This window comes from Arthrobacter sp. ISL-85 (genome assembly GCF_018613675.1).
Taxonomy (GTDB): Bacteria; Actinomycetota; Actinomycetes; order Actinomycetales; family Micrococcaceae; genus Arthrobacter.
This window is the reverse complement of sequence record NZ_JAGGPQ010000011.1, coordinates 57,672-172,239: the sequence shown is the minus strand read 5'-3', so window position 1 is coordinate 172,239 and position 114,568 is coordinate 57,672. Positions and strand designations below refer to the sequence as shown.

The 114,568-nt window shown below is 64.0% G+C and carries 108 protein-coding genes (2 of these 108 only partly in view); 65 read left to right on the top strand and 43 right to left on the bottom strand.

The genetic code is table 11. From position 1 onward, the window contains the following. The 24 genes from J7I84_RS08890 to J7I84_RS08775 all read left to right on the top strand — a co-directional run. On the top strand, positions 1-1,723 hold the 3' portion of the coding sequence (locus tag J7I84_RS08890) for a phage portal protein (protein ID WP_214943579.1). Its footprint begins 218 nt before the window's first position; the window shows 1,723 of its 1,941 coding nt (coding positions 219-1,941); its start codon lies beyond the left edge, outside the window; its stop codon occupies positions 1,721-1,723. After that, complete coding sequence (locus J7I84_RS08885; RefSeq protein WP_214943576.1) at positions 1,720-2,724, top strand: hypothetical protein; 1,005 nt, start codon at positions 1,720-1,722, stop codon at positions 2,722-2,724. Before J7I84_RS08890 ends, J7I84_RS08885 begins: the two co-directional genes overlap by 4 nt. Positions 2,725-2,741: 17 nt before the next feature. Continuing rightward, positions 2,742-3,974 (top strand): phage major capsid protein, encoded by a 1,233-nt coding sequence (locus J7I84_RS08880; protein ID WP_214943573.1) that lies wholly within the window; start codon positions 2,742-2,744, stop codon positions 3,972-3,974. A gap of 93 nt (positions 3,975-4,067) precedes the next feature. Next, positions 4,068-4,496, top strand: coding sequence for a hypothetical protein (locus J7I84_RS08875; RefSeq protein WP_214943570.1), 429 nt, complete (start codon positions 4,068-4,070; stop codon positions 4,494-4,496). Between the two features lie 5 nt (positions 4,497-4,501). Beyond that, positions 4,502-5,107 (top strand): hypothetical protein, encoded by a 606-nt coding sequence (locus J7I84_RS08870; RefSeq protein WP_214943567.1) that lies wholly within the window; start codon positions 4,502-4,504, stop codon positions 5,105-5,107. Continuing rightward, complete coding sequence (locus J7I84_RS08865; RefSeq protein WP_214943564.1) at positions 5,107-5,451, top strand: hypothetical protein; 345 nt, start codon at positions 5,107-5,109, stop codon at positions 5,449-5,451. The genes J7I84_RS08870 and J7I84_RS08865 overlap by 1 nt, the downstream gene beginning before the upstream one ends. Next, positions 5,451-5,627: a hypothetical protein gene (locus J7I84_RS08860; RefSeq protein WP_214943561.1), complete on the top strand. Its 177-nt coding sequence runs from the start codon at positions 5,451-5,453 to the stop codon at positions 5,625-5,627. The genes J7I84_RS08865 and J7I84_RS08860 overlap by 1 nt, the downstream gene beginning before the upstream one ends. Beyond that, complete coding sequence (locus tag J7I84_RS08855; protein WP_214943558.1) at positions 5,602-5,859, top strand: hypothetical protein; 258 nt, start codon at positions 5,602-5,604, stop codon at positions 5,857-5,859. The genes J7I84_RS08860 and J7I84_RS08855 overlap by 26 nt, the downstream gene beginning before the upstream one ends. Further along, positions 5,852-6,232, top strand: a complete 381-nt coding sequence (locus J7I84_RS08850) for a hypothetical protein (RefSeq protein ID WP_214943555.1) — start codon at positions 5,852-5,854, stop codon at positions 6,230-6,232. Before J7I84_RS08855 ends, J7I84_RS08850 begins: the two co-directional genes overlap by 8 nt. A 46-nt stretch (positions 6,233-6,278) precedes the next feature. Continuing rightward, a complete protein-coding gene (locus tag J7I84_RS08845; protein ID WP_214943552.1) occupies positions 6,279-6,857 on the top strand; it encodes a hypothetical protein in 579 nt (192 codons plus the stop codon). Between the two features lie 102 nt (positions 6,858-6,959). Continuing rightward, positions 6,960-7,256, top strand: coding sequence for a hypothetical protein (locus tag J7I84_RS08840; RefSeq protein WP_214943549.1), 297 nt, complete (start codon positions 6,960-6,962; stop codon positions 7,254-7,256). Between the two features lie 140 nt (positions 7,257-7,396). Further along, on the top strand, positions 7,397-7,678 hold the full coding sequence (locus tag J7I84_RS08835; RefSeq protein WP_214943547.1) for a hypothetical protein: 282 nt from the start codon (positions 7,397-7,399) through the stop codon (positions 7,676-7,678). A 37-nt stretch (positions 7,679-7,715) separates the two neighbouring features. Further along, the gene (locus J7I84_RS08830; protein ID WP_214943544.1) at positions 7,716-10,811 is read left to right on the top strand and encodes a tape measure protein; all 3,096 of its coding nucleotides are present in this window, start codon (positions 7,716-7,718) and stop codon (positions 10,809-10,811) included. A 9-nt stretch (positions 10,812-10,820) separates the two neighbouring features. Further along, the gene (locus tag J7I84_RS08825) at positions 10,821-11,723 is read left to right on the top strand and encodes a phage distal tail protein (protein WP_214943541.1); all 903 of its coding nucleotides are present in this window, start codon (positions 10,821-10,823) and stop codon (positions 11,721-11,723) included. 10 nt (positions 11,724-11,733) lie between these two features. Beyond that, on the top strand, positions 11,734-12,768 hold the full coding sequence (locus J7I84_RS08820) for a hypothetical protein (protein WP_214943538.1): 1,035 nt from the start codon (positions 11,734-11,736) through the stop codon (positions 12,766-12,768). Then, a complete protein-coding gene (locus tag J7I84_RS08815) occupies positions 12,765-13,223 on the top strand; it encodes a hypothetical protein (RefSeq protein WP_214943535.1) in 459 nt (152 codons plus the stop codon). Before J7I84_RS08820 ends, J7I84_RS08815 begins: the two co-directional genes overlap by 4 nt. Further along, on the top strand, positions 13,220-13,519 hold the full coding sequence (locus J7I84_RS08810; RefSeq protein WP_214943532.1) for a hypothetical protein: 300 nt from the start codon (positions 13,220-13,222) through the stop codon (positions 13,517-13,519). Before J7I84_RS08815 ends, J7I84_RS08810 begins: the two co-directional genes overlap by 4 nt. 9 nt (positions 13,520-13,528) lie before the next feature. After that, positions 13,529-14,323, top strand: coding sequence for a hypothetical protein (locus tag J7I84_RS08805; protein WP_214943529.1), 795 nt, complete (start codon positions 13,529-13,531; stop codon positions 14,321-14,323). Next, positions 14,323-14,739 (top strand): hypothetical protein, encoded by a 417-nt coding sequence (locus tag J7I84_RS08800; RefSeq protein ID WP_214943526.1) that lies wholly within the window; start codon positions 14,323-14,325, stop codon positions 14,737-14,739. The genes J7I84_RS08805 and J7I84_RS08800 overlap by 1 nt, the downstream gene beginning before the upstream one ends. A 9-nt stretch (positions 14,740-14,748) precedes the next feature. After that, positions 14,749-15,849 carry a hypothetical protein gene (locus J7I84_RS08795; RefSeq protein ID WP_214943523.1) on the top strand — a complete coding sequence of 367 codons (1,101 nt, stop codon included), beginning with the start codon at positions 14,749-14,751 and terminating at the stop codon, positions 15,847-15,849. Then, entirely contained in the window at positions 15,850-16,839 is a 990-nt protein-coding gene (locus J7I84_RS08790) for a tail fiber domain-containing protein (RefSeq protein WP_214943520.1), read from the top strand. Positions 16,840-16,843: 4 nt separating this feature from the next. Further along, positions 16,844-17,203: a hypothetical protein gene (locus tag J7I84_RS08785; RefSeq protein ID WP_214943517.1), complete on the top strand. Its 360-nt coding sequence runs from the start codon at positions 16,844-16,846 to the stop codon at positions 17,201-17,203. An 8-nt stretch (positions 17,204-17,211) separates the two neighbouring features. Next, the gene (locus tag J7I84_RS08780; protein WP_214943514.1) at positions 17,212-17,577 is read left to right on the top strand and encodes a hypothetical protein; all 366 of its coding nucleotides are present in this window, start codon (positions 17,212-17,214) and stop codon (positions 17,575-17,577) included. A 2-nt stretch (positions 17,578-17,579) separates the two neighbouring features. Next, positions 17,580-18,959, top strand: coding sequence for an SGNH/GDSL hydrolase family protein (locus J7I84_RS08775; RefSeq protein ID WP_214943511.1), 1,380 nt, complete (start codon positions 17,580-17,582; stop codon positions 18,957-18,959). Here the strand turns inward: J7I84_RS08775 and J7I84_RS08770 are convergent. The 3 genes from J7I84_RS08770 to J7I84_RS08760 form a co-directional block, all read right to left on the bottom strand. Further along, entirely contained in the window at positions 18,956-19,189 is a 234-nt protein-coding gene (locus J7I84_RS08770; protein ID WP_214943508.1) for a hypothetical protein, read from the bottom strand. The genes J7I84_RS08775 and J7I84_RS08770 overlap by 4 nt on opposite strands. 230 nt (positions 19,190-19,419) lie before the next feature. Next, positions 19,420-20,436, bottom strand: a complete 1,017-nt coding sequence (locus J7I84_RS08765) for an acyltransferase (RefSeq protein ID WP_214943504.1) — start codon at positions 20,434-20,436, stop codon at positions 19,420-19,422. 111 nt (positions 20,437-20,547) lie between these two features. Further along, complete coding sequence (locus J7I84_RS08760; protein ID WP_214943501.1) at positions 20,548-21,627, bottom strand: acyltransferase; 1,080 nt, start codon at positions 21,625-21,627, stop codon at positions 20,548-20,550. Positions 21,628-21,755: 128 nt separating this feature from the next. On the opposite strand from J7I84_RS08760, the gene J7I84_RS08755 reads away from it, so the two are divergent. Beyond that, positions 21,756-22,073 carry a hypothetical protein gene (locus J7I84_RS08755; RefSeq protein WP_214943498.1) on the top strand — a complete coding sequence of 106 codons (318 nt, stop codon included), beginning with the start codon at positions 21,756-21,758 and terminating at the stop codon, positions 22,071-22,073. Here J7I84_RS08755 and J7I84_RS08750 read toward each other — a convergent pair. Next, on the bottom strand, positions 22,070-22,306 hold the full coding sequence (locus J7I84_RS08750) for a DUF3263 domain-containing protein (RefSeq protein ID WP_285291207.1): 237 nt from the start codon (positions 22,304-22,306) through the stop codon (positions 22,070-22,072). The genes J7I84_RS08755 and J7I84_RS08750 overlap by 4 nt on opposite strands. A gap of 480 nt (positions 22,307-22,786) precedes the next feature. On the opposite strand from J7I84_RS08750, the gene J7I84_RS08745 reads away from it, so the two are divergent. The 9 genes from J7I84_RS08745 to J7I84_RS08705 all read left to right on the top strand — a co-directional run bounded on the left by J7I84_RS08745 (position 22,787) and on the right by J7I84_RS08705 (position 29,989). Then, on the top strand, positions 22,787-24,160 hold the full coding sequence (locus J7I84_RS08745) for a recombinase family protein (protein WP_214943492.1): 1,374 nt from the start codon (positions 22,787-22,789) through the stop codon (positions 24,158-24,160). 211 nt (positions 24,161-24,371) lie between these two features. Next, on the top strand, positions 24,372-24,560 hold the full coding sequence (locus J7I84_RS08740; protein ID WP_214943489.1) for a helix-turn-helix domain-containing protein: 189 nt from the start codon (positions 24,372-24,374) through the stop codon (positions 24,558-24,560). Beyond that, the gene (locus J7I84_RS08735; RefSeq protein WP_214943486.1) at positions 24,557-24,709 is read left to right on the top strand and encodes a hypothetical protein; all 153 of its coding nucleotides are present in this window, start codon (positions 24,557-24,559) and stop codon (positions 24,707-24,709) included. Before J7I84_RS08740 ends, J7I84_RS08735 begins: the two co-directional genes overlap by 4 nt. Then, entirely contained in the window at positions 24,706-26,913 is a 2,208-nt protein-coding gene (locus tag J7I84_RS21895; RefSeq protein ID WP_214943483.1) for a bifunctional DNA primase/polymerase, read from the top strand. The genes J7I84_RS08735 and J7I84_RS21895 overlap by 4 nt, the downstream gene beginning before the upstream one ends. 128 nt (positions 26,914-27,041) lie before the next feature. Then, the gene (locus J7I84_RS08725; RefSeq protein WP_214943481.1) at positions 27,042-27,380 is read left to right on the top strand and encodes a hypothetical protein; all 339 of its coding nucleotides are present in this window, start codon (positions 27,042-27,044) and stop codon (positions 27,378-27,380) included. After that, positions 27,380-27,688 (top strand): hypothetical protein, encoded by a 309-nt coding sequence (locus J7I84_RS08720; RefSeq protein ID WP_214943478.1) that lies wholly within the window; start codon positions 27,380-27,382, stop codon positions 27,686-27,688. Before J7I84_RS08725 ends, J7I84_RS08720 begins: the two co-directional genes overlap by 1 nt. A 246-nt stretch (positions 27,689-27,934) precedes the next feature. Further along, positions 27,935-29,083, top strand: coding sequence for a phage major capsid protein (locus J7I84_RS08715; protein WP_214943475.1), 1,149 nt, complete (start codon positions 27,935-27,937; stop codon positions 29,081-29,083). Between the two features lie 246 nt (positions 29,084-29,329). Beyond that, positions 29,330-29,626: a hypothetical protein gene (locus J7I84_RS08710; protein ID WP_214943471.1), complete on the top strand. Its 297-nt coding sequence runs from the start codon at positions 29,330-29,332 to the stop codon at positions 29,624-29,626. Between the two features lie 99 nt (positions 29,627-29,725). Then, the gene (locus J7I84_RS08705; RefSeq protein ID WP_214943468.1) at positions 29,726-29,989 is read left to right on the top strand and encodes a hypothetical protein; all 264 of its coding nucleotides are present in this window, start codon (positions 29,726-29,728) and stop codon (positions 29,987-29,989) included. Between the two features lie 17 nt (positions 29,990-30,006). On the opposite strand, the gene J7I84_RS08700 is transcribed toward J7I84_RS08705, so the two are convergent. The 6 genes from J7I84_RS08700 to J7I84_RS08675 all read right to left on the bottom strand — a co-directional run bounded on the left by J7I84_RS08700 (position 30,007) and on the right by J7I84_RS08675 (position 35,256). Continuing rightward, a complete protein-coding gene (locus tag J7I84_RS08700) occupies positions 30,007-30,957 on the bottom strand; it encodes a hypothetical protein (RefSeq protein WP_214943465.1) in 951 nt (316 codons plus the stop codon). A gap of 38 nt (positions 30,958-30,995) precedes the next feature. Next, positions 30,996-31,601: a DUF6932 family protein gene (locus J7I84_RS08695; RefSeq protein WP_214943462.1), complete on the bottom strand. Its 606-nt coding sequence runs from the start codon at positions 31,599-31,601 to the stop codon at positions 30,996-30,998. An 80-nt stretch (positions 31,602-31,681) separates the two neighbouring features. Beyond that, positions 31,682-32,569: a type II secretion system F family protein gene (locus J7I84_RS08690; RefSeq protein ID WP_214943459.1), complete on the bottom strand. Its 888-nt coding sequence runs from the start codon at positions 32,567-32,569 to the stop codon at positions 31,682-31,684. Then, positions 32,566-33,423: a type II secretion system F family protein gene (locus J7I84_RS08685; RefSeq protein WP_251046332.1), complete on the bottom strand. Its 858-nt coding sequence runs from the start codon at positions 33,421-33,423 to the stop codon at positions 32,566-32,568. Before J7I84_RS08685 ends, J7I84_RS08690 begins: the two co-directional genes overlap by 4 nt. After that, the gene (locus tag J7I84_RS08680; RefSeq protein WP_214943456.1) at positions 33,420-34,643 is read right to left on the bottom strand and encodes a CpaF family protein; all 1,224 of its coding nucleotides are present in this window, start codon (positions 34,641-34,643) and stop codon (positions 33,420-33,422) included. The genes J7I84_RS08685 and J7I84_RS08680 overlap by 4 nt, the downstream gene beginning before the upstream one ends. A gap of 346 nt (positions 34,644-34,989) precedes the next feature. Continuing rightward, entirely contained in the window at positions 34,990-35,256 is a 267-nt protein-coding gene (locus J7I84_RS08675; RefSeq protein ID WP_214943453.1) for a hypothetical protein, read from the bottom strand. On the opposite strand from J7I84_RS08675, the gene J7I84_RS08670 reads away from it, so the two are divergent. Then, on the top strand, positions 35,255-37,885 hold the full coding sequence (locus tag J7I84_RS08670; protein WP_311381108.1) for a GH25 family lysozyme: 2,631 nt from the start codon (positions 35,255-35,257) through the stop codon (positions 37,883-37,885). The two genes, J7I84_RS08675 and J7I84_RS08670, sit on opposite strands and share 2 nt — an antisense overlap. 63 nt (positions 37,886-37,948) lie before the next feature. Here the strand turns inward: J7I84_RS08670 and rfbA are convergent, their stop codons facing one another. Next, entirely contained in the window at positions 37,949-38,818 is an 870-nt protein-coding gene (gene rfbA / locus J7I84_RS08665; protein WP_214943450.1) for a glucose-1-phosphate thymidylyltransferase RfbA, read from the bottom strand. Between the two features lie 55 nt (positions 38,819-38,873). Between rfbA and rfbB the strand changes: the two genes are divergently transcribed. From rfbB to J7I84_RS08645, 4 genes are read left to right on the top strand one after another with little or no spacing between them, the layout of a single operon-like run. Beyond that, the gene (rfbB, locus tag J7I84_RS08660; RefSeq protein ID WP_214943447.1) at positions 38,874-39,872 is read left to right on the top strand and encodes a dTDP-glucose 4,6-dehydratase; all 999 of its coding nucleotides are present in this window, start codon (positions 38,874-38,876) and stop codon (positions 39,870-39,872) included. A 3-nt stretch (positions 39,873-39,875) separates the two neighbouring features. Continuing rightward, a complete protein-coding gene (locus J7I84_RS08655; protein WP_214943444.1) occupies positions 39,876-41,306 on the top strand; it encodes a bifunctional dTDP-4-dehydrorhamnose 3,5-epimerase family protein/NAD(P)-dependent oxidoreductase in 1,431 nt (476 codons plus the stop codon). Next, complete coding sequence (locus J7I84_RS08650; RefSeq protein ID WP_214943441.1) at positions 41,303-42,028, top strand: glycosyltransferase family 2 protein; 726 nt, start codon at positions 41,303-41,305, stop codon at positions 42,026-42,028. The genes J7I84_RS08655 and J7I84_RS08650 overlap by 4 nt, the downstream gene beginning before the upstream one ends. A gap of 8 nt (positions 42,029-42,036) precedes the next feature. Then, on the top strand, positions 42,037-42,423 hold the full coding sequence (locus J7I84_RS08645; protein ID WP_214943438.1) for a DUF2304 domain-containing protein: 387 nt from the start codon (positions 42,037-42,039) through the stop codon (positions 42,421-42,423). A gap of 108 nt (positions 42,424-42,531) precedes the next feature. On the opposite strand, the gene J7I84_RS08640 is transcribed toward J7I84_RS08645, so the two are convergent. Next, a complete protein-coding gene (locus J7I84_RS08640; RefSeq protein ID WP_214943435.1) occupies positions 42,532-43,413 on the bottom strand; it encodes a glycosyltransferase family 2 protein in 882 nt (293 codons plus the stop codon). A 159-nt stretch (positions 43,414-43,572) separates the two neighbouring features. Here J7I84_RS08640 and J7I84_RS08635 point away from each other — a divergent pair, with 159 nt between their 5' ends. The 7 genes from J7I84_RS08635 to J7I84_RS08605 all read left to right on the top strand — a co-directional run bounded on the left by J7I84_RS08635 (position 43,573) and on the right by J7I84_RS08605 (position 52,412). Then, positions 43,573-44,325 (top strand): glycosyltransferase, encoded by a 753-nt coding sequence (locus tag J7I84_RS08635; protein WP_214943432.1) that lies wholly within the window; start codon positions 43,573-43,575, stop codon positions 44,323-44,325. Further along, positions 44,325-45,260, top strand: a complete 936-nt coding sequence (locus tag J7I84_RS08630) for a glycosyltransferase (protein ID WP_214943429.1) — start codon at positions 44,325-44,327, stop codon at positions 45,258-45,260. The genes J7I84_RS08635 and J7I84_RS08630 overlap by 1 nt, the downstream gene beginning before the upstream one ends. 50 nt (positions 45,261-45,310) lie before the next feature. Continuing rightward, on the top strand, positions 45,311-46,354 hold the full coding sequence (locus tag J7I84_RS08625; RefSeq protein ID WP_214943426.1) for a hypothetical protein: 1,044 nt from the start codon (positions 45,311-45,313) through the stop codon (positions 46,352-46,354). Positions 46,355-46,384: 30 nt separating this feature from the next. After that, positions 46,385-47,617 (top strand): lipopolysaccharide biosynthesis protein, encoded by a 1,233-nt coding sequence (locus J7I84_RS21890; RefSeq protein ID WP_214943423.1) that lies wholly within the window; start codon positions 46,385-46,387, stop codon positions 47,615-47,617. Further along, positions 47,614-49,587 carry a DUF6541 family protein gene (locus J7I84_RS08615; RefSeq protein WP_214943420.1) on the top strand — a complete coding sequence of 658 codons (1,974 nt, stop codon included), beginning with the start codon at positions 47,614-47,616 and terminating at the stop codon, positions 49,585-49,587. Before J7I84_RS21890 ends, J7I84_RS08615 begins: the two co-directional genes overlap by 4 nt. A 150-nt stretch (positions 49,588-49,737) precedes the next feature. After that, positions 49,738-50,718 (top strand): substrate-binding domain-containing protein, encoded by a 981-nt coding sequence (locus J7I84_RS08610; protein ID WP_214943417.1) that lies wholly within the window; start codon positions 49,738-49,740, stop codon positions 50,716-50,718. Next, complete coding sequence (locus J7I84_RS08605; RefSeq protein WP_214943414.1) at positions 50,715-52,412, top strand: DUF2142 domain-containing protein; 1,698 nt, start codon at positions 50,715-50,717, stop codon at positions 52,410-52,412. Before J7I84_RS08610 ends, J7I84_RS08605 begins: the two co-directional genes overlap by 4 nt. A 211-nt stretch (positions 52,413-52,623) precedes the next feature. Here the strand turns inward: J7I84_RS08605 and J7I84_RS08600 are convergent, their stop codons facing one another. Beyond that, positions 52,624-53,100, bottom strand: a complete 477-nt coding sequence (locus J7I84_RS08600; protein ID WP_251046330.1) for a GtrA family protein — start codon at positions 53,098-53,100, stop codon at positions 52,624-52,626. A 74-nt stretch (positions 53,101-53,174) separates the two neighbouring features. On the opposite strand from J7I84_RS08600, the gene J7I84_RS08595 reads away from it, so the two are divergent. Then, the gene (locus tag J7I84_RS08595; RefSeq protein ID WP_214943411.1) at positions 53,175-54,764 is read left to right on the top strand and encodes a DUF2142 domain-containing protein; all 1,590 of its coding nucleotides are present in this window, start codon (positions 53,175-53,177) and stop codon (positions 54,762-54,764) included. A 116-nt stretch (positions 54,765-54,880) separates the two neighbouring features. After that, on the top strand, positions 54,881-56,449 hold the full coding sequence (locus J7I84_RS08590) for a DUF2142 domain-containing protein (RefSeq protein WP_285291203.1): 1,569 nt from the start codon (positions 54,881-54,883) through the stop codon (positions 56,447-56,449). 56 nt (positions 56,450-56,505) lie between these two features. On the opposite strand, the gene J7I84_RS08585 is transcribed toward J7I84_RS08590, so the two are convergent. The 3 genes from J7I84_RS08585 to J7I84_RS08575 form a co-directional block, all read right to left on the bottom strand. Beyond that, positions 56,506-58,494 (bottom strand): glycosyltransferase, encoded by a 1,989-nt coding sequence (locus J7I84_RS08585; protein WP_214943405.1) that lies wholly within the window; start codon positions 58,492-58,494, stop codon positions 56,506-56,508. Continuing rightward, positions 58,491-59,678 carry a UDP-galactopyranose mutase gene (glf, locus tag J7I84_RS08580; protein WP_214943402.1) on the bottom strand — a complete coding sequence of 396 codons (1,188 nt, stop codon included), beginning with the start codon at positions 59,676-59,678 and terminating at the stop codon, positions 58,491-58,493. Before glf ends, J7I84_RS08585 begins: the two co-directional genes overlap by 4 nt. A 122-nt stretch (positions 59,679-59,800) precedes the next feature. Beyond that, entirely contained in the window at positions 59,801-60,385 is a 585-nt protein-coding gene (locus J7I84_RS08575) for an acyltransferase (protein ID WP_214943399.1), read from the bottom strand. A 180-nt stretch (positions 60,386-60,565) separates the two neighbouring features. On the opposite strand from J7I84_RS08575, the gene J7I84_RS08570 reads away from it, so the two are divergent. After that, complete coding sequence (locus J7I84_RS08570) at positions 60,566-64,627, top strand: FtsK/SpoIIIE domain-containing protein (RefSeq protein WP_214943396.1); 4,062 nt, start codon at positions 60,566-60,568, stop codon at positions 64,625-64,627. Between the two features lie 69 nt (positions 64,628-64,696). Here the strand turns inward: J7I84_RS08570 and J7I84_RS08565 are convergent, their stop codons facing one another. Further along, positions 64,697-65,185 carry a hypothetical protein gene (locus J7I84_RS08565; RefSeq protein WP_311381107.1) on the bottom strand — a complete coding sequence of 163 codons (489 nt, stop codon included), beginning with the start codon at positions 65,183-65,185 and terminating at the stop codon, positions 64,697-64,699. A 228-nt stretch (positions 65,186-65,413) separates the two neighbouring features. Between J7I84_RS08565 and J7I84_RS08560 the strand changes: the two genes are divergently transcribed. Beyond that, a complete protein-coding gene (locus tag J7I84_RS08560) occupies positions 65,414-65,662 on the top strand; it encodes a WhiB family transcriptional regulator (RefSeq protein ID WP_015937605.1) in 249 nt (82 codons plus the stop codon). Positions 65,663-65,806: 144 nt separating this feature from the next. On the opposite strand, the gene J7I84_RS08555 is transcribed toward J7I84_RS08560, so the two are convergent. From J7I84_RS08555 to J7I84_RS08540, 4 genes are read right to left on the bottom strand one after another with little or no spacing between them, the layout of a single operon-like run. Then, the gene (locus J7I84_RS08555) at positions 65,807-67,273 is read right to left on the bottom strand and encodes a sensor histidine kinase (RefSeq protein WP_214943389.1); all 1,467 of its coding nucleotides are present in this window, start codon (positions 67,271-67,273) and stop codon (positions 65,807-65,809) included. 27 nt (positions 67,274-67,300) lie between these two features. Next, on the bottom strand, positions 67,301-72,154 hold the full coding sequence (locus J7I84_RS08550; RefSeq protein WP_214943386.1) for an NAD-glutamate dehydrogenase: 4,854 nt from the start codon (positions 72,152-72,154) through the stop codon (positions 67,301-67,303). 55 nt (positions 72,155-72,209) lie between these two features. Beyond that, positions 72,210-73,514: a ParA family protein gene (locus J7I84_RS08545; protein WP_214943383.1), complete on the bottom strand. Its 1,305-nt coding sequence runs from the start codon at positions 73,512-73,514 to the stop codon at positions 72,210-72,212. Further along, positions 73,511-74,152, bottom strand: coding sequence for a hypothetical protein (locus J7I84_RS08540; RefSeq protein ID WP_214943381.1), 642 nt, complete (start codon positions 74,150-74,152; stop codon positions 73,511-73,513). Before J7I84_RS08540 ends, J7I84_RS08545 begins: the two co-directional genes overlap by 4 nt. Positions 74,153-74,304: 152 nt before the next feature. Between J7I84_RS08540 and J7I84_RS08535 the strand changes: the two genes are divergently transcribed. Then, positions 74,305-74,520 (top strand): helix-turn-helix domain-containing protein, encoded by a 216-nt coding sequence (locus J7I84_RS08535; RefSeq protein ID WP_018768505.1) that lies wholly within the window; start codon positions 74,305-74,307, stop codon positions 74,518-74,520. 5 nt (positions 74,521-74,525) lie between these two features. On the opposite strand, the gene J7I84_RS08530 is transcribed toward J7I84_RS08535, so the two are convergent. Further along, positions 74,526-75,101 (bottom strand): hypothetical protein, encoded by a 576-nt coding sequence (locus J7I84_RS08530; protein WP_214943378.1) that lies wholly within the window; start codon positions 75,099-75,101, stop codon positions 74,526-74,528. Positions 75,102-75,242: 141 nt separating this feature from the next. On the opposite strand from J7I84_RS08530, the gene J7I84_RS08525 reads away from it, so the two are divergent. Next, on the top strand, positions 75,243-76,130 hold the full coding sequence (locus J7I84_RS08525) for a LysM peptidoglycan-binding domain-containing protein (protein ID WP_214943374.1): 888 nt from the start codon (positions 75,243-75,245) through the stop codon (positions 76,128-76,130). A 147-nt stretch (positions 76,131-76,277) separates the two neighbouring features. Next, a complete protein-coding gene (locus J7I84_RS08520; protein ID WP_214943371.1) occupies positions 76,278-76,811 on the top strand; it encodes an Rv3235 family protein in 534 nt (177 codons plus the stop codon). A gap of 113 nt (positions 76,812-76,924) precedes the next feature. On the opposite strand, the gene secA is transcribed toward J7I84_RS08520, so the two are convergent. From secA to mtrA, 7 genes are all read right to left on the bottom strand, one after another. Beyond that, on the bottom strand, positions 76,925-79,666 hold the full coding sequence (gene secA / locus J7I84_RS08515) for a preprotein translocase subunit SecA (RefSeq protein WP_214943368.1): 2,742 nt from the start codon (positions 79,664-79,666) through the stop codon (positions 76,925-76,927). A 99-nt stretch (positions 79,667-79,765) separates the two neighbouring features. Beyond that, the gene (locus J7I84_RS08510; RefSeq protein WP_214943365.1) at positions 79,766-80,977 is read right to left on the bottom strand and encodes a winged helix-turn-helix domain-containing protein; all 1,212 of its coding nucleotides are present in this window, start codon (positions 80,975-80,977) and stop codon (positions 79,766-79,768) included. 29 nt (positions 80,978-81,006) lie between these two features. After that, the gene (gene hpf, locus J7I84_RS08505) at positions 81,007-81,732 is read right to left on the bottom strand and encodes a ribosome hibernation-promoting factor, HPF/YfiA family (protein ID WP_214943362.1); all 726 of its coding nucleotides are present in this window, start codon (positions 81,730-81,732) and stop codon (positions 81,007-81,009) included. Positions 81,733-81,876: 144 nt separating this feature from the next. Continuing rightward, positions 81,877-82,806 (bottom strand): ComF family protein, encoded by a 930-nt coding sequence (locus J7I84_RS08500; RefSeq protein WP_214943360.1) that lies wholly within the window; start codon positions 82,804-82,806, stop codon positions 81,877-81,879. Positions 82,807-82,940: 134 nt separating this feature from the next. Then, positions 82,941-84,656, bottom strand: a complete 1,716-nt coding sequence (locus J7I84_RS08495) for an LpqB family beta-propeller domain-containing protein (protein ID WP_214943357.1) — start codon at positions 84,654-84,656, stop codon at positions 82,941-82,943. After that, entirely contained in the window at positions 84,653-86,422 is a 1,770-nt protein-coding gene (gene mtrB / locus J7I84_RS08490; protein WP_251046328.1) for an MtrAB system histidine kinase MtrB, read from the bottom strand. Before mtrB ends, J7I84_RS08495 begins: the two co-directional genes overlap by 4 nt. A gap of 58 nt (positions 86,423-86,480) precedes the next feature. Continuing rightward, positions 86,481-87,155: an MtrAB system response regulator MtrA gene (mtrA, locus tag J7I84_RS08485; RefSeq protein ID WP_214943351.1), complete on the bottom strand. Its 675-nt coding sequence runs from the start codon at positions 87,153-87,155 to the stop codon at positions 86,481-86,483. Between the two features lie 176 nt (positions 87,156-87,331). On the opposite strand from mtrA, the gene J7I84_RS08480 reads away from it, so the two are divergent. The 6 genes from J7I84_RS08480 to J7I84_RS08455 are packed head-to-tail and all read left to right on the top strand — an operon-like array spanning position 87,332 to position 93,657. Next, on the top strand, positions 87,332-88,750 hold the full coding sequence (locus tag J7I84_RS08480) for a hypothetical protein (RefSeq protein WP_251046327.1): 1,419 nt from the start codon (positions 87,332-87,334) through the stop codon (positions 88,748-88,750). Then, complete coding sequence (locus J7I84_RS08475; RefSeq protein ID WP_214943348.1) at positions 88,740-89,378, top strand: DUF4129 domain-containing protein; 639 nt, start codon at positions 88,740-88,742, stop codon at positions 89,376-89,378. Before J7I84_RS08480 ends, J7I84_RS08475 begins: the two co-directional genes overlap by 11 nt. Continuing rightward, positions 89,375-90,595, top strand: coding sequence for a DUF4350 domain-containing protein (locus J7I84_RS08470; RefSeq protein WP_251046326.1), 1,221 nt, complete (start codon positions 89,375-89,377; stop codon positions 90,593-90,595). The genes J7I84_RS08475 and J7I84_RS08470 overlap by 4 nt, the downstream gene beginning before the upstream one ends. Further along, a complete protein-coding gene (locus J7I84_RS08465; protein ID WP_214943345.1) occupies positions 90,592-91,605 on the top strand; it encodes a MoxR family ATPase in 1,014 nt (337 codons plus the stop codon). Before J7I84_RS08470 ends, J7I84_RS08465 begins: the two co-directional genes overlap by 4 nt. Beyond that, positions 91,605-92,897: a DUF58 domain-containing protein gene (locus J7I84_RS08460; RefSeq protein WP_214943343.1), complete on the top strand. Its 1,293-nt coding sequence runs from the start codon at positions 91,605-91,607 to the stop codon at positions 92,895-92,897. The genes J7I84_RS08465 and J7I84_RS08460 overlap by 1 nt, the downstream gene beginning before the upstream one ends. Positions 92,898-92,943: 46 nt before the next feature. Continuing rightward, positions 92,944-93,657: a DUF4166 domain-containing protein gene (locus J7I84_RS08455; protein ID WP_214943340.1), complete on the top strand. Its 714-nt coding sequence runs from the start codon at positions 92,944-92,946 to the stop codon at positions 93,655-93,657. Here the strand turns inward: J7I84_RS08455 and J7I84_RS08450 are convergent, their stop codons facing one another. The 9 genes from J7I84_RS08450 to J7I84_RS08410 all read right to left on the bottom strand — a co-directional run bounded on the left by J7I84_RS08450 (position 93,658) and on the right by J7I84_RS08410 (position 104,334). Then, positions 93,658-94,650, bottom strand: coding sequence for a hypothetical protein (locus J7I84_RS08450; RefSeq protein ID WP_214943871.1), 993 nt, complete (start codon positions 94,648-94,650; stop codon positions 93,658-93,660). Positions 94,651-94,754: 104 nt separating this feature from the next. Continuing rightward, entirely contained in the window at positions 94,755-95,162 is a 408-nt protein-coding gene (locus J7I84_RS08445) for a chorismate mutase (RefSeq protein WP_214943338.1), read from the bottom strand. A gap of 101 nt (positions 95,163-95,263) precedes the next feature. Beyond that, positions 95,264-96,979: an ABC transporter ATP-binding protein gene (locus J7I84_RS08440; RefSeq protein ID WP_214943335.1), complete on the bottom strand. Its 1,716-nt coding sequence runs from the start codon at positions 96,977-96,979 to the stop codon at positions 95,264-95,266. Continuing rightward, positions 96,976-98,004 (bottom strand): ABC transporter permease, encoded by a 1,029-nt coding sequence (locus J7I84_RS08435; protein ID WP_214943332.1) that lies wholly within the window; start codon positions 98,002-98,004, stop codon positions 96,976-96,978. The genes J7I84_RS08440 and J7I84_RS08435 overlap by 4 nt, the downstream gene beginning before the upstream one ends. 1 nt (position 98,005) lies before the next feature. Further along, positions 98,006-99,097: an ABC transporter permease gene (locus J7I84_RS08430; protein ID WP_214943329.1), complete on the bottom strand. Its 1,092-nt coding sequence runs from the start codon at positions 99,095-99,097 to the stop codon at positions 98,006-98,008. Between the two features lie 127 nt (positions 99,098-99,224). Then, entirely contained in the window at positions 99,225-100,865 is a 1,641-nt protein-coding gene (locus J7I84_RS08425) for an ABC transporter substrate-binding protein (RefSeq protein ID WP_214943326.1), read from the bottom strand. A 270-nt stretch (positions 100,866-101,135) separates the two neighbouring features. Next, a complete protein-coding gene (gene mnmA, locus J7I84_RS08420; protein ID WP_214943323.1) occupies positions 101,136-102,269 on the bottom strand; it encodes a tRNA 2-thiouridine(34) synthase MnmA in 1,134 nt (377 codons plus the stop codon). 125 nt (positions 102,270-102,394) lie between these two features. Beyond that, positions 102,395-103,624, bottom strand: a complete 1,230-nt coding sequence (locus J7I84_RS08415; RefSeq protein ID WP_214943320.1) for a cysteine desulfurase family protein — start codon at positions 103,622-103,624, stop codon at positions 102,395-102,397. Positions 103,625-103,668: 44 nt separating this feature from the next. Next, complete coding sequence (locus J7I84_RS08410; protein ID WP_214943317.1) at positions 103,669-104,334, bottom strand: metalloregulator ArsR/SmtB family transcription factor; 666 nt, start codon at positions 104,332-104,334, stop codon at positions 103,669-103,671. An 89-nt stretch (positions 104,335-104,423) separates the two neighbouring features. Here J7I84_RS08410 and J7I84_RS08405 point away from each other — a divergent pair, with 89 nt between their 5' ends. Next, on the top strand, positions 104,424-104,846 hold the full coding sequence (locus J7I84_RS08405; protein WP_214943314.1) for a hypothetical protein: 423 nt from the start codon (positions 104,424-104,426) through the stop codon (positions 104,844-104,846). Between the two features lie 127 nt (positions 104,847-104,973). Here J7I84_RS08405 and J7I84_RS08400 read toward each other — a convergent pair whose 3' ends face one another. Further along, positions 104,974-105,669: a hypothetical protein gene (locus J7I84_RS08400; protein ID WP_214943311.1), complete on the bottom strand. Its 696-nt coding sequence runs from the start codon at positions 105,667-105,669 to the stop codon at positions 104,974-104,976. A gap of 196 nt (positions 105,670-105,865) precedes the next feature. On the opposite strand from J7I84_RS08400, the gene J7I84_RS08395 reads away from it, so the two are divergent. From J7I84_RS08395 to J7I84_RS08380, 4 genes are all read left to right on the top strand, one after another. Next, positions 105,866-106,807 carry a J domain-containing protein gene (locus J7I84_RS08395; protein WP_214943309.1) on the top strand — a complete coding sequence of 314 codons (942 nt, stop codon included), beginning with the start codon at positions 105,866-105,868 and terminating at the stop codon, positions 106,805-106,807. 23 nt (positions 106,808-106,830) lie between these two features. Further along, positions 106,831-107,298: a tRNA (cytidine(34)-2'-O)-methyltransferase gene (locus J7I84_RS08390; protein ID WP_214943305.1), complete on the top strand. Its 468-nt coding sequence runs from the start codon at positions 106,831-106,833 to the stop codon at positions 107,296-107,298. A 209-nt stretch (positions 107,299-107,507) separates the two neighbouring features. Then, positions 107,508-108,116 (top strand): sigma-70 family RNA polymerase sigma factor, encoded by a 609-nt coding sequence (locus J7I84_RS08385; RefSeq protein WP_214943302.1) that lies wholly within the window; start codon positions 107,508-107,510, stop codon positions 108,114-108,116. Positions 108,117-108,126: 10 nt separating this feature from the next. After that, positions 108,127-108,984 (top strand): anti-sigma factor domain-containing protein, encoded by an 858-nt coding sequence (locus tag J7I84_RS08380; RefSeq protein ID WP_214943870.1) that lies wholly within the window; start codon positions 108,127-108,129, stop codon positions 108,982-108,984. Positions 108,985-109,047: 63 nt separating this feature from the next. Here J7I84_RS08380 and J7I84_RS08375 read toward each other — a convergent pair whose 3' ends face one another. The 4 genes from J7I84_RS08375 to J7I84_RS08360 all read right to left on the bottom strand — a co-directional run bounded on the left by J7I84_RS08375 (position 109,048) and on the right by J7I84_RS08360 (position 113,411). Continuing rightward, positions 109,048-109,827 (bottom strand): PIG-L deacetylase family protein, encoded by a 780-nt coding sequence (locus tag J7I84_RS08375; RefSeq protein ID WP_214943292.1) that lies wholly within the window; start codon positions 109,825-109,827, stop codon positions 109,048-109,050. Positions 109,828-109,831: 4 nt separating this feature from the next. Next, positions 109,832-110,779 (bottom strand): electron transfer flavoprotein subunit alpha/FixB family protein, encoded by a 948-nt coding sequence (locus J7I84_RS08370; protein WP_214943288.1) that lies wholly within the window; start codon positions 110,777-110,779, stop codon positions 109,832-109,834. A gap of 13 nt (positions 110,780-110,792) precedes the next feature. Then, on the bottom strand, positions 110,793-111,584 hold the full coding sequence (locus J7I84_RS08365; protein WP_251046325.1) for an electron transfer flavoprotein subunit beta/FixA family protein: 792 nt from the start codon (positions 111,582-111,584) through the stop codon (positions 110,793-110,795). Between the two features lie 237 nt (positions 111,585-111,821). After that, positions 111,822-113,411 (bottom strand): S1C family serine protease, encoded by a 1,590-nt coding sequence (locus J7I84_RS08360; protein WP_214943284.1) that lies wholly within the window; start codon positions 113,409-113,411, stop codon positions 111,822-111,824. A gap of 282 nt (positions 113,412-113,693) precedes the next feature. On the opposite strand from J7I84_RS08360, the gene J7I84_RS08355 reads away from it, so the two are divergent. After that, positions 113,694-114,568, top strand: partial view of a TPM domain-containing protein gene (locus J7I84_RS08355; protein WP_214943281.1) — the 5' end (the start) only. It continues 1,189 nt past the right edge of the window; only the first 875 of its 2,064 coding nucleotides appear in the window; it begins with the start codon at positions 113,694-113,696; its stop codon lies beyond the right edge, outside the window.

Here is a 114,568-nt window from a genome sequence, read left to right as displayed (position 1 = left end):
CGCGGGAGTCGGCAATGAGCAGACCCCGGAGGCCGGGGCCCTGACAGATCTCATGCTGCGGCCCAACCCGCGGATGAGCGGATTCAAGCTGTGGCAGTGGACATCCTCCACAAGGGACATCTACGGCGAGGCGTTCTGGCTCAAGCTCCGCGACGACAAGGGCGTAGTCCGCGAGCTGCACCCGATGCACCCCACCAACGTCGTTGTCCGCAGGATGGCAGACGGGACGCTGGGGTACATCTACTCCGCCGGCGTCCGGGACGTGTCGATGCTGCCACCGATCCCGGAGACCGATGTCGTGGCCTTCACGACTTATAACCCGGACACCCTGAACCGCGGCCTCTCCAACCTGGAGAGCCTCCGGATGACGCTGCTGAACGAGGACGCCTCCCGGCGGGCCACGGCCAGCTTCTGGGACAAGGGCGCCCGCCCCTCGGTCGTGCTGCACACGGACAAGACGCTCAGCCAGCCGGCCATTGACCGGTTGAAGGCCCAGTTCGGGGCTGCCCACGGCGGCGCGGACAACATGGGCGGCACGGCGATCTTTGAGGAAGGCATCACCCCGACCGTCATTCAGCTGAACATGGAGGAAATGCAGTACATCGAGTCCCGGAAGCTCAACCGGGAAGAGGTGTGCGCCGCCTATGACGTGCCCCCGCCCGCGGTGCACATCCTGGACCATGCGACCTTCTCCAACGTCACTGAGCAGCTCCGGTCGCTCTACCGCGACACGATGGCGCCCAGGTTCGTGGACTTCGAATCGGTCATCAACCACCAGCTGGTCCCGGACTTCTACAGCCCTGGCGAGGTTTTCACCCGGTTCAACATGGATGAAGTCCTCAGGGGTGACTTTGAGGTCCGCGCCGAATCGGTGAACAAGCTGATCCAGGTGGGCGTCCTCAAGCCCGCCGAGGGCCGGCCGATGTTCAACCTCGCCCCGGCAGGGCCCGAGGCGGACAAGCTCTACGGCAACGCCGCGTTGGTCCCGCTGGGGTCCAACGCCTCTGGGCCGCCGGCAGTAGCGACGGATGGAAGTCCGATGCCGATGCCGCTGCCAGCACCGCAGGCTGGGAAGGCGGTCACGGTTCGTGCCGTGATGGGAAAACTCGCACGGGTCAAGGGCAATAAGCCCGCGATCCGGGAAAAACTCGTTGAGCTGCACCAACAGGAGCTGGGCAAGTTCTTCGACAGCCAGGTTGCCTCGCTGAAGGCCTTTGATCCCACCGACTGGGACGAGCAGCTGGCGGACATCCTGCTTCCGCTCTCGCAGGCCACAGCACAGGCGATCGGCGCGGACGTGGCCGACAGCCTGGGCGGCGAGTACGACCCGGACCGGATTGGGGACTACCTGTCCACCGAGGCGGCTGAGTCAGCAAAGAGCATCAACGAGACCACCGCTGATCAGGTGGAGGCCACGTCGGATCTGTCCGCACTGGGGGCGCTGCTGCTGGCTCGGGCCGCGCAAATCGCGCTGTCCAGGGTGGCGTTCATAGGCGGGCTGGCCTCCCAGGTCGCTGCAGAGCAGAACGAGGCGGCCACCAAGACGTGGGTTGTGAATTCCAAGAACCCGCGTCCATCGCACGCGGCGATGGCCGGCGAGACGGTCAAGCTCGGCGAGACCTTTTCCAACGGCATGAACGGACCAGGGGACATCACCGGCGGCGCCGATGAGGTGGCCGGCTGCACATGCGACCTCGAATTCAGCAAGGAAGGCAAGCCATGACCATTGTTCGCAAGGACGCCACGATCACCCCAACCGGTGATGACGAGGACTTCCCCGGCACGTTCGAGGTAGTTCTCTCCGCGCCCACCCAGGACCGCGACGGGGACACGCTGCTCCCCGACGACTGGAAGACCCCGCTGCCGGAGAAGATCACGTTCGACTCTGACCACGGGATGAGCGTGGCCACCACGGTTGGATCCGGTACCCCCCGGATCGATGAAAAGTCGGGCAACCTGATCGTCGCCGGCACGTTCTCATCGTTGCCCCGGGCCCAGGAAGTCAGGACGCTGGTCAAGGAAGGCCACATCGACCGGACGTCGGTGGCCTTCATGACCGAGAAGACCCAGAAGGACGGGGCAACGGTCACCAAGCGTGAGCTGCTCAACGGCGCGTTCGTGGCGATCCCCTCCAACCGGGAGGCCGTGGTCCTGTCCTCAAAGGGCATCAAGGCCGGCGCCCGGAACAGTGCAGCGGATGCCGAGATGATCCAGGGCATCCACGATCACGCCGCGACGCTGGGCGCGGACTGCTCGGCCGCCAAGTCCTTCCGGCGCAGTGCACGGACCACAGCGAAGAGCATCGCCGGTTCGCTGGAGGCCACCCAGGACCGGGCCCGCGACGCCCTTCAGGACGCTAACCCCGGCGCCTGGTCCTGGCTCCGTGGGACCGTCCCGGACGGTAACGGCGGCGGCTACCTGGTGTTCGAACTGGAGAACCCCGAAACCTACGACTGCGAGACATTCAAGCAGTCGTACCAAGACGACGGCAGCGTGGTCACCCTCACGGGTGACGCGGTGCCGGTGGACGTGATGGAGACCATCACGCCCGACCCCGATGAAGATGCTTCTGATGCTTCCGGCACAGACCCCGCCCCCGCAGCCGGCGCCCCCGTGGCCCCCGCAGCCGGCGCGAAGTCTGCCCCCGTAGTCGACGGGCCTTCAACCGAAATAAGCGCCCGAGCCGCCCGGCTCCGGCTGCTGCACACCTCACTTGAAGACTGATCCGGAAAGGAATCATCATGACCACTCTGCTTGAAGCGAAGAACAAGGTCCGCGAACTTTCGAAGAAGGGCCTGGAGGTCGCCGAATCGACCACCATGACCTTCGCCGAACAGAAGAACGCCCTCGACCCCATCGAGGCGGACATCAAGAAGTACATGGACGAAATCAAGTCCATCGAGTTCGTCGAGGAGAAGCGTAAGAGCTTCCTCGCCGCTGCCGGCGTCGAGTCCGGCGACGAAGCCCCGGCTGAGCCGTCCAACACGGGCGCCAAGTCCATCGGTGCCCAGTTCGTCCAGTCCGCCGGCTACAAGGGCCTGGTCGAGCGCGGCCTCAAGGGCGGCCAGTGGTCCACCGGCGACGTCGAGGTCAAGACGACCCTCACCGAAGGCACCGCCGGCACCCCCGGCGGCGGCTACTCCACCGTCCAGAACCCCACGGTCCTGCCCGGCGTCGTGGACATCAAGACCCGGCAGCTGACCATCTCGGATCTCTTCCCCGGCGGCACGACCAGCACCCCGCTGATCCGCTACCTCGTGGAAACCGCCATCACCAACGCCGCCGCAGCGGTCGCTGAAGGCGGCCTGAAGCCCGAATCTGCACTGGCCTTCTCCAAGGTGGACGAGGTCCTCCACAAGGTGGCCACCTTCCTGCCGATCTCGGACGAGATGCTCGAGGACTGGGCACAGGCACAGTCCTACATCGACGCCCGCCTCATCCTGTTCATCAAGCTCGCCGAAGAGGCGCAGCTGCTGAACGGTGACGGCACCGGCGCGAACCTCGTGGGCCTGCTCAACCGCCCCGGCCTCGCCACACCGATCGTCAAGGGCACCGCCCCCTCGGTCGCCGCGGACAATGGCATGGACGCGATCTACCGGCAGATCACCCAGATCCGCACCACGGCATTCCTGGAGCCGGACGCAATCGTCATCGACCCGCTGGGCTGGCAGACACAGGTCCTGTCCAAGAACAGCCAGGGCGCCTACTACGCCTCGGGCCCGTTCGTCAGCGAACAGAACCAGTCCCTCTGGGGCAAGCGAGTCGCAGTCACCCCGGCACTGGCAGCGAACAGCTCCTTGGTCGGCGCATTCCAGCAGGGCGGCCAGATCTTCCGTAAGGGCGGGATCACCGTGGAAGCCTCCAACTCCCACGCCGACTTCTTCCAGAAGAACCTGACCGCCATCCGCGCCGAGGAACGCCTCGCGCTCGCGGTGTACCGGCCGGGTGCTTTCGGACAGGTCACCGGCCTGTAGCCAGCCCCTCGATCTCTGCGGCCCCAGGCGTGACTTCCACCGCGCCCGGGGCCGCAGAACACCCCGATCAAACACTTTCTTGAGGAGGTCATCATGGCCCGCAGAAGCAAGCCCCAGGACCCGGACCTGTCCCTCGTGGAATCCGCAGGCAACGTCGAGTTCGACGCTGCCCCGGTAACCGTGGAGCAGCCGGCAGAGAACCAGAGCACCGGCAACGTCGAGTACGAAGCCCCCGGCACCACCGAGGTCAGCTACTACACCGAAGACGTGGTCGTCAGGGCCGAGACGCCCGGGCCCGTGACCTTCACAGTCGCAGGCCTCCCGGGCGGCCAGTACCAGGAACCGGAGGCGACGGTAGAAGCGGCCGCTGACACACCGGCCGAGAAGGACGGGACGGAGACCACAGTGACCGACGATTCGACTGCCGAGGCCAAGACCGTTGACCCCGGCGCGGTGGAGACCAAGGTCGTCACCGCACCGGACGCAGCCCCAGCTGAGACAACCACAGCTGAGGTGAAGTAGAAGCCATGCCATACCCCGGAGGTGACGTGTTTCCCGCAGGCTCCCCCGGACCACTGGCAACGGTAGAAGACCTGGGCAACTACATGCAGCAGACCATCGCCGCGGATGACCCCGCTGCGACGTTCCTGCTGCTGGTGGCCTCGGGCATGATCCGTGCCTATCTGGGGCAGACGGTCAGCCAAGTCACTGATGATGTGGAGTACGTCGATCCGGTAAATGGGTCCTTCGCCGCGTTGTCACAACTGCCGGTAACAGCGGTATCCCTCGTGGAGATCACCAACGACGACGGCACAAACTGGACCGCCGTCCCGCCCACGGCCTACAAGGTCTCACGGCGCCGCGGCACCATCACCACCAAATGGGGATACAACGTCCGGTGGCCCACGGATGAAGAATCCTGGCGGGTCACCTATACCCACGGGTTCGAGTCCGTTCCCGCGGAGATCATCGGCGTCTGCTGCGGCCTCGCCGCCCGCTACTACTCCACTCCGATTGCGATCGAATTGGAGCGGGTCGGGCAGCGGCAGGTGAAGTACGCGATTGAGTCTGCCGGGTTCACGGCCCTGGAGTCCATCGCGCTTACCGCTTTGCGGCCGGCGAGGCTTGCCTGATGGGCCGGCCACTGGGGCGCAAGACCATCACGGTGCTCACGGCCCAGCAGACACAGGATCCGTACTCGCAGGAGCTACAGGATGACTGGTCGCTACCTCCTGCTGAGGTCGATGTCCGAGGCTGCGACGTCCAGCCGGGGACTACACAGGAGTACCTGCTGAATCGTGACCAGGTCCTGGTGGCATGGACAGTCTTCGCGCCCCCGGGAACGCAGGTCACGGCCTACAACCGTGTCAGGTACAACGGCGATGTCTACACCGTGTACGGCCATCCGGCGGTTTGGGATTCCCCCAGCGGCCGCATCGATTATGTGGAAATCGTTCTGCAGGATTGGAGGGGCTGATGCCCATTCGTATTGAGTCCAAGGACCGCCTGACGGTCGGGGACCGGCTTGAGCGGGACGACGGCACGTTCGTGGTCACCGAGACCACGATCTGGTTCGATGCCGCAGACAACTACGCCTACACGGAGGCGATGTTGGAACCTGTGGGTGGTGACGGTGGCCCAGGACCCGATTGAGATCAACGAATCGGCGTTCGTTGACCTGCTGAAGTCTCCCGCGGTCATGGCCGAGCTGATGAAGCGCGCAGGGCGGATCGCATCCGCTGCGGGCCCGGGGAAGTGGGACGTCACCCCGTCCCATACCCCGACCCGTGCCCGCGTCTCGATCGGTACCGGGGACCACACCGCCCGGAACGCCGAAGCGACCAACCGGTCGCTGACCAAGGCATTGGATGCCGGCCGTGGCTGAGTCTGTCGAGTTCCCTGATGTGGAGCTGGCCGTCTGCGCGGCGCTCCGGCACCCGCTGATCGGGCTTCCTGTCGTGGGGGACGTCCCATCGATAAGGCCTCAGGAGTTCATCAGGGTCATGCGCACGGGAGGTCCGAAAGAGACGCTCAAGACTGAGGCCGCGCAGGTGACCGTTGAGGCCTGGGCGCAGAAAAAGGACAGGGCTTCCCAGCTGCTGAACCGCTGCCGGGCGATCCTGAACCGCGCGGAGGGCACCTTGTTCGGTGTCATCGAACTGTCCGGACCAGCAAACCTACCCGACCCTACGACAGCTCAGATCCGCTACACCATGAGCTTTCAAATCCGCGCGCACGGCGCCGCAGTAACCGTGTAACCCATCAAATCCAGGGGTCCGCAAAACATCCTGGAAAGGGGCAGTCATGTCCAGCTCAGTAAACAATGTGGTGGTTGGTAAGCCGCTCGTCACGGGTGGCATCTCGGTTGCCCCTCTCGGGACCACGCTCCCCACCGATGCAACATCCCCTCTCGACGCGGCCTTCACGCCAGTCGGGTATGTCACCGATAACGGCGTGACCAAGTCGGAGAAGCGGAACACCGGCACAATCGCCGCGTGGGGGGGCGACACGATCGCGGCCACCAAGAAGGGCATGGACGTCACGATCAAGCTCTCCATGGCCGAGCTGCTCAACAAGATCGTCCAGGGCCTCATCTACGGCGATTCGAACGTAACGGTCACCCCGGCAACGCTGACCAAGGGAAACCTCATGAAGGTCACCGGCACGTCCGCTCCCACACCCAAGAAGGTCTGGGTCATCGACGTGTTCTCAGACGCTGCGCGGGTCCGTGTCGTCTTTCCGATGGCGAAGGTCATGGACGTCGGCGACACCACGTTCAAGGATGATGCGATCGCAGCGGCCGACGCCACTATCCAGGCTTTCCCGGTCAACGGCGATTACTTCTACCAGTACTCGGACGACGGCCAGCTTCTGCCGGCCTAGTCCCTCAAAACCGGGTGGGCCGGGGTCGTCGTGCGGACCCCGCCCCGGCCCACCCTTCAAACCCCTTCACTGGTCCGCACACACCTCCAAAGGAGTCCGCACATGGTTTATCAAGTCCCCGCATCCAAGGCATCCCTCAAGCAGAACCGCTTCGAGTTCCAGATCCCCGGATCCAAAAAGATCTACGACGTCCCGCTGCTGAAGTTCCTCAAGCCGGCCCTCGCATTCACCATCCAGGCTGCCACCGAAGCCGAAGCCGCCAAGGCCCTCTTCGACGAGTACCTGCCCGAGGCCCTGGATAAGTTCGAGGACGCCGAGCAGCTTGGCGCCTTCATGGAAGCCTGGTCCGAGGCGTCTGGAGTCACCGTGGGGGAATCCAAGGCCTCTGCCGACTCCTAGACGAGCACGGCGAGGCCATCGAACATGACCTCCTGGTCATCGGCAAGCACCGTGACTGGCTCGGAACGCGCCGGCTTACCTGGAGAGACCTGCTGGTCCTGGTCAAACACTCATCGCCCGGCACGGCACTCTACCGGGCGATGGGCCACTGGGACCTAAAAGAGCATCTGCTCGCGGTTCAGATAGACGTCCTCGCACAGGCCAACTGGCAGCGTGGCGGCGACGCCCAGGCCAAGAAACCAACACCCATCCCTCGCCCCGGAGCCACCCCGACGGCAACAGAGGGCGAAACCATGGCCCGCGGCAAGCCCGTCTCCATCGAAGAAATGAACGCTCTGCTGGGCTGGGGCGCGCCCAGCCCCGAAGCTATCCCGCCGAGGCCAAAGCGTAAGCGGGATTCTCGTGGACGGTACACCAAGTAACGCCCTGCCGGGCTGGACAAAAGAATAGAGGACATCCGTGGCCGTCGAGCTTGCTACCGCCTATATCTCCCTGGTCCCCAGCCTCAAAGGCGCAAAGGGCGCCATCGCTGCGGACCTCGCCGGGGTGGACAGCAAGGGCATCGGCAACGAGATGGGCTCGAAGATCGGCGGGGGCCTCGTGGGTTCCATGAAGGCCCTCGTCGTCCCGGCGCTCGCAGTGCTGGGGTCGGGCATGTTCGCAGGGTTCATCAAGGACGCTGCTGCGGCCAGCGATGCCACGGACAAGTTCAAGGCCACGATGAGCTTCGCCGGCATGGATACGGGAGCCATCAGCGCGGCTGCCAAGGCGGCGAAGGACTACGCGGACCAGACCGTTTACGATCTGCCGACGATCCAGAACATGACGGCCCAGCTCGCTTCCAACGGGGTGAAGGACTACACCGGCCTGACACAGGCTGCGGGTAACCTGAACGCCGTTGCTGGCGGAAACGCGGACACCTTCAAGTCAGTGGCCATGGTCATGACCCAGACGGCCGGCGCGGGAAAGCTGACCACAGAGAACTGGAACCAGATGGCGGACGCCATCCCTGGTGCAGCTGGTCCCCTGATGAAGGCCATGCAGGATGCGGGCGCCTACACCGGGAACTTCCGGGACGCCATGGCTGCCGGGCAGATCACGTCCGAGGAATTCAACGCCGCGCTGATGAAGCTCGGAACTGACCCGGTAGCGGTAGAGGCTGCCAGGTCAACTAAGACCTTCGAGGGTGCCATCGGTAACCTTCAGGCCACCATCAACTCGGGCCTGATGGGCGCCCTGAACGCGCTCAAGCCAATGATCACCGGGACCATCAATGGCCTGGCCGCCGGCGCGGGTGCAATCTTCGACTGGGCGGGTAACCTCCTTCCCGGGCTGTACGCCATCTTCGCCAAGGGCGACATCACGCCGGGGCTCCTGAAGGCCCTCGGCATGTCAGAGGACTCGCCCATCATCGGCGGGCTGGTTGCGCTCAGCGACATGATTTATAGCGGCTACCTGAAAGTCGCCAACTTCATCGCTGGCTTCAAGCTCCCTTCCCCGGACGCTTCCCGGCTCTGGGGCCAGTTGGACGGCGCGGCCCGTTTCGGTGTGGTGGTCAAGGAACGGATTGAGACGGTCCTGTTCGGGATCCGCCAGTTTGTTGCCGGGTTCACGATTCCTATGCCGGCGCTCCTCTCGGCTGGGGTGGACACGTCCGGAATGGTGGGTATCGGGGCCACGGTCCGGGACATCTTCAATGGGCTGAAGGACGCGGCTGGCCCCCTGTTCACGTCCATGTTCCAGCTGTGGTCCGCGGTGTCTCCGCTCGGTACGGTCTTCCAGGCGCTGCGGCCAAGCCTTGAGCCGATCCTGTCCATTCTGGGGTCCCTGCTCCAGGTAGTGGGCTACTCGCTGGTCTCGGCGATTATGGGGGTCCTTCCGTCCATCCAGTCCCTGCAAGCGGTCTTTGTGGGCTTGTTCATGGACACGCTCTCAGTGGCGCTGCCGTTGCTCGCGCAGCTGGCAGCATCCCTGGGCGCTACCCTTGCGCAGCTGATCCCGGTCCTGGTCCCGATCATCGTCCAAGTTGCCCAGTTGGCTGCCACTCTGATCGGCCAGCTCGCGCCGATCTTCATGCAGCTGGTGTCCGCGGTCCTGCCCATGGTCGTGACAGCCCTGACAGCGATCCTCGGGGCGGTAATCCCGGTGGTGCAAATGGTGGCGGGACTGCTGATTCCGATCATTCAGTTCCTACTGCCCGTGGTGTCCACCGTATTCAGTTTGATTGCCAACATCATCCAGTCTGCGATGCAGATCGTCATGGGGATCATCCAGGTTGTCACCGGGATTATCTCTGGGAACTGGGCCCAGGTCTGGGAAGGCATTGGCAACATCTTCAGCGGTATCTGGAGCTGGATAGTCACCCTGATTACCGGATACTTCCAGATCATCGGCTCGATAGTCATGTCAGGCCTCGGCATGATTGCGGGGTTCTTCGCGCCCGGGCTGGCCGCAATTGGCCAGTTCTTCACCGATACGTGGAACAACATCATCGGCTTCCTGGCCGGGGTGTGGACCACCATTGCAGCAGTCGTCTCGGCTGGCGTTGCCATGCTGGTGGCCCCGATCGTCGCCGGCGTAACAGCGGCCTGGGATTTCATCGTCAGCATCTTCACCGCGGTCGGTGGCTTCATCTCCGGGGTGTGGAACTGGATCGTCTCGCTCGTAACCAACATCTTGATCGCTTTCTGGCAGACCCACGGCGCCCAGCTCACCGCCATCTGGAATGTGGTGGTGTCCATCTTCAACCAGATAGCGGGCTTTATCGCCGGTATCTGGAACGGGATTGTCTCTTTGGTTAGCGGCCTTGTCCAGGCTTGGGTGGCCGGTATCACTTACAACCTGAACATGATGTGGGGCTTTATCTCCGCCATTTTCTCAACCGTTTTCGGTTTCGTTGCCGGTATCTGGAACTCCATTGTTTCGGTGGTGGGCGGCCTTATAACCGCGTGGGTAAGCGGGATTGTCTATAACTTCACGGGACTGTGGGGTTTCATATCGTCCATATTCGGCCAAGTGGCCAGTTTCCTCGGTGGGATCTGGAACAACATCGTCTCCGGTGTCTCCGGGATGATCGGCAACGTCGTCGGGACCCTCGCGGGCCTCGGCGGGGCGATCATGGGCGCACTGTCCGGGGCGGGCAGCTGGCTGTTCGGGATCGGCAAGAACATCGTGGAAGGCCTGATGGACGGCATCAAGTCCCTGGCCGGCACGATCGGAAATTTCTTCCTGAGCCTGATCCCGGGATGGATCGTCGGACCCTTCAAAGCAGCCCTGGGCATCGCCTCCCCGTCGAAACTGTTCCGCGGCTTCGGCCGGAACATCGGCGAAGGCGTGATCCTCGGCGCCGGCGACATGAAGGCCGACATCACATCCACGATGACCAACCTGGTCGACATCCCGTCCGCTGCCTCGCTCAGCCCATACAGCCTCCCCGTAGCGGCTGCCGGAGCTGACAGAGCGGGGGTGACGAACAACTGGACCATCAACCAGGTGGACGACCCGGTAGGGACCGCGCACGCAATCGCCCGGCGACAAAACCGCCTGGCAGTCTAGGAGGACGGCATGCCTTACCCGAGTCCGCTCACGTACCCGGACGGGCTGCTGTCCCCCGGGTCGCTGCTCTCGTCGTTCCCGCCCGTGGCCGTCGGTGACGTGGTGATGAACACCGAGGACACCTCGGGAGTGCAGTGGGTCCTGGAGGAACTGGACGGTTGGGACTCCCCCGCCTCGACCGCGAAGGCGACGCAGCGGGCCAGGGGACACGGCGCGACGATGTCCGAGGCTTTCCTGACAGGCCGGACACTCGTCGGGAACGGTGCCATCCTCACTACCGACCCCGCGGTACTGACGGCGGCGATCGACGAACTGATCGCCGCCGTCACCCTCGAGCAGTTCCCGCTCATCGTCGCCGAACCGGGCCATCTCAGGACCATCATGGTCCAACGCCAGGACAAGGTCATCATCAAAAAACAGAACGCCTACGAAGCCACCTTCAGCTTCCAGGTATTCGCCAAGGACCCGCTCAAATACGGCCAGCTCGTCTCCGCGTCCACAGTCCTGCCTTCATCCTCCGGCGGACTAGTCCGGCCATCCACATGGCCGCGCACCTGGTCCGGAATCACCAACGCCGGGAAGATCACCATCACCAACGACGGGAACTTCCCCGCCCCCGTCTGGATGCGCGTCGACGGACCCGTTCCCGCCGGCGGCTGGGCAGCAACCCACATCGGGAAAAAGCAGACCCTCAGCTTCGCGTCCTCCCTCGCGCTCGCCGCTGGCGAGTTCGTCACGGTGGACAACGAACGCCGCGAGGTCCTTGCCCAGGGGCAGGCTGCCCGTTCGGGCTACGTCACATCAAGGGGCTGGTTCAACCTGGACCCCGGTGTCAACGAGATTGCCTTCTCTGCCCAGAACTACTCACCGACGGCGCTGCTAACCGTCTCCACGAAACCCACCTGGTCTTAGGAGGCCTCTCATGACGATCACATTGCTGGCGCCGGACGGCGTTGCGGTCACCGCGCAGCAGGAACGCCAGGCGAAAGCCGCCCACCACGGCGCCGGGTTCGGCAGGCCGCTGGGTGGACGTTCCGGTTTCCGGGTTGGCACGCCATCGAACGTCCTGACGGCTACCTCCACGACGTGGACCCTGGTCCCCTGTGGGGCCATGATCGACCCTGGTGCTTCCACGCACCAGGGGATGTACGGGTGGGCGACTGACGCCAATATCAGCGGTGCGATCACGGCCGCAGACGCCACGTATTCTCGCAAGGACATTGTCTACATCCAGATCAACGACCCTACCGCCGGTGATGGGTCGGCCTCGGTCAGCTACGCTCCGCAATATCTGGCAGGGACGCCGGCGGCCAGCCCGGCAGCGCCGGCGCTTCCAGCCCGTTCCTTCCTCATCGGGACAATCAACATGCCGCAGGCCGGTGGTGGATCTCCGACGGTGACCGTCAACCCAGCCCGCTACGTTGGGGCAGGGGCGGTACAGCCGGTCTTTTCCCCAGGGGACCGGGCCGCGGTCAGCGCTCCATACGTGGGGCAGGAGATCCAGCGCCTCGACCTCACCCAGCTTTCGCCTTCAGGTATCCGGGAACGGTGGAACGGTGCGACGTGGGACCACCTAGGCCACATCGAGTTCACGACCCCACCAAACGCTGCGTCGCAGAACACGGCATGGGGCATGGGAACCTTCAGCCGGGACACCGCACGCAGCACCGATGACACCTTCGTCACCATCGCAGGGACCGACCAGCTGCAAATCCGCGACGCCGGACTGTACTCCATCACAGTGCTCGTATCCTTCACATCCGCAGTGGGCGGCATCTCCTGGCTCTCGGTGGACGGCTCCTACACCGTGACCATGGGCGGCGGCCTCCAGAACTTCATCGCCACGATGCCCAACGTGACTCTTGCAGCCGGCCAGATCCTCAAGCCGCTTCTGGCCCACGGCTCCGGCGGCGACAGGACGTTCACCTCCAGGGTCCGGATCACGAGGATCGCATGAGACGCCCGGCAATCCTGAACATGTCACCCGAAAAGCGGGTGGTGATGGGCCGCAACATCACGCTCTCCGCGGGCGTCCTGTACGCCTTATCGCGGTCTATCTACTACAGCACCATCCGGCCCGACTCACTGTCCGGCGCCCAAGCCGTGATCACCGCTGACGGGCACCTGCTGGGGTTATGGGGTGCCGCGTGGGGCATGGTCGCTACGTTCTGCATCGCAGACATGGTGAACCGGCACACCCGCTACGGGCTGTCACTGCTCGTGGGGATAACGATCGTGTGGGGCTTCAGCTACCTGATCATCTGGGCAGTTGACGGGTTCCGGGACTTCTCGCTCGTGTCGTCCGCCATCGGCTGGCTGGGCCCCGCCGCTTTCATCTTCGGTTTCCTCCTGAAGGTAACGGCGTTGCAGGACATGGTGAGGATGCGCCGGCCGCCGCAGGAGGTCCCGTGATTGAGATCAACTGGGAAGTCATCGGCCCCTACGTGATTCTTCCAGCAGCGAGCCTTCTCGCCGCCTGGCTTGTCGCGAAGATCCAGCACAAAGGACGTCCCGAGAATGCGCTGATCGACCAGCTGCAGGAGGAACTGACCCGGCACGCAACGAGGATCACGGGCCTTGAAACCGAGCAGAACAAGGCGAAGAAGCGCGAGCGGATCCGCGATGACTACATCAACAAGCTGCGCGAGCACATCAACGCCGGCAACCCGCCACCACCACCCGCATGGCCCGAAGGCCTCTACGACTAGGAGTCACAAATGGTTTTTCAGCAGCTAGTTGAACCAGACCCTGACATCCCCTGCAAGCCCGGTTGGTGCCTGCAATACGTCCGCCAGACGTTCGGCGCCCCTGCTGTGGAGCCAACAGCTACGGCTGGCTGGAACAACGCCAAGTACCGTCACCAGGACTGGGACTTTCCCGCCGAGTGCGCGGTTCCGGTCTGGTTCAAGCTGGCCACGGAACCGGCAGGGCATGTTGCTCTCCGTATGGCGGACGGAAGTGTTTACTCCACCTCGGACGACTCCGCCGTCCCACACCACCACCCCAGCCTGCAGGACCTGATCGCGTACTACTGGCGAAACCCACTTACCTACCTCGGCTGGTCCGAGGATATTTCCGGCATCCGCGTGGTGCAGGAATCCAGCATCCAAACTCAATCCGAATCCATCACCCCCTTGGAGGATGACATGCCATCACTTGACGAAATCGCCCGCGCCGTTTGGTCCTACAAGAACCCCGACATCGAACAGAGGGACGCCTACCAGGTGCTTCGGGACGTCCCCGGGGACACTCTGACCCGCCAAGTTCCCCACAAGGACCCGATTACCGCTCAGGACGACGGGCAGACCACCAGCCTCGCCACAATGGCAGGGTTCACCGACTACCAGCACACTGCTACCCGCGAAACTCTCCTTGCCGCTGTGCGCGGCATCGTGGACGCCGTTAAAGCTGCCCCAGGCCCGGACGCTGCCCAGGCCGCCGAGGACGCCTACAACGCCTTCGCTGCCAAGCTGAACACCATCAAGGTGACCGTCACGGCAGGGGGCAACTGATGACGCAGTTCCTGACCGCGATCCTGCGGACCGTTGTCCCGTCCCTGTGGGGCGGGTTTATTGCCTGGCTGATCCTGCTGGTCCCGCAGCTGCTGCCCTTGCAGGCCTACCTGTTGGGCCTCTCCGAGCCTGTCACCGCAGTCGTGACTGCGGTGTTCACCTCGGTGGTGATCGCCGCTTGGTACGCCCTGTGGCGGTGGCTCCAACCGCGCATCCCGGTGTGGCTGGTGCAGGCCGTCCTGGGTTCCGCAAAAACGCCGGTTTACTCCCTGACCCCGGCCGCGGGTGCGATTGACGACGGGCCCAAGCATTCGGCAGCCGCACCTGTAGTCAACAACATCACCATTCATGCCGCGGAGGATCCGCAGGCAACCGCTGAGCAGGTGGCAAACCGGCTCAACCAGCTCAGCCCCTAGGAGGCAGTAGTGACGCTCTCGTGGACCTCGGTCAATGCGAACAACGGGAGCGTCATCACTGACCTCACCGACCTGCGGGTGGACGCGGCGCTGAAGCAGACGCTGATGCGCTACGAGTCCCAGACGGCCAAGCTACCGCTGGATACCGCGCCGACGAACTGGCGGCAAGCAACCCGGAAGCGGTCGGTGTTCCTTGTGGCCCTGGACATCCTCAAGGACGGCACGGAAGTGCCTATCTGGGGAGGCATGGTGACCAAGAGGGTCACCAACGCCGGCCCAGATGTCGAACTCTCCCTGGTCACGGCCGAGGGATATTTCGATCGGGTATTTGTCGGGGACGAGAACTACAACAACATCCCGCAAAACCTGATCATCAAAGACCTCATCGAGAAGTACGCCGCGACAACCGCCACGAAGCGCGGCATCCCCATCCGCGTGGAGATCCACGGTGGTGACGGCACTCCCCGGACCCGGGCCTACACCGATGCTTCGGACAAGACGCTCTACAGCGTCCTCCGCGACCTCTCCGGGGTCGTCGGCGGCCCGGAATGGACCGTGAGCTGGGAATGGGTGGACAGCCAGACCCTGGGCCTGGTCGCCCACGTCGGTGACCGGCTGGGCTCCCCACCCCCGGACGGCCTGAACCCGGCAGCCCAGTTCTACCTGCCCGGAGCTGTGGACTCGGCCGAGCTCACCGAGGGCTACGACTCGTCCGAGGGCGCCAACGACGTCATGGCCGTGTCCTCCGGCGTGGACGGTGCCCGGCCGCAGTCACCCCACCAGGTGGACACCACCGACCCCAGCCCACGCTTCGAGTACCGCTGGACCCCCTCAACGTCCATCACGGACGTGAACACGCTCACCGCCCACGCCCAGCGCGCCCTGGCCGCCATGAAAAACGGGACGCTCGCGCTCGCCATCACCGCGAACCGGCAGGAAGCGCCGCGGCTGGGCACGGATTGGTTCCTGGGCGATGACATCGGCTTTGACCTGACGGCACCTGCATGGCCGGACGGGCTGACCGGGACGGCCCGGGTAGTCGGCGCGGAGATCACTGACACCACCATCACGCCGCTGATCGACGTGAGCGACATTGAGGGGATCGACTAGATGGACCAGCCAGGGCTTCCCGGCTCGCAGTTCCCGGGTGAGGACGCGCTGCAGCGCAGGGTGCAGGAGCTGGAGCGCAGCGTCCAGCAGTTCAGCGCCGCGAACATCCTCGCCACAGCCGGAATCGGCGTCATCCCAAACGGCGTCCTGGTCAACGGCCAGATGCAGTTCAAGCGCGAGGACGGGACCCTCGGCGTCAGCGTGGACCCCGCCACCGGCACATTCGTCGCCTATGACTCCGCCGGAACCAGCGCCGTGGCCCGGTTCGGCGCGCTGATCGAAACCAACCCGGGCGCGTTCGGCGTGGAAGTCCTCGTCGGGCCCACCTGGGTGCAGGTCGGCGCGCAGGCCACCACCTGGGACACCGTCTCCGGCAAGCCAACGGACTTCGCCCCGCTGGTGACCTCGGCGGTGGCCAACGCCACCGCAGCGGCCACCGCCACCGAGGCCACCCACGCCGGGCAGTCGGACGGCTCCCAGTACGGCTGGACGAACAACGTCGGCGGCACCGAGTACTACGCCGTCTACGTCGGCAACAACGGCGGGTTCAAGTTCGGCCGGAACGTCTCCTCCATCCAGTACAAGCAGAACGTCCGGGCGCATTCCATGGACCCGGCCCGCGTCCTGGCGCTCCGGCCCGTGCTCTACGACAAGAAGCCAACCTACCCGCCGGTCCTCACCCCGGACGGGCAGCCGGCCGAGGGCCCGGTCCAGGAAATCCCGGGCCGGAAGAACGAGTACGGCCTGATCGCCGAGCAGGTGGCCGAACATGTCCCGGAGCTGCTGACCTGGTTCGACGGGAAGATCGACTCCGTCCGCTACGAGCTGCTCACCGTCGCCCACCAGGACGTCCTGCTCGACCACGAAAACCGGCTCCGCGCCCTGGAAGGCCGGCCGCTGCTGCCGGCACCAGCCCCCACCGACAATGTCCCCGCCCCCGGTGCTCCCACGGTCGAGCCCCCCCCGCTGCCCTACACGATTCAGGAGTAAACCGATGCGCAAACGTACCTGGAAGAACGGCATCCTGGGCGGCACGCCGCTGAACGATGTCAACCTCAACCACCTTGAGGACGACATCGGCGCAGCGCTGCTGGCGCTCGCCGCTGACCCGTCACTGCTGTTCTCCGGGTCGGTGACCAGGGACGCCAACGGCGTGGCCACGTCAGCGTCCCTGCTGTGGCCGGACGGGACCGCCGGGGTCTACTCCGGGACCCCGTCTACCACGTTCCCCGGCTCGGTGGATGCCTTCACGGTGACCTACGCCGGTGCCACCACCCTGACCGTCACCCAGCCTGCCGTCACCCGTGACGCCGCCGGCCGGATCACCAACCAGCCAGCCCGCACGATCGCCTAAGGAGCATCATGAGTGGATTCCTTGACCTGTCCCCCAGGGACGTTCTGAAGCGGGAGCTGTCCGACCCGACGAGCCCATCCTCGGTGGCACTAACTGCCACTTATGCCAACTACGCGAACCTCGCCAAGAATCCTGATTCGATCATTGCCGGGGCGGTTACTGTGGACGCGAACAACCTGATCACAAGTGCCGCTGTGGTGTGGCCGGACGGCAAGCCGGGGACCATGACCATCACCAGCCGGGACGCGAACAATGCTGTCCTCGCCTACAACATCACCTACGGCTCGCCGGTCATCAAGACCTTCACGCAGCCTGCCATTACCCGGAACGCTGCTGGCGCGGCGACCAACGTACCCCAGATTGTGGTGAGCTAACTATGGGCATCCTTGACGCACCAGTAACCCCGACAGCGATTGGCGCAGTACGACGCACAGCACCATCATTCAAAGCGCTCCCGTCCCGCCTGCGGAACCCACTGCCTGGCAACGCATCGCTGGGCACGGTCACCTATGGAGCCAACGGAACCACCACCATCCCACTGGCCACCCTGACAGACCGCACAGATTCGCGGTTCGTGTACACCGGTTCGGACGTTACCCCGTATGGCGCGTGGTACTGCCTCGCCAAGAACATCGGTACCAACTCCGATCATGGCGGGCTCGCTGTGAACTTCGGCTTCCAGGGGCAGGCGTTCGAGTTCCGCACCTACGCCAACAAGGGCATGTACCGCATCTGGATCAATGGGCAGCCGCTCACGGCCGACTTCCAAACCCAGCCCGTCACGGACAGCAGCGACCGGCTCATCAAGGTAGACATGGGTGTCCGGGGAACCTATGACGTCCGGATCGAACTTGACCGGATGGGCTTCGGCGGCATCATGAAACAGCCCATGGACCTGCTCTTTGCACCCTTGGACCCTTCCCCGCTGCGCGTGATGATCGTTGGGGATTCATTCGGCAACGGGCAGGCTTTCGATAACGTCGCCTACGCGCCGTCTTACACTCCCGGCTACTACTACACGCTGGCCGAAATGCTGAACCTCAAGGACCTGTGGCCCCGCAGCATCGGCGGAACCGGCTACCTTGCCACTAACAACAGCACCCAGCCAACCTACCGGGGCAGGTTCGCCGCTGACATTGCACCCTACGCGCCGGACGTGCTGATCTTCCAAGGAACCATCAACGATTCCGGCTACACCAGCCAGCAGATCACGGACGAAATAAACGCCCTGTACGCTGCGGTGAAAGCCGCCCTGCCAAACACGTACATCATTGCCACCTCACCGCTTCTAGCCGCTGCAACGAGCGCGGGCATGGACACCCTCACGACAACCGAGCAGACCGCATGGACCGCGCTGGGCGTCCCGTTCCTGGACGTACACACCATGAACACTGGCACCGGCTGTGACGGATACCGCCAGGTAACGGATGGGGTAACAACCAGCGGGTCAACAACCCTCACCAGTGCAACAGCCAACTTCGGGGCCGGTGACATCGGCAAGACAATTAGGGGCGCCGGCATTCCGCCACTGGCCTATATGACCGCGTTTGCAAGTGGCACGAGCTGCACACTTTCCGCCGCCGCTACGGCCTCGGCGTCCGGCGTAACGTTGCAGATAACGGCCCAAAAGCGCGACGGCTCAGCAGACTACAACAGGTGTGGGGACGCTACCCACCCGTCCTACCCCATCGGATTCCGACACATAGCGCAGCGCCTGGCTATCGGACTGGCACCGATCCTGAAGGCCGCTGTTTAGCGGATCGAGTTCATCCATTCTTCTTCGCTGGGGTCTACTGGCTTGGTTAGTCCAAGAGCCCAAACCCCGGCGAAGAAGATGATGCCGAGCATGAACGCGCCCACAGCCAGCGCCTTGTACCCGTCAGCTCCGGTTGTCGTGTACTCGACTGCGCCTAGCACGGCGGCGATGAAAGACGCGACCGCAGCCCAAAAGGCAACGCGCTGCTTGATATTTCCCCCAAAAGTCATGCCCCCATCATATGGGCAAGGTGAGTCGTCACATGATGTACGTTTCCTGGTCTTCGGCTGCGTGCCCGTCTGTGCAGAAGACCATGCCATGCTCACGGTAGCCGCAGTATGGTTCCACGATCACGTCGCATCGTAGGGCCATGCTGTCGGCGGCCGCCCCGTATTGGCACTGGGCGGCTTCACCTGCCGGGGTGCCGTGCTTAGCCCGCAACCAAGCAAGTTTCAGGCGGTCAATTGGAAGTAGATTCCCCATGGGCCCTGACCTTACCAGCAGCAACCTGTCTGAGCTGAAGGTCGAACCTGAACAGGATTGCCAATCGAGGATATCTGCGAACCAAGGCAAGTGCTATGTACCCGGCCGCCAAGCCGGCCGCCAGGTTTCCAGCCGCGAGCACCAAGCCGTTGCTGACGCCGAGCTTTGCGAGCAGGTTCCATGCGTAGACCATCACCGGCCAGTGAAGCACGTAAAAAATGATCGTGTGCTGCCCGTAGCCACCGATGGCCTTGCCGACTTTCGATCGGCTTAGCCTTTCCACTAGCGGGATGATGGCGGCGATACTAACGAACACGGGAATGGAGTAGAGCGGAATGTACTTGACGTGCACACCGAATGCCGATGCCGTGGCAAGGCCAACCGCTACCATCGCGGCAAGGATTCTTACCTCTCTCCGCAAAATCAAGGGAAACACCTTGTCCGCGTTCCGGCTGATGCAATCACCTAGCAGGAAGAATGCGAGCAAGTAGAAGAATCGGCCACCATTGTTATCCCCAATAACCGCTGACGCCAGCATCGATGGAACGATCGCGGCCAGCCCACGCCAGCCGTTGAGGAACAGGCCAACCGCGTAGTAAACGGCGAGATACGCCAGGAACCACATCGGTGTAGTGGTCGGGTTGACAAACAACTCACCGAACAGGTTCGGCCGGTCATCGCCCCAATTCGCCAGGCCCCAAATCATGACTGACCAGATCAGATATGGCCAGACAATTCGTGAGCACTTACCCCGCAGGTAAACCCCCCCAGGCTTCTCGAGCGACTTCGGCAAGAGCATCCCGGACAGGAACATCAAGGCCGGGATGCGGAACGGCGCGAAGACGTTACTCGCATGCACTAGCCATTCCGGTAGTGGAACTGGCGTGAGGAGTATCGCGTGTTCGAATATGACCAAGAACACCGCTAAGCCACGAAGTGTGTCCATCCAGCCTAGGTGCTTGCCGCTTGCTGGCGTTAGTACGGTCTCCCCCATGCCCCGGACGGTAGCACGAGCACATTGTGACTCACGAGTCACAAGGGTTACCAGCGGTCGGCCATGACGCGCTCGGCGCACTCCTCATAGCATGCGCCGACCTGCTGATGCTCACAGGATAGATGGCTCTGGGGTGGGGCGTGCAGGCTTTTCCGTGAGCCCCTTACCCCATGCCTGCGCGGGCCTCTCAACTAGGACGAAGCTCAAGAATGCCAAGGGGACAGTGCACAACACGCTGAGAACGATGACCATAGGCAACGAAGCTGAAGCCCCAAGGGTCAGCATGACGAACTGCTGTACAGGCCACGCATAGATGTACATGCCATAGGAGATGTCGTACTTGGACCCGATCCGCGTCAGAGGGAGCAAGCAGCCCGCTACCATCACCAGATAGACGAAGGGAAGCGACCCAAGGGACTGAACCATTCCCAGTGGGATCGAGATTGCGAGCACAGCCAAGGCCCCCGCCACTGCCAGGAAGGACACTCGAATGTGGTCTTGGTATAGGAACAACGTGGCGCCGGCAGTGAAGGCGATGATCAGCGAGAGAACCCGCGTAGCTTGCATCGGGACACTAATCGCATCGGCATCACACAGCAGCCGCAGCGCCGTACAGGCGACGAAAAGCACCAGGGCAGCCGGCGGCAGAGCCTTGCGCGGCAGGATAGACGCCGCGACGCCGACCGCCATGTAGCAGGCAGCCTCCCAGAACAAGGTCCACAGCGATCCATTCCACATGATCGGATAGGCGACATGCTCCAGTGTCCCGGCGACGCCTTTTTGCGAGAAGTGGGGCGGATATAGGGCAGCGTTGCTTGCAACATACTGGAGGGCGCTCCCGAAACTCCAGCTTCCCTCATGGTCCAGGAGAATCGACAGCGGCGCGAATACGAACCCGACCACAGCGATGCATACGATAAAGCCGGGGAAGATGCGGAGGAACCGGGCACGGTAGTACCTGAACGAGGTCTGGCCGGAAAGGCGGCTACGCGTGATCAGGAACCCGGAGATACCGAAGAATCCAAGCACTGCCCAGACCCCGGCAGTAGTCCCGCCGGCAGATGGCTCTACTCCGAACTCACCAACTGCCCAAGCGTGAGAAACGATAACCGCCGTGGCGAAGAGCAGGCGGACGGCGTTGAGCGAATTGCTGCGCGGCTCGAGGACATCGCGCAAAAGTTTCCCGGCCAAACGAACCCCCAATAGTGGACCAAAAGCTTCATAATTCTAAGGGGCCAATAAGACCGGTTATGCACCACCTTTGAATGTTGCGGCCCATCCCTTCGGAGGTGGGCCGCTTTCGGTGGTTAAGTGGGATTGTGGGACTTTTCGATGAGCACACCGCGTTTGTGCAGGACGGCGCAGAGTATGCGCATGCCGACCCTCGGCCGGAGCTGGCGCCTGGAAGCGTCCGGAGGTTCGTGTACGGCAGCGAGCCCAAGGTCATCGCGCAGGTGCCGCTGGCGAGTGGCGGGACGGTGGAGGTGCACGGTTACGCCACGCATTACAACCAGGATTGGGTAAGCGTCGCCTGGACGGATGAAACTTTCCAGCACCTCTCGTGCTGGGTGCCATCGGCCAGCGTTCGCCGTCCCGGTGAGGGTGAGTGGAGCGGCCGGTTTGTGCAGTTCGGCTAGGGCAGGAGTCGTGAGTGCAGCCGGGTTTTGGGCCTGCGGCGGGCGTTGAGCCGCCGGACTGCTTCGGGTCGGTAGGCTGCGGCCTCGGATGTCTGTAGCAGTTGGTTCATGACTTGCCAGTACCTGGTGGGGGTGAGGCCGAAGCGTTCCTTGACCAGGTCTTCGAGGGAACCGGCGTACTTGTAGTTGCCGGCGGCGAGGTCGATCATGGCCTTGTGGTCGTCGGTTAGCAGGGGATCCTCCTTAGTGGAGTTGCCACAATATTGGGCAGGTCCGACATCAAATAGATGCTTGGGTGGGATCAGGCACTAGTCACGAGGGTAATCATCACCCAGCCCGGCACGTCTCCGCGTTCAAGGTCATCGCCAGCGGCTGCCAAGGACTCTTGGCCCTTACCCGGGCGGCCGCTGCGCTGTGCGGTCCGGAGAGGGTGCGGACCAACAGCCCTTACCATCTGAAGCTGCAGCAAAGCCGCAAGAGCAAGAAGCAACGCCGCGCAGCGGATTCCCGTGGTTTTCATCTTTCGTCCTATTCCTATTTCGTTGAGGGGACTTGCAGGTTCCGCTGAAGTGCGGCTTCGAGTTTTGCGCTTCATCAGAAACCCAGGCTGATCGCCGCGAGGCCGGGGAAGACCGCAAATACCACGGTCAGGGGAAGCACTCCGAATACCAGCGGCACCCTGTTGGTGCGGTTCACCCCTTACTGTGGGGTCTATGAAGCGCGTAGCGGTGTATGTGAGGCAGAGCGAGGACAAGACCGGCGAGGGAGCCGCCATTGAAAGGCAGGAGCGGGATTGCCGCCTCCTGGCTGAGGCCAAGGGCTGGCAGGTGGCCACGGTTTACCGTGACAACTCCATCAGCGCCTCAACCGGCAAGAATCGACCCGGGTTTGAGCAACTGGTGGGCGACATTGAGCGCGGCCACGTGGACGCCTTGGTGGTCTGGCACCTTGATCGGCTCACACGCTCAATCGCGGACCTAACTCGGGTCATCGACGCGGGCAAGGCGCGGAACGTAAACATAGCCTCCGTCCATGGCGTCTCCATCGACCTGGGCGACCCAACGGGCATTGCAGTGGCCACAATCCTGGCTGCAATCGCCGCCATGGAGGTCCAGCACAAAGGCAACCGCCAGCGGACCGCCAACAGGAAACGCGCCACGGAGGGCAACGCCTACTGGTCCCGCCGCCCATTCGGATACGACCGCGAGAACGGCGGCGGCGTGGTGGTGATTGAGGACGAGGCCCGGCTCATCCGGGAGGGCGCCGCCAAGATCCTGGAAGGTGCCACCGTCGCCTCTGTTGCCAAGCAATGGAACGGGCTGGGATACCTAACTACTGCGGGAGGACGCTGGGGCGTCACCCAAGTCCGGCGCCTCCTTATTAATCCGCGCATGGCGGGGCGCCGCATCTACAACGGCGAGGACATGGGCTCCGGCGAATGGGCGGCCATCCTGGACCAGGAGACGCACCGCCGTCTGGAGGAGAAACTGACGGACCCGCGGCGGCGGACCGCGCCAGACGACCTCAACAGTAAGTACCTGCTCTCGGGGATATGCCTCTGCGGTGTCTGTACAGACAAGATGTACGCCTCCCCCATGCGAACCAGCAAGCACAACTACATGGTGTACCGCTGTAGGAGCCATCACATGACGCGCCGGATGGACCTGGTGGACGGCGTGGTGGAGGACGTGGTGGTGGGCATCCTGTCCCGTCCGGACGCGGCCCGTCTGTTCTCCCGGTCCGATGACCTCCACACGCTGAGGGCCAAGGCTGTAGAGCTACGGGACCGCCGTGACGCCCTTGCGGCAATGCTGGCGGAGGGTCTGCTGTCGGCGGCCGCCGTTCGGGAACAAGCAGGCAAGCTCGGCGCAGACCTGGCCGCCGTGGAGGGCGCCATTGGTGCCCACGAAACGCTAAATCCGCTAGCCGCAATCGCTGGGGCGGACAACGTACCGGAACAATGGGCGGCGCTCCCATTGGAGAACAAGCGACAGATTATCCGGTCCCTCATGGAGGTGACCATCGAAAAGGCAGGTAAGGGGGTCCGGTTCACTGACGACCAAGTCCGCATTCAACCCAAGGGATAGGTAGACACGCCGGGCTTGGCGGCGGAATAGTCCGGAAAATCGTGTTAATTTGGTCGCGTAGTCCCGCTGTATAGCCTGAATACCTAGGCGGGAGAAACGTAGGATCACCACGTACTCGGCATTCCCACCGCATCACGCGGGGTAGGCAGGATTCAGGCCCGTCCAAGTCCCCCGGAGCCAGCGGCAGCTAACCACTGTCCAGGAGGCTCCAATGCCTGAGTCAACGCCCCGCTACGCATCCCCGGCCACGGCCGCCAAGTATGCGGACGTCACCCCGCGGACCATCCACAACTGGATCACCCGCGGACTCCTCACCGCCTACCGTGTCAATGCCAAAGTCATCCGCGTAGACCTCAACGAGATTGACGGCCTGCTCACTCCTGCCGGGGGTGCCCAGTGAGCGCCAAGGCTGGCCGCCAAGAGGCGGAAACCAAGCCTGTCCCCACGGCGGAGTATGTCCGCCGCCTGGTTGAGACGTGGCCACCCCTCACCCCGGAACAATCCGAACGTATCGCCGTCCTGCTCCGCGTGGGCGGTGGATCCCAGTGAGGGCAGAGAAAAGCCCCGGCGGGGGGTCCGGGGCTTTCCATCAGCAAGGCGGGGAGCCTTCAGTAACTCCAATTTTACCCGCCGGTAGCTCCGTTTATGCGGAGGCGTTCGACCTTTACCGGGACGCCGGGTGGCGGGGGGTCCTGCCCATCCCGGCCCGCCAGAAAAAGCCCGTCCCCACCGGGTACACCGGGCGGGACGGTGCGTGGCCCAGCTACTCGGACGTGTATGACTGGGCGGAGCAACTCCCGGACGGCAACATAGCCCTCCGCCTCCCCGCCGGGGTTATTGGGATCGACGTGGACCACTATGAGGGCAAGGACGGCGGCGGCACCCTGGCCGCGCTCCAGGACGCCCACGGGCCGTTGCCCGAAACCTGGCGGACCGGCTCCAGGGCGGACGGCGTCTCCGGGATCCGCCTGTACCGCGTACCGGAGGGCCTCCGCTGGCCCGGGGACCTCGGCAACGGGATAGAGGTCATCCAGACCCGGCACCGGTACGCCGTTGTCTGGCCCTCCGTCCACCCCAACGGCGGGACCTACCGCTGGACCGGGCCGGACGGCGTCACCCGCGCCAGCGGCGTCCCCGCCCCCGCGGACCTGGCGCCTCTGCCCCCGGCATGGGTTAAGGCCCTCACGGGCGGACACCGGGAACAGGACGTCACCGCCGCCAGCCTGGACGGGGCCGCCGTCAACGCCTGGTTGGCGGGACACGGCGCCGGGGAGACGTGCCGCCGGATGGCCCACGCCGCGCAGGGTTACGCCGCCGCGCTCGCCTTCGGGCAACGCTCCAGGCATGACGCGGCCATGGACGCCGCCATGGGTATCTGCCACCTTGCGGCGGAGGGCCACATCGGGGCGCTGGAGGCCCTGGGCGCGGTCCGGTCCGCGTTCCTGGACGCCGTGGCCGGAGATAGGACCCCGGAGGAGGCCGCCGCGGAATGGGACCGCCTCCAGGACGGCGCCGTGGCAATCGCCGCCGCCGGGACCGCGGCCAGCGTGGACCCTTGCGCGGACCCGCTCACCCAACTGGACGGACTCATCATGCCGGAGGACCGGCCCGCGGCACTCGCGGCCCCGGTGGTGGCGCCCAGCGCTATGGCGGCGGCGGAGGTGGCCCTGGCGGCGCCCGTGGAGGCCGTGGACAACTACAGCCGGGCCGTGGCGGAACGCCTCCTCCAGTTACGGGTCCAGGATGACGCGGCCCGCATGTTCCGCCAGCAACGGGACGGCGGGACCGGCGCCAAGCCGGAACTGGTGAAACTGGCCGCCCTCCTGGATGAGCCGGACGAATCGGAGGACTACCGGGTGGACGCACTGTGGCCTACCGGCGGCCGTGTGGTGCTGGCGGCCCAGTACAAGGCGGGCAAGTCCACCGCGGTCGGGAACGTCCTCCGGTCTCTGGCGGACGGCGCTGACCTGTTCGGACGCTACCGGACCGGCCAGGCCGCGCGCGTGGTCCTCATCGACAACGAACTCCACCGCAAAACGTTGCGGCGGTGGCTCCGCGGGCAGGGCATCGGGAACGTGGACGCGGTGGAACTTGTCCCGCTGCGCGGGCGGGTGTCAGAGTTCGACATTCTGGACCCGTCCGTCCGGGCGGAATGGGTGCGGCTCATCCAGGGGGCGGACGTGGTGGTCCTGGACTGCCTCCGGCCGGTCCTGGACGCGCTGGGCCTGTCGGAGGACAAAGACGCGGGCCGGTTCCTGGTGGCGTTTGACGCCCTGTTGGAGGCCGCGGGGGTTGGGGAGGCCATGGTGGTCCATCACATGGGGCACAACGGGGAGCGGTCCCGCGGTGACTCCCGGATCCTGGACTGGCCGGACGCCACGTGGAAGATAGTGAAGCAGGACCAGGACAACCCGTCCGGCCCCCGCTATTTCAGCGCGTTTGGCCGTGATGTGGACGTGCCGGAGGCTGGCCTTGCTTTTGACGAAACAACCCGCCACCTGACCCTCACGGAGGCCACCCGCAAGGAGGCCAAGGCTGAGGAGGCGCTCCCCGCGGTGCTGTCGGCGCTGACCGGGGTAAACGCCCTCTCGGGCCGCCAGGTGGAGGAGGCGCTCAAAGACTCGGGTCATACCCGGAGGCAGATCCAGGAGGCCCTCATCCTGGCGCACAACCGGAAGTTGCTCGTCAAATACGAGGGCGCCCGGCGGGCCATCATGCATTCCCTTACCCCCAGTGCCCCAAGTGCGCCATGAGCGCGCCGGGGCACTGAAAGTGAGTGCGCCAGTGCCCCTTTAGGGGGCACTGCACTCACACGCCGTCCGAAGCAGTGCGAGTGAACCAAGCGGGGCACTCACGAACGTAAAGGCAAGGAGCAAGGAAAATGAGCGAGAACGAAGTATTTGCCGTAATGAACAAGCACACCCCGGCGAACAAGCACACCCTGGCCGTCCAGGCGGTTACCGCCCTGATAGAGGGGGACCCCCGCGTGGTCCAGATCATCGGCGCCGAATACATGGAGAACCTCCACGCCTCCGGACTCATGGACGGCATGACCACCGGGGAAGCCGTGGAGAAGATCCTGGGCCACCAAACGGCGGACCCTTTCACGGAGGCCCTGTTGTGTCTGGCGGCGGACCTCATGGCCCGCCAACGCCACGGCGTAGCCCAGTCACGGTATGAGGCGCTCCGCCGTGAACTCGGACCCCGGGACCTCCGCTGATGGGCGCCAAGCGATTTACCCCGGCCGGTCACCGTCTCGCCATTTCTACAGGGGCGGACGTCTCACGGATCGAAATTTCCAAGCGACGGGAGGCCCGGAAGTGGACCCAGGCGACGGAGGACGCATTCCATGCCCTGGCATGTGAGGAACAGGAACTCCTGGCGGACCGCGGACTGGAGGCGCCCCATTACGCGGGCGCCAGGGTTGTCCTGGTCAGCGTCCTGACGCCCCGGGTGGCGGAGATCCTGAAACGGCTGTACGCCATCGAATCCCAGCCATTAGGACACGCGCGGCGGCCCGGCTGTTAATCGCCTGTCCGCCGCGCTATCCTGAATTTCGAAGCCACCTACGGGAGCGAGCTTGGAGCCGCGGAGGTCAGGGCAACCTGATAACCGGCAAACCTGAAACTCCCCGAACCCGTTTCATGACGCACACGGAAGACGCCAGCGGTAACCAGCCCGCCCGCTCACCGGCACGTCACCCCCTCAACGGCGCAAGCCCCCGTTCCCCGTGGACCGCGCGGCGCCCCATCACTCACTGAAACGGGAAAACCAATGTCTATTCACGCCAAGCGTGCCGCGGCCCTCAAGTCCGCCCAGTCCATCATCGACGCCGCCAAGTCCGGAGGCCGGGACCTCACGGACCAGGAGGAGGCCCAGGTCAAGGCGTTCCACGACGAGATCCGCGACTATGACGCCACGATTACCCGCGTAGGCGGACAGAAGTCCGTCATTGACGGTATCGCCGCCCTTGCCGGACCCCAGGGCGGGGAACCCGGCGACGGCACCCAGTACCTTGACCTGGGATCCAAGGCCCACGCCGCCAGCCTGACAACCGCCATGAAAAGCACCCGCCCTGACGGCGCCAAGGCCCTGGTCACCAACGGGTCCGTTGTGGTGGGGACGCCCCTAGTGGACACCACCCCAGTAACCCTGGGCCGCCCGCTCCGGACGTTCCTCCAGGTCATCCCCACGGTAGAGCGGCCCGCCGCCTACTCTTACCTGGCCCAGTCGGTCCGGACCGAAAACGCCGCCGTTGTCTCCAGCGGCGCCGTCAAGCCCACCTCCCTCCTGTCCCTGGTCAAAAAGGACGGCAAGCTCTCCGTCATCGCCACGCTTTCGGAACCGATGGACAAGTTTGTCCTGGAGGATGGGGAGGCGCTCCAGACCTGGGTGGGCGCCGAACTGTCCCAGTCCGTCCTCACCGCCCTGGAGGCCCAGGTCCTCAGCGGCAACGGCACCGGGGACAACCTCACCGGCCTGGCCAACACCTCCGGGATCCAGACGTTCACCTCGGCCGCGGGCAACACGGACAAACTGGTGGAACTCCGTAAGGCGCTCACCAAGCTGGAAACGGCCGGGGAGGTCCCCGTCGAGTTCATCCTCAACCCCGCCGATTGGGAGGCGCTGACCATCAAGCGGAACGCCTCCGGCGAGTTCGACACCGGCAGTGCCATCGACGCGGAAACCCGCAAGGCCTGGGGCGTCCCCGTGGCCCTGTCCAACTCGCTGGCCGCAAACTCCTACTACCTGCTGGGTGAGGGCGCCGCCGTCATCGGCCGGGACAAGGGCATTGTGACCGAGTGGGGAACGCCGGGCGACATGTTCACCCGCAACCAGGTACAGGCCCGAACGGAGGGAAGGTTCAACCTTGAGGTCCGCCGCCCCTCCGCGGTCCTCAAGGGAACCTTTGTAACCGTCTAGACCTCCACTGACGGTGGCGTCAACCTCACCGCGATTGAGAGCGCGGACGGATGGCATGAACAGTCGGGGACCATCTTCTAGCCCGGCGTCAACGCACGCCAGCGCCACCAGGAACAAAAGGAGCGCCCGCCAGCACCCCAGCCGCTGGCGGGCGCTCCTTAGCGCTTTCCGGGTAACAGGAGGGGCTCAACCGTTGGTTACTCTTAGGATTCAAGCAACTTATGAGTGTCTTATTTGGGGGGAAAAATGGAGTACAAACGTTCTGCTGGCGTCTACGTTGGCGCTATCTCGCTGCTCTTTGCGGGTCCACTGTTGGCTGTTGGCGGAGGCTACTTCACCAGTTGGGCCGCGCTGAGGAACGACAGCGGCCTTGTCGCCATCTTCATCGCCGTCATGGTCCTTGGGTCAGTGGTTTCGTTCGTCGGAATCCTAATGCTCATCGTCTCCATGCACAGAGCATTAGTTAAGATCGACGCACTCCCCGTGAGGACGCAGTCCGGCCAGCGCCAGGAATGGCACGCTGACCAGTACCGCGAGGGATAGGGGGTTGCTTTCGCTGGCCAGGGACGGGTAGGCCAGTCCACCGTGAGAGTGGCCTCCCTCCCCCCGCATCCGATTTTCACCCAACATCAGGGAGAACTCATGGACGCACATTTAGCCGCCGTTGAGGCATCAATCACTGCGGCCGCGGACGCCTTGAACGGCCGTCACGCCGCATTGTTGCAACTGGTCCGTACGCTCGCCAGACAGATGGATGCCGCTGGCGCTGACCCGTCCACACGCCTGTCCGCCGCGTACCTGTCCGCGCTCAAGGACCTGGGCCGCGTCATTGCTGCCAGCCCTGCCAAGGCGACTCAACCGAGGAACGGATTGGCTGCCGCGCGGGCCATCCATGGCAGACGCTAGCCGTACGTCAGCGGCTCCTAATCGCTACCTGGCCTGAGAACGTCGTCCCGCTGGGTGCGAATTGATCTGGCCGCAGCCGGAAGTTCAAGCTCAAGTTGGTCGGTGTTGCTCAAGACACGCCGGAACTCGTAACGCGTCGATTGGACACGGTCCAGTTTGTCCTTGGTTGAGATTACAGCTACCTGCCAATTGACGGACTGGCCCAGGACTAGCCTCATTGCCGTTAGCGTTTGTGCATCAAAATGAACATCGTAGGCTGGCGAATTTCGGGTCACGCCCTGTTTGACTTTGGCATGTCCAGATTCGCGAAGCTCAGTGATACGTCCACTAACGGGTATGGTGTCCGTTGTCTCATCGGACTCATGCAGGGCCTTCACGTAGTCCATCCCGCGCGACGTGAGCTTGGCACCACGGACATCGCCGCTTCTGGCGTAAAAGCGGAAGTCTGCCACTAGATCGAGCCGAGAAAGCTCATCCGAAAGCCTCTCCACGCCGCCCAGCATTGGGGACTTGGAGTACATTCGAACATCCCGTTCATGCTCCACGGCGTCCACGAAGTCTATGAATCTACGGGCGGGGGCCGCCAACGGCGTCTCCTGAACAGCGGGTCCCTGGTCTGTCATCAAGTCAACGGGACCGCGCTTGACAGCCCGAAAATGCAGGACGCTACTTCCCTTGGAAAAGCCAGAAAGTTCCAAGGAAACGTCCTCCGACGTCCCGGCCGACACGGCGTCTTGCAGTGGTCTGAGCAAGCCCTCCCAATCCAGCCGCAGACCGGAGCTAACGGCGGTGTCCCCTACTAGACGGACGCAGAGTTCCTCAGCAAGACTGGCGCCCGGGTCATAAGACTGGGCTACCTCTAGCCATTGGCCGCGCTCAACGCGCTCCCACCCCAAATCATCGAGGGTTAGGGCGTTTTGTTCATCGACCGTAACGGCCTTCTCGATGGCTAGGGCGTGTTCGGCCACAATGCGCTTACGCCATGCAGACGTGGACTTACGCAAACTCACTCGAACACCACCTCCAAATACCCTCGTCGTGGGGGGCAGGTCTCTAGCGTGGGTCCCTCACGTTCGCCGTCCGCCCTGCACCTTTGCCACCAGTCGTCCCATGCTCCACGCCCGGCCAAGTAGTTCCTCTGCGACTCTTCCAATTCATTTAGACGAAAAACGTGCACAACGGGTTCGTAGTTCAAGAATAGGCGGGATAGTTTGAACTCTTCTAGTACGGAATCCCTTGAGCGGGCGAATATTCCCGCACCCGGGCGCCCCTTAATGGCATCCTTTGCCGCCTGGTTAATATGCAGCGTTGCATCCATGTTTCTAGGATCCAGCTTGGCACTGACATAGCTCCCGCCCAGCCACACGCGGTCCAGGAGCGGCACCGGCAGATCCTCCGCGTACTTATCCTCCAGCGCAAAGAACAACGCGAGGTAACGCTCAAAGTTGGACCATATGTCCGCGCGCGTTTGCGAGTTCTTGAATCGGGGATCATCCACCAACGCCGCGCGGGCCTCGTCCGGTGAGCAGCTGTAACGCCCGACAGGAAGGTGACCGGTTCCTACGTCAAAGGTGGGCATCATCGCCTGGTCCCGCACTTGCTCACTGCTCACTCCCCAACTGGTCGTCCACAAATCTCTGTGGAAGTCACCCGAATATATAGCGCCGATGGAAGCCGCGCGACTTATACCGCTCAGAAAGGGTAACAATCCACCAGCGGCACCATCATGGCGATTTCCTTCTTCCCTGCAGCTTCCATAAGCTCGCGCTTCGCTGAATCCCGTACGTCCTGCGCCTGCGCTCGAAGCACGTCTGCCAGGGGGGTTCCTCTTTCCACTGCAACGATGATCCCGTCGACGAACCTGACCAGCGGCGCCAAATCCGTGCGTGTAGAAAATTCCTGCAAGGCCAGGACCAGGGGCTTACCTGCCCTTGTCTCCGCGAGGATTTTCGCGAATTCCTTGGATAGTTCACCCTTCGCACTCCTGCAGACACGGTCTAGAGCACCTGTTGCGCTCTCTCCCGCGCCGACCGCCAGCGCCATCAGTTCGGCGAGGCTGGGAAACTCGGCCATCATGCGTATTTCCCGCCGGCGGACTTGGGCGCCCAGCCAGCAGTCACGAAGCAGAAAACCCGCTGCAGCACTGCCTATGACCACCGCAGCCGCAACCAAGGGGCTGAACCTGCCCACTGCGGCACCAATGAGGATAAAGGCCAGAGAGAGGACGAAGCCGGTGGCCGCCCACAGCAGCTGCTCCGCTCGGAAGTCGATGGGTGATTTATTGATCCCCGCCTGCGCCAGGCGCCGCCCGGTAGCGCCGGGTGAGGGGTTGAGCTTGCCCAGGGCGGAGAGCCAGTCCCGGAAGACAGGACGGAGGATCCGTTCAAGCGGGCCGAAGGGTGTCAGGTTATGCTCGCTGGCCCGCAGGAGTCGGGACTCCAGGTTCTGCGACTTAAGTTGGGGCTCGACCCGGTCCGACAATGTTATGGCGCGCATTGGAGGGGACCGGAAGATGACGAGCCATAGTCCTAGGCCAAGACCGATTCCACAAATGACAGCTGTGGGGGAAACGGAAATCATCGGAGCACTCTTTCGTCCTGCGGGAGGGCCCCTATTTTCAACATGATCGTGTAGCAGACCAACGAGACCACCAGGCCCCCTAGCAGCACAACGGCACCCATCGGCGTGTTGTATGCATGGATTGCTTCAGGTCTGGTCGCAAGCAGGATCATGACGATCCACGGCGCAGCGACGGCAAGGCGGGCCGCATTGATGGTCCAGGACTGCCGCGCCTCCAGCTCGCTGCGGGTCCGGGCGTTTTCCCGCAGGAACTCCGCCAGTGTGCCGAGGAGCTTCCCCAGGTCGGAGCCGCCCACTTCCCGCGTCAGCCGGAGTGCTTCGATAATGCGGTCAGCTACAGGGTCCGCCAGCCGCTGCTTCAGCTTGTTCAGCGACCCATCGAACTGGCCACCGGCGCGGTAGTCAGCGGCGAAGTCGCGAAAGGTGGGCCGCAGCTCCTCAGGCCCCTTATCTCCAAGTTGGATAAGGGCCTCTGGAAGCGGCAGGCCTGCCCGGATCGCAGATCGGAGGTGGTCGACGACATCAGGCCAAAGCTGACGCAGCAGCGCCGTCCTCTTCTTGGCCCGCCACCGAAGGATGGTAATGGGCAGCCACCCGCCGAAGAGGCCGAAGCACCCGGCAATTGGCCAGGAACGGCTAAGCGCGTAGAAGAGAAGTGTCACGAAGATCCCGAGCCCAAGGCAAGTCCCCAGCAAGCCGCGGGCCGAGACTTTGTCGACACCGGCGGCCGCCAGCAGGTCAGCCAGGCGGCCCGGCCTACGCTCCCGGTTCCCGCGGTCCGGCGTTTCCCAGCAGGACCACCAGATGAGGAAGAGGCCAACCCCCGCCACCGTTCCCACGAGCGCGGACATCATCGCGGGTCCAGCAACGCGGCGACGTCGTACCCCGCCCGTGAGAATTTCTCCGCGGACGGCATGGCGTTGGCACGTGGATGCAGGGCTCCGTTCTCCAGCCCAAAAACCAATGACGATTCGATGATGCCGTTCTCCACGCGGCGGCCCAGCGACAGGATTTGAGTGACTTGCCGCCGTCCGTCAGCGTGCCTGCTGCAGTGCACTACGAGATCAATGCATGATGCAACAGTTGGAACAACAAACGCGCTTGAGATGTTCTCCCCCGCCAACAGCGGGAGCGTGCATATTTTGGTGACTGCATCGTGTGCCGAGTTTGCGTGGACAGTGCACATTCCCGGCAAGCCCGAGTTCAGTGCGATGAGCATGTCCAGGCTCTCGGCTTCCCGCACCTCCCCCACCACCAGCCGGTCCGGGCGCATCCGCAGCGCTTCCTTGACCAGCCGGCGAAGAGGAATTTCCCCCTCGCCTTCGAGGTTCGGTTGACGGCATTGAAGTCCCACCACATCCCGGAGTGGAAACTGGAGTTCAAATATTTCCTCGACGGTGATGACACGTTCCCGGCTTCCGATGCTGGCCGCCAGGCAGTTGAGCATGGTGGTTTTGCCTGCCTGGGTTGCCCCGGACACGAGGATGTTGAGTCCGCTGGACACCGCGGCGCCGAGAAAGCGCGCGGATTGCGGTGTCAGCGTCCCCAACTCCACCAGGTGTTCCAAGCGACTTGCTTTCACCACAAACTTGCGAATGTTGACTGCCCAGTGCCGGCGCGTGACGTCCGGAATGACCACGTGCAGCCTGGAGCCGTCCGGCAGGGCGGCGTCGACAAATGGTGATGACATATCCAGTCTTCTGCCGGAGCTCTTGAGCATGCGCTCCACGAGATCGCGCACCTGCTGCTCCGTGAGGCTCAGCGACGTCAGTTCGGACTCGCCGTTGCGCGCCACGTAGATTTCGTTGGGCGCGTTGAGCCAGACCTCCTCGATCGAAGGATCGTCGAGGAGAGGCTGAAGTACGCCGAAACCTGCGACGGCGTCGAAGAGGAACCGGCGCGCTGCATCGAGAGGGCCAAGAGGCGGCAGCGGCCCCATCAAGGCCCGTTCGTCATAGTCTGTGACCGCTGCTTCGACCAACCGGCGGACCTCGCCCGCCTGCCTGAGCGGGTCCAGGCCGCGTCGGCGGATCAGCTCGCGGACTTCGTCTTCGACAATTCCCAGCGCGTCCATATGTTCCCCCATACAAATGCCGCCCCCGACGGAGGCAGTGCGACTGGGCTACAGCCTAGGGAGCTCGCTCCGCCGCAACAAGTCTTCAGCCGCGTGTGTGGATAACCGAGGAACCTCAAGATTGACCCAAGGAGGGCTCAGGATTCCATCCAGATGAACACAGCTTTCACATAAGTAACATCAGAATCACTGGTTCCGCCAGTAACACCGGTGCTATGGTGAGCGCGTTATTTATCGAAATAGCACTATCAGGTGCCTTCCTGGGGAAGTCACCTGAGCAGTATCCAAAGAGGCGCTTGGGGGAGCGCCGCATTGTCTCCGGAGCACATATGAAGCGGAACCTGTCTCAGTCCCGTCGCCCAGTCATGAAGTCCTTAGGGACCGCCCTTTTGGCCGTCTCTTTGCTGTGCGGCCCTGGCATAGCCGGAGTGGCGTTTGCGGTCGAACCGAGCCCCGCGCCCACACCGACGCAGGCTTCCGTAGCCGCATCGCCACAGCCAACCGGCACGCCTTCCCCGGCGCCGACGGTGGCGGCGCCGGCTCCCACAACCATCGCGTCTCCGCAGCCCTCCACCCAAACAAGTGCCATGGCGTCGGCCACTGCTGGATCCATGGCGAAAGCCATTGGCCCCGGCGGAGCGCAAATGGGGCAGCGGTCCAAGCGGGTGACCTCTTCATCCCCTTCCGCAGACGTCCAGAAGCTCAGCACGGAGGCATTGACCACGCAGGGCACGTGGATGCCGTCCTTTGGTGTCCAGGGGCTGGACGTCAGCGGATATCAGCCCAACGTCGACTGGCAACAGCAGTGGAACATGGGCGCCCGGTTTGCGTATGTAAAGGCAAGCGAGGGTAGTTACATGACGAACGACTACTTTGGGGCGCAGTATCAGGGAGCCAGGAACATTGGCATGATCCGCGGCGCCTACCACTTCGCCATACCCAACTGGTCCTCCGGGGCAGATCAGGCGCGCTATTTTGTGAACAACGGCGGAGGCTGGTCAGCGGATGGTTACACCATGCCGCCGGTCCTCGACTTCGAGTTCAACCCCTATGCAGGCCGGACGGATATCCCGGGATACACCCCTGGCAACACCTGCTACGACATGTCCGGCAGCCAACTGGCCTCCTGGGTCCGGGACTTTGGCAGCACCATGCTGTCACTGACCGGGCGCCTGCCGGTTATCTACACCAACACGAGCTGGTGGAACCAGTGCCTCGGCACGCAAACTGGCTTTGGCGACTACCCGCTGTGGGTCGCCGCGTACCCCGGCTCCCCCAGCGACAACGCTGGCGCCGTCCCCGCAAGCTGGAGCACCTACAGCATCTGGCAGTACAGCAGTACGGGACCTTTTGCAGGTGACTCGAATGTCTGGAACGGCGACTACGCCTCCCTCCAGCGCTTTGCGGGCAGCAGCGCACCCGCTGTCCAGGTCCCATCCCAGGCCACCCAACAAATCGCAGCCTACGCAAGCAGCCACACGGCACTTGGCAGCCAAACTACTCCCATCACGTGCGGCCTGGTCAATGGCGGCTGCTACCAGGGGTTCCAAGGTGGAACGGTCATGTGGTCCTCCGCATCCGGAGCCTTCGCTGTATCGGCAGGGCCAGTCACCGGCGCATGGCAGGCCCTCGGCGCAGAACGCAGTCCGGCAGGCTACCCGACAAGTGACCTGATCTGCGGCCTGAAGAACGGCGGTTGTTTCCAGAACTTCCAGGGCGGCAGCATCATGTCGTCCCCGGCAACGGGTGCCGCGTTCGTTCCGTTCGGCGCCATCAGGGACTCCTGGGCAGCGCAGGGCTACGAGAACGGCCCGTGGGGCTATCCAACGAGCAATGCTACGTGCGGACTGCGGTCGGGTGGATGTTTCCAACTGTTCCAGGCAGGTTCCGGGCTTTGGAGCCCTTCCAGCGGCGCGCACCTGGTCAAGTCAGGACCGCTTCTGGACGCTTGGGCGAAAGACGGGTTTGAGAACGGCCTCCTTGGATTCCCCAGCACGGACGCGACCTGCACGGCATCCGACTGCACGCAACTGTTCACCGGCGGAGTCATTGGGTGGACATCCACAGCCGGAGCCTGGCCCATCTACATGGGCATCGGCGACACGTGGAAGGCAGTCCGGGCAAAGGGAGAACCGATCGGGTTCCCGCTGGCCAAGGAGGTCTGCGGACTTCGCGGCGGCGGCTGCTACCAACTGTTCCAGGGTGGAAGTATTCTTTTCTCGCCTGCGTCCGGGGCCTACGCCATGACCGGCAAAATCCTCAACTACTGGGCGCAATCCGGCTTCGAAAACGGCAAGCTGGGCTATCCCACAGGCCCGGCAAGTTGCGGCTCCGTTCAGACCGAATGCTCGCAGCCGTTTGAGAACGGCATCGTCGCCTACTCTGCAGCCACACCGATCCAGACAATTCCGGCTGGCCCGATGGCCCAGGCGTGGACAAACCTAGGTGCTTCAGGAGGCGCGCTCGGGTACCCGGCGTCTGCCCAGATCTGCGGTCTCAAAGACGGCGGATGCTTCCAGATGTTCGCCAAGGGCGCCCTCATGTACTCCCCCGCTGCAGGCGCGCAACCCAGCCTGCTGGGGCCCATCCGTGACTTCTGGCAGAAGCAGGGCTTTGAAAACGGCGCGCTCGGCTACCCCGCCTCGAATGTGATCTGCGGGCTGGTCGGTGCAGGGTGCTTCCAGAACTACCTGGGCGGCACGGTGATGTGGTCCAATGCCAGCGGGGCACATGCGATGTCGTTCGGTCCGGTCCGGGACGCCTGGATAGCTTCCGGCTTCGAGAACGGAATCCTCGGCTACCCCACGAGCGAACAGGTGTGCGGTTTGCGGAACGGCGGCTGCTTCCAGAACTTCGTGAACGGAACCGTGATGTACTCGCCCGCTACCGGAGCGCAGACCATGTCATCAGCACCCATTCGGGACAAGTGGGCCGCCACAGGCTTCGAGGGCGGTTCGCTGGGCTACCCCACCAGCGGTGCCATCTGCGGCTTGCGGAACGGCGGCTGCTTCGAGAACTTCGAAAAAGGAACCATCATGTGGTCGGCCGCCAGTGGCGCGCAGGTAATGGTGCCGGGGCCGATCCAGCAGAGCTGGGCATCACAGGGCTTCGAAAACGGCGCTCTCGCCTTCCCCACAACCGGCCAGACATGTACCGCCGACAAGCTTTCGTGCAGCCAGACGTTCCAGGGAGGCACCATCAGCTGGACCTCCGCCAGCGGGGCGAAAATCCGCCTCAACTGACCGGTGCAAAAAGCAGGGGCGGGACCGCTTTCGCGGTCCCGCCCCTGCTTTCTTGTTTGTGGGTCAGCGGCCGTGTTCCAACAGGTCGATGAGGTAAGAGCCGTAGCCGCTCTTGACGAGAGGCTCCGCCCGCTGACGCAGTTCGTCATCCGTGAGGAAACCCAAACGCCAAGCAATTTCCTCGGGTGCCCCGATCTTAAGGCCCTGCCGGTTTTCGGTGGTCCGTACAAAGTTTGAGGCGTCGTTCAGGTCATTGAAGGTTCCCGTGTCCAGCCATGCTGTCCCCCTCGGAAGGATCTCGACCTGCAGCTTGCCGCGCTCCAGGTAGGTACGGTTTACGTCAGTGATTTCAAGCTCTCCCCGGGCGGACGGCTTGAGGTTCTTTGCAATGTCCACGACGTCGTTGTCGTAGAAATAGAGCCCGGGTACTGCATAGTGGCTCTTGGGTTCGGTTGGCTTCTCTTCCAGCGAGACCGCCTTGCCGTTCTCGTCGAACTCAACGACGCCGTAGGCCTTCGGATCAGCCACCCAGTAGCCGAAGACAGCTCCACCGTCGATGTTTTCGAAGCGCCGCAACTGAGTGCCCATGCCATGCCCATAGAAAATGTTGTCGCCAAGGACAAGGGCCACGCTGTCGTCGCCAATGTGCTCGGCACCGAGTACAAACGCCTGGGCCAGGCCATCGGGAGAAGGCTGCTGCTTGTACGTGATCGAAACACCAAAACGGGAGCCGTCGCCGAGGAGCCGTTCGAACTGCTCAGCATCATGGGGGGTGGTGATTATGAGGATGTCCCGGATGCCCGCCAGGATCAAGGTGGAGAGCGGGTAGTAGATCATGGGCTTGTCGTACACCGGGACCAGCTGCTTACTGACGCCCAAGGTGATGGGGTGGAGCCTCGAGCCGGTACCGCCGGCGAGTATTATTCCGCGCATGCACCCATCTTTCCTTTAGCTAAGTGCAGCGGCAAATCCGGTAGTCTTGGGAATTATGCAGCGACTTCTTGTTACCGGCGGTGCCGGCTTCATTGGCTCAAACTTTGTCCACTACGTTATTGAGAACACCGAAGACCATGTCACTGTTCTGGACAAGTTGACCTACGCCGGCAACCTTGCGTCGCTGCAGGGCCTTCCAGCCGACCGCTTCTCCTTCGTTGAGGGTGACATTGCCGATCCCGCCGTCGTGGACGGGCTCGTTGCCGCGGCAGATGTAGTGGTGCACTACGCGGCAGAATCGCACAATGACAACTCCCTGCACGACCCCCGGCCCTTCCTTGACACCAACATCATCGGCACCTACACCCTGATCGAGGCAGCACGGAAACACAACAAGCGCTTCCACCACATCTCCACAGACGAGGTCTACGGCGATCTCGAACTCGATGATCCCGAGCGTTTCACGGAGCAGACCCCATACAATCCGTCCAGCCCGTACTCTTCCACGAAGGCCGGCTCCGACCTGCTGGTCCGCGCCTGGGTTCGCTCTTTCGGGCTTCAGGCAACCATCAGCAACTGCTCCAATAACTACGGCCCCTACCAGCACGTGGAAAAGTTCATCCCACGGCAGATCACCAACGTGATCGACGGCATCCGGCCCAAGCTCTACGGCAAGGGGGAAAACGTCCGCGACTGGATCCATGCCAACGACCACTCCTCCGCCGTCCTGGCCATCATTGCCAAGGGCCGCATTGGTGAGACCTATCTGATCGGCGCCGACGGTGAGAAGAACAACAAGGATGTCGTTGAACTGATTCTGAAGCATATGGGCCAAGCGCCGGACGCCTATGATCACGTTGTCGATCGGGCCGGACACGATATGCGCTACGCGATCGATTCAACAAAGCTCCGTAGCGAGCTCGGTTGGGAACCCCGGTTCTCCAACTTTGATGCGGGCATCGAGGACACTATTGCCTGGTACCGCGACAATGAGGACTGGTGGCGCCCACAGAAGGCCGCCACCGAGGCCAAGTACAAGGAACAGGGCCAGTAGGGCATGTCCATCGAGTTCTCAAAAAAGCTCGCCGTCCACGAAACTCCGATTCCCGGCGTCGTTCTCTACGATCTTCCTGTCCACGGCGACAACCGCGGGTGGTTCAAGGAAAACTGGCAACGGGAAAAGATGGTTGCACTCGGCCTGCCGGACTTCCGGCCGGTGCAGAACAACATCTCGTTCAACGAGAAGGCGGGTACCACCAGGGGGATCCACGCAGAGCCCTGGGACAAGTTCATTTCCGTAGCCACGGGGCGAATCTTTGGAGCCTGGGTGGACCTGCGCCAGGGCCCCACGTTTGGTGCTGTTTTCACCGCCGAACTTGATCCGAGCCAGGCGATCTTCATCCCGCGCGGCGTCGGCAATGCCTTTCAGACCCTTGAAGATACGACGGCTTACACGTACCTCGTCAATGACCACTGGTCTGCGGATGCGCAAGGACAGTACACCTTCCTGAACCTGGCAGACGAGACTGTGGCTATCGAGTGGCCCATCCCCCTCTCCGAAGCCGAGTTGTCCGACAAGGACAAGGCCCACCCCCGTCTTGCGGACGTCGCGCCCATGCCGCCAAAGAAGACCCTGGTGGTCGGAGCGAACGGCCAGCTGGGTAAGGCACTGCGGAAACAGTACGACGGCGACACTTCCGTTGAGTTCGCATCGCGCAGTGAGTTCGACCTCAGCAGCCCGGACGCTTTCACGGGCCGCACCTGGAAGAACTACTCCACTATCATTAATGCTGCCGCCTACACCGCTGTCGATGCCGCAGAGACTCCGGAGGGCCGGGCGGCCGCCTGGGCCACAAACGTGACGTCATTGACGCAGCTTGCACGAGTCGCCATTGAACATGACCTCACCCTGGTTCACGTTTCCTCCGACTACGTCTTCGACGGGGCCAAGGAGGTCCACGCGGAGACGGAAGCGTTCACGCCGCTGGGCGTCTACGGGCAGACCAAAGCAGCCGGTGACGCTGTGGTCAGCGTGGTCCCCAGGCACTACATCGTCCGCACGAGTTGGGTTATTGGGGAAGGCAACAACTTTGTGCGCACCATGGCCACGCTCGCATCGCGCGGGGTCGAGCCCTCCGTGGTGAACGACCAGTACGGTCGCCTAAGTTTCACTGACGACATCGCAGCAGGTATCCGGCATTTGCTGGAATCCGGCGCCCAGTACGGCACGTACAACCTCAGCAACGACGGCGAACCGCAGTCGTGGGCCGACATCGCAGCGGACGTCTACGAATTGTCAGGGAAAAACCGGGCCGCAGTGACGGGCGTGAGTACCAAGGAATACTTCGAGGGAAAGGATGCCGCGCCCCGCCCGCTCAACAGTGCCCTGGACCTCTCAAAGATCAAAGCGGCAGGCTTCGAGGCACCGCCAGCAGGGCAGCGCCTGACCGAGTACGTTAATTCGACCATGAGCGGATCCCCAGCATGACCGAAGCACGCCACGACACCCTTGTCATCATGCCGGCTTGGAATGAGTCGGAAGCAATCGGCAACACCATTGCGGAAGTCCTCGAATTCGGACCGCCATGCGATGTGTTGGTGGTGGACGACGGCTCCCGTGATGACACTGCCCGGGTGGCACGCGCTGCAGGCGCCACCGTGGTGCAGTTGCCGTTCAACATGGGTGTGGGCGGGGCCATGCGAACCGGCTTCAAATATGCCAAGATGCACGGGTACCGGCAAGTCATCCAGGTGGACGCGGACGGCCAGCACGACCCCCGGGACATCAAAGCAGTCCTGGACGGACTTCGCGACGCCGATATAGCCATTGGTGCCCGCTTTGCAGATGCCGGAAACTACACGGTGCGCGGCCCCAGAAAATGGGCCATGAACGTCCTGGCATGGACCATATCCCGGTTGGCACGCACGAAGCTTACCGACGTGACGTCCGGTTTCCGCGCAGCGAACGCCAAAGCAATCCGCCAATACCTGGACCATTATCCGGCCGAGTACCTGGGCGACACGATTGATTCACTGGTCGTGGCGATCCGTTCAGGCTGCACGGTCCGCCAGGTTGGCGTTTCAATGAGGGAGCGTCAGGGAGGCACCCCGAGCCATGACCCCATTAAGGCCGCCATTTACCTCGGCCGCTCAGGGATGGCGCTCTTGTTCGCGCTGACGCGCAAGAAATCCACCCCTTCCACCAACTAGGAATCCACATGTCCCTCCTTATGGGCTCCATCGTCGTCGTGGCGATTCTCTTCTTCGTCTTCGAAATGCTGCGACGGCAGAAGCTGCGTGAGAAATACGCGGTTCTCTGGATCATCATCGGCATAGGAACACTGCTGCTGGCGGCTTTCCCCGCGCTGCTCGAGCAGGCCAGCGGCCTGCTCGGAATCCAGGTCCCCGCGAACCTTCTCTTCATCACCACACTGGTCCTCCTCGTTGGGGTATGCCTCCACCTGTCCCGTGAGCAGTCACAGGCCGAAGATGAGGTCCGCATTCTTTGCGAGGAGGTGGCTCTGTTGAAGGTGGAGCTTTCGGCGTTGCAGCAGAGCGTCGGGGCACACCCGCGGCAGGACGGCACCACCGGCCCCGCTGCGTAGGAGCAGTACTCCCGCCGGGGCGGGCCGCAGTGGCCGACACAAAGAGGGAGCGACCCCGGCGGGTCGCTCCCTTTTTGTGTACGCGGTCAGCCGATTTTATGCACTCGGTCAGCCGAAAATGTGCTTTGCCAGCCGCGGGAGCGAGTCCACCCGTCCCATCGCCACAGACTTGACCACCAAGGATGCCGCGTTCAGCCGGGACGTCGTATGGAAGGACGCTGCCCGTGCAGCGCGGTTCCAGCCCAGCTCCTTGAAACGGGCAGCTTGTCCCTCGAAGAAGCGACGCTCTTCGTCAAAACGTCGCCCGTCCAGGGCACGCACGGAAGAATCTGAGGCCGAGTGCCTCCGGTAAAGGAACGACAACGTGGGGTCAACGACAAGGGAACCCCCTTCTGCGGCTATGTCCAGCAGCAGAGCGAGGTCCTGGACAACGTCCAGGCCGTCGGTGAAGCCGATCCGCACAATGGTCTCCGACCGCCAGGCCAACGACGGAAAGTATGCCCAGTCGGCACGCACCAGGCTTGTAGCCATCTGCTCACCCTTGAGCTCGATCCGTTCACGGGTCTTCGGCGCGTAGGCCTTCTTGACTGCATCCGCCAATGGGATGCAGGCAATGCCCTTTTCATCGATGACCTGAACACCGGGTTGGACAACGCTGGCATGCGGATAGGTCTCGAACGCGTCCACGACGACGTCCAGGTAGTTGGGCAGCATGACATCGTCTGCGCCCATGATGACCACGTAAGGCGCCTCGACCATCGTCAAAGCCTTGCGGTAGTTGCCGTTGGCACCCAGGTTTTTCTCGTTCTTGAGGTACGTAACGCGAGGGTCAGTAATCGTTGAGAACCAGCGTTCCGGCTCCGGGTCCGGATAACCGTCGTCGATGACGATGAGCCGCCAGTCTTCGTTCTCCTGGTTCATCACGCTTCGGGCTGCGAGCTTCATCTGATCGACATCGCCGTAGTAGGGCAGCATTACGTCAACGGTCATGGACCTGGGATTCCTTCCGTGGGCTCCGCTCGAAGAACTCGGCGGCTTCCCCACGATTATAGTTGACCGGCCCATGTCGGGCCTGTCAGGCACAGCTTGCTAGACTGCTTGGGGTCCTGCCCGCCCCGCTGGCACCGCCCGGAGTGAGGAGAAATACTTTTGGAGCCCAAAGCCACACAGCCCCGCGTCAGCGTCTGCATGGCTGCCTACAACGGCGCCCGCCACATCAGGGAGCAGATCGACTCGATCCTTCCAGAAATCGGCCCCCACGACGAAGTCATCATCGTCAATGACTGTTCCACTGACGAGACGGCCGCCATTGTCGCCGCTATTCCCGACGCTCGGATCCGGCTCATCGATGCGGAGCAAAACCGCGGCTATGTCGCCACTTTCGAACGGGCCCTCGGTGAGGCGCGGGGAGAGTTCGTCTTCCTTTCGGACCAGGACGATGTGTGGCTGCAGGGCCGGGTGGAACGCATGATTTCGGCCTTGGACGGCAAGGACATGGTGGTCAGTAACTGCAGGCACTTCGACGGAGCGCCCGGCTCATTTCATGAAATTCGTTTACGGGCCAAGGATTCCACCCACCACGTGCGCAACCTCCTTGGCATAGTGGTCGGTTACCGGCTCCACTGGGGGTGCGCGATGGCCGTTCGGCGGAACCTTTTGGCGCAGGCACTGCCGTTCCCCCACTACATGGACGAATCCCACGACCAGTGGCTTTCCACTGTGGGCAACGTCAACCGCTCCATCGTTTATATGGAAGAAGACACCATCCTGCACAGACTTCACGGCGAGAACCTGACGCCCCACGGTATCCGCTCAGCCTCAAAAATAATTCGTGCACGGATCGCCTTCCTGCGCAACGTCTACGTTGCCGTGCGCCGCTTCCGCCAGACCAGGCAGGCGTGATGGTGCAGCCTGAACCCAATCCGACCAGTCCGCACCCAAATGTGTGTGGAGTTGTATCGGCTTACAACCCCGGAGCGGAAAACGTTGCCAACGTAAAGTGGCTGTTGCGCTTCGTCGCCCACGTCGTGGTTGTCGACGACGGCTCGCGTGAGGATGTAGCCCAGGCCTTGGAAGAGATGGAGCAGGCGGGAGCCGTCGTTTTGCGCCTCGGCACCAACTCCGGGATTGCCCGGGCTCTGAACACAGGGATCAAGGAGGCACTCGAGCGCTGGAACCCGGAGTGGATTGTCACCATGGACCAGGATTCCAGGTTCACTGGAGACTACATCGGTGCCGCTCTCGCTACTGTTGCAGCATCCAGTGACCCGCACAGCGTGGGCATGGTGTGCGCGGAGTCGCACAATCACATACCCCTCCCGGTGTGGGGCGGCGGGGACGAGCCCCAGATTTTCGACCCCATGACGAGCGGCACTTTGGTGCGTGCACATACGTTCAGTGCTGTTGGCCTCTTCGATGAGGGCTTCTTCATCGATTGCGTAGATTCTGAGTTCAATGCGCGACTCCGTGAACACGGACTTCGCGCTCTTGCCGGCAGCGGCTGCAATCTGGAGCACAGCCTAGGCAGTGCACGCCCAATGAAGCTCCTCGGATGGCATGCGCACATCGGAGCCAAAAAGCTCTACATCTATTACCACGCGCCGTTCCGGGTCTACTACATCACCCGGAACTCTTTGACACTCGCACGCCGGTATGCCCTGAAACAGCCGGCCTGGGTTCTTCGCAGAATTTACATGGAAATCCAAAGCAACGTCGTGCGCTTCGGATTCGGTCCCAACAGGCGCAAACACGCGGTCGCCGCTGCGGCGGGCATCCGCGATGCGCTTCATCAAAAGATGGGCAAAATAGACGACGATCTCGCGGCCCGCCTCCGTTAGGCGCAGGTTCAAACCATCCGCCCTGCCAGGTCAACATCGAAAGACTACACATGACCACCAACCCAGGATCAATCTTCGTCCTCTATCATCGCGGCTTGCGCACAGGAGGACCCGAAGCTCTTCATCAGCTGGTCGATATGCTGCGTGAACTCGGCCAGGACGCCTACCTCGTCCCGCATCCGCACACGTCAGGCAATGACCGCGTGGAGCAGTACGGAATTTACGACGCCCCGGAGGCGGCAGAAATCGTCGATGCCGCCGAAAACATTGTGGTTTATCCGGAGACGTACGTCCACGAAATGTCCCACATCAAGCATGCCCGCCGCATGTGCTGGTGGCTCAGCATTGATAACTCTCTGACTTTCATGGCTGAACGCATGTGGTACCGGAACTCGGCAGGCTTGTTTGAAAAGGCAAAGGAAGCCGCAGTCCCTTTCGCCCGGATGTGGAAGAACCGCGTAACGCCGGCAAAGCTCCGCACTGAAAAGGACGTAATCCACCTCGTGCAGTCGTCTTATGCGTGGGCCTTTGTGGCCACTCGTCTGGACGTGGTGCCCTCATTGGTCTCCGATTACACCCCTACCGAGGAATTCCAAGCGACGGCCACCGCCGAGCGTAACCGCCAACTTGTCACCTACAACCCCGCCAAAGGCGGACACATCATCGACGCCGTGAAGGCCGTATGTCCAACCGATATTGAGTGGCAGCCAATCGTCGGGATGACCCGCGCCGAGGTTGTCGCGACCTTGCAGAAATGCGGCGTCTATTTGGACCTGGGACACCACCCAGGTAAGGACCGGATGCCGAGGGAGGCGACACTTTCCGGTGCCCTGACCGTCGTGGCGCGTCGGGGTTCCGGCGCTTTCTACGCCGACGTTCCCATCCCCTGGGAACACAAAATCACCCCTGGAGACACAGAGGTTGCCACCGCTGCAGCCATGCTTCCGCGACTCATCGCCAATTTCGACCAGGAAGTGGCAAAACAGAGCAGCTACCGTGAAACCATCCTCAACGAACGTTCCCGATTCAGGCGCGAAGTTGAAGACGTCTTCGTCAACGGGCGGCTGGGCAAGGATGCCTATGACTATGTGTAGTAGTGACAAAACCGCGATGAGGACCACGGCGTGATAAAGAGGATCGCATCCTTCGCCGGATTGCCGCTGCTCGCCTCCCTTGCGTCATTTATCCTCCTGCCGATCATCGCCAGAGTTGGCGGCGCGTTGGCCTGGAATTCCCTGGCCGTGGGCCAGGCGGTTGGGGCAATCGCAGCGATTGTCATCGGTCTCGGGTGGCCACTAACAGGTCCTGCCGCCGTGGCCTCAGAAAGCGACCCGGCTACGAGGCGTCGGCTTTACGCCACCAGTTTCGTTACCCGTTCCTTTGTCTTTGTCTGCTGCATCCCCCTTATGGCAGCCGCGTTAGGGTTCACGGGCGTTAGAGACCAGTTCTGGGTCGCTTTCCTGATGGCCAGCGCCCAAGCGGCGGCGGGGCTTACCCCGGCTTGGTACTGCATAGCCACGGGGCATGCGGGCCGCATTGCCAAGTACGACGTTATTCCACGAATGGTTGCCACTCTGGGCGTCATCCCGCTCCTGTTCGCAACCGGGGGAATTTTCCTGTACCCGCTGGCGCTTCTGCTGCTCGGCCTGGCGGGAACCATGTGGTTCAACAAGGATCACGCTCAACGGACGGACTTCCACGGGCTGACTCCCCGGGCAGTGATTCGGGAAATCTGGGAACTGAGGGGCGGAGCCGGTGTGACTGTCGCCGCGGGAGCCTACGCTTCCACTCCCGTGATTGTGGTGCAGTTTGCTGCCTCCACCTCAGGGCTGGCTGCGTTCGTATCGGCGGAGAAGCTGTACCGCATCGGGCAACTCGCGACCGCTGCGTTGGGTAACAGCCTCCAGGGCTGGGTCAACGAATTCGGCTCCGACCATAAGGAGCGGCGAAAGTTCTCCCTCCTGGCCTTGTCAGTTCTGGGGGCAGCAGGCTGGCTGATCCTGGCCTTCCTAGGCCCATGGGCCAGCACTCTTCTTTTTGGTCCAGAGTTGGCGGCAGACTCCTGGACCTGTTTCTGGTTCGGACTGTCGTTCCTCCTCGTCTGTGTAACAACCTCCACCGGAGCGCACTGGCTGGTGCCTGCCAAGCAGATGCGTGTCGTTTTCTCCAGCACCATCGCAGGAGCCATTGTCGGCCTCCCTGCCATGGTCATCCTGGCGCACCTGATGGGCGGCCAGGGGGGCGCACTGGGGCTGGCGGTGGGCGAAATTGCGGTAACCGTCATACAGCTGCGTGCCATCATTCGGCTGATACGGGAGCCGTCGCCAGAGGATAGGACTGAGGAAATACCGTCGTGAACTGGCTAGGCATTCTTCCGGCGTCGGCAGTGGCGGTCCTGCTCCTGTATATCCCGGGCGCCGCCATCGCGTCCTGCCTCAAGTTCCGGTTGGGCGGGGTCCTAGGCGTCGCACCCCTGTTCTCAACGGCAGCCGCGGGGCTTGCCGGTGTAATCGGCGGGCTCCTCCACGTGCCCTGGAGCGTCCTCCCGTATCTTCTCCTCACCGCAGTTCTCGCGGCCGGAGCATTGCTCCTGACCCGCGGCATCCCCTGGCGGCTGAAAACCCCCTCCTGGCGGCAATCCTTCCCCTTCGCCGCGTTGGCCCTTGCGATGCTGCCCATGACGTGGCGGTTCATTCAGCTGGTTGGGTCACCCGACCACCCGTCGCAAGTGTTCGATAATGTCTTTCACCTCAATGCAATCCGCTTCATTCTCGACAGTGGAAATGCCTCATCACTGACGCTGGCTTCGATTCAGGGCGCGCAGGGCCTTGACGCGGTCTACCCCGCTGCGTGGCATTCTTTTGCTGCCCTCCTGGTGCAGCTGGCTTCAGTGGATATTCCTACTGCTGAGAACGTCCTGAACCTCATCATTGTCGTGCTCCTGTGGCCTTCCTCCTGCGTGTTCCTCGTCACGAAGACCATCTCGCGAAGACCCGCAGCCCTCATCATCACTGCGGTGATCGCTGGCACACAGGTCGCCTTCCCGTTCCTCATGATTGTCTGGGGCCCTTTGTTCCCCTACGCCATGGCCCTAAGCATGATGCCCGTAGTGATAGTCGAACTCGCAGCGCTGGTCCGCATCGGGCGGACGCGGACGGAACCTCTTCTCAGCTGGGCAGCGGCACTGGTGCTGTCGCTGGCAGGTCTCGCATTTGCCCACACAAGCTCCATCAACATAACGGTGGCGCTGGGCCTTCCGATCCTCGCCATATTGTGGTGGCGGGTCGCGTCGCGCCGGGAGATGTGGCGGGTCAATACCGCCGGAGCGTGGCTGTTCCTTGGCGGGACCTTGGGGATCCTTGCCGTCGCCGCGGTCCTTTGGCTGAAGCTGCGCCCAGCGCCGTATGACAACTGGGGACCAACCGTAAAGCCGGGCGCCGCCGTCGGGGAAATACTCACAGCCAGCACGATGCAATCAGCCATACCGGCCGTGGTGGTTTCCATCCTGTCGGTCTACGGTCTCCTTACCGCCTTCAAAGTGGGGAGGTGGCGCTGGATGGCTGCATGCTACGCCGTACTCGGAGGGCTTTATATCGTTGCGGCGTCGTTCCCGAAAGGCAGCATCCGGGACATCCTGATCGGCACCTGGTATCAGGACACATACCGCCTGGCGGCACTCCTGCCCCTGCTTGCGACCCCACTTGCCGTCATCGGAGGTCTTCGTCTGTGGGACTCAGCCCGCAACTCCCGCCACGGCGCGCGGGCGTGGCAGGTATGCGAAGTCTCCATCGACCGGATAGGCGCGAGCGGGAAAACAGTACTATCCACCGCCGCTGTGGTGGTCTTCGCACTCCTCGCTTCGTTCGCAGGTCCGCTGAGCCACTACATCCAGGGCGCATCGTCCGTTTACCGCTTCGACGCACAATCGGAGCTCCTGACACCCGATGAGCTGGCTTTAATACAGCGGCTTCCTACCCATGTCCCTTCCGATGCAGTCGTAGCTGACAATCCGTGGAACGGGAGTTCCCTTGTTTATGCGTACACCGGCCGCCGTGTCCTGACAACACACCTGTTTTCAACAGACGACCCCGCTACGGAACTCATTAATCAAAAGCTCGGAGACGCCGCGGACAACGCTGCCGTCTGCGCGGCCCTGCGTAATAAAAACGTGCAGTACGTCCTGGACTTTGGGTCCCGTTACCTGATCGACCTGCCAGGGTCAGAAAAGTACCCGGCGTTAACCAACCTTGCGCCGTCGAGGGGATTAACCCTCGTGGATTCGCAAGGGCCGGACGCACGGCTTTACCGGATTTCCAGTTGTGGATGAGCATGGCCTTCACCGGTGTGGCGCCGGTCGTGTCCCATACTTGCAGTGCTGGACCACTAGGCTGGATAGGTGATCCCCGTTTCTCCACGAACTAAAGTCAGTGCCGCTGTCCTGCTGTCCGCACTATTGCCCCTGTCTGCATGCGCAACCATGCCTTCGGGGACAATCGAGGGTGCCCTGACCGGAATTGGAAGCAATGCCGGCCAGGGAGCTGTCAGTGCGTGGGGCCTCGCGTGGGGAAGTTCGGTGAAGGGAACCTACGTGAGCTACTCCCCTGACGGGTCTGCAGCAGGGCTGAAAGCGTTCCAGGACGGGCAGTCACAGTTCGCTGTTGGTTCCGCCCCGCTCCCGGAAACCGAGGCTTCCGCGGTACGGGGAATGTGCTCATCCAAAGGTGCCATGTCAATAGCTGCCGGTGTCCTGCCTGTGGGCGTAGCCGTCAAGCTCAAGGGCGTCAACGACCTCGTCCTGGACGCCAAAACCCTTGCCCAGATCCTGCAGGGTGGCATCACGCGCTGGAACGACCCCAAAATAGCGGCACTGAATCCGGAAACCACCCTTCCTGACGCCGCCATCACGGTTCTCGTACAGGAGGGGCCCGCAGATACTGCCCGCCCCGTAAATTCCTACCTCAAGGACGCAGGAACCGATTGGAACCCGCCTGCCCAGGACCGTTGGCCGGGCAGTGTAAAAGGTCAAGTCCAGTCTCCCCCATTGGATCTCGCGAACAAGCTGGACGACACCAACGGAGGCCTGTCGATCCTTGATGGAAGCATCATCGGGAACAGGTTCGTCGCCGCCCAGCTTGTCTTCGACGGCAAGCCCCAGCGGCTCCAGGCATCCTCAGTGGTCGATGCCGTGTCCACCGGAAACGTAACCGCGTCGTCAAACGCCGTCACCCAAGCACTCGATGGGCGCTCGGGTTACGGCCTGGGCACCGTTATCTACATGTACGTGTGCAGGGAGTACACCGACGACCATATGGGCCGGCTCGTCCGTTCGTTCGGTGAAACCGTACTCAGCGAAGAGGCACAAAAGAACGCGAACGCATTCGCCTTCGTCATGTCGCCAAGCAAGAAGGCGGTGAACGAAGGGCGGGCCCTCGTCAATGCAATTGGAGACGGACAGTGAGTTTATTCCTAAGAAGCGTTCGCGGACGTTCCCTTCCCCGGCCCCTTCCCACCTTCGCGCTCCTGACGGCGATCTTCTTCCTGCTATTTGGCCTCTGGTCCCTGGCAACACCATTGATGGGCGTCCCCGATGAGCCAGCGCACGCCATCAAGGCGGCAGCCGTGGTCCGGGGCCAGGTCCTGGTTGAGGATGGCACATCATTTGGCCACGGCGTCCACGTCCGGGTTCCCAACTACATCGCCACTCTTCACGCCCAAAGCTGCTACAAGTTCAACAGGGCCCAGGCAGCCGATTGCGCAGCGCCCATCTACACGGACGATACCTTCACGAACATCGGTGTCACGTCGGCCGGCTCCTACAACCCGATGTACTACTGGATAGTAGGGCTTCCTACCCTGGTTATGTCCGGTGCCCCAGCAATCTATGGCATGCGCCTGGTAAGCGCACTTTTTTGCGCGGTGTTCTTCGCCGCGGGTTTCACAGCCTTGACGGAGTTGAGGCGGCCAAAGTACGCCGTCCTCGTCGCAGCCCTGGCCATGACCCCCATGGTTCTGTTCCTGGGCGGGGGCATCAACCCCAACTCACTGGAGATTGCCGCCACGATGGCTGCCTTCTCCGGATTCGTCGTCGTCCTCGACAACCGAAGGGGCACAAAACGGGTGCTGCCCGCCCTGGCAACCGTCGCGGCCGCCACGGTGGTACTGGCGAATGCCCGGCAAATATCGCTGGTGTGGTTGCTGTGCGCCCTCATCGTAGGGGTTTGCTCTTTCAGGCTGCGCCGGGTCATGACCGTCTTCAGTGACCGGAGGGTACTAACGGCAGTAGCATTGGCAGTTCCGGGGGCTCTCTTGGGCCTGCTGTGGATGTACATCGCAGCGAATGGCCCCGCCAACGTAGGAGTCGCCCCTGAGGGTATTGCCAGCCCGCACCCCGACGCCCCCCTCTACAGGGGCTTCATGATCATGCTTGACCAGACCTACGACTTCTTCCCGCAATACATCGGTACCATGGGCTGGCTGGACACGCCGGTCCCCGAACTGGTTGCCCTTGTCTGGGGAGCTCTCATGATCACTGGCCTTGTGGTCCCCTTCTGCGTCCGTCCACTAAGGAACTGGACGGGTTACTGGGTGGCGCTGGCGATGCTGTACCTGGTCCCGGCACTCCTGCAGACCGCATTGTGGCGCGGGATGGGATTCATCTGGCAGGGGCGCTACACACTTCCCTTAGTAGTCGTTCTGTTCATCAGTGTGGGGCTTGGCCTGCGGAAGCTGCGGTTTCCAGGCGGCGCTCTTTCTTTGCGCATCTCCCGGGTCTTCTTTTGGCTCGTCGTTGCATGCCACACGCTGGCCTTTGTCTACGTCCTGCGCCGTTACGTCGTCGGGATCAGCGAAATAGCCAACTGGCAAACATTGTTTTCGTCACCACACTGGCAGCCGCCCCTTGGTTGGCTGCCCCTGACCGTCCTGTATTTGCTCGTGACAGCGGTCGGAGCCCTGCTCCTCTTCCGGTACCTCTACGCGGGAAGTCCCCTGGTCAAGGGATCTCTGTCCCACGCGGGCAAAAGCCGGCCCAGTTCGGGCACAGTGGCAGACGACACGGAAGGAAGCAACCGGCGGGAACCCGCCCCGTCGGGTGCTGCTTCTGCGACGGGGCAGCCAATGAGTGCCGGCGAGAGCCTGCGGCAGGGGAAATAGACTGACAGGGTTTCCCCTATCAGTCTCGCGCACCTCGTCTCCTCCTGCTTTCAGGGGTGACCGCGCAAGCTGCCTGCCTGGCCTTCAGCGCCGTCAGGCAGCTGCAGGCGGCCGGGTTCAGGTATGGGGCGGGACCCAGGAATCCGCTCTCTGCAGAGTTGCCCCCTCCGGCAGGTGAGGGTGGAAGCCAGAAGAGGCCTCCCAAGCTGCCTTAGGCGCTGGTCTGTTCGGGTGTCCGCCGGAAGATCCAGTGCCGGTACAGGAAATAGTTCCACGCCGTTGTAAGGATGGTGGCGGCTGTCTTACCGATGACGTAGGTCCAGCCGGCGGCGTCAAATCCAGTGACGATTAGGTCGCTGATCACGATGTTGACGATCACCAGCAGGATGTACTTCAGTGCGCTGATACTGCCACTATTGTTGGCGCGGAAAGTGAACAGGCGCTGCAGGAGGAAATTAAAGACCAGGCTGACGACAAACGCGATGGGAGTCGCTATCCATAACGCGACATCGAAAATCTCGTGAAGGATGGCCAGCAGTCCGAGGTCAATGGCAAAAGACACGCCGCCAACAAGTAGGAACCTGACCACCGGATGCCGGTAAAGTCCCATGACCAGCCCCGGAACAGCTGGAACAGCTTCGACGGGGGTTTCGGGTGATGAAGACGTGCCTGACGGCGGTGTTGGCATGGGTAGGTGGTCCTCTCAAGGTTGCGGAGTGATCAGCCTCTGCACAGCCCGCCTCCAAGTATCCTTAAACTATCATGCCGAATTCCACTCGCTCCTTGCTCATGCCCAAAATCAAGCCAACGGGTTCACGCCCCCTTCCACCGTCGGCGATGCGGGTCCTGATGATCGCGTGGCTGGTCTTCGGCTCGATGGGCAGCGTATGGAGTTTCGCCTCGCCGCTAATGTCCATACCGGACGAACCCGCCCATACGATCAAAGCCGCAGCGGTCGCCCGTGGGCAGTTACTGGGCACAGGATCGGGGGTACAGGGAGACCAGTTGGTTGTCCAGGTCCCGGGCTATATTGCCCACTTGAACGTTCGCAGCTGCTTTGCCCAGCATTCGAATATCACGGCGGACTGCGCCCAGCCGATTGACGCAACGGACCGCGGCTGGACTGCCGGGAGAACGTCTGCCGGAAACTATAATCCGGTCTATTACGCAATCGTCGGCATAGGAAGCCGGGGGCTCAGCGGTGAGTCGGCAATCTACGCCATGAGGCTCATCAGTAGTTGGTTGGTCGGGTTCTTTCTGGCAGCGATTTTTGCAGCGGCTTCTTCCCTTCGCCATTTCCGCAGGCCAGTCATCGCCGCGGCTGTTGCTCTGACGCCGGCAGTCTTCTTCCTGGCGGGGTCAATCAACCCGAACGCATTGGAAATTGCCACAACCGGCGCAGTCTTTCTTAGCCTATGCGCCATCTTCGAACAAGTTGCCAGCAAAACTGGGCCAGGGCGACTGCCCCTGGTTCTCTTCACCCTCTCAGCCTCACTCCTGGCACACACCCGTCCGCTATCTCTATTGTGGCTAGCCCTTGCAGCGACGGCGGCTGTACTCTGCTACGGATTCCGGACACTCTGGCGGTCCCTATCCAAACGGGGGTTCCAGGCGGCGATGGTCATCGTCGGCCTGTCTTGTGCCTTCGCCCTTTGGTGGGTGTTCTCCGCCAAGAGCTTTGACAGCCTGCTTGCCGGGGCGCCAATCCCAGCGGATGAGGCGGCCATAACTATGCTCGATAACACCGTGTTCTTCATGGTTCAGTACGTGGGTGTCCTTGGCTGGATCGATACGCTGCCGCCCCCGGCTACGCTATACACCTGGGTGTTGGGGTTCGGGGCGCTGCTCTTTCTCGCCTTCACTGCCCGCCCCATAAAAGGCAGGTGGGTCATGGCCCTGCTTACGGTGACGGTCATTGCTGTTCCCACCGCCCTCCAGGCCAGCACGAGTGAGAAACTTGGCTGGGTCTGGCAGGGGCGCTATGCACTGGCGATGGTTGTTACTCTGATACTCGCGGCAGGAGTGACCACACGTTTTCGGCCATTCAAAATCACGCCGTGGACCAAGTCCATGATTCGCTGGGGCCTTGTTCTGGGCGCACTTGCTCATACCTACATTTTCTTGGAAGGGCTGAGACGCTACACAATCGGCATCCAGGGGCACGTCAACTGGACCGAGATGTTCGATCCCCAATGGCAGCCGCCGTTGACTTGGCAAGGACTTACCGTGGCGTACATCTTCCTTCTAACCCTCGGCGCGGTAGGCCTGTACCGGCTGCTCACACGAAGCCACGCTAGTCGTCCGGTAACGCACCTTAAGGACCAGGGTGCGGAAATAATGGCCGATATTTAGGTTGAGTAACCTTGGATTTTCGCCGCAGGGTCGGGTCCGGGCAGGGCTTTCGTCTTCCACGAGGGAAGTGGGAATGCCGCATTCGTGGTTTATCTCAACGTATGATTTAAACCACCATGCGAACCTCCTTGCTCCTCCAGAAGCCAACATCTGCCGTTGGGACTTCCTCCACTCCCCCTTCACAGCTTCACGTGCTCCTTATCGCGTGGCTTCTTATTGGAGCAGCCAGCACAGTTTGGTGTTTTGCATCACCACTAATGTCGGCACCTGACGAGCCAGCGCATACGATCAAGGCAGCATCTGTTGCACGAGGCCAGTACGGCGGCACAAGCTCCGGAGTTCAAGGAGAGTTGTTGGCGGTTGAGGTCCCTAAGTACATTGCTGAAGTCGGAAGCTACAACTGTTACGCTACACATCCTGAAATAACAGCCAATTGCAACAAGCCCACGAACACGGCAGATCGCAGCCCGGTCAAAGCAACGACTTCCGCCGGAAACTACAATCCCGTCTACTATGCAATCGTGGGGCTCGGCAGTCGTGGTCTTGCAGGCGAACCTGCTCTTTACGCCATGCGCATCATCAGTGCATGGCTCACATCATTTTTCCTTGCGGCCTTTTTCTACGCAGCGAGCTGTATGCGCAAGAGCCGATTTATGCTAATTGCGTCTGCTGTCTCAATGACTCCCGCTGTCCTGTTCCTCAGCGGTGCGGTGAATCCCAATGCGCTGGAGATCGCCACCACTGGCGCGTTCTACATGGGCCTCTGCGTAATGCTTGAGAATGCTGCGAAATCGCAGACAAGCTGGTTGACAACAGCCATCGTTACCACGTCGGGAATTCTTTTGGCCAACACTAGGCCGCTTTCACTTTTGTGGCTTGCACTCGCCGTTGTGGCGGCCATGATTGGCCAATCTCGATTTGCACTGCTTGCTCTGGCGAAAACTAAGACATTCCAGCTTTCCGTCTTCTTGGTCAGCGCTTCATGCGTATTCGCGCTTTGGTGGACGTTAGCTGCCCATAGCTTGGACAGCCTCTTTGCCGTGACACCGCCGCTGCCGGCCGATGAGGCCGCCATACTTATGCTGGACCGGACGGTCGGCTATATGCGCGAATATGTCGGAGTCCTGGGCTCCCTAGACACTGCTCCCCCGGTGGCCGTTGTAGACGCGTGGGTCCTTGGCTTTGGGTGGCTGCTCTTGCTGGCCTTTACAACTCGACCAGTCAAGCTCCGCTGGCCCGTGGCCATGGTGACTGTTGCCGTTCTCGCCATACCTCCGCTGCTTCAAGCGGCGTCCAGCGAAACAGTGGGCTGGATCTGGCAGGGCAGATATGCACTGGCTCTTATCATTCTGCTGATCCTCGTGTCGGGGAGGGCGGTACGATTCCGGCCGTTCAGCACTTCGCCCTGGTCCGCCTCCCTAGTCCGTTGGAGTCTCGTACTGGGAGTCTTGGCCCATGTGTACCTGCTTTTGCAGGGGCTGCGGCGATATACAGTCGGAATACACGGGGATCACATAAATTGGACTGAAATGTTTGAACCCCAGTGGCAGCCGCCTAGTTCATGGCAAGGGCTTACCGTCGCCTACATTATTGTCCTATCAGTGGCCGGGCTCTGTCTTTACCGGCTATTGATAACCAAACCTTTTGCAGCGCAAATAGAGCGGAGCATCTCGGAATTCGCCTAGAGAAAGACCGCCCTCAATAAATTGGAGGGCGGTCTTTCGTTACGCTGCTTCATTCCTCATCGAGGGCGACGTTCTTCCTCCGCTAGGCCGAAGCTGCGGCGCCACGTTTCCACCGATACCAGGTCCGCAAGCGCAGCCCGGTAGTCTGCGGCCAATGCGTCCCAGTTCTTGTACAGCGCTGCGTGCTGAAGAGCGGACTGGCTCAGCATGGCCTTCAGCTTTCCAGGGTCGCGCTTGTACCATGAAGCGGCTGTCCCCTCGGCGTTGGATACCACGACGGAATCAAACTGCGCCGTACGGAACCACCTGTTGTCCACGTGGGCGAGGTAAGCCTGGGGACGCTCTAGCGAGGCGGCAGACGGCTGCCTGAGCAATTGTCGGGCCACTGTTGTCAGCCCCCATTTGACCATGTCCTTCTTGGCGGGCATCTGGCTCTCGGTTTGCCCCGAAAGTCCTGCTCCGAGGGAAGGCGCCGGGAAATCGTCTATGTCTTCATGAAGCTGTGCGTCAGGAAAGGAGTCCCGCAGCTTGTTGATGCTCGCCAGCTTGGTGGCAAGAGACGGATGCAGATGGGACGGGCCGCTCATCAGGTCCGCCCTCGCCGTGAGCCGGTTCTGCGCAGTGAAGTACTGAAGCGATACGAGGTGCTTGACGTCTTCCTGGAAAGATTCCCGCAGGACCGAGCCGCCCTTTGGGTGGGGGCTATGGAGCAGAGCAGTGATCAGGCGGTTGCGGTTGTGAAAATACGCCTGCCATCCAACCAGATCGTCTTTATCAATCCAGGAGATATGCCAGAGCGCAGCGCCGGGCAAAGACACAGTCCGGTAGCCGGCGGCCCTGGCGCGCAGCCCATATTCAGAGTCGTCCCACTTAATGAACAAAGGCAGCGGAAGCCCGATGTCGCGTATAACGGAAGTGGGTATCAGGCACATCCACCAGCCGTTGTAGTCGACGTCGACGCGCCTGTGCAGCCACGGCGTCTGTCGCAAGTTCGACACACTGAAATCGTGCCGCATCTGCATGTCCTGGTGCGGCTGGCTTGGTGAAAACCGCCGCGAATCGATCGTCTCGCCCATTGAATACAGCGTGCTGCGGCTGTACAGGTCGAACATGTGCCCACCCACAATGGTGGGCTTCCGGCACCGGCCCGAGAACGCCATCATGCGCAGGACGCTTTCGGGCTCAACCACAACGTCGTCATCAAGGAGCAGAACGTAGTCACTACCGTTTTCGACGGCTTCATACATACCCCGGGCGAACCCTCCGGACCCACCCAGATTTGCTTGGTCAATCACTCTAAGCTTGGGGCCGATGCTGGCCGCTACTTCGGCAAAGCCCGGTTGGTCGGCAACCTTGACCGTGCCCTGGTCAACGATCAGCACTTCCCGTGCCACCTCGAGCACTTCCGGGTGTTCTGCCAGGGCGCGGACATTGGCAAGGCAGAAGTCCGGTTTGTTCATCGTGGTGATTTGAATGGTCGCTGACTCAAGGGGCCGCTCTGTTGGCGCACCCTCCCAGCGGGCCTCACCCAGGATCAGGTCGCCCCGGCTTGAGGCAAGGTCGAACCAATACCATCCTCCGTCACCAAACGGTTTGATGGAAAGATCGAATTCGGTTCTTGAGTCGCCGTCGACCCGCCTACCATCCACCCGTTGAATGGTGCCGCGCGCGTTTGATTTGTAGACGGTGATGGATCCATGGCCCGACGTCTCGACCACCAGGCGAACCTCACGCAGGTGTGTCCACCGGCGCCAGTAACTGGCAGGAAATGCGTTGAAATACGTCCCTAACGAGATTTGCTCCCCTGAGCGCACGCGGAGGGAGAACCGGGACAGCAAGTCGTCGAAGTGCACCTCCCGCTGGCTGGAGCCCACAAGCTGCAGCTTGTCCTCTGCCCGTTTGGGGTTCCGCGCGGACTCATCGCTTTCCCGGAAACGTATTCCTGCCGCCGGGCCGGCGTCCGCATAGAGCGACATCGTGTCGACTCCGGACTCCGGCGGGAATATCACCCGCTGGAGCGTCGCCCAGCCCGGCGAGCCGATCATGCGTCCACGCCTCCACTCTCAAGCTGTACGCCGCTTTCGAAGTGCGGCTTGATCTTGTTGTCGAACATGCTGAGGGCCGCACCGATGGCCATATGCATGTCCAGGTACTTGTAGGTGCCAAGCCGGCCGCCAAACAGGACATCCTTTTCCGCGGAAGCGAGGTCCCGGTATTTGAGCAGGCGCTCCCTGTCCGCGGAGGTGTTGACCGGGTAGTAGGGCTCGTCACCTTTCTCGGCAAAACGTGAGAACTCACGCATGATGACAGTCTTCTCGGTCTGGTAGTCGCGCTCCGGGTGGAAGTGACGGGGCTCAATGATGCGGGTGTAGGGGACCTCGGCGTCGTTATAGTTCACAACGGACGTCCCCTGGAAGTCACCCATCTCAAGGACTTCTTCCTCGAAGTCGATGGTGCGCCAGGAAAGGTCGCCTTCGGCATAGTCAAAGTACCGGTCAACCGGGCCCGTGTAGACAACGGGAATGTTGCCCACCACTTTGTTCTTGCTGTACTCGTGGGACTCATCGAAGAAGTCGGTGTTCAACCGCACGTCGATGTTGGGGTGCTCAGCCATCTTTTCGATCCACGCCGTGTAGCCGTTGGTGGGCAGGCCCTCGTACTTGTCGTTGAAGTACCGGTTGTCGTAGTTGTAGCGTACGGGCAGCCGGGAAATGATGCCTGCCGGCAGGTCCTTGGGGTCCGTCTGCCACTGCTTGCCGGTGTAGTGCTTGATGAACGCCTCGTAGAGCGGGCGGCCGATCAGCTGGATGCCCTTGTCGTTGAGGTTCTGGGGGTCGGTTCCCGCCAGCTCCCCGGCCTGCTCCTGGATGAGCTCCCTCGCCTCGCCGGGAGTGAGGTTGGCCCGGAAGAACTGGTTGATCGTGGCCAGGTTGATGGGCAGTGAATAGACCTCGCCCTTGTGCACGCCGTAGACCTTATGCACATAGTCCGTGAAGGTGGTGAACCTGTTGACGTACTCCCACACCCGCTCGTTGGAGGTATGGAAAAGGTGGGCACCGTACCGGTGGATCTCGATCCCGGTCTGTTCTTCCTTTTCGCTGTACGCGTTGCCGCCGATGTGGTGGCGGCGGTCGATGACAACCACCTTCAAGCCGAGCTCGGTGGCGGCCTGTTCTGCGATTGTCAGGCCAAAAAAGCCGGACCCTACGATGACGAGGTCAGCGGTCACAAAATCTCCTGGTTCGAATGCGGGCAGCGCAATGTTGCGCATTGTCTGCTGCTCCAGCCTACCCGAGGGACTGCGGGGCCCGTCGAATCAGCACCGCCGCTGTGCCCGGCATGCAACTGCCATCAGGCAGGGCGGAGCACTCCGCCGTCCTCAAGGTATGCGTCCCCTGTTTCCGGGCAGATCCACTCCCCGCCCTCCTGCCGAAGGGGCTGGCCCGCCTTCCCGACCCACCCGATCCGGCGCGCTGGAACCCCCGCAATGAGGGCAAAGTCCGGCACATCCTTGGTGACGACGGCGCCTGCCGCCACCATCGCCCACGCGCCGATGGTCAGGGGTGCTATGCAGACGGCCCGGGCGCCAATGGCGGCTCCCCGCCGGATGGTGACGCCCACCTTGTTCCAATCGTCCTCCGTCTTGAGGCTGCCCTGGGGAGTTACGGCGCGGGGAAAGACGTCATTGGTCAGTACCACCGCGGGGCCTATGAAAACTCCCGCCTCCAAAACGGCGGGCTCGTACACCAGCGCGTAATTCTGGACCTTGCAGTTCTCCCCCAGGACCACGCCCGGGCCGATGTAGGCGCCGCGGCCTATAACGCAGTTCTCCCCCAGGCGCGCTGCCTCCCTGACCTGGGCGAGATGCCACACCCTGGTGCCGGGCCCTATGCTGGCGCTGGCATCGACGTCCGCGCTGTCAGCGATCGTGTTCAAAGCGGACTCCTTCGCTTCTGTCGGACCGCCGTGCCAGGGCCCGGTGTAGTGATCCTAACCGGGCTGTCACCTTCCAGGGAGCCCGAAAGCCACACGTTTATCCACATAGGCCGTGAAGCGCCTGCTGCACGCTTCCTGCTGTAGTTAGCGTGTGGATACATGCACGAAGGATCCCGACACATGACACTCAACTGCACACTGGTTGGCGGCCCAGGATCATCAGCAAAGCAGCCGCCCGTCGAACTATCCATCAACGCCCCAACAGGCACGTCAGGTGCCGGGATTTACGAGCAGCTGGTGCGGAAGTTCAGTGTGGGTGTCGTCACCGTGGATGGGGAGGACCTGCGTTCCCTGGCCCTCGGCGTGCCGCCGCTCGTAGAGGCGGCGATCCTCGTCGACGGCGGCACCGGCCCCTCGAGCCGGCGGCCCCGGCGCCGGCCTGCCCCTGAAGCTGCTGCTCCCCTGGCCCTCGCGGTCGACAGCGGCGCCGCAGCAGGAACGGTCGTACCGTTACGGCGCGGCAGTTACAGCATTGGCCGAAGCGGTACGCGGATCATCATCCCGGACCCGGAACTGTCGCGTGAACATGCGCAGGTGGTGGTAACGGATACCGACATCCTGTTGATTGACTTGGGCAGTGCCAATGGCACTTATGTCGACGGCGAAAGAATCCGGGCTAAGGTCATCTCCACGGATTCCAGCATCAGGTGCGGCCAATCGAACCTGTCACTGGTTTTCGCAGACCCTTCTGTCCGGTCACTTGCGGAAGCCGGAAGGTCCGTGACGGAACCCATCGTCGTGCCCGCCCGCATTGACGCCGGGAACCGGGCGGTACTTATTCTGACCGCGGTTCTCCCGCTGGGCTTCGGGGTGCTGCTGGCCGTCCTCACAGGAATGTGGATGTTCCTTGCCTTTTCCGCGGCTTCCGCATTTTCCGTCCTGGTCCCCGCCTTCGGGGGTCGACGGCAGAGACGGGAATTGTCCGCCGCTGTGCAGGCCGCCGTTACGGAAGACAGGGAACGCCGACGGCGGAGCGCCCCTTCCCTGGCTTTCGTAGCCTTGGTGACACAACGAGATGAGGAAACCTCCAGTTTGGGCTCCGGCAGTGACGGTGTCTGGTTGCGGCTGGGTCAGGCAGACCAGGCAGCCAATGTCAGGATCGAGCCTGCAGGTTCCGGCCCGGCGGTTCCACCGGCAGGAACGGTGCCCGTCGTCCTCGACCCGCGCCGCCAACTCACCACCATTCGCGCTTTGGGCTCAGCCACCGACGGCGCCATCCGGTCCTTCCTCATGCAACTGGCAGCGTATCCGCGGGCTGGCATGACGCACGTCCTCCTTCATGGACAGCCAGGAAGCCTGCCCCTCGCCGCCCGATACCTTCCCAGGGTGACCCTCACAGCAACACCAACTGCCGCCCTCGGTGTTGTGAACAGCAGCCATTCCCACGGCTGCGAGCGCGCGGTCTTATTGATTCGCGGGGAAAGCTCCACAGCGGGCGCTGACGACTCGGTACGGGACGCAGCGATCCAACGGGGATGGCAGGTACTTCACTTCCGGTCCGAGGAAGGTGAGTGGCCTGCACCTGACCTCTTTCTCTCGGAGCACAGGTGCGTCCTGCGGCAAGATCTCCGCGAAACCGTGTTTGTTCCCGACCTTGTGCCGGACGATGTGTTCACTGGATTCTGCCGGCGCATGGCGGGCGAACGGCGGCAGGACAAGGAACGAGTACGGTCCGTTCCCGCTACCTGCAGCCTTGACGACATCCTGCCTCTGACCCCTGAGGCAACAGCTGAACGCTGGGACTCCAGCTCGCAAAAGGACGGGCTATCCATACCACTGGGCCTCAGCGCCGCAGGTACGAAGACCCTTGACCTCCAGTACGACGGACCCCACCTGCTCGTGGCGGGCACCACCGGCTCAGGGAAATCAGAACTGCTCCGGAGCCTCACACTCGCCCTCGCTCTGAGTTATCCGCCGGAGCGGGTCAACTTCTTCTTCATCGATTTCAAGGGCGGTTCAGGGCTTGGCCCACTGAGTGAACTGGTCCACTGCGTGGGACTGCAGACGGACCTATCCGGCTCAGAAATGAACCGAACCCTGATCTCGCTTCGCGCCGAACTCCAGCTCCGTGAGAGAGTCCTTTCCGCGGCCCGTGTCCCGGACATTTCCGCGTACCGCTCCACCGGGGCGGCACACGACTTTGTCCTCCCCAACCTTGTCATTGTCATCGACGAGTTCAGGATGCTGGTTGATGATGCACCGGAAGTGCTCCGTGAGTTGCTGCGGATAGCCTCAACCGGGCGCTCCCTGGGCATCCACCTGATCATGGCCACGCAAAGGCCGCAGGGGGCACTAACGGCCGACATCCGTGCCAACGTCACGTCCAGCATCGCCCTTCGCGTGCAATCCGACATGGAGTCGGTCGACATCGTCAATTGTAAAAACGCTGCAGCCATCAGCGTCGACGCTCCCGGCCGCGCCTTCCTGGCACGTGGTACGGAAGCAGCCGAGGAGTTCCAGGGGGCATCCCTGGGGTCGGTCTCCGAGGGCAATGACTGCCCTGCCGTTATCGTCCACAAGACAACCGAGCTTCTGGCCAGCCAGGCAACCGGGCCAAATAAAGAGCAAGCCCCCGTCCCAACTCCTGCGCAGGCGGTGGAACCGCTGGCGGCCATGGTGCGGAGCCTCTGTACTCAGCAGGAGAAGCAGGTCCCGAGGAGGCCCGTCGCCCCTCCACTGCCTGAGGACCTGCACGATCCGGCTTACAGCAGTCCGCCGATGAACCCGATGGGCGAGGTTCACCTCGGACTGATGGACGTGCCCGAAAAGCAACGGGTGGAGGCCCTGGTCTGGAGTCCTGCCCGGCACGGCCACGCAGCGTTTATCGGCAGTCCCGCGTCCGGGGCCGGGGCGGCGCTGGAACTGGCCGTCCACAAACTGATGACCGGACCTTGGGAAGCCCACTTCTACGTACTGGACGCCGCGGGCAGTTTTCTCCCGCTGGCCAGTGCAGGCCGGACGGGCGCGCATGCCGGACTGGACGACTTGCGGCGGGGAGTACGGATCCTGGAGCGGCTTGTCCGGGAGCTGGGCCAGCGGCTGAGCCATCCAGGGTCCGGCACCGTACCCGTCGTCCTGGTCATTTCAGGCTGGGGATCCTGGGTTTCCGCCTTCCGTTCAGGACCCCTGGCCTGGGCGGAAGACCTGGTCCACGACCTCGTCCGCGACGGCGCCAAGGCAGGGATCACGCTGCTGCTCTCCGGGGAGCGCGAGCTTGTCACTGCCAGGTTCTTCGGCACTCTTCCCAACTGTTTCTACTTTCCGGCCGGTTCAACCGAGGAGGGCCGCGCCATGTGGCCGCGGATGCATTCGTTGCCTGCCGCCGAAGGGAGGGCTGTTGCCTTTGGCCCTGTCTCAGTCGGAGACACGGCGGTCTGCCAGTTCTACCGCAGCCCTGCCCCGCGATCGCCGGGCACGGGCGGCGCAGGATACCCGCCGGCCTCGCTGCCGCCGTTCCGGGTGGAACCCCTCCCCGCGCACATCACTGTCAGGGAGGTCGGAGCACTAACAGGACCGGCGCTGAGCCGGTCTCCATCTGTTCAAGCCCGCTCAGGCCAGGAACTGCCCGCCAACGGCCGTCGGACTCGGCGCTACGTAGCCCCCGGGAGGCAGCGTGACGTCTTTCTGGGAGTGGCCGGGGACGAGCTCGCCGCAGCGTCCTTCCGTATGCCCGTCGGCGGGGTATTAGCAGTTCTCGGCGACCCGGGAAGCGGCAAGAGCAACACCCTCCGAGTGTTGGAGGCACTCAACCCCGGGCAACTGTGGTGCGCGCATCAAGGGCCGTCCCAGGCCGAGGGAGAGTTATGGTCGGACATGCTGGTGCGGGCAGAGAATGGTTCCTTGCCGCGGGAGGCAATACTGCTGGTTGACGACGTCGACCAGCTCGCCCCTTCGGCGCTGCGGGATCTGGGCGAACTGCATGCCCTGGGCCATTCCCTGGTGATAACGGCTGTTTACAGTCCAATGCTTCTCCAGCGCGTCCCGCTGATCATGGCTGCCCGGGCGTCCGGCCTCGGCCTTTTGCTTGGCCCGCGTTCAGTGGCTGACGGCGACCCTTTCGGGATTCGGTTCGACGTCGAGTCCAATCCCCCGCCGGGCCGCGCCGTCCTCATCTCCGGCGGCCGCTCAGTGCCTCTCCAAGTGGCGTGGGCTGGAGCAGAAGGAAGGCCGGCGGCGATCTAAGGAACGGAAAAGGAGTTTGGTTCCAACACAAAGAAGTTTGGTCGAAGGGGATGGCTGGCCGGTCCGGCGTCAGAGGGCTGGGGGTGCACTCCCTGTCCGGGAGGCATGACTGACAACCTTGTTGGTAAACAGGAGGACGATGGCGGTGACCGCAGGTACCAGCATCACCAGTCCGGCCAGGACAAGGCCGCTGGTCATAGTGGGCACCCCGATGGTGAGAACGAACAACTGGGCCACCAGCGCGGCCGCCCTGGTCCAGCGGAAGCCCCGGTAAAGGAAGACTGCCACCGCATACAGCCAGGCCGAAAAAGCCAAGAGGAGCGCCAAGGTGAAGATGGCACCCCAGAAGGACAGTACGGGGCTGCCGCTGAACAGCTCGTAGGCATACCAGCCGGCGGCCGCCAGGAGGGCCGTAGCTTCTGCCGCCGCAACGCCCGCAACCACCTTAGCGGTCGCGGGTACCGGTCCAGTCCGTCCATTGGCCGCGCTGTCCGGTCCGCTGCCGGGATCATCAGAAGAGGATGGTGTACCTGCTGGGTTTACCGGGGGTCTTGACACACTGGCACCCTACCGGACATAGTCGGACACTGGTGAGGGTCGTGCCGGCACTGTGATGCATCGCTCAGGTTTCAGGGGATATCAGGCGTTATAACCCCTTGTTTACATAGCGTTAACATGACAGGCTTGATGCAGATGACCAAGGGGGCCCAGAGGGCCCCTTTCCTTTGTAGCCACTAGTGAATAATTTCACAAAGGCACTTCCCAGAAATGGAGCAACTGATCAGCATGGATTGGCGTAACCGCGCAGCGTGCCTCGAGAAGGACCCGGAACTGTTCTTCCCCGTCGGGAATACAGGACCGGCCCTCCTGCAGATCGAGGAAGCCAAGAGCGTCTGCCGCCGGTGCCCCGTTGTCGACACCTGCCTGCAGTGGGCCCTCGAATCCGGCCAGGACGCCGGGGTTTGGGGCGGCATGAGCGAAGACGAGCGCCGCGCCCTCAAGCGCCGGGCGGCCCGCGCACGCCGCGCCTCCTAGGAATCCCGCACCGGCAGAACGGCGCCACAGGACGACGGAACCGGCATACAGAGGCCCCGGGACCAATCCAGACTGGATTGGTCCCGGGCCTCTGTCAGTTGCACTCCGTCCCGTCCAGAACAACCCCTGGCCGGAACGCGCCTCCTACTTGCCTGCCAGGCTCAGCCGGATCTTAACCTCGGTCCCACCGCCCTCGCGGCGCTCCCACGTGATGGTGCCGCCCAGTTCGCTGGTGACGAGCGTCCGCACAATCTGCAGGCCGAGGCCTTCTACATGGGGGGTTTGCGGAAGGCCCACGCCGTCGTCGGCAATGGTTACCGTCAGCTCCTCGCCGTCATCCCCTTCGGAGCGGTCGGCAAGGAGCCACACTGTTCCCGCCCTCCCCTCAAGGCCGTGCTCCACAGCATTGGTCACCAGTTCGTTGATGACCAGGGCAAGTGGGGTGGCGAGGTCGCTGGGGAGCTCGCCGAAGCTGCCGGAGCGCTCCGTCCTGACCTGCTGGGAAGGGGAGGCCACCTCCGCAGACAGCCGGAACTGGCGCCCGATCAGTTCGTCGAAATCGACACTCTGCGTCAGGCCTTGGGATAGGGTCTCATGGACCAGTGCGATCGTAGCTACGCGGCGCATCGCCTGTTCCAGGCCCTGCTTTGCTTCATCGCTCACCATTCGCCGGGACTGCATCCGCAGCAGCGCGGCCACGGTCTGCAGGTTGTTCTTAACCCGGTGGTGGATTTCGCGGATAGTGGCGTCTTTGGTTACCAGCTCCATTTCGCGGCGGCGCAGCTCTGAGACGTCGCGGCAGAGGACCAGCGCGCCGAACCGCTGTTGCTCGTCCCGGAGCGGAATGGCCCGCAGGGACAGGCTTACTCCCCTGGACTCGATCTCGCTGCGCCAAGGCATCCGGCCTGTGACGACCAGCGGCAGGGTCTCATCGACCATCCGGCGGTCCTTGAGCAGGCCGGCGGTGACTTCAGCGAGGGAGCGTCCTTCCAGGGACTCACCGTCCCCCAGGCGTCGGAAGGCCGAAACGCCGTTGGGGCTGGCGTACTGCACCACGCCGTCGGCATCCAGCCTTATCAGCCCGTCGCCCACACGGGGAGCACCCCGGCGGGAGCCCGTGGGTGAGGCGAAATCCGGCCACAACCCCAACGTGCCCATCCGCAGGAGATCATACGCGCATTGCCGGTACGTCAACTCAAGCCGGGACGGCATTCGGGAACTGGAGAGATCCATATGGGTGGTAACCACCGCAAGCGTCCGCCCATTGCGCACCATGGGAACCGCCTCGACCCGCAGCGCCATCTCGCTGTTCCAGTTCGTCTCACTGGAACGCTCAATGGACCTGCTGTTCCACGCCTTGTCCACGAGCGGCTGCAGGTCGGACCGGATACCCTCACCCACGAAGTCGCTGTGGAAAGCCGTGTGCGTGGTGGAAGGACGCACATGTGCCAGGGCAATGTAGCCAAGCTCCGGGTGGGGGAACCAGAGCGCCAGGTCAGCGAACGCAAGGTCCGCGACCATCTGCCAGTCCCCCACCAGGAGGTGCAGCCATTCGGCATCGCCCGGGCCGAAATCAGCGTGTTCCCTGATGGGGTCCGTAAAGATTGCCACTGCACCTCCAGTTGCGGCGCCGAATTCCTAGCGCCGGACGATTGACCTCAAGAGCCTCAATGCTACCGACAGTGAGGCCATGTCGTCGGCCTCGAGCGCGTTCACTTCGTCGAACATGCTCTTTGCCCTGCCCAGCTGCTCGGCATTTTGTGCCTCCCAGTCGCTGAGCCGCGCATCCGGCGAGCCAGCCGCAGACGTAGCGTCCAGCACCGCCGTCGTCATATCAGACACCGTCGAGTACAGGTCATCGCGCAGGGCCCCCCGTGCCAGCGCCTGCCACCGGTCCTGCCGCGGCAGGCTGCTGATCCGTTCAAGCAGCGAGTCCGCGTGGAAGCGGTTGAACACGGTGTAGTACACGGCTGCGATATCCTCCACCCGGTCCTCCCTCGAGCGGGCGATCTTGGCGATATCCAGCAGCACGAAGCTCTCGAAGAGCTCGGCCCAGCGCAGCGCAAGGCCTTCCGGGAGCTCCCACTCGAGGCCCTTCGCGAGCCACGCCGCCACCCGCTCGCGGTCGTCGCCGCGGAGGTATTCCAGCAGCCGCGCACGCATGGGATCCATGAGCGGCTTGAACTCTGCCACAACGTCGGCGATGGGGCGGGTAACGCTTTCCTGGCTCAGCAGCCAGCGGACTGCCCGGTCCAGGAGCCGGCGGATGTCCAGGTGCACGGTGCTCCAGTGCTCCGTGGGGAAGGATGCAGGCAGGCTGTTCAACTCCCCCACCATCGTATCCAGCTCATATACCTCGCGCAGCGCCACGAAAGCCTTGGCAACGGCAACTTCGCTGGCGGACGTTTCCTCCATGACCCGGAAGGCGAAGGTAATGCCGCCAAGGTTGATCATGTCGTTGGCCACCACCGTGGCAATGATTTCGCGTCGCAGCGGATGCGTGTCCAGCTCGGCGTCAAAACGCTCACGCAGCTGATGCGGGAAGTAGGAACGCAGCGTGTCCCGGAACCACGGGTCATCGGCAAGGTCGCTGTCCCGCAGGGCCGACGCCAGCTCGATCTTCGCGTAGGCGGCCAGCACAGACAGCTCCGGAGACGTCAGTCCCTGGCCCTGCTGCAGCCGTTCCCGCAGTGTATCCGTGGTGGGCAGCGCCTCCAGGTCCCGCTTCAGGTCGGCGCTCTTCTCCAGCCAGTCCATGAGCCGCTCGTAACTCGGGCTCCACTCCGCCACCCGGGTCCGGTCGTTCAGGAGCAGGATGTTCTGGTCGATGTTGTCTTCGAGGACCAGCCGGCCCACTTCATCGGTCATGGCAGCAAGGAAGTCTGCGCGTTCCGCCGCCGGCAGCTTGCCGGCGGCCACCATCCGGTCAACGAAGATTTTGATGTTGACCTCATGGTCCGAGCAGTCCACACCCGCGGAGTTGTCGATGGCGTCGGTATTGAGGATGACCCCCTGCAGGGCTGCCTCAATGCGGCCGCGCTGGGTCATCCCCAGGTTTCCACCTTCGCCCACTACCTTGACCCGCAGGTCGCGGCCGTTGACACGGATGGCATCGTTGGCCTTGTCACCCACGGAGGCGTTGGATTCTGAGGACGCCTTGACGTACGTCCCGATCCCGCCGTTATACAGCAGGTCCGCCGGTGCCAACAGGATGGCACGCAGGAGCTCGGGCGGGCTGAGCTCGGTGGTTTCCGCCGGAAGCCCCAGCGCGGCCCGTACCTGAGCGGACACGGGGATGGATTTGGCCTGGCGGGCGAAGACACCGCCGCCTTCGCTGATCAGCGCTTTGTCGTAATCGTCCCAGGAGGACCTGGGCAGGTCGAACAGTCTCTGCCGCTCTGCGAACGAGGCTTCTTCATCCGGGTTGGGGTCCAGGAAGATATGCCGATGGTCAAAGGCCGCGAGCAGGCGGATGTGCCGGGACAACAGCATCCCGTTGCCAAATACGTCCCCGGACATGTCCCCCACACCGACCACAGTGAAAGGTTCCGTCTGCGTGTCGAGGTCCAGCTCGCTGAAGTGGCGCTTCACCGATTCCCACGCGCCCCGGGCGGTGATGCCCATGGCCTTATGGTCGTAGCCCACGGACCCGCCGGACGCGAACGCGTCCCCCAGCCAGAAGCCGTACTCCGCGGACAGGCCGTTTGCGATGTCGGAGAAAGTAGCCGTTCCCTTGTCCGCCGCGACCACAAGGTAGGAGTCGTCGTCGTCATGCCGGACAACGTTCGACGGCGGCACGAGCCGCTCACCGCCGCCTTCAGTCAGGAGGTTGTCCGTGAGGTCCAGCAGGCCACGGATGAACGTCTTGTAGCTCTCGACGCCTTCCGCCATCCAGGCTGCGCGGTCGGTCGCGGGGTCCGGAAGCTGCTTTGCGAAGAACCCGCCTTTGGCGCCAGTGGGCACGATGACCGCGTTCTTAACCGTCTGCGCTTTGACCAGGCCCAGGACCTCGGTCCGGAAATCCTCCCGCCTGTCGGACCAGCGGAGCCCGCCGCGGGCCACCTTGCCGAACCGGAGATGCACGCCCTCAACGCGAGGGGAGTAAACCCAGATTTCGAACATGGGCCGTGGGAAGGGCAACCCTTCGATCCGGGCCGGGTCAAGCTTGAAGCTCAGGTGCGGCTTGTTCTGGTAGAAATTGGTCCTCAGGGTTGCCTCGGTGAGGTTGACGAAGGTACGCAGCACGCGGTCCGCATCGAGAGTGGGAACCTTCTCGATCGAAGCTGCCAGTTCCTGCCGCACTGAAGCCTGGGCCTCAGCGCGTTCGCCATCGCTGATGGAGGGATCAAAGCGGGCGGCGAAAAGTCCAGTCAGCCCCCTGGTCACATCCGGGTTGGCCAGGAGTGTGTCCGCCATAAAGCCGAAGGAACTGCTGTTGCCCATCTGGCGCATGTACCGGGCATAGGAGCGCAGCACCGTGATCTGCCGCCAGTGCAGCCCCTCCCGCAACACCAGGCGGTCGAAGTTGTCCGATTCCGCGGCGCCGGTGACAGCCGCGCCGAAGGAGTCTGCAAGAAGTCCTCCCGTGACCAGCGGGTCCACGCCCGCGGGGTATTTCAGCCCGAGGTCGTACAGGAAGAAGTCCCTATGGTCTGCTGTTTCGATTTCAAAGGGACGCTCATCCAGGACCTCGAGTCCGAGGTTATGGAAGTACGGCAGGATCTGGCTCAGGCTCTTGGGCTCCAGCATGTAGAGCTTTACCCGGGCGTCCTCCTCCAGTGTTGCACCGGCCCCTTCGGGAAGGTACACGTGAACTCCGGGACGGTCCTGGCGCGCGCCGGCGATCCGCTCTGCAGCGGCCCCGTACTTTTCGAACCGCGCAATGTCTTCGAGCGCGTCCTCCACTTCGTAGTCCACCCGGTAGCTGGCAGGGAACGCCTCGGCCCAGGTGGCAGCGAGTTCCTTGGCCTCGGCTGCGTCCCGGCCCTCGCGCAGGACTTCGGCGATGCCTTCACTCCAGGACCTCGCCGCCCGCACCAGGCGCTTTTCCAGCTCATCGCTGTTGACATTGCTGACGTCGGCGTCCTTCGGCAGCCGGATGCGGAAGAACAACCGCGCGAGCGCCGACTCGGTCATGCGGGCTTCGTAGTCGATGGAGACTGCACGGAAAGTCTCCCGCAGTTCCTGTTCGATGCGGAGCCTGACATTGGTGGTGTACCGGTCTCGGGGCAGGTACACCACGGCTGACATGAAGCGCCCGTAAATATCCGGCCTCAGGAACAGCCGGGTGCGCCGACGTTCCTGCAGCTTCTGGATTCCAAAGGCGGTCGCGGCGAGATCGGGGATTTCGATCTGGAACAGCTCATCCCGGGGGTAGGTCTCCAGGATTCCCAGGAGGTCCTTGCCCGAGTGCGAGTCCGGGGGGAAACCTGCGTTCTGCAGCACGGCGTCCACTTTTTCCCGGACGATGGGAATGTCGCGGACGGAGCCGGCGTAGGCGCTGGTGGCAAAGAGTCCAATGAACCGGCGCTCGCCGTTGACGTTGCCCGCGGCGTCGAAGCTCTTGATGCCGATGTAGTCCAGGTAGGCCGAGCGGTGGACGGTGGATCGTGAATTGGCCTTGGTGATGACGAGGGCGCGCTTCTCGCGCGCCTTTTTGCGGCCCGGGTCGGTGAGGTGCTGGATGTGCGGGGAGTCTGCGGCCGCCCTCAGGAGCCCCAGTCCGCTGTCCTCGCGCAGTTCCAGGACGTCTTCGCCGTCAACATTGAGCAGGTCGTATTCACGGTAGCCCAGGAAGGTGAAGTTTCCGTCGTCAAGCCACCGCAGCAGGTCCTTTGCCTGCCGCAACTCGGCAATCTGTGCAGGATTGGCCACCCGGTCCAGGCTCTCGGCGATCTCCAGCGCTTTTTGGCGCATCCTGGGCCAGTCCTCGACGGCGGCCCTGACGTCGTTGAGGACACGGGTCAGCCCCGCGAGCAGGGAAGTCTTCGCTTCGTCGGAAACGCGGTGGATTTCGACGGCGATCCAAGACTCCATGTGCGAAGCGTTTTCACCCTGCGCAATGAGGTGGGAAAGGTTGGGCATAGCCGCTGTGTCCCCGCTGGAAATGCCCAGGTGCGCCGGAACCCTGTTGACCTTGACCAGTTCACCGCTTTCCCGGTTCCTGGTGGCCACGAAAAGCGGGTGGACCACCAGTCTGATGGCTGCATGCTGCCGGACAAGTTCGGCGTTAACGGAGTCGACAAGAAAGGGCATGTCGTCAGTGACGACAAAAATAACGCTGCTGTCCTCTTCGTCGATGATCGAGATCTTTGCCTGTCCGGGCTGCCTGACGGATGCTGCCCGGCGGTGCTCGGCAGCACGGGCTTCCAAAACATCGCGGGAGTAGCTTCGGGCATCCTCCTCAGCCAGGTGCTGGTAGTAGTCCCCCATGAAACCCTCAAGGCCTTCAATGGAGAGGGGCTGGTCCTCCACACTGGATCCAGACGACATCGACAACGCCTCCATCAGAGATATTCGCCGCACCTTTGCAGCTCTTATGGCGAGCCTAGTCCTTTGCCCTTCGCCGTGGTGTGGAAGAAAATACAGAGGATCTAGGTTTTCGCTGGTCGGGTGCACAAACCAGCTCGCGGATGGCACGGCGCAGCGCAGAGTCGGGTGAAGCTTCGAGGAGCAGGGAGCCGGCAAGGAGGGCTGCATCCGCGGCGGCGGGGTCGTAAGGCAGGAAGGCCTTCAGTTCCGATGCGGGGCCGTACCGTTCCCAGGCATCCCGCAACTGGCGTTCCGGACCACGCCCCACGGAAGAGGAGCGCACCTTGTTCATGACAACAGTGGGTGATGCCTGCGGTACGGCGGCTTCCAGCTCGGCAAGCCCACGCACCATGCGGGGGACGCCAACTGGGTCAGCAGCGCCAACAGCATAGACTGCGTCCGCCAGTTCCAGCGGAAACAGCGTGGCCGCGTTCCGCCGCGGTGCCATGGTGTCGAAGCTCAGTTCCTCATCGGCCTCGAGGCAAAAGCCCGTATCGACAACAACAACGTCCGCAATCCCCCGGGCCCGTTCAAGAACCAGCCCCAGGGCGGTGGCGCGGAGCTCGGTCCACCGGTCCGCGCGGGTTATTCCCGTCAGGACCCGGAATGTCCCGGACGCCGTGGCCACGGTTGCGGCGACCTTTCGGAGGGCGTCCTTGTCCAGCAAACCCTGGTCGGCGAGCCTGCACGCCTGGGCAAGCCCGGCTGACTCATCCAGGAGACCCAGCACCGCCGCGACGCTGGCGCCGTAGGTGTCGGCGTCGACCAGCAGGACATCCCGGCCATCGGCCGCCATCTCCCCGGCGATGTTAACCGCGATAGTGGTCCTGCCGGGTGACCCGGCCGGTCCCCAGACAACGATGAGTGTTCCGCTGGGTTGATCCTCCGCGTCAGATTGCGGCTGCACGGGGTCCGTGGCCAGCGCAGCCCCCGTGTCAGCGGCCGCGCTACGGTTGGCAGGACGCACCGCACCGGTCAGCTGGGCAACGGAGTCGGCGATCCGGTCCGAAAGCTCTGCGGACCCAACCCCCGTCAGCGCCGAGGCAACCCCAATTTTGCTGAGCCTGGCTGCTTCTTCGGCGTTGTCGGTCAGCGCAATGACCACCACCCCAACAGCTCCAAGGCGGTCCACGAGCGAGGCAGTCAAGCCTTCCGACCCCTCGGCCACCACGGCAGCCCTGGCCAGTCCGCTCTGACAGGCCGCGAGAAGCTCAGGAAGTTCAGCGCACCGTCGAACCACGGTCACCGGCCCGTGCAGTCTTTCGAGGCCGCCCACCAGGTCCTCCCGGCTTTGGCCAACGGTGACGACAGGGATGCTCATCGGGCGCCGCCCGGATTCCACACAACTGATATCTTCGCATCGTTGGCTTGGGCACCCAGCAACGCAGGCATCTGCTTATCCTCCACCAGGACCATCAGCACGGTGGTCTTAGACGAGCCGAGGGCAGTGGACCCAGTGGCGACCTCAGCGATTTCAGCTCCGGGAAGGATGAGTTTCGGCTCGCTGAATCCGTTCTTCGCGTCCGGCTGCGCCACCCAGACATCCACCCTGGCCCCGGCAACCGCCTGGGACGGCAAGGTTTGCGAGATGCTTAGCGCCACGGGCTTCCGGTCCAGCCGGTCCACCCCACCAAGGCTGGCCCTGGGAACCAACTGGTCCTTTGCGATCCGCTGCACGGCGACAACGTCCTGGGGCAGACCGTCCTCTACGGTGATGTAGTGCTGTTCGGTATCGCCCAGGCGAACCTTGGCGCGGACCACCTTCTCCGGCGTCAGGCGTTCACCCACGCCAATGCCGTCCCGGGCCGCGAAGACCTCGGTGGTGCGGTCCGCAGTGGCGACCAGGAAGATCACCCCGGCGACAGACACCAGGACCAGAAGAACGCCAACCAGCAAGCGCGGGTCCTTCCACGATGGGCGCTTCAGTCGTGGTGCAGTGGCGCTTGGATCAGGAACCATACCGCTTTCCCCCTAGGTATACCGGACCTGCCGGGTCTGGCCGGACTCCTCATTGTTACCGCAAGCTACCGCGAACAAAAGTCATTTACCTAAATACCCCCTATCTGTGGAAAACGGACACAAACTACGCCACATGATGGCAAAATGGGTGCATGCCAAGGTTCCTCACGCTCGCCGACGTCGCTGAGCAGCTCCAGATTAACTCCCCTGCCGCGTACGCCTTGGTCCGCAGCGGTGAGCTGAAGGCCATCCAGGTGGGCGGCCGCGGGCAGTGGCGCGTCGAAGAGAAGATGCTGGAACAGTACATTGAGGAACGATACGCCGAGGCCAGCCGCATGATTCAGGAGTCACGCTCCAAGTCAGTGTGACCCCGTTAGGCTCCGCCGGCTTTATGCGACCTGAGCATGGCCAACGCCGTGAACGGTATGGCCGAAACCTGGCCCACGCTTTGGGTCCGGCGCGCCTCGCCCGGAATAACCGCGGCAAGGTCGATGTAGTCTCCGCCAACACGGTCAATGACGCCAGCCAACCGTACGGTCCCGGTCCCGGCTCCCCCGCCCATCGTTACGGACACTTCCGTCCGATCGCGGGCCAAGGCCCGGAGGGAATGGGCGAGTCCAATCGACCGGCGGACTGAAGAGTTCTCCGTCCGCGCATGCCTGCCCAGACCGACGTACCGGGCTGCAGCCGCGTAGGGGATGAGCACTTGGTGCTGGTCTTCATCCAGGACCAAGGCATCAGCACCCACATGCGTCAGCTCCCCCTGTGCAGAATCGCCGCATAAGAGGTGGACTCCGATTCTGTAGCCGACTGCCGCCCGCAGCCTGTCTTCAACCCGCAGGCCAACCATTTCGGCCCGTGTCCGCTCACTGACCTCACTGTCGAGCGTCAGCCGGTCAGCCTCCGCGATCTGGCTTTCCATGTCGTTGAAGAGTGCATCCCAGCGCATTCCGCCAGCGTAGGTTGCGCGGTCCGGCCCGTCAACGAGCATCTCTTTTTCATTCCAACGTCTGGACAAACCGCCATAAGCTGGCTCAGACTGAATCAAGAGTTATCAAACAACATCAAACGACATCAAAAGGGGAGAACGATGAGGTACTCCACAAAGACAGAATGGTCGGACACCGTCATGGTGGCGACCTTGCTGGTGCTAGGGATGTTGCTTTGCATCCTGGGCTCAGGCCTGCTCACCCAGTGGCGGGACGCAGCCACCCGTCAGCAGGACTCATCCGTGGAAGTCCTGCTTGCAGCGGCCGCAACAGCTGCGGGCATCGGCCTTTTGTTGTGGTGGACCGTTTCAATGGTGAGTGCAGCCGCCTCTGTCCTGCTGGAGCGGTTGGGACGACAGCGGGCTGCCGCGGCCGCCCGCAGGTTCTCACCTGCATTTATGCGGAGGGCAATGGTTACCGCTCTTTCGATTCAGCTGTTGGCAGGGGCCGCGGCACATGGGGCCACCGCTACGCCGGGTCCGGAGTGGACACCAACGCAGACACATTCCTCGGCGACTCCGTCCGCCCCTGCAACTGCCGGCGGTGTTCCTACACGCGGCCAGAACGATGGCCCAGGGACGCAGGCCCTGGTGCAACTGGTCCCCGCAACGGTGCCAAAAGGGAGCCAGGAAAGCGCGACGCCGGCATGGGAGCCCGCCGCCACCCTGACTAGCCCCCCTGCGCTCAACCCGGGATGGCAGCCTCCCTCCCCTGTGGTGGAGCCCGGCATGCTCGCCGCACCGGAAACCAGGACCGCTGTTCGCACAGAGCCGGGTGGCCGCGAAACGGGTAGCGAGGCGGAGGAAGTAACCGTGCTCGCCGGCGACACATTGTGGGACATCGTTGAGGCCCATTTGGGACCAGAAGCATCGGATGTGGACATAGCCCTCGAATGGCCGCGGTGGTACGCAGCGAACCGTGGACTGATCGGCGGGAGCCCGGACGTTTTGCTTCCGGGCCAGATCCTCCGGGCCCCGGCAGCCCCTTAGCTGCTGACGCTTCCCTTGCAGCGCCGGGCGCACGGTCCAGCGATACCGAAGATCCAATCAACAGGCGGGCCAAGCCCGGCCGGCGGCCCTTATGCAACACCAGGCCAGCCCAGAAGACCAACAGCTACTCGAACCAAGGGGAAGACAATGACCGCAGTGACACCTGTCCGGGCCGTCCAGGCGCTGGCCGCCGACACCGTCAATGGCGGGACGGCCCTGGGGGCACCCGCGCCAGCGCGACGGACGGGGGCACCCGTGTCAGCTTCAAGGACGGCGGCGCCAGCAGGCCAGTCCCACGGTGTGAAGCCTCCCTCCCTGCGGCCCCTAAGTGAGGCTGCGGAAGTCAGGGCAATTACCCGCGGGACGGTCCAAGCCGCGATGGAAGTCCTGGCCGGGATCCGGCCCATCCACCAGTTGGCGCGGCGTCTCGATCCGCGGTGCCTTGCAGCGCTGCAGCACCGGGCGGCGCTGATCCGGCGCGAACTTACCAGGACGGGCAATCCCGCCCTGGCCCGGCTCCACCGGAATTCCTTGGTCCGCTCCGTACGGGTGTGTGAGGTGGCCGAGGGGATCTATGAGGCAAGTGCCGTGGTGGTGGATGACGTACGGGCCCGTGCCGTTGCCGTCCGTCTTGAGCGCAGCAAGCAGGTTTGGAGGATCGTTGAACTCGTTATCGGCTGACGCTGGAAACGGCGCGGCGTTCTGACGTGCACTTAGTGCGGAACGCAAACAAGGCAGGAACGCATCGGTCCCTGCCCTGTTCACTAACGCCCGCTGCCTTCCAGGCTGTGCTGCTAGCGCTTTTTCTTCTTCGCAGGCCGCTTTGCAGCATCCTGTGCAGCTGCCTTGGCAGGGTTCCCGGAGCGTCCGCTTCCTGACCGGGTTTCCACCCGGGTCTGGGTTCCGCCGCTCTCGCTGGGAGCGGTGTACTGCAACTGCGCAGGCTTCTCCGGGGCTTCAAGTCCTGCGGCATGGACCTGCGGGTCCACATGCTCGGTGTGTCCGCCGGCAGCATCCTGAACCACCACGTCCTGGGCCGGGGTCACTTCCACCTCGAGGTTGTAAAGGAACCCGACGCTTTCCTCCCGGATGGCTTCCATCATGCTTTGGAACATGGCGAACCCTTCGCGCTGGTACTCCACCAGAGGATCGCGCTGCGCCATGGCGCGCAGGCCAATGCCCTCCTTGAGGTAATCCATCTCGTAGAGGTGTTCCTGCCACTTGCGGCCAATGACGGAAAGGACCACCCGGCGCTCAAGCTCGCGCATGCTTTCGGAGCCGATGACCTCCTCGCGGGCCTGGTAAACCAGGCGGGCGTCGGAGAGGATTTCCTCCTTCAACAGTTCCACGGTGATCCTGGACTTGCCGCCGGCTTCCTCGATGATGTCTTCAGCAGTAACGCTGACAGGATAGAGCGTTTTGAGGTTGGTCCACAGCTGGTGGAAGTCCCAGTCGTCGCCGTTGCCTTCTGCGGTTGCGGCGTCAATCAGGGCGGTGATGGTGTCCTCGATGAAGTACTGCACCTTTTCGTGCAGGTCATCGCCTTCCAGGATGCGCCGGCGGTCGCTGTAGATCGCCTCGCGCTGGCGGTTGAGGACGTCGTCGTACTTCAGGACATTCTTGCGCTGCTCGGCGTTGCGGCCTTCCACCTGACCCTGGGCAGAGGCGATGGCCCGAGACACCAGTTTTGATTCCAGGGCAACGTCGTCCGGCACGGAGCTGTTCATCAGCCGTTCCGCCGCCCCGGAGTTGAAGAGCCGCATCAGGTCATCGGTCAGCGACAGGTAGAACCGGGATTCGCCGGGGTCGCCCTGGCGGCCCGACCGGCCGCGGAGCTGGTTGTCGATGCGGCGTGACTCGTGGCGTTCGGTGCCCAGCACGTAAAGGCCGCCAAGGTCCAGTACTTCCTCGTGTTCGTCCTTGACGGACTGCTTGGCTGTTTCCAACGCAGCAGGCCAGGCGGCTTCGTACTGTTCGGAGTTCTCCTCCGGGTCCAGCCCACGCTTGGCGAGTTCGGCGACCGCCGTGAACTCGGCATTGCCGCCCAGCATGATGTCAGTGCCGCGGCCGGCCATATTGGTTGCCACGGTGACGGCGCCCTTACGGCCGGCCTGGGCGATGATGGCGGCTTCCCGGGCGTGGTTCTTGGCGTTCAGGACCTCGTGGCGGATGCCCTCCTTGGCGAGCAGCTTGGACAGGTACTCGCTCTTCTCCACGCTGGTGGTGCCCACGAGGACCGGCTGGCCCTTTTCGTGCCGTTCAGCGATATCGCGCACCACGGCGTCGAACTTCACAACCTCGTTCTTGAACACGAGGTCCGACTGGTCGATCCGCTGCATGTCCCGGTTGGTGGGGATGGCCACGACACCCAACTTATAGGTGCTCATGAACTCGGCCGCCTCAGTCTCGGCGGTACCGGTCATGCCGGACAGCTTGCCGTACATACGGAAGTAGTTCTGCAGCGTCACGGTGGCCAGGGTCTGGTTCTCCGCTTTGATCTCGACGCCTTCCTTGGCCTCGATCGCCTGGTGCATGCCTTCGTTGTAGCGGCGGCCGGCCAGGATGCGCCCGGTGTGCTCATCAACGATCAGCACTTCGCCGTCCAGGATGACGTAGTCCTTGTCCCGCTTGAACAGTTCCTTGGCCTTGATGGCGTTGTTCAGGAACCCGATCAGCGGGGTATTGGCGGATTCGTACAGGTTGGAGATGCCAAGGTAGTCCTCGACCTTTTCAATCCCGCTCTCCAGGACGCCCACCGTGCGCTTCTTTTCGTCGACCTCGTAGTCCTTTTCGGCCTGCAGCCGGAGCACCACCTTGGCGAATTCGCTGTACCAGCGGTTGGTATCCCCCTGCGCCGGGCCGGAGATGATCAACGGCGTGCGCGCCTCATCGATCAGGATGGAGTCAACTTCGTCAACGATGGCGAAATTGTGGCCGCGCTGGACCAGTTCGGTCCGGTCCCACGCCATGTTGTCGCGCAGGTAGTCGAAACCGAACTCGTTGTTGGTCCCGTACGTGATGTCGGCGGCATACTGCTGGCGGCGAACGGCCGGATCCTGGTTGGCCAGGATAACGCCGCTGCTCAGGCCCAGGAAGCGGTATACGCGGCCCATGAGCTCGGACTGGTATTCGGCGAGGTAGTCGTTGACCGTGATCACGTGGACGCCCTTGCCGGTGAGGGCATTCAGGTAGGCGGGAGCGGTCGCCACCAAGGTCTTGCCTTCACCGGTCTTCATTTCAGCGATGTTGCCCAGGTGCAGGGCGGCGCCGCCCATCAGCTGGACATCGAAGTGGCGCATCCCCAGGGTCCGGGAGGAAGCTTCACGCACTGCGGCGAAGGCTTCCGGAAGCAGGTCGTCCAGCTTTTCGCCATCCTGGTGGCGTTCGCGAAGACGGTCCGTCTCCTCACGCAGTTCCGCGTCGGTAAAGGTCTTGAATGAGTCTTCGAGGGCGTTGATGGAATCGGCATAATTCCGCAGCTGCCGGAGTGTTTTCTTGTCACCCGTGCGGAGAATTTTTTCGATAAGTGATGCCACGTGAAGATGCTCCCAGTCTTATGCCGCCGAATTCTGGCGTGTTCAGTCTACGGGAGAGACACGCGGCCGGTGGCCCTTTTCCCTGAGAGCGGATAGAACTTACGGGCGTGCCAGTTCCCGCGCCAGCGGGGCGGCGAGGTCCCCTGCCGGCCCCACTTCCACGTCAAGCAGGCCAAGCCATTGGCCCATGAGCTTCAGTTCTGCGGCGAGTTCGAAGGCGGTATCCGGCGGTGCGTCCGGTTCGGCGAAGGCGGACCTCACCAGCAGCCGGCCGCCTGCCCGGTCAGCCTTCAAATCCACCCGGCCCACCATCCGGTCCCGCAGCAGGAAAGGCAGCACATAATAGCCGAAACGCCGTTTGGGCTCCGGGGTGTAGATCTCGATCCGGTAATGGAAGCCGAACAGTTCGGACAAGCGGCGCCGCTCAAAGACCAGAGAATCGAACGGGCTCAACAGTGCGCGGCCGGAGGCACGCCGTGGGAGTACCGAGTCCACATGGCGGAAGACTTGTCGCCCCCAGCCTTCCACGGTGACGGGTTCCAGCCTCCCTTGCGCCACCAGGTCCTCAACGGCCAGCGCGGTGGCCTTGACCGGAGTCCGGAAGTAGTCGGCAAAGCAGCGGATGCTGCCGATTCCGTGGGCCTGGGCGGCCGCATCGGTCAGGCGGTGGAGTGCAGCGGCCGGATCCCTTTCCCGTGCTGCTGGGACGTCGGATGGGAGGACTTTGGAAGTCAGCGTGTACCGGCGCTCGAACTGCCCGGTCCTGGAGGCCGCCGATACCAGCCCTTCTTCAAAGAGGTGTTCCAAAACCCGTTTCACGGCGTTCCAGTTCCACCCCCAGTTGTCCGTCTGCCTTTCCTCCACGTGGCCGATCCGGGCAGTCAGTTCCGACGCCGTGAGCGGCCGTGACCGGGCCAGGGTGGCGAGGATTTTGGCCGACACATCGTTGCGGAGCTCCGGGTCCAGCCGGGATGCGCCCACCCAGGCGCGTTTCTGCCATAAAAGGAGGTCCTGGTAATGCTCCGGCCGGATGTAGCTTGCTTCGTGCGCCCAGTATTCAAGCATCCGGCGCGGGTGGCTCCCGGACATGCGTTGCAGGATGTCGCGATCGTAGTTGCCGAGCCGCGAGTAGAAGGGCAGGAAGTGGCTGCGGACCAGGACGTTCACGGAATCGATCTGGACCAGCTGGAGACGGGCAAAGGTACGGCCCACCGTCCGTGCTGTCACGGGGCCGGTGGGCCGTCCTTTTTCGAGTCCCTGCGCTGCCAGTGCGATCCGCCGTGCCTGGTCAAGGCTCAGCGTTGCGGGCAATTCAGTCCTCTCTGGTGGCTGGTTCCACCCTAAGCGTTGGCGGGGGCGTCGTCCGAGCGGTAAGCGAGGACCTTTTCCTCCACGACGGTGTCTCCCGGTTCGCATTCGTGGTCCAAAGTAATGACGCCGTACGTCCAGCCACGGCGGCGGTAAACGACGGACGGTGTGTTGGTGGCTTTGTCAACGAAGAGGTAAAAGTCGTGGCCCACGAGCTCCATGTTGTCTACGGCGTCGTCCAGCGTCATGGAGGCGGCAGGAAAGACCTTGCGCCGGATCAGTACCGGCGAGTTCCCGGCCGGGATGTCATTTTCGACGTCGTAGGGGGATTTTTCCTCCGGTGCCTGCGCGCTTTCGCTCCTGCGGTTGGCCTCGAGGTACAGCGGTTCGTGGGCGCTGGCTGGTTCAAGCGTGGCGGTTGCTTCGCGAACGGCCTTAGGGGTGTGGCGGCCATGGTGGACCTTCTTGCGGTCCTTCGCGCGCCGGAGCCGCTCAAGCAGTTTGTTGTAGGCGAGGTCAAAGGCGGCAAATTTGTCTGCGGCGCTCGCTTCGGCACGGATTACAGGACCCCGGCCCAGGACTGTCACCTCGACGGTCAACTGGTCGCCGGTTTGCCGGGTATTGGTCTCCTTGGAGACTTTCGTATCGACCCGCTGGATCTTGTCACCAAGCGATTCGATCTTTGCGATCTTTTCCCCGGCATATTCGCGGAACCGGTCTGAAACTGTCAGATTTCGTCCGCTGATCATAAACTCCATGGTGCCCTCCAAATGACTTCGGTGACACGACGGCGGCACTTCCTTGGGCCGGGCTGCCTGACAGTCGAGCCCCTCTCCGAGCCGCCATCGAAAGGTACATTCTGTTCTTGGTACCCACCACCGACGTTAGTTCATAGCCACCCGTTATTCATCCTTTCCCGGTTTATTTTTTTCTAAGTCATGGTGTCGCCCGTGCGGCCCGGCGGCGGGAGCGTCGGGGTCTGCGGCGACGGGCGGGCGTGTCGCTGCCAGAACGACGGCACCTTTCACCTGCGCGCCGGCCTGATGCAGGGCACGGGCTGCTTCCCTAATGGTGGCGCCGGTTGTCAGGACGTCGTCGACGATGATGCAGGGACGTCCAAAGACCCTGTTGCGGGCACCGGATTTGATCTGCATGGAGCCCCGGACGCGTTGCGAGCGGGCTCCCCTGCCCAACCCTTTTTGGCCACCCCCACCACTTTGGCGAGCCAGACCTGTCCGCTCATCGGGGCCCTTGCGGCCACCGGGCCACAAGGAGCCGGCTCGCGTCTTCTTGCACAGGGCATCCGCTACATCGAGTCCTGGCAGTTGCCGTCCCGCCTCGTTCAGGAGCAGGTGGACCGGGCTGAACCCCCGGCTGACGAATGCCGCCGCGCCGGTGGGCACCGGAACCAGCAGGAATCCGTTGCCGCCCCGCGCACCTGCCCTGATTGCCACGGCCAGCGCACGGCCAAGGCTCCTGCCGAGCTGGTGCTGGCCGTGCCGTTTGAACGACAGCAGGCCCTGCGCAAGTTCGTCCCGGTACACTCCTGCTGCCACCACAGGCAGCATGATGCTCCCGTCGACATCCATCAGTGCGGGCGCTCCGCTTTCCGCGCGGAAGGGTTGCCTGGTCAGGCGGCGGATGCGGCTGCCGCAGGATGGGCAAAGGGTCCGGTCTTCCGCCCCGCAGCAGACACAGTCCACCGGCGCCGCCAGAGCAAGGAGATCTGCCGCTGCGCTGGACAACCAGTCAGCAAGGCGCAGGAGGGCGGCTGTGTGTTGGCCCCTGTGCAGTGCCGCCCAGGGTGGCGGCGGATGAAGGTCCGGGTCCATCCTCCGGGTCCCTTGATGGCCGGGACCAGTTGCGCTGCTTTCACCGGGTGTGCCGTTCACACTCCCACCATGCACCAGAGGTTCCGCTGTACGGGGCCCTGGTCCTGCTATGTGGATAAGGCGGAAGGCAGGCGTCAGCCGGGAAAGGCAGGGTCGATGGGGCCCTTGATTTGGGGCGACCAGCCGTTGCCGAGGCGCTGGAAGATACCCTCTCCGGACTGGACGTAAATGTCGTCCGCACCGTTTCCGGCGCTGATGGCTACCAGGCCGGGCCAGGGAGCCAGCTGCTGCGGCTGCCCGGAGGTGAAGGACAGCAGCTCCGGCGTGACATTTGAACCGGCTGATTCCTTCATCACGGCAACGGTGGTCCCGTTCACCCACACCCCTTGGTCTGGATCGCCGGCACTGACCAGGGTGATGGGCGCGGTCAGTTCGCGCGGCGTGCCGTCGCCGGCGCGAATCACACCGGTCACCTGCACCTTGGATTTTCCGTTCTGCTCGGAGATGACCAGGGCGCGCACGCCGTCGCGGGAAATGCGGAATTCCTTCACGGTCCGGCCGGCAAGCCAGGACGGTGCCAGGGTCACGGACGGGACAGGTGCGCCCTCCGCCACCCCGGTGGGACGGAACGCCACAACTTCAGTGGCACCTGTGGCGCCCGGCCCGGCCGTCCATACCCAATCATTGATGCTGAAGGACGGCCGGCTGAGCGTACTCCGGGTGGTCAAGGCGCGGGCAGGCTGGCCCGGACTGATGCTGTACAGGGTGGTGCGGCCGTCATTGAGGAAAGCCGCAGTCTGCGACACCGGCGATTCCGCAGGGTAGCGCGGATTGAGTGCCGAGACCGGCTGCATATCGGGCAACGGTGACACACGGTTGTTTTCGTAGCGCACCAACTCGTTGCCATTGATCGCGATCTGGCGCGAAGGCACTGTTTTGTCCAGCACCGGAGGAAGGACGGCTCCGTTGTCCTCCACCCGGACCAGGTCCTGGTTGGCGCGCAGTTCAACGTTGACCACGTCAGGCTGGCTGCGGAACGTCAGGGTCAGCTGCATCTGCATGCGCAGCCGGTCCTCCGCGGAAGTTTCCGTCAGCTCCTTTGCCGTCAGATCCACCTGCGCAGCCCCGGACACCACCGGGACGGACTCGCGGGCCAGCTTGATCCCCGACGGGAATGCGCTGGCGACGGCGCCGCGCAGGTAGGGGGCGGGCCCGGCCAGCAGCGCACTGGTCATGGCTTTGACGGTCTTGTTCTTCAGGAACCAACGGACGTCGGGGATGGCGTAGGTGAAGGTGGGGTCGTAAAAGTAGATGGGGTAGGCACCGTAGATCACCTTGAACGTTTCCTCCGCAATGGCGGTCCCGTCCGGAATCGCGGAGATCCGCCACTCGCCGTCCACCTGGGTCACCGTCACGGGAACGCGTTCCACTGTTCCCGGAGGCGACTGGGTGGCGATGCCATCGGCGTCCACCGTGTAGGAGACATCCAGCTCGTAGTTGAAGACGTTTTCAGTGCCTGTGGGAACAACGCGCGCCTCCCGGTACACCAACGCCCGTTTGTCCGGTTTCCAGGACACGGCCGATGCCTGGGTCAGGTACTGGCGGGCCACCGCGTAGTCATCCTCGTAGCCGCTGCCTGCCCGGTAGAAGTAGTCGATGATGGTTTCCGGTGAGGCCCCCGGCTGCGGCGCTGCAGGAAGGAATACGGGTGCGCTGACGTTGCCGGCGCTGCTTTCGCTGCTCTTCCCCACCGGGCCGGATGTGGGGATCCGCGCACAGCCGGACAGGAGGACGATCAGCACCGCGAGCAGTGCCGCGCTGTACCGGGCGTGGCGCATGGTGGACCTCATCGCGTCTCCTCTGGGCCCCGCGCCGGAGCAGGCCTGGCACCTGTCTGCAGCAGCAGCATGTTCTTGTAGTCCTGTTCTGCAGGGATGCTGCCCGGCGCTCCGGGCCTGGTGGCATCCTTCGGTTCCAGCTGGAGGGGCGATTCGGTAATTTCGCCATCCTGGCGCAACGGAAGGGTCAGCCGGAAGTTGGCGCCGTCGCCCTTCCTGCCCCACGCCTGCAACCAGCCGTGGTGCAGCTTGGTATCCTCCATGGCGATGGACAGCCCCAGGCCGCTGCCTCCCGTGGTGCGCGCGCGGGCAGGATCGGCACGCCAGAACCTGTCGAACACCCGGGCTGCCTGCGCCTGGTCCATTCCGATCCCGTGGTCCCGGACAGCAACGCCCACCGCTGTCCCATTTGCCGCAACCGTGACGGTCACCGGCTTGCCCTCGCCGTGCTCCACCGCGTTCAGAATCAGGTTCCGCAGGATCCTGTCGATCCGCCGGGCATCCATCTCCACGACCACGGCGTCTTCGGGGGCCTTGTAGATGATTTCCGAGCCGTACTCCGCAGCGACCGGCGCTGCACCTTCGATGACGTGGGCGATCACCTGGAGGAGGTCCTCAGGTTCAGCATCCAGGACGGCCACGCCTGCATCGAACCGGCTGATTTCAAGCAGGTCGGAGAGCAGGGACTGGAACCGCTCCACCTGGTTGTAGAGCAGCTCGGCGGACCGCTTGTTGATGGGGTCGAAGTCATCACGCGCCTCATAGAGGACCTCCGCGGCCATCCGGACGGTAGTCAGCGGCGTCCTCAGTTCATGTGAGACGTCGGAGACAAAGCGCTGCTGCATCTGGGAAAGCGTTGCGAGCTGGGTGATCTGCTCCTGCAGGCTGGCCGCCATGTGGTTGAAGGAGGCACCCAGCCGGGCCACTTCATCCTCACCCTTAACCACCATGCGCTCCTGCAGCTGGCCGGCGGCGAGCTTCTCCGAAACCATGGCGGCATGACTCACCGGGCTCACTACGTTGCGCGTGACATACCAGGCGACCGCGCCGATCAGCAGCACCAGTACTGCGCCGCCGGCCCAGAGGACGCTTTGGATCTCATTCAGCGTTTGCTGCGCGGTGTTGAGGTCGTAGATCAGGTAAAGCTCGTAGACGGTGCCATTGAAGGTCACCTTGTTGCCCACTGCTATCCCCGGCCGGTCCTCGGTCCCCACCGGTATGACCGTGGACGCCCAGTACTGGTCCTTTCCGGACTCCTGCACTGCCTTCCGCAGGTCCGGCGGGATGACGCTGACCGTCAGCTGGTCCGACGCACGGGACTCGACCCAGCGGTTGCGGGGTTTGGTCTGGTTGGGCATCGCTTCAAAGACATAGCGCCTTTGAATGACGGAACCCCGCCCTTCCACGGCGCTGAGCGTGTCCGAAACGAGGGTGATGACGCTGGATTGGTCAGTGACCTGGGCGCCGTCGAACGTGTCCTGCACCTGCTTGACGTTGTAGCGCGTCTCGGACTCTGCCTGCGTCAGCCGCTCCTGGAACAGGTTGTTGGCGATCTGGTTGGACAAGTACGCGCCGACAACGGCGAACGAGGTCACAGCCAGCATGAGGGTCGTGAGGACGGTGCGGAACTGCAGGGACCGGCGCCAGCGCTGCTGCAAAGCCCGGCCAAGGTAGCGCAGGCCGGGGAGGAAGCGCACCACGCCGGTGCGGACCAGCCGGGCCACACGCAGCGCCACGATCAGGGCGCGCCGCTGCCAGATCCTTGCCCGAAACGCCATATGTCGAAGCCCCGGTGTGGCTCCGTCTCCGGCAGGCACCCCATCCTGCGGGGCGGGGTCAGACCCCTGCTTTGTAGCCGACACCACGCACCGTCAATACAACTTCCGGGGCTTCCGGGTCCTGCTCGATCTTGGACCGCAGGCGCTGGACGTGGACGTTGACCAGGCGGGTGTCAGCGGCGTGGCGGTAGCCCCAGACCTGCTCCAGCAGCAGCTCCCGGGTGAAGACCTGCCAGGGTTTGCGGGCCAGTGCCACCAGGAGATCGAATTCCAGCGGAGTCAGGGAAATCCGCTCGCTGCCCCTGCTGACGGTGTGCCCGGCGACGTCGATGGTGATGTCCGCTATGCGGAGCGTTTCGGGGGCCTTCTGGTCTCCGGGGCGAAGGCGGGCGCGCACGCGTGCCACCAGTTCGGCGGGCTTGAACGGCTTCGGCACGTAGTCGTCAGCACCGGATTCCAGCCCGCGGACGACGTCTGAGGTATCCGATTTGGCGGTCAACATGACGATGGGAACATCGGACTCGCCGCGGATCTGGCGGCAGACCTCGATGCCATCCATGCCGGGAAGCATAAGGTCGAGCAGGACAAGGTCGGGCCGCGATGAGCGGAACACGTCTAGGGCCTGGGCGCCGTCGGCGCAAAAAACCGGCTCGAAGCCGTCGTTACGGAGGACAATTCCAATCATCTCGGCCAGCGCTTCGTCATCATCTACCACCAGAATGCGTGCCTTCATAGCTATATATTCCCTTATCGGGATGGGTTTGTCCTGTTGAGCGGCTTCCCGGCATGGCGTGACACTAGGCCGCCCGACGCCGGAACTATAGTCTTGGGGTCATGCCCTGCAATGCCGGTGCGCACCTTTTGGGGACGGCACGCGGGGCGGGCGGACTGATATGGGGGAGGAAATCAGTGTCAGCACAGGAGCCGGAGCACGGCGAGCCCACGCCCGCGCGGCCGGGCAGCGGCAAGGACGACGGCGGGCCCACCGCTCCTGGGGAGCCCAACCCGCCCCATGCCTCGGAGCAGCCGTGGGCGCCGCCGGCGGGGCAGCAACCGGAGGCAGGGCAGCAGTGGCAACAGCGCGGACAGTACCCCAGCGGGAACGGCGCCTACCCCGGGAGCACATATCCCGGCAGCCCAGACGGTGGACAGCATTACAACCCGTCCGCACAAGGCTGGCCGCCCAGCTCAGGTTCCCCCTACGCCGGGCCGCCGTACCCCGCGCCGCCCTACGGCAGTTCCCCCTACAGCACCTTCCCCGCCGGACAGCCCCGCTACGCCGCCCCGCCAAAACCGGGCACCATTCCCTTGCGGCCACTGATGTTCGGGGAAATCCTGGACGGCTCGTTCCAGGCCATCAGGCGCAATGCCAAGGCCATGCTCGGCGCCGGCCTCCTGGCACAGTCCCTGTCGGCCATCCTCGCCGCGGTACTGACGGGGGTCATCGGGACGTCGTCCGGGTCGATAAAAGCATGGGCGGGGACTGCCAGCAAAACTGACGTCGCGTCGCTGGGGATCGGGCTGATGGCGGGCTTTGCGGTGCTGTCCATCCTCTCCGTGTTCATGTCCGTGGTCCTCCAGGGCGCCATGGTGGTTCCCCTAGCCAGGTCCGTCCTCAACCGGCCCACAGGCTTCCGGCGCATGATGTCGCTGGTGCGTCCACGGATCGGGGCGTTGTTCAGGCTGGCGGCGGTATTGGTGGCTGCGGCACTGGCCGCGATGATGCTCTTCTTCGCGCTCATCGTGCTCCTGTTCTCCAATGTTCGTGGCCCGGCCGCACTGCTGGCCATCCCCCTGATGATGGGCTTCGCCGTGGTGTTCCTCTGGGTGGCCATCAAGCTCCTGGTGGCACCTGCCGCCGTCGTGATCGAAGAATTGGGCGCCTTTGCCGCGCTTCGCCGCTCGTGGAACCTCACCCGGGCAAACTGGTGGCGGATCCTTGGCATCACCCTGGTGGTGGGAATCCTGGTCGCTGTCATCACCCAAGTGGTCCTGATCCCTGCAAGCCTCCTGCCCACGGTCCTGTCCGGAGTCATCTCGCCACACGGCGGCAGCGGACAGGACGCAACGCTGTCCGTGGCCGTCGGCATCCTTACCGCGGTGGTCGGTGCCCTGGTGGGCGCGGTGGGTTACGCCTTCCAAACGTCTGTCATGGCCCTGCTCTACATGGACCTGCGGATGCGCAAGGATGGCCTGGACATCGCGCTGCTGCGGGACATGGAAACCGGCGCGGATCCGGACGGCATCCCGGGCCGGACTGCCCAGGCCGGCACCACCCCATACCCCGGGTACGGAACGGCTCCGGGGGCATGGCCGTATGGCCGCTGAACCGCCAGTGCTCCCGGGCGCCGACGAGGCACGGCGATGGGCGGCAGAAGAGCTGGCCAAACCTGAATACCGTGACGCGGCCCCGTCCTGGCTGGACACCCTGTGGCGGAACTTCCTCGACTGGCTGCAGTCCCTGGACGGCTCCCCGGGCGTCGCGGCTCCGGTTCCCAGCCCGGTCATCGCCCTCGTCGTTGTAGCCATCATCGCGGCCGCCGTCATCCTCGCCCGCCCGCGGCTGAACGCACGGGCACGGCTCGCCAGCGACGTCTTCGAAAGGGAAACCGCCCTTACGGCTGAGGACTACCGCCACCGCGCGGACGCCGCCGCAGCAGCCGGAAGGTGGGGGGACGCCGTCGTCGACCGATTCCGTGCCGTGGTCCGCAGCGCAGAGAACCGGACCATCCTTGGTCCCCAGCCGGGCAGGACCGCGGACGAGGCCGCGCAGGCGTTGTCAGTGCCTTTCATCAATGAAGCCGGGCACCTGGCCCGCGCAGCGGCAACTTTTGACGGCATCCGGTACGGAAACAGGGCCGCGGACAGTACCGACTACCAGGAAATGGTGGCCCTTGACGCGGCATTGGATGCCGTGAAGCCCGCCTCAGCCGCCAGCAGGGTACCGCTCCCATGAGCGGACCCACCCTCGCCGGGAGCAAGCCCGCACAACGAACGCCCAAGGCCCCCCGCCCCGCCCCCAAGGAACGGAAACTCCCGCGCGGCAAGTTCATGGGCTGGCTGCGGCACCACCGCGGCGTCACCGTGGTGGCGGCGGTGGCAGCGGCTGCGCTGGCCCTGGCCATCGGCACGCAACTTGCTCCCAAGGGGGACACCGTCCGCCTCTCCGTCCACAATGCCGGACCGGAGGGAGCCAGGGCGCTGGGCGAAATCCTGGGCCGGCACGGGGTTTCGGTCCATACCCCGGACCGTTTCTCCGCAGCGCTGGAGGACCTGCGCTCCGACTCCTCCCCTACCCTCCTGCTCTACGACAGCAACGGTTTCCTGGACGGGCAGCAACTGGCCGCGCTGATGGCGGCTGCTGAGCGCGTGGTAGTGGTCACCCCCAGGCTGGAAACCCTCGCCGCCATTGACGGCAGCATCCACCAGGCTGGCGTGGTCCCGGATGCCTTCCCCGCCCTGGACCCCGGTTGCGCCCACCCTGACGCGGAAGCAGCGGGACAGGTCACGGGCCAACGGGGGTTTCTGTACGAGGGCGGCACCACCTGCTACCGTGCGGCAGGATCTGCCGGGATGGTTGCCGTGAGCGATGACGGCCGGCTGACCGTGCTGGGCAGCACGGCAGTCCTGGGCAACGACAGGTTGGACGAACTGGGTAACGCAGCGCTGGCGGTCCGGATGCTCGGCACCTCACCTGACCTCGTCTGGTACCTGCCCTCGTTCGAAGACGCAGCGGCGGCCGGATCCGGGCAAACCCTCGACGATCTGGCACCGGGCTGGGCCCGCTTCCTGGGCCCCTGGCTGCTGCTGGTGGCACTCGCTGCCGCCGTGTGGCGGGGCCGCCGCCACGGCCCGCTGGTGTTCGAGCCGTTGCCGGTGGTGGTCAAGGCTGTCGAGACAGCCGAAGGACGTGCCCGGCTCTACCAGGATTCGCGTGCCGTCGACCATGCCCGGGACATCCTGCGGGCCGGCCTGCTGGTACGGCTCTCCGGAAAGCTGCGGCTTGGCCCCGGCGCCACCGCCGAAGACACGATTGCCGCGGCAGCGCGGCTGCTCGGCAGGGATGCTGCCGAAATCCGCACACTGGTCAACGAACGCCCCAAGACTGAAGCCCGGCTGGTGGCCTGGTCACAGTCCCTGGAGAAAGTGGAGAAAGAGGTCATGACCCGATGAGCGAACAGAGCAGTGGCCCCGGGGTCCTCAGCGCGACGGACACCAACGGCCCATTGGACGACGACGGCGCACGGCAGGCGCTCCTTGCCGTCCGCCGCGAGGTGGCAAAGGCAGTGGTGGGACAGGACGCCACGGTCACGGGCCTCCTGATTGCCCTGCTTTCGCAGGGGCATGTGCTGCTGGAAGGCGTACCCGGGGTTGCCAAGACCCTGCTGGTCCGGGCGCTGTCCTCCGCCCTGAGCCTGGACACCAAGCGGGTGCAGTTCACTCCCGACCTCATGCCGGGCGACATCACCGGCTCGCTGGTGTACGACTCACATACTTCCGAATTCAGCTTCCGGGAGGGACCCGTCTTCACCAACCTCCTGTTGGCCGATGAGATCAACCGGACCCCGCCAAAGACCCAGGCGTCACTCCTCGAAGCCATGGAAGAGCGGCAGGTGTCCGTGGACGGAATTTCCAGGCGGCTACCGGCGCCATTCCTGGTGGCCGCCACCCAGAACCCCGTGGAGTACGAGGGAACCTATCCCCTGCCCGAGGCACAGCTGGACCGGTTCCTGCTCAAGCTCACCATGCCGCTGCCCGGTCGCGGAGACGAAATTGAGGTGATCCGCCGCCATGCGGCCGGGTTCGATGCACGGGACCTGGCAGCAGCCGGCGTCCGGCCGGTGGCGGGCGCCGTGGACCTGGAACGGGCTCGGGAGGCAGTGACCCGGGTGGCGGTGGAACCTGAAATCATCGGCTACATCGTTGACCTGGTGCGCGCCACCAGGGCTGCTCCCTCATTCCAGCTGGGCGTCTCACCGCGCGGCGCCACTGCCCTGCTCAATACCTCCAGGTCCTGGGCCTGGCTCTCGGGGCGACCATTCGTTACCCCGGACGACGTCAAAGCGCTGGCCTTGCCCTGCCTGCGGCACCGGGTGGCCCTGCAGCCCGAAGCCCAGATGGACGGGGTTCGGGTGGACGACGTCCTGGGCAGCATCCTGGCCTCCGTCCCCGTACCACGCTGATGGCCATCTCGGGGCGCTTCGTGGCGGTGGTGCTGCTGGGCCTGGTGCCAGTGCTGCTGGTCCCGGGATGGCTGACCATAGCGGCCATCACCGTCATGCTCGTGGCCCTGCTGGGCGCCGACCTGCTGTTCGCGGCTTCCCTCCGGCAGGTCACTGCGGCGCGTGCGGAGCCGGAGAACGTCACGCTCAACAACGCGGTGGAAGCGGTCTTCTCGCTCCGCAACGGTGGCGCCCGAAGGCTTCGGGGATCATTCAGGGACGGGTGGCAGCCGTCCGCCGGTGCGCAGGACCCCGTCCAGGATATCGATATCCCGGCCGGCGAAAGCAGGCGGTTCGCAGTCAGGCTCCGGCCCGTCCGCCGGGGAGACCTCGCGGCGCCGCATGTGACGCTGCGCGCTTATGGTCCGCTCCACCTGGCAGCCCGCCAGCGGACCATCGGGTGCCCAGGCTCAGTGCGGGTACTGCCGCCCTTCCATTCCCGCCGGCACCTGCCCTCCAAGCTGCGGAAACTGCGTGAACTCGATGGAAAGGCCGCCGTGCAGATCCGCGGCGCCGGCACCGAGTTCGATTCGCTGCGCGACTACGTCCGCGGCGACGACGTGCGGTCCATCGACTGGCGCGCAACGGCCAGGCGTTCCGCCGTCGTGGTACGCACCTGGCGTCCGGAACGGGACCGACGGGTGGTCATGATCCTTGATACCTCCCGGACCTCAGCAGCAAGGATCGCTGACGAAACCCGCCTGGACACCGGAATCGAGGCTGCGCTCCTCCTTGGCGTCCTGGCTGAACGGGGCGGCGACCGGGTGGACTTCATGGCCTTCGACCGGCGGACCCGGGCGCGGGCCGGTTCTGCCGGGCAGGGCAATATGCTGGGCCGGCTGGTCCAGGCCATGGCTCCCCTTGAGGCCGAGCTGATCGAGATGGACTGGCCCGCGGTCCCGGCACAGGTCCGCGCGGTCTCCGCGCACCGGTCCCTCGTGGTGCTGCTGACATCACTGGACAGCGGCGCGCCCGAGGAAGGCCTCCTGCCCGTGGCGGAGCGGCTGGCAGGCCAGCACGTCGTGGTGGTGGCCGCCGTCCGCGACCCCCAGCTGGGCACCATGCTCCGGGAACGCAACGATGCCACCGGTGTCTTCCGCGCGGCTGCCGCCGAGCGCGCCCTCCTGCAGCGTGCGGCGGTCACCGCCGAGCTGCGCCGCTACGGCGTAGAGGTGGTGGACGCGGAGCCCCATGACCTGCCGCCCCGGCTGGCGGACATGTACATCCGGCTCAAGGCTGCCGGTAGATTGTGAAACCGGAGGCAGTCGGCGCCGGCACACGCAGCGGGAGGTCCACGTCATGAGCGTCCCCATCTACCGGCAGGCCCTGGGCGCGGAGTTTTCCCGGCTGCAGCCCGAACTCCAGGAGTACTTCTCGCTGGCCCCGGGTTCGGGCCAATATGGCGTAGGGGAAGGAACGTTCGACGTCGTCGGGTGCCGGCAGCGGTGGCTGCGCCCTTTGCTGCGGCTGACAACGGGCGAAGAGGCCTTTTTCCCTGAATACGGTGAGAACATCCCGTTCCGGATCGAGAACCACGCGCACCAGGATCCGTTCGGCCGTTCCAGCCTGACCGCCCGCCGTGAAATCCGCTTCCCGGAACGTACCCGGCTCTTCCAGGACACCACCAGCGTCACCAACCCTGGCGGCAGCACGCAGCTAGTGGATTACGTGGGGCGGGACCGGCGCCTGGTGACGGACCTGAACCTGAGTGTCACCGCTCAAGGCCGGCTGCGTGGTTTGTCGGAGGCATCGCGGCTCTTCGTGGGCCCTCTCCGGGTGCCGCTGCCAGCAGCCTTGGACGCCAAGGCCTACGCCGAGCAGTGGTGGGACCCGGCCGATGGCAGCAATGGGCGGCACCGCATCCAGGTCAAAGTCATCCAGCCGCAGATCGGCCTGGTCCTGGTCTACGCGGGGGCCTTTGATTATCGCTTGCGCCCATACACCGGTGGCAGTTCCGCCCAAAGCTACCTGCCCCGCTACGCTCAGCCGGACCGGTGGGAGAACAGGGTGTAGCTAACCCAGCGCCTGCTGGTTCAGGCCGTCGGCCACCTGCGTAAGCCTGCCCAGGACGGCAGTGGCCTGGGCAGGTGTATGGCCGGCAAGCCCTGCTGACGGCGTCACCCGGACGGCGGCGAGCAGCGACGGCGGCAGGCCCAGCTGGCGCCAGGGACGCCATACCGATTCCACGCACTCGCCAACTTTGGGCAGCAAACCGGCGGAGGGCACGTCCAGGGCGCCGGCCCAGAAGTGTTTTCCAGCCTCCACTGCTCCGGCCACCTGCTCCCACTGGCGGTTGGTCAAAGCCTTCAGCGGCAATGCGATGCCGTCAGCCCCCGCGGCGAGGGCCAGCTCGATCGGGGCTTCGACCTCCGGGAACGAAACCACAACCTCAGCTGCGCCGGCTTCGCGCAGGGCGTCCAGGACCAGGCGCCATGACTCACGTGCTTCCGATGCCGCTACCGCACGGAGGGTGCGGTAACCGCTGGACGTGGGTATGGTTCCGGCCAGCACGGACGCGATGTCGGGCTCGTCCATCTCCACTATCAACCGGGCGCCCGGAGCGGCCGCAGCCGCCCTGCCAAGGTACCCGGACACTCCCGCTGCGAGCGAGGCGGCCAGGTCCCGGCGGGCGCCGTAGTCCAGCAGCGCGCGCTCCCCGTTGTGCAGGTGCAGCCCGGCGGCAAGGCTGAGCGGTCCCACCAGCTGCACTTTGAGTTCACCAGCCGATACGTCTTCCGCCCCGGCGACATCGGCGAGGACGTTCAAGTCGGTGGACAGCGCGGAGGCTGCCCGCCGCATGTCCTTGCCGGGCCGGTCAACCAGCCGCCACCCGTAGGGCTGGACGTCGACCGCTAATTCCTCCAGGAGTGAAGCGGTACGGCCCAGGGCATCGGAACCAACGCCCCGGTCCGGCAGTTCGGCCAGGAATGGAAGGTGCGGGCTTCCGAGTTCGCCACGGATGATCCTGGTGGCTTCGAGCGGATCGTCGCCGGGCCACGGACCCAGGCCGGTGGCCGTGACTTCGCTGGTCGTGGCCGGGCTGGAACGTTCCGCCCTGGACGGCTCCCCGCCCGGAAGCGAACCGGATCCCGCTTGGTACTGTTCCCGGCTCACGCCAGCGCGGAGGTCTGCGGCCGCTGGTCGGATGAGGCCTGGTGGTCCTCGGCGATGGCCTCGTGGTGGCGGATCACTTCGCCAATGATGAAGTTGAGGAACTTCTCCGCGAACGCCGGGTCAAGGTGGGCGTCCTCTGCAAGGCGGCGCAGACGGGCGATCTGCGCGGCTTCACGCCCGGGGTCACCGGCGGGAAGGCGGTGGGTTGCCTTCAAAAAGCCCACCTTTTGCGTGGCTTTGAAGCGCTCGGCCAGGAGGTACACCAAGGTCGCATCGATGTTGTCAATGCTGGAGCGGATGGACAGCAGTTCAGCCATCACCGATTGGTCCACATGGCCGGCCAGGGAGCTGGCGGATGGATCAAAATCGTCGGAGCCAGGAGAGCTGGGGGTGTGCTGCGTCATGGCTCCAGTCTATGGGAGGCAATGGAATCATCGCGGGTGTGAAGCGCCGGTGCCGGCCGTCTGCCGGCACCGGCGCTGCCCGTTGCGGGATCCTGCAGGGATCAGATGCCCAGCAGTGCCCGGTGCTCCTCCCGGCGTTTTGCCTGTTCAGCCGGGTCCGGCACCGGCAGGGAGGCGATCAGCCGGCGCGTGTAGTCATGTTGCGGGTTGCCCATGACCTGGCTGCCAATCCCCTGCTCCACCAGCTTGCCTTTGTACAAAACGCCTACCCAGGATGACAGGATGTCCACCACCGCCAGGTCGTGGCTGATGAACAGGCAGCCAAAGCCAAACTCTTCCTGGATGTCCCTGAACAGCTCCAGGACCTTCGCCTGCACCGATACGTCCAGGGCCGACGTCGGCTCATCCGCGATCAGCAGCCTGGGGTTCAGGCTCAGGGCGCGCGCCAGTGATGCACGCTGCCGCTGGCCGCCTGAGAGTTCGTGCGGGTACCGTCCCGCGTACGACGCCGGCAGCTGGACCGATTCCAGCAGCTGACCAACCCGCTTGCGCGCCTGGGCATCGCTGGGCCTGGTGTGGATGACCATGGGTTCAGCGATGCACTCGCCGATGGTGAGCTGCGGGTTGAAGGAGGCGGCCGGGTCCTGGAACACGAAGCCAATATCCTTGCGCAGCGGCTTAAAGGTGCGCTCCCGAAGGTTCAGCATCTCGTAGCCCAACACCTTGAGGCTCCCACCGGTGGTCCGGTTGAGCCCGGCAATCGCACGGCCAATAGTGGTCTTCCCGGACCCCGACTCCCCCACCAGGCCAAAGACCTCACCCCTGGACAGGGTGAAGCTGACCCCGTCCACTGCTTTGAAGGCAGGTGTCCCGAGCCGTCCCGGATACTCGATCACCAGGTTGTCGGCGGCGACCAGCACTTCCTCATCCTGGTGGCGCCGTTCGGTAAGACCGGCCGACGCCGAATTGCGGCCCAGGTGCGGCACTGCGGCGAGGAGCTTCCGGGTGTAGTCCTGCCTGGGCTCGGCGAACAGCGTCTTCGCCGGGGCTTCCTCCACGATGTCGCCCTGGTACATCACCACCACGCGGTCCGCCAGGTCTGCCACCACGCCCATGTTGTGCGTGATCAGCACGATGGAGGTGCCGTACTTGTCCCGCAGGTCCCGGAGGAGCTCAAGAATTTCTGCCTGGACAGTGACATCCAGGGCCGTGGTGGGCTCATCAGCCACAATGAGCCCCGGATTCAGTGCCAGGGCCGCGGCGATCACCACCCGTTGCTTCTGGCCGCCGGAAAACTGGTGCGGGTAGTAGTTGACGCGGTGCTCCGGATCCGGAATGCCCACCTTGCCCAGGGCCTCGATGGCGCGGGCCTTGGCTTCCTTGGCCGAGACGCGGCCCCCGCCGTTCGCTCCCGCATGGGCGCGGATACCCTCCGCGATCTGCCACCCCACCGTGAACACGGGGTTCAGGGCGGTGGACGGTTCCTGGAACACCATGGCCACATCACGGCCACGGATCTGGCGCAGCCGGCCGGGACTGAGGCTGATGATGTTGGCGCCGTTGATCAGTACAGCGCCCGAACTCGTGGCGGTTTCCGGGAGCAGGCCCAGGATGGTCTTGGCGGTGACCGTCTTGCCGGAGCCGGATTCCCCCACAATGGCCAGCACCTCACCCGCCTTGACGTCGAGGCTGACATCCTTGACGGCATGCACGTCACCGCCGTCCGTGGTGAAAGTGACCTGCAGGTGGTCGATATCGAGGACTGTTGTGCGTTCGCGGTCCTGCTGGTCGGACAGTGAACCAAGGTTTTCGCTCACGGGTTGCTCAATTCTGTTGCAGGGCCGGATCCATTGGCAGCAGCCGGTGCAGCAGCCGCGGAGCCCTTGCGGTTTGTACGCTTCCGGCCGCGGAGCCGCGGGTCGTTGAGGTCGTTAATGCTTTCGCCCACCAGTGTCAGACCGAGGACTGTCCAGACGATGGCGAGTCCGGGGAACAACCCGGTCCACCAGATGCCAGACGTGGTGTCTGCGAGCGCCTTGTTCAGGTCAAAGCCCCATTCCGCTGCCGAACTTGGCTCGATGCCGAAGCCCAGGAAGCCCAACCCGGCCAGGGTCAGGATGGATTCCGACGCATTGAGCGTGAAGATCAGGGGCAGCGTCCGGGTGGCGTTGCGGTAGATGTGCCGGGTCATGATGCGGACGTTCGATGCGCCCACCACCTTGGCCGACTCGACGAAGGGTTCCGCTTTGAGGCGGATGGTCTCGGCACGGATCACCCTGAAGTACTGCGGGATGAACACCACGGTGATGGAAATGGCGGCGGCCAGGATCCCGCCGAACAGGCTGGACTGTCCGCCGCTGATGACGATGGCCATGACGATGGCCACCAGCAGTGACGGAAAGGCATAGATGGCGTCAGCCACGACCACCAGGATGCGGTCAAGCCAGCCGCCGATGTAGCCGCTCACCAGGCCGAGGATGACCCCGGCGAAGATGGAGAGGACCACCGCCACGATGATGACCAGCAGTGCGGTCTGCGTACCCCAGATCACGCGCGACAGGACGTCGTAACCGCCCACCGTGGTGCCCAGGAGGTGCTTGCCCCCGGGAGCCTGCTGGGTGGGGAAGCTGCCGTCGGCATCAGACAGCTGCGCGAAGCCGTATGGTGCCAGCAGCGGCGCGGCCAGCGCAGTGAGCAGGAAGATGCCGGTGAGGACGAGCCCCACCACGAGCATGAAGCGCTGCAGTCCCATGCTTTTGTTGAAGTGCGAAACAACCGGCAGCCGCCGGAACAAGGGCGCCCGCGGGTTGGCGACGGGTTCGATGGTGGTGTTGGCAGACATTTCAGTACCTCACGCGGGGGTCGATCAGCGCGGCGATGATGTCCACGATGAAGTTGGTGACGGCGACGATGACAGCCAGCAGCACCACGATGCCCTGGACGGCCACGAAGTCGCGCGCCGTGAGGTAGTTGGCAAGCTGGAAGCCAAGGCCTTTCCACTCAAAAGTGGTCTCGGTCAGCACGGCGCCCCCGAGCAGGACGGCGATCTGGAGGCCCATGACCGTGATGATCGGAATTAGCGCCGGTTTGTAGGCGTGCTTGGTGACCAGCCGGAACTCGCTCACGCCGCGCGATCGCCCGGCCTCAACGTAGTCCTTGCCCAGGGTGCCGATGACGTTGGTCCGGACCAGGCGCAGGAAGACGCCGGCCGTCAGGAGGCCAAGTGCCAGCGCCGGAAGGACCGCATGGGACATGACGTCACTTAACGCGGCCATGTTCCCGCTGCGCAGGGCGTCCAGCCAGTAGATGCCGGTAGGGGCCTGCAACGCGGTGAGGGAAAGTTCGGTCCTGGTCCCTGCGCGGCCGGCCACCGGAAGCCAGCCCAGCCACACGGAGAACACTAACTTGAGCAGCATGCCGGCGAAGAAGACCGGAGTGGCGTAGAAGAGGATGGCCAGGATCCGCAGCACGGCGTCCGGCAGGTGGTCGCGGCGGTGGGCCGCTACCATGCCCAGCGGAATGCCCACCAGCAGCGCCACAATAATGGCGTTGATGGACAGCTCCAGCGTGGCTGCGCCGTAGGTGGTGAGCATCTCGGTGACCTTGCGGTTGTCCGAGAGGGTGGTGCCGAAGTTCCCTGTGACCAGTTGGCCCAGGTATTCGAAGTACTGCATCATCAGGGGCCGGTCGTAACCGGCGGCATGGATCCTTTCCTGCAGCTGTTCCGGGGGCAGCCGGCCGCCCATGGCGGCGGTGATGGGGTCACCGGTGATCCGCATCAGGAAGAAGACCATGGTGACGAGGATGAGGATGGTAGGGAAGATCAGCAGGAAGCGGACCAGGATGTACTGGCCCAGCCCTCCGCCTGCCTGCTTTTTCTTGAGCGGAAGGAGTGCGTCGGCGTCACTGGGTGGCGCGTCAATCAAAGTTGTCATCGGTACCTGGATTCGTGGTGACCGGGAGCCAGCAGTCCCCTCGGTGCTGGCTGATGACCGGCAAAAGGCGGGACACCGTTGCGGCGTCCCGCCTCTGGCCTGTCAGAGCCCGATGGGGGTGGAGTGCTTACTTGGACAGGACGCCAAGGCGGGTCTTGAAGGAGGGGTCAAGGGTCTTCTCGACACCCTTGACGTCCTTCCCTGCCACCAGGAGCTGCGAGCCCTGGAGGAGCGGCAGCGTGGACAGGTCCTTGGCAACAGCCGTCTGGACGTCGCCGATCAGCTTCTGGCGCTCGGTCTTGTCCGGGGTGGTGAGCTGCTTCTGCACGAGGTCCGTTACCGTCGGGTTTTCGTAGTGGTTCTTCAGGAAGTTGCCGGGGATGAAGAACGGCGTGAGGTAGTTGTCCGCATCCGAGTAGTCCGGGAACCAGCCCAGCTGGTACACCGGGTAGGCGTCCGCGGTCCGGGCCTTGGAGTAGGTCACCCATTCGGTGGACTGCAGGTCCACGGTGAACAGGCCCGACTTCTCCAACTGTTCCTTCACCATGGCGTATTCGTCACCGGAGGACTTGCCGTAGTGGTCCGGGTTGTACTGCAACTTCACGTTGACCGGCCCGGTGACTCCGGCATCCGCCAGGACCTTCTTGGCCTTGTCCAGGCTCGGCTTGCCGCTGCCGTCGCCGTACATCTCCTTCATGGGCTGGGTTGCACCCGGAAGGCCGTCCGGGACCACGGAATACGCGGGGACGTAGGTGCCCTTGTAGACCTGGTCGGAGATGGCCTGGCGGTCCACGACGTCCGCCATGGCCTGCCGCACGGCGAGGGCCTTGGCAGGGTTGGCTTCGGGAGTCTTGGCGCCGAAGGGCATGGTGTCGAAGTTGAAGACAATGTAGCGCAGTTCGCCGCCGGGACCCTTGTAGACCTTGACCTTGGAGTCCTTGTCCAGGTCTGCGGCGTCGGTTGCGGTCAGGCTGCGGCCGGCAACGTCGATGTTGCCGCCCTGGACGTCCAGCTTCAGGTTGTTGGAGTCCGCGTAGTACTTGATGACGGCGCTGTCATTGGACGGCTTGCCCAGCAGCCCGTTGTAGTCCGGGTTGCTCTTGAGGCTCACAAGTTCGTTCTTCTTGTACGAATCGATGGTGTAAGGCCCTGCGAACGGCTTACCGGCGACGATGTCCTCATCGCTCATCACTTTGTCAGCGGGGAAGACTTCCTCGTCGACGATGGGGCCGGTGTTGGTGCCCAGGACGCTCGGGAACACCTGGTCGTTACCGGCCTTGAGGTTGAAGACCACAGTGGTGTCGTCCTTGACGTCAACAGACTTGAGGTTGGCCAACAGGGACGCGGGGCCGTTGGGATCGTCAATCTTCACAACGCGGTCGTAGGAGAATTTCACGTCCGAGGCGGTCAGGGCGTGCCCGTTCGCAAATTTCAGGTTGGGCTTCAACTTCACCGTGAACTCAGTGGGTGAAGTGAAGGATGCAGACTCCGCGATGTCCGGGCTGACCTCGGCAGAACCGGGCTTGGAGTTCATCAGGAAGGGATAGACCTGGTTCATCACCAGGAAGGAGCCTGCGTCGTAGGACCCGGCGGGGTCGAGGGTGACGACCTTGTCCGTCGTTCCGAATGTGATGGCACCGCCACCGGCGCTGCCGCCGCTGGCCGTTCCGCCGCCGCCACCCGATGGCCCGGTGCAGGCTGTCAGTGCCAGGGCGGAGATGCCTGCCAGCGCGATGGCGCGGTGCAGGGCCTGTGTGCTCTTGATCATCTGTGAACTTTCTGTCCGATAAGTACGCGCGCCAACGGCCATGGGTGAATATGCCCGGACGCCAGTGCGCAGTGCTGATCCCTAGATTCAATCAGAGAGTGGGCACTCAGGACGGCCAATCCTGTGAGTTGAAACACAAAATTTATCTCGTTGAGATCTTCAGCCGGATGACCCGGTCGCAGAGTGCGCGCTGCAGGTGGGCAGCAGGGCCCCCGGCACAGCAAAGCGCCGTCCCGGCGGCGGCCGGGACGGCGCTTCAGAACATGGGCGTTACAGCGCGGCGCGCTGGAGCGAGCGGGCAGCGTCGATGGTGGCCTGGCCCAGCACCCGGCTTCCTTGGTACAGCACCACGGTCTGGCCGGGGGCGACACCGCGCAGCGGCGTCACCAGCCGGACCACCAACTGGCGGCCGGGCGCTCCGTCCGCGGCCGGCTCCACGCGGGCAGTGGCCGGGACCGGATCCCCGTGCGCCCGGACCTGTGCGAAGCAGTCGAATTCGGCCCCGCTGTGCACCTCGGTGATGGGAAGGCCTGCCCAGGAGACCTTGATGCCGCGGATCTCGTCGATGGCCAGCAGCGCCTCCGGACCCACCACCACCTTGTTTTCCTTTGGCCGGATCTCCAGGACGAAACGGGGCTTGCCGTCGGCAGCAGGAGTTCCGAGCTTGAGTCCGCGCCGCTGGCCGACCGTGAACGCGTTGGCTCCGGGGTGCTCCCCCACCTTGGCCCCCGTCTCGTCCACGATGTCGCCGTTGGCCATGTCAATCTTTTCGGCCAGCCAGCCCGCGGTGTCCCCATCGGGAATGAAGCAGATGTCATGGCTGTCCGGCTTGTTTGCCACCGAAAGGCCCCGCCGCTCTGCCTCAGCCCGCACCTCGGCCTTTGACGGGGTGTCTGCCAGCGGAAACATGGAATGCTTGAGCTGCTCGTGGGTGAGGACGCCCAGGACGTAGCTCTGGTCCTTGGCCCAGTCGGCCGCGCGGTGCAGTTCCCGGTTGCCGTGGGCGTCTTCAATGACCTTGGCATAGTGGCCCGTGCAGACGGCATCGAAGCCCAGGGCTATGGCCTTCTCCAGCAGGGCGGCGAACTTGATGCGTTCGTTGCAGCGCATGCAGGGGTTGGGCGTCCTGCCGGCCGCGTATTCGTCAATGAAGTCCTGGACGACGTCTTCCTTGAACCGCTCGGAGAAATCCCACACGTAGTAGGGAATGCCCAGCACGTCACAGGCCCGCCAGGCGTCCCGGGAGTCCTCGATGGTGCAGCAGCCGCGGCTGCCCGTGCGGAGGGTGCCCGGCATGCGAGAAAGGGCCAGGTGGACGCCAACGACGTCGTGTCCGGCCTCCACCGCGCGGGCGGCGGCAACGGCTGAGTCAACTCCGCCGCTCATGGCTGCTAGTACTCGCATGCTGGCTTTCTGTTGGGGGACGCTTGCTTTCCGGGGCCGTGCTGGACGCGCCGGCCGCGGAAACGATCTTCGGCTATCCATTCTACGGCGGCAGGCAAATCGGACCGAAAGGGCGTTAGCGGCACTCAGGCGCCGCGAAGGGCCTGCCGCGCCTCGGTGCCCGCGGTCTGGATCGAGGACTCGTGCCCGGCCATGCCGGCCTGGCGCGCCCGTGAGTATGCTTCGGGCAGCGCTGCAAGGAGGGCATCGACGTCGGCCTCCGTGGAGGCGTGCCCCAGGCTGAACCGTTGGGCTCCGCGCGCCGTTTCCTCGTCCAGGCCCATGGCCAGCAGCACGTGCGAGGGACGGGGCACGCCTGCCGTGCAGGCCGAACCGGTGGACGATTCGATGCCGGCAAGGTCCAGGAGGAACAGCAATGAGTCCCCTTCGCAGCCGGGGAACGTGAAATGGGCATTGCCCGGAAGCCGGCCTTCCCCGGATGCGCCGCGAAGGACTGCTTCCGGAACCCGTTCGCGGACACCGTCGATCAGGCGGTCCCGCAGGGAAGCGATCCTTGCCGTCTCGGCGGGCAGCGCGGCGGCAACAGACTCGGCAGCGGCAGCGAAGGCAGCGATGGAGGCGGTGTCCAGCGTCCCGGACCGGACGTCGCGCTCCTGGCCGCCGCCATGCTGCACCGGCGTCAGTTTGACGGCCCTCCCCAGCAGGAGTGCCCCGACGCCAACTGGGCCGCCGATCTTGTGTCCGGAAATGGACATGGCGTCAAGGCCCGAATCCTTGAAGTGCACCGGCACCGAGCCGAATGCCTGGACGGCGTCGGAATGCACCGGCACGCCGGCGGCATGCGCCAGTTCCACAATCCGCTTGATGGGCTGGATGGTGCCCACCTCGTTGTTTGCCCACATGACGGTGACCAGCGCCACAGTGCCGGGGTCGCGCGAAAGTTCCGCTTGGAGGACCTCGAGGTCCACTACGCCGTCGCTGCCCACAGGGAGCCACGCCACTTCGGCGCCTTCGTGGCGTTCCAGCCATTCCACGGTGTCCAGCACAGCGTGATGTTCGACGGCGGAGCAGAGAATGCGGCGCCGGATTGGGTTTTCTGCAACCCGGGACCAATACATGCCCTTCACGGCGAGGTTGTCCGCCTCGGTGCCTCCCGAGGTGAAGATAACCTCCGAGGGGTGGGCCCCTGCTGCTGCCGCAATGGCCTCCCGGGCATCCTCGACGGCGCGGCGGGCCCGGCGTCCGGATCCATGCAGGGATGAGGGGTTGCCGGTCCGCGCAAGTTCACGCGTCAACGCGGCGAGCGCGGCAGCGGAAAGCGGCGTGGTGGCGGCATGGTCGAAGTAGGCGGGCATCCTGCAATTCTATCGCGGCCGGCGTCCGTACCCAGTGCGTGGAGTCAGCTCCCACCCCTGATCCTTGCGCAGCAATGACCGGGTCCGGCGGCTGGCGCAACACAGTCTTCCGGGCTGCCGCAGCCAACCGCTGCCCCGCGCAGGAAGGCGCCGTTCATGTCGCACACCACCGCCGTGTGGGCCCGTGACAGCCGGTGGAAGGGGCAGTTGGGCAGCAGGTAGCCGCCTTCCCCGTCGGGCTCCGGCTGATAGCCCGCTTCCGCCAGGAACTCCTCCAGGCCCACGGAACCTTCTGCCAGTTCCCGGCCTTTCCGGAACGCGACGGCACGCAATGAATCTCCCACCGGACCGCCTTCGTCCTGGTTGGCCTCGATGGCCGCAGCCATCAGCTCCCCTGCGAGGTCGTAGTTCCGGTCGGGCACGCTGGCTCCCACTTCACCGCCCACCGGCCGGTACATTTTGGCGGGACGCCCGGAGCCCGGTCCCGTCCTGCCCGCGGGCTTGTGGAACTCCACGGCCAGCAGGCCGTCCTGGACCAGCCTGTCCAGGTGGAAGGAGACGGTGCTGCGTGCCATGCCGGCGGCCTCAGCCACCTCGTCGCGCCCCACCGCCCCTGGCGAGGCGGCGACGAGTTCAAAAAGCTGCAGCCTCTTGGTGTCCGTCAGCGACGCGACGGCAGCAATCCGCTCCGCCCAGGGAAGTCGGTACATGGCGCCTCCAATTCCAAAGTCAAGATCTCTTGATTATAGACCGCAGACCTTCTAAAATTGGCATACCTACTTTTAGAAGGAGTTGCACCATGAAATCAGCATCGGCAATGCGGGCCCAGCATGCACCCAGCACCCTGCCGCCGGCGCGCCAGGCGTTCCTGCTGCTGCGGACCGTCTTCACCGTCGCACCGATCCTCTTCGGCCTGGACAAGTTCACCAACATCCTCACGCACTGGACCGTCTACCTGGCACCGCAGGCAACGGCCATCGTGCCTTTGCAGCCCCAGACCTTCATGTACATCGTGGGAGTTGTGGAAGTCATCGCGGGCATAGCCGTAGCGGTGCTTCCAAAATACGGCTCGTTGCTCGTGGCCGCATGGCTGGCCGGAATCATCGTCAACCTGCTCCTGCTCGGAAGCTTCTACGACGTCGCACTGCGTGACTTCGGGCTGTTGATTGCCGCCCTGGCCCTTAACCGCCTGTCAGTGGGGACCAGCCGAACCGCCGTGTGACTCCGCGGATGTCCCCCGGGCGCGCAGAACAGCGCGGAAGCGCCCCGCGTATTGCAGGCAAGAAGATCCGCCGGCGGCTGAGCCCTCCAGCCGCCGGCGGTCTTCTGCGTCCGGACTAAGCGGAAGCTCAGGCAGACGGCGGCACCAACGGCAGGTACCGGACCACGTCCTGCCGGGCCGCACCCAGTGTTGCAGCGTCCGGGCAGGACACCGATACGTAAGCGGATGAACCAGCGGCGCCAAAGACCCTTGCGAGTACTGCAGTTGACCGTCCCCCGGAAGCTTCCTGCTCAAGGACCAGCACTTCCACGTTCCTGCCGGGAGCCTCCGGGGTACCGCCCCACTGCAAGGTTGCCGTCTTCAGGTAGGAGGGCTGGATGGTTGCGTCCAGGTACTGGAACAGGGCAACGGTGGACTCCCGGTCGTCTCCGCGGACCAGCGCAGCCTGGCCGCTGCTGACCCGGGCGGCAACGATGCAGCCATCGGCCTTGGCATACTGGCTGGCGCCGGCCACATTCTCCTTCACGGGCTTCCAGCCCGGCGCGCCTTTCAGGTCATCTGAAATACCCACGGGTACTCCGGGAGCGAGGTCGCCCCCGGCAGCGAAGGGCAGGTCCCGCGCCGCCACCGCGGCGGCGTCATGGCCGGGAGTGATGGTTGGCGTGGACAGCACCGGAGTGCTGGCGGGGGCCGCCGTGACGGCAGGATCCCGGACATCCACGCTGCATCCGCCCAGCAATACCGCCACCAGGCAGCCAATGGCGGGCGGCACTCCCCCGCGCCCTGCCCTGCCGGCCCGCGTCGCCGTCGTCGGCATCTCCATCTCCACTCCGTCACATCCCCCTTCAGCCGGTGTTCGGCCGCGCAGGCACGAGTCTAGACTCCGGCCACCGGGGAACCCATAAGCCCCGGATGTTCGTTGTCACCGCAGGCGCACCATCGATGCTGGCTAGACTGGGCGGGCACTCCGCCTTGCGGCGGGGAATGAGGAAGCCGCGCACTTAGAGAAGGAAGATTGCTTGACCGAGAGCAGCAGCTCCCATTACCAGGTCCTTCGGGTGGCCGTCACCGCCACCGAGAAAGAAATCAAGGTGGCCTACCGCCGCGCGGCCAGGACGGCGCATCCGGACCACGGGGGTGACGCCGCAACCTTCCGCCGCGTCACCGCCGCCTATGAGACGCTGATCGATCCGCAGCGCCGGAAGGCTTACGACCGCTCCTACGGTGCCGGCCCAGTCCGGGACGCTTCGTCCGACGGCGGCGCGCACTTTGATGCGCCGGCCGCCGGAAGCCGCTCGGCTGCCACCGTCCGAAGGCCCGGCAACGGCAGGAATACCGCGGGAGACCCGCCCGTCTATGTTCCGCCCTACGAAGGCAGCGACGTTCCGCTCATTCCCCTCGCGCAGGCCCGCCGGCAGGTGCACGGGATGCCCCGGAAGCGGGGAATTTTCGGCGCCGAGGCGCGCATCCAGCGGGAGATGCGCACCGTGCAGCTGCTGACCCGGCAGGTGCTGCCCGCCATCCCGGCCGCCCGGCTGATCAACGGGCTGCAGTCGCCGGCAGACAACAGCCATATCGACCACGCCGTCCTTTCCGGCTACCGGCTGGCCCTGGTCAACTCGATGCTCGTGCCCAAGGGGGCCTACGCCTGGGACGGCCGGACCCTCAACCACGGCGGCCGTTCAGTGGCACCCCCGCAGCTTGCCCGGGTGGTGTGGGCCATGCAGGACATCTTTCCGGAGCTCAACGTCACCGGCTGGACCGTGGTGCACAGCCCCGACGGCAACCTCCACGAGCCCGTGATTGATCACCACCGCCGGCCCGCCGGTGCGCTGGAAACCGTCCAGATCGTCAACTCGGCGGGCATGGTGCGCGGCCTGAAGGAGTTTTTGGCATCGGGCCCGGCCCCCAACACCGTGAATATCCCGGTCCTGGCCCGGCTGCTGCGCGGCATGCACTGACGGCGGGTGGCTAGGATGGGGAGGTGTTCCGCATCCTTTTCCATGAACCAGAAATCCCCGGCAATACCGGCAACGCCATCCGTCTGGCCGCCATCACCGGCGCCGAACTGCACCTCGTGGAACCTTTGGGTTTCGACTTCTCCGACGCGAAACTGCGCCGGGCCGGGCTCGATTACCATGACCTCGCCGTCGTCACCGTGCACAAGACCATAGGGGACGCCTGGCAGCACCTGCAGCCTGAACGCGTCTACGCCTTCACGTCGGACGGCACCACCAGTTACACGGACATCGCCTACCGTCCGGGGGACGTTCTGTTGTTCGGCCGTGAATCGGTGGGACTGCCTCCGGAGATGAAGACCGATCCCCACGTGACAGCCACGGTGCGGCTGCCCATGTTGCCGGCCCTGCGTTCCTTGAACCTGGCCAATGCCGCCTCTATTGCGGTGTACGAGGCCTGGCGCCAGCAGGGCTTCGCCGGCGCCAGGATATAGGGAACCGGACGGGCCTGGATGACGGCCTGCCGTAAAAAACCTGCCGGCCACCCATCCATGCTGCCCACGGCGCCGAATGGCTCCTGAAGGCATTCGAGCGGACCAAGGAGCGGCAGGTGACTCTACTGGAGGCAGGTTCCAGGCCGGACAACCGCAGCCGGCACGGCACTGCTGAAGATCCGCCGCCCGGAGACTTATGCTTGAACGTAATGGAAACTCCCAACGCGCCGAATCCCGAGGGCTCCGCCGCGGTGACCGACCCACCTGCCGATCTCAGCCAGCGCCTCTCGGGTCTTTTGGCGGGCATTGCCCGCGGGGACCAGGCGGCTTTCGCCGAGTTCTACCAGCTCACGTCCCGCAGGGTCTTTGGCATGGCGCGCCGGGTCCTGATCGATCCTGAGCTCAGTGAGGACACCACCCAGGAAGTCTTCCTTCAGGTTTGGCAAAACGCCGCAAAGTTCGATCCGCAGGCAGGTAGTCCACTGTCCTGGCTGATGACCATCTCGCACCGCCGGGCCGTGGACAAGGTCCGGTCCTCGCAATCCTCCACGGACCGGGAAGCCAAGTACGGGGCCAGCACGCAGGACATCGACCACGACACCGTTTCCGACGAGGTGGGCAGCCGGCTGGAGGCCGAGGCAGTGGTCCGCTGCCTGGAGACGCTGACCGAAACACAGCAGGAATCCGTGCGCCTGGCCTATTACGGCGGCCTCACGTACCGGGAAGTCGCAGAACGGCTGAATGCAGCAGTGCCCACTATCAAGTCCCGCATCCGCGATGGACTGATCCGATTGAAGACCTGTCTGGGGGTGAGTTGAGATGAACGGAATGGATGAAGGCCGCAAGGGACGTTCACATGCCTTTGGGGACACTGTGGCCATGGACCTTGCGGCAGGCCGTGCCGTCGATCTCGCGGAACTTTACGCCCTGGATGCGGTCACGGAGCAGGAACGCGACGCCATCGACCGTTACATCGCCACGGCCCCCGAGACGGAACGCCGGGCTTTCCTTGAGCGTGTCCGGCAGTCCCGGGAGGCGCTGGTCCGCACGTTCCGTGCCGAGGAGGAGCCGCCGTCGGACCTCTTCCAGCGGATCGTCGCCCAACTTCCTGCCCAATTCCCGGCGCAGGATGGGCTGGACGGGGATGCACAGGCACCAGCCGGAAGCACGGCACCGCTTCTCCGGCAGGAGCCGGTTGATGAACTGGCGCAGGCCCGGAAACGCCGGGAGGAACGGGGAGGCCCGTCCGGCACCCGGCGTTGGCTGATCGGGGTGGCGGCGGCAGCGGCAATCGCCCTGGGCGGTGTGGGCGTGGGCGCCTACGTGGCCGACCAGAATGATCCCGTCAATCAGGTGGCAAGGGCCAACGACCTGCGCGAGGCCTCCGTGAACGTGGTGGGCGGCGGCAAGGCCACCCTCCTGATTTCAGCGTCGGAGGACGCGGCCGTGGTGAAGATGAGCGGTGTGCCCGCTCCCCCGGCCGGGAAGGTATACCAGATGTGGCTCATCCCCAAGGACGGCTCGGCCCCCGTGTCGCAGGGGTTGATGGACGAGCAGGCCCTGTCCAAGCCTGCGGTGGTCGAGGGCATCCACTCGGCGGCCTCCCTGGGCATCACCGTTGAGCCGGCCGGCGGGTCCAAGGCGCCAACCCTGCCCACGGTGGCGGCGGCCCCACTGGGCGCGTAGCACCCGTATCATCCCAAAACGCCCCGTTCCTTTCACCGAAAGGCGCGGCGCGTTTGGGTTGGTTCAGAAACCGGCGATAGTGCCGGGCCCGTTGATTGCCACCACGTGGAATGCTTCGGCGCTGCGGCCCTCAGGGAGGCCTGCCCTGGCGGCGTTGACCTGCATGCCGCGGCGGACGGTGGCTTCCATGGCGGCCACGTCAGGGTGCTGGCTCACGTGGACGTGGATGGCGGCCAGCTTGGCCTCCACCTGGCCGGTGACATCCACGAAGTGGTTCTCCCGTTCCTCCGGTCCCGCGTAAAGCCACAGCCACGGAAGCTTGTACGCTTCCAGGCCTGCTTCCGCCAGTTCAGGGTACGCGAAGGGGTTTTCCAGCGCCGGATACACCGAGCGGGTCACCGCCTCCCCCACGGCCAGGTGGTCGGGATGGCTCTTTTGGATCCGCTGCCAGTTCCGTTCCGGGTGCATGGCAAGGACGACGTCGGGCCGGATTTCGCGGATCAGCCGCACCACCCCTTTCATCACCTCGTGTGACGGCTCGAGGTACCCGTCCCGCTGATGGAGGTAGTGGATGTCCGTGACGCCCACCAACTCCGCGGCACGCCGCTGTTCCGCGTCGCGCATGGCGATGATGTCTGCGCGGTGGGCGGGGTCGAAGCCGCCCGCGTCGCCGTCGGTCATGATGCAGTAACTCACCTGCACGCCGGCCGCCGTCCAGGCGGCGACGGTGCCCGCAGCTCCGAAGTCGATGTCATCAGGATGGGCCGCAAAACAGAGCACCCGCCCAACCCGGTGGGTGTCCGGGTTGAACGGGCTCTGTGCCTGCTCGTGGAAGGCAGTCAAGGAATCAGCCTTTTCGCTTCTTGATCTCGGCTGCTGCCTGTGGCAGGACATCGAAGACGTCGCCGATAATCCCGAAATCCGCAATCTCGAAGACCGGCGATTCAGCATCCTTGTTGATCGCAACAATCACCTGGGATGTCTGCATGCCGGCTTTTTGCTGGATGGCGCCGGAGATGCCGGCGGAGATGTACAGCTGCGGGGAGACGGTCTTGCCGGTCTGTCCCACCTGCGCGTCGTGGCTGATCCACCCGGCATCCGTGGCGGCGCGGGAGGCACCTACGGCCGCGCCCAGGGCATCCGCGAGTTCTTCGACCGGACCGAAGTCGCCGTCCATGCCGCGTCCGCCGGCCACCACGATGCGTGCGTCCGTGAGGTCGGGCCGGCCGCTGGCCGCCTTCTGCTCGCGGGCGGTGATGCGCGCCGCAGCGGCTGCCGCAGGCACTTGCACGCTTGCAGTTCCGGGGCTGGTGGGGGCCGGAGCGGGTTCGGGGGTGACGTTGTTGGCCTTGAGCGTCAGCACGGAAACAGGGGTGGTTGCCCTGCAGGCAGTGGTGTAGGAGCCGGCCAGGACGGACTTGCGTGCCGTGCCGTCCGCTTCCACGGCGACGACGTCGGTGATAACCCCTGCGTTCAGCCGGATGCCCAGCCGGGCCGCGATTTCCTTGCCTTCCGGCGAGTTGTCCAGCAGGACGACGCCGGCACCGGCGGACTCAGCTGCCGCGGCCAGGTAGGCGGCTTTCGGTGCCACCAGGAAGTCATCCAGGTCCTGGGCCGACGGGCGCAGGATGCTGCCCACGCCGTACTCGGCGAAGGTGGCGGCGACGCCGTCGGAAAGGTCTCCATTGAGCGCCACTGTGGTTTCGCCCAGGGAACGCGCCAGGGTCAGCAGCTCAAGGCTGCTCTTCTTGAGCGACGCGCCGGGGTTGTCGATGAATACGAGTACTTGTGCCATGTCGGTGTTCCTCTTAGAGCAGCTTCTGGGCGGCCAGGAAGTCAACCAGCTTGATGCCGGCGTCGCCCTCGTCGGTGATGATGGTGCCTGCAGTCCTGGGCGGCCGCTGTTCCGCGCTGGTCACGGTGGTCCAGGAACCGGCGAAGCCCACCTGCGCGGGGTCAACGCCTATGTCGGCCAGCGACAGCGTGGTGATGCTCTTGCGCTTGGCCGCGATGATGCCTTTGAAGTTGGGGTACCGGGGTTCGTTGATCTGGTCTGTCACGGACACGACGGCGGGCAGCGGCGCCTCCACCGTTTCGGACGAGGTATCCGCGTCGCGGCGGGCCGTCAGCCGGCCGCCGTCGACCTCAAGCGTGGAAGCGAAGGTCACCTGCGGCAACCCGAGCCGCTCCGCCAGCTGCGCCGGGACAAGAGAGGTCTCGCCGTCGGTGGACGCCATGCCGGTGAGGACCAGGTCCACATCGCCCAGGTGGCGGACGGCGGCCGCGAGCGCCAGCGAGGTGGCGGCGGCGTCCGATCCGGCCAAGGCGTCGTCCGTGAGGTGCACCCCTTCGGTGGCACCCATCTGCAGCGACTTCTTGACCGCATTGACAGCTCCGGCAGGTCCCATGCTCAGGGCAATAACCTGGTTGCCCGCCTTGCTTCCGCCACGTGCCTCGGCCAGCTGCAGTGCTGCCTCGAGCGCGTACTCGTCAAGCTCGGACAGGATGCTTTCGTCGCGGTCCGCTGTGTTGTCCACCCCGTTGAGGTGACGGTCGAACTGGGCGTCCGGTACATGTTTGACCAGGACTACGATCTTCAATGTCTCTTCCACTGTTTCTACAGCAGCCTTCCATGCTTGTGGACAGCCAGCCGGGTGGGACATGGCCGCGATATGCCCGGCAGGCGGGTAACCCTAGCTAACCATATCGGCGGCTTGCCGCGCCCTCTTCCGTTAACGCCTGTGTCAGGCTTTTGCCCGGACAGCAGAACGACGGCGGGCGCCCCCGTAGGTGGGGACGCCGCCGTCGTTATTTCCTGGCTTTACTGCTGCCAAACGTTAGCTGGCCGCAGCACCCAGCGTGACGTCGAACGTCTGCTCGCTGCCGCCGCGCTGAACCGTGATCTTGACCTTCGATCCGGCCGGCTGCTCGCGCACGGCCGCCGTCAGCTGGTTGGGTTCGCCGATGGTGAGGTCGTTGAACTTGGTGATGACGTCGCCCACCTTAATGCCGGCCTTTCCTGCGGCCGAGCTGGCGTCAACGGTGGCGACGTCGGCCCCCACCGAGAACTCCGAGGATGCGCCGGACGTGGTCTTGGCCTTGACGCTGACCCCGAGCTGGCCGTGGGAGGCCTTGCCGCCGTCAATGATTTCCTGGGCCACACGCTTGGCGTTGTTGATAGGGATGCTGAATCCGACGCCGATGTTGCCGCTTTGGGACGTGGACGTGCCGGACCCAGCGGAAGCGATCGCCACGTTCACGCCGATGATCTCGCCCTTGCTGTTCACCAGGGCGCCACCGGAGTTTCCGGGGTTGATGGCGGCGTCAGTCTGGATCACGTTGATGGCGATGGAACCGTCACTTGAGTTTTGCTGGCTCTGCCCGCCACCGGGAGGGGCGAACTGGAATCCCTGGTCGCCGCCGCCCTGGCTGTTGTCGCCGCCCTTGGGTGCTGCGGACGATGCCACGCTGATGGTGCGGTTGAGCGTGGAGACGATGCCGTCCGTGACCGTGCCGGTCAGGCCCAGGGGGGAACCGATAGCGATGGCGGTATCGCCAACATTGAGCTTGGAGGAATCACCGAGTGTCGCTGGGGTGAGGCCTGAGGTGTCGTCCACCTTGATGACAGCGAGGTCGGACAGCGGGTCAGTGCCCACCAGCTTTGCGGGCAGGACCTTTCCATCGCTGGTGCGGATTTCAAGGGTTGCGTTGGCGGACTGACCGTCAAGGGTAACGACGTGCGTGTTGGTCAGGATGTGTCCCTGGTCGTCCAGGACAATGCCGGAACCGGTGCCGCCGGAACTGCCGCTGGTGGCGCTGATGGTGACGACGCTCGGCGAGGCCTTCACGGCAGCTGCGGTGATGGCGTTGACATCGTCCTTGTTGTTGACGATGACTGTCCCGGGCTGGTTGCTGCTGCCCACGGTCGAGGTGCTCGAGCTGTTGTGCGCGGAGAGCTCCCCCGCACCGACCGTAGCCACTCCGCCGCCCACCAGGCCCGCGGCCAGGATGCTGGCCACAAGGGTGCCGACGCCGAAGCTTGCCTTCCGGCGCGGCGCGTCCTGCGGGTTGGGGGCCAGGCCAACGCTTCCGTTGGGCTGGCCGTTCTGGTGCTGCTGGCCATATTGTCCGGACTGGCCGTAGAACGGCTGCCGCTGCGGGTACACGGGGCGCGGAGCACCAGGCAACTCCTGCGTGTGGTCGTCGCGCATACGTGGCTGGTCCAGCCGCTCCGTCTGGCCAGGCTGCTGGCCTCCGCCGCTGTAACCGCGTTCCTGCCCCGCCGTCCCGGCGCCGTTCCCATGCTGAGTCGCCGCGTGGCGGTCTCCGGACTGCTGCTGGTCCTGCTGCCCCTGCTGCTGCCAGGGGTTCCGGCCGCCTGCGTGGTTCTCCTCCGGGACCGGTCCTGGGGTTTGATTCTCAGTCATGGGACTTCCTTTCATCCTCGTCTGCCATTAACTATGACGTGTCCCGCTGGAACAAGCTCGGATGTTTGCTGAAAGCTTCCTGAACGCTTCGAGCAAGGCTCTCCTGCCAACAACGCGTTTCGCTGGAGGCATATTCGGTCGCGTGGACGGCCTGTGGGGTGCACCATAGAATCAAGATGAAATGCCACAGCGACCTGCGGCTTCACACCAAGCGTGGGGGCGCTGCTGGATTCGACGACTGATTCGTCCCGAATCGGTGTCAGGCGTGCTGAAGGGTTGCACATGCGGTCAAAGTTCAAACGTATCCTCGCCGTGATCGGCCTTGCCGGGCTGCTGGCGGTACCCGCCGGCGCCGCGTGGGCCGAAGACCCGGTCCCCATTCCCTCCGGGACCAACATCGTTGACGATGCCAACGTGCTGGGCAGCCGGAAGGGTGAAGTCCAGGATGCGATCCAGAAGCTCTTGAAAGACCACAAGTACAACCTGTACGTGGTGACAGTGAAGTCGTTCGACAACCCCACTGATCCGGCCGCCTGGGGAGCAGCAGTTGCCGGGCAGAAGAAGATGGGTAAGGCGGACGTCCTCCTGGCGATTTCAACAGCGGGCCAGTACTACTTCTCCCCCAACTCCGCCAGCACCATCTATTCCAAGAAATCCAACATCACCCAGAATGCGGTGGTGGCCAACCTCGCAGGCGGCAAGAAAGACTACGCCCAGGCCGCCATTGACACTGCCTCCGCGGTGGGCGATGCTGCCGGGGGCGGCAACGGCGACGTGTCATCCGGCAACGGGGCGGGCGCCGGCATCCTGGTCGGCGCGGGCGTCGTGGTGGCCGGAGGCGGCGCGTATCTCTACTTCCGCAACCGCCGGAAGAAGGCCGCAGGCCAGGTGGCGTCCAGCGGAAGCTACGGTCCGCAGGGTGCGGAGCTGGACCCGCTGGCATCGCTCAGCGTGGAGGAACTCCGCCGGAAGAGCGGTTCCCTGCTGATCGAAGCCGATGATGCCATCAAGTCCAGCGAGCAGGAACTCGGCTTTGCCCAGGCACAATACGGCGATTCCGCCGTCGGAAACTTCACCAAGGCCTTGGCGGAAGCGAAGGCCCACATGACGGAGTCCTTCAAGCTGCAGCAGCAGCTTGATGACCACATTCCGGATAC

Excerpts from the sequence above, each read along its gene's own strand:
- J7I84_RS08775 (WP_214943511.1), top strand. The coding sequence starts at position 17,580 with ATGGGCATCCTTGACGCACCAGTAACCCCGACAGCGATTGGCGCAGTA.
- J7I84_RS08570 (WP_214943396.1), top strand. The coding sequence starts at position 60,566 with ATGACACTCAACTGCACACTGGTTGGCGGCCCAGGATCATCAGCAAAG.
- J7I84_RS08820 (WP_214943538.1), top strand. The coding sequence starts at position 11,734 with ATGACGATCACATTGCTGGCGCCGGACGGCGTTGCGGTCACCGCGCAG.
- rfbB (WP_214943447.1), top strand. The coding sequence starts at position 38,874 with ATGCAGCGACTTCTTGTTACCGGCGGTGCCGGCTTCATTGGCTCAAAC.
- J7I84_RS08585 (WP_214943405.1), bottom strand. The coding sequence starts at position 58,494 with ATGATCGGCTCGCCGGGCTGGGCGACGCTCCAGCGGGTGATATTCCCG.
- J7I84_RS08470 (WP_251046326.1), top strand. The coding sequence starts at position 89,375 with ATGAGCGGACCCACCCTCGCCGGGAGCAAGCCCGCACAACGAACGCCC.
- J7I84_RS08780 (WP_214943514.1), top strand. The coding sequence starts at position 17,212 with ATGAGTGGATTCCTTGACCTGTCCCCCAGGGACGTTCTGAAGCGGGAG.
- J7I84_RS08540 (WP_214943381.1), bottom strand. The coding sequence starts at position 74,152 with ATGGTTCCTGATCCAAGCGCCACTGCACCACGACTGAAGCGCCCATCG.
- J7I84_RS08595 (WP_214943411.1), top strand. The coding sequence starts at position 53,175 with ATGCCGAATTCCACTCGCTCCTTGCTCATGCCCAAAATCAAGCCAACG.
- J7I84_RS08870 (WP_214943567.1), top strand. The coding sequence starts at position 4,502 with ATGCCATACCCCGGAGGTGACGTGTTTCCCGCAGGCTCCCCCGGACCA.
- J7I84_RS08415 (WP_214943320.1), bottom strand. The coding sequence starts at position 103,624 with ATGCCCGCCTACTTCGACCATGCCGCCACCACGCCGCTTTCCGCTGCC.
- J7I84_RS08405 (WP_214943314.1), top strand. The coding sequence starts at position 104,424 with ATGAAATCAGCATCGGCAATGCGGGCCCAGCATGCACCCAGCACCCTG.
- J7I84_RS08880 (WP_214943573.1), top strand. The coding sequence starts at position 2,742 with ATGACCACTCTGCTTGAAGCGAAGAACAAGGTCCGCGAACTTTCGAAG.
- J7I84_RS08800 (WP_214943526.1), top strand. The coding sequence starts at position 14,323 with ATGACGCAGTTCCTGACCGCGATCCTGCGGACCGTTGTCCCGTCCCTG.
- J7I84_RS08645 (WP_214943438.1), top strand. The coding sequence starts at position 42,037 with ATGTCCCTCCTTATGGGCTCCATCGTCGTCGTGGCGATTCTCTTCTTC.
- hpf (WP_214943362.1), bottom strand. The coding sequence starts at position 81,732 with ATGGAGTTTATGATCAGCGGACGAAATCTGACAGTTTCAGACCGGTTC.
- J7I84_RS08710 (WP_214943471.1), top strand. The coding sequence starts at position 29,330 with ATGGAGTACAAACGTTCTGCTGGCGTCTACGTTGGCGCTATCTCGCTG.
- J7I84_RS08560 (WP_015937605.1), top strand. The coding sequence starts at position 65,414 with ATGGATTGGCGTAACCGCGCAGCGTGCCTCGAGAAGGACCCGGAACTG.
- J7I84_RS08610 (WP_214943417.1), top strand. The coding sequence starts at position 49,738 with ATGCCTTCGGGGACAATCGAGGGTGCCCTGACCGGAATTGGAAGCAAT.
- mtrA (WP_214943351.1), bottom strand. The coding sequence starts at position 87,155 with ATGAAGGCACGCATTCTGGTGGTAGATGATGACGAAGCGCTGGCCGAG.
- J7I84_RS08455 (WP_214943340.1), top strand. The coding sequence starts at position 92,944 with ATGAGCGTCCCCATCTACCGGCAGGCCCTGGGCGCGGAGTTTTCCCGG.
- J7I84_RS08655 (WP_214943444.1), top strand. The coding sequence starts at position 39,876 with ATGTCCATCGAGTTCTCAAAAAAGCTCGCCGTCCACGAAACTCCGATT.
- J7I84_RS08680 (WP_214943456.1), bottom strand. The coding sequence starts at position 34,643 with ATGGACGCGCTGGGAATTGTCGAAGACGAAGTCCGCGAGCTGATCCGC.
- J7I84_RS08360 (WP_214943284.1), bottom strand. The coding sequence starts at position 113,411 with ATGACTGAGAATCAAACCCCAGGACCGGTCCCGGAGGAGAACCACGCA.
- J7I84_RS08550 (WP_214943386.1), bottom strand. The coding sequence starts at position 72,154 with ATGTCGTCTGGATCCAGTGTGGAGGACCAGCCCCTCTCCATTGAAGGC.
- J7I84_RS08500 (WP_214943360.1), bottom strand. The coding sequence starts at position 82,806 with ATGGACCCGGACCTTCATCCGCCGCCACCCTGGGCGGCACTGCACAGG.
- J7I84_RS08640 (WP_214943435.1), bottom strand. The coding sequence starts at position 43,413 with ATGACCGTTGACGTAATGCTGCCCTACTACGGCGATGTCGATCAGATG.
- J7I84_RS08865 (WP_214943564.1), top strand. The coding sequence starts at position 5,107 with ATGGGCCGGCCACTGGGGCGCAAGACCATCACGGTGCTCACGGCCCAG.
- J7I84_RS08385 (WP_214943302.1), top strand. The coding sequence starts at position 107,508 with ATGGAAACTCCCAACGCGCCGAATCCCGAGGGCTCCGCCGCGGTGACC.
- J7I84_RS08765 (WP_214943504.1), bottom strand. The coding sequence starts at position 20,436 with ATGGGGGAGACCGTACTAACGCCAGCAAGCGGCAAGCACCTAGGCTGG.
- J7I84_RS08690 (WP_214943459.1), bottom strand. The coding sequence starts at position 32,569 with ATGATTTCCGTTTCCCCCACAGCTGTCATTTGTGGAATCGGTCTTGGC.
- J7I84_RS08845 (WP_214943552.1), top strand. The coding sequence starts at position 6,279 with ATGTCCAGCTCAGTAAACAATGTGGTGGTTGGTAAGCCGCTCGTCACG.
- J7I84_RS08525 (WP_214943374.1), top strand. The coding sequence starts at position 75,243 with ATGAGGTACTCCACAAAGACAGAATGGTCGGACACCGTCATGGTGGCG.
- J7I84_RS08790 (WP_214943520.1), top strand. The coding sequence starts at position 15,850 with ATGGACCAGCCAGGGCTTCCCGGCTCGCAGTTCCCGGGTGAGGACGCG.
- J7I84_RS08840 (WP_214943549.1), top strand. The coding sequence starts at position 6,960 with ATGGTTTATCAAGTCCCCGCATCCAAGGCATCCCTCAAGCAGAACCGC.
- J7I84_RS08425 (WP_214943326.1), bottom strand. The coding sequence starts at position 100,865 with ATGATCAAGAGCACACAGGCCCTGCACCGCGCCATCGCGCTGGCAGGC.
- J7I84_RS08520 (WP_214943371.1), top strand. The coding sequence starts at position 76,278 with ATGACCGCAGTGACACCTGTCCGGGCCGTCCAGGCGCTGGCCGCCGAC.
- J7I84_RS08400 (WP_214943311.1), bottom strand. The coding sequence starts at position 105,669 with ATGGAGATGCCGACGACGGCGACGCGGGCCGGCAGGGCAGGGCGCGGG.
- J7I84_RS08445 (WP_214943338.1), bottom strand. The coding sequence starts at position 95,162 with ATGACGCAGCACACCCCCAGCTCTCCTGGCTCCGACGATTTTGATCCA.
- J7I84_RS08475 (WP_214943348.1), top strand. The coding sequence starts at position 88,740 with ATGGCCGCTGAACCGCCAGTGCTCCCGGGCGCCGACGAGGCACGGCGA.
- J7I84_RS08875 (WP_214943570.1), top strand. The coding sequence starts at position 4,068 with ATGGCCCGCAGAAGCAAGCCCCAGGACCCGGACCTGTCCCTCGTGGAA.
- J7I84_RS08465 (WP_214943345.1), top strand. The coding sequence starts at position 90,592 with ATGAGCGAACAGAGCAGTGGCCCCGGGGTCCTCAGCGCGACGGACACC.
- J7I84_RS08785 (WP_214943517.1), top strand. The coding sequence starts at position 16,844 with ATGCGCAAACGTACCTGGAAGAACGGCATCCTGGGCGGCACGCCGCTG.
- J7I84_RS08885 (WP_214943576.1), top strand. The coding sequence starts at position 1,720 with ATGACCATTGTTCGCAAGGACGCCACGATCACCCCAACCGGTGATGAC.
- J7I84_RS08835 (WP_214943547.1), top strand. The coding sequence starts at position 7,397 with ATGGGCCACTGGGACCTAAAAGAGCATCTGCTCGCGGTTCAGATAGAC.
- J7I84_RS08435 (WP_214943332.1), bottom strand. The coding sequence starts at position 98,004 with ATGTCTGCCAACACCACCATCGAACCCGTCGCCAACCCGCGGGCGCCC.
- J7I84_RS08590 (WP_285291203.1), top strand. The coding sequence starts at position 54,881 with ATGCGAACCTCCTTGCTCCTCCAGAAGCCAACATCTGCCGTTGGGACT.
- mtrB (WP_251046328.1), bottom strand. The coding sequence starts at position 86,422 with ATGGCGTTTCGGGCAAGGATCTGGCAGCGGCGCGCCCTGATCGTGGCG.
- J7I84_RS08770 (WP_214943508.1), bottom strand. The coding sequence starts at position 19,189 with ATGACTTTTGGGGGAAATATCAAGCAGCGCGTTGCCTTTTGGGCTGCG.
- J7I84_RS08380 (WP_214943870.1), top strand. The coding sequence starts at position 108,127 with ATGGATGAAGGCCGCAAGGGACGTTCACATGCCTTTGGGGACACTGTG.
- J7I84_RS08815 (WP_214943535.1), top strand. The coding sequence starts at position 12,765 with ATGAGACGCCCGGCAATCCTGAACATGTCACCCGAAAAGCGGGTGGTG.
- J7I84_RS08650 (WP_214943441.1), top strand. The coding sequence starts at position 41,303 with ATGACCGAAGCACGCCACGACACCCTTGTCATCATGCCGGCTTGGAAT.
- J7I84_RS08460 (WP_214943343.1), top strand. The coding sequence starts at position 91,605 with ATGGCCATCTCGGGGCGCTTCGTGGCGGTGGTGCTGCTGGGCCTGGTG.
- J7I84_RS08715 (WP_214943475.1), top strand. The coding sequence starts at position 27,935 with ATGTCTATTCACGCCAAGCGTGCCGCGGCCCTCAAGTCCGCCCAGTCC.
- J7I84_RS08675 (WP_214943453.1), bottom strand. The coding sequence starts at position 35,256 with ATGGATCCAGCAGTGGCCGACGCCATGGCACTTGTTTGGGTGGAGGGC.
- J7I84_RS08625 (WP_214943426.1), top strand. The coding sequence starts at position 45,311 with ATGACCACCAACCCAGGATCAATCTTCGTCCTCTATCATCGCGGCTTG.
- J7I84_RS08495 (WP_214943357.1), bottom strand. The coding sequence starts at position 84,656 with ATGAGGTCCACCATGCGCCACGCCCGGTACAGCGCGGCACTGCTCGCG.
- J7I84_RS08630 (WP_214943429.1), top strand. The coding sequence starts at position 44,325 with ATGGTGCAGCCTGAACCCAATCCGACCAGTCCGCACCCAAATGTGTGT.
- J7I84_RS08860 (WP_214943561.1), top strand. The coding sequence starts at position 5,451 with ATGCCCATTCGTATTGAGTCCAAGGACCGCCTGACGGTCGGGGACCGG.
- J7I84_RS08370 (WP_214943288.1), bottom strand. The coding sequence starts at position 110,779 with ATGGCACAAGTACTCGTATTCATCGACAACCCCGGCGCGTCGCTCAAG.
- J7I84_RS08725 (WP_214943481.1), top strand. The coding sequence starts at position 27,042 with ATGAGCGAGAACGAAGTATTTGCCGTAATGAACAAGCACACCCCGGCG.
- mnmA (WP_214943323.1), bottom strand. The coding sequence starts at position 102,269 with ATGCGAGTACTAGCAGCCATGAGCGGCGGAGTTGACTCAGCCGTTGCC.
- J7I84_RS08720 (WP_214943478.1), top strand. The coding sequence starts at position 27,380 with ATGGGCGCCAAGCGATTTACCCCGGCCGGTCACCGTCTCGCCATTTCT.
- J7I84_RS08430 (WP_214943329.1), bottom strand. The coding sequence starts at position 99,097 with ATGACAACTTTGATTGACGCGCCACCCAGTGACGCCGACGCACTCCTT.
- rfbA (WP_214943450.1), bottom strand. The coding sequence starts at position 38,818 with ATGCGCGGAATAATACTCGCCGGCGGTACCGGCTCGAGGCTCCACCCC.
- J7I84_RS08705 (WP_214943468.1), top strand. The coding sequence starts at position 29,726 with ATGGACGCACATTTAGCCGCCGTTGAGGCATCAATCACTGCGGCCGCG.
- J7I84_RS08545 (WP_214943383.1), bottom strand. The coding sequence starts at position 73,514 with ATGAGCATCCCTGTCGTCACCGTTGGCCAAAGCCGGGAGGACCTGGTG.
- J7I84_RS08745 (WP_214943492.1), top strand. The coding sequence starts at position 22,787 with ATGAAGCGCGTAGCGGTGTATGTGAGGCAGAGCGAGGACAAGACCGGC.
- J7I84_RS08600 (WP_251046330.1), bottom strand. The coding sequence starts at position 53,100 with ATGCCAACACCGCCGTCAGGCACGTCTTCATCACCCGAAACCCCCGTC.
- J7I84_RS08740 (WP_214943489.1), top strand. The coding sequence starts at position 24,372 with ATGCCTGAGTCAACGCCCCGCTACGCATCCCCGGCCACGGCCGCCAAG.
- J7I84_RS08805 (WP_214943529.1), top strand. The coding sequence starts at position 13,529 with ATGGTTTTTCAGCAGCTAGTTGAACCAGACCCTGACATCCCCTGCAAG.
- J7I84_RS08685 (WP_251046332.1), bottom strand. The coding sequence starts at position 33,423 with ATGATGTCCGCGCTCGTGGGAACGGTGGCGGGGGTTGGCCTCTTCCTC.
- J7I84_RS08535 (WP_018768505.1), top strand. The coding sequence starts at position 74,305 with ATGCCAAGGTTCCTCACGCTCGCCGACGTCGCTGAGCAGCTCCAGATT.
- J7I84_RS08410 (WP_214943317.1), bottom strand. The coding sequence starts at position 104,334 with ATGTACCGACTTCCCTGGGCGGAGCGGATTGCTGCCGTCGCGTCGCTG.
- J7I84_RS08825 (WP_214943541.1), top strand. The coding sequence starts at position 10,821 with ATGCCTTACCCGAGTCCGCTCACGTACCCGGACGGGCTGCTGTCCCCC.
- J7I84_RS08670 (WP_311381108.1), top strand. The coding sequence starts at position 35,255 with ATGGCGAAAGCCATTGGCCCCGGCGGAGCGCAAATGGGGCAGCGGTCC.
- J7I84_RS08530 (WP_214943378.1), bottom strand. The coding sequence starts at position 75,101 with ATGCGCTGGGATGCACTCTTCAACGACATGGAAAGCCAGATCGCGGAG.